Origin of the sequence: Sphingomonas kyungheensis, from assembly GCF_037120395.1 — a bacterium.
In the GTDB taxonomy this organism is placed as follows: domain Bacteria; phylum Pseudomonadota; class Alphaproteobacteria; order Sphingomonadales; family Sphingomonadaceae; genus Sphingomonas; species Sphingomonas kyungheensis.
Genome location: NZ_JBBBDM010000012.1, coordinates 1 through 82,251 on the forward strand (window position 1 = coordinate 1; position 82,251 = coordinate 82,251).

An 82,251-nucleotide genomic window follows, 5' to 3' on the forward strand; every position below is an offset into this window, starting at 1 on the left:
GCTTCCGTTTCATTCCGTCCGTCCCTCCAAGGGCCGGTCTCTAGTTCCAGGTGGATGAAGAAACGGGGGGCACGTCAGACACGCTCCTCACGAAGTCGGCCTACTCAATCGAATCGAAATCAACGTAACCAAGCAGGTGGCAAGCTGTGGCGCTCGGGATCACACGTGACTGGATTCCGGTGAGCAACCGACGACATGTCCACAGCGTCGAGCGCGCGCACTATTGCGTTGAATTCGCGCAGCGCCTAACTGACCGTCACGTCGTCGCGAATGTCGAGCGACTTGGCTATGTCGCGTGCTTGCCACACGCGCATGCGTAACCACTCGACCCGTGCACCGGTGCCATGACCCTGCTCATAGGCGATCTGTTCGCTGTACCTGGCGATCACGTCGTTGATAGCGTCCAGCGCCGCTTCGTAAGCAATTGCCTGATCCTGCGTCCACATGGGACCCTTCGTGGTCACGGCGCCTCCTTCCCGTCAGACATAGGCCACGCGTTCGCGGGCGGCAATGAAGCGCCCCGGGATCGTCACCGGATCAAGTGATCAGCTCTCCCATGTCCCGCTCGGAATGTGCGTTATGGCAAGAGCGATCTCCTCCACCTCGCCGGCCGCATCCGTCAGAACAGCTACGAGAAGAGCGGCGAGCGCGTCCATACCGTTGACCTGATCGCCGAACGCGTCCGGGTCATCCCTGCGCATGACTGGCCCAAGGGGCATGAGGATCAAGACGACGATCGTCCCGAAGACTGACGCTGCCGACCGGTGGTGCGTGTCGCCACCCGATCGCAGGCCATGCCTCTCGCCAGTCCGATATCGGCTGAAATCCGCCAGTTCTGCTGGCAAATCCGGGCGCGTCTTCCTATATTGATATGGCTCGATCAGCTGAAAGGATTGAGGATGGACGCCGTCGCGCCTCTCCCTGTTTCCCCACTCGCGATCACCGCGGCTGAGCGCAAGCGTCGTATTGACGCGGTCAACTTTGCACGCGGCAGCGTCCGTTACGAAGGCGGCATCCTCATCAGTGAAATCGAGGCAATCGCCGCGCGGTTCATCGATGGCGAATTGACCAACGAGCAGTTCGTCACTGCGGTGAAAGAATCCGACACCGTGCGCCTTGGTTGATCGCGGCGAAGCAGCCCTTGCCTATGTCAACATAACCCTATTGGCCTTGGACCCTGTCCGAGGCCAATTCGATGTCGCCCACCTGCGCGAGGTTCACCGGCGTATCTTCCAGAATCTGCCGCACCATCGTCCGGGCGAATTTCGGCCGGACGCGGCAGGGCATTTCAAGCAGCGCCGGCTTGAGGCCTCGCGCGATCGTCTTTAGGTCCCCTATGCGCTGCGGCCGGAGGTCGACCGGCTGCTCGGGGCGACGCTCGAGGCGTTGCAGGGCGGCAAGGCGCTCGCCGGGCTGAACACGCTGGATATGGCCGACGCCCTCGCGCAGACCTATGCGAGGCTCGATCACCTGCACCCGTTCAGCGAGGGAAACAGCCGCACGCTGCGCACCTTCACCGCGCAGCTCGCCAGCGAGGCCGGGCAAAAGCTCGACTGGAACACGACCAACGTGACGCCGCAGTCCCGTGACGCGCTGTATATCGCGCGCGACATGGCCGTTATCCAGCATCACTATCCCGGCCTCACCGCCGACAAGATGATGACGGTCGACACTCGCGAAGAATATCAGTTGGCGTTCCAGCTCCACGTGTATCGCCGGCACGATCCGCTTCAGGAGATCATCCGGCGCTCGCTCGAGCATGGCCGCGACCAAGCCCCCTATGACCGCCGCATGTCGGTGATGGAGGCGGCGCGCGAGATCGGGGTCGTCGCGCCGATCGCCGCCAATCAGGCCGACCTTGCCGAAGAAAACGCCCGCCTCGCCGTGCCGCGCGGACAGGGTTCACCCGCCGAGCACGAGGCGGCGGTCGCCATCCGCGACCGCATCGCGCGCGATGGCAGCATGGAGGTCTTGGCCGAACGCCTGAGCCGGGTCGAGAGCGGCCAGATCACCATCCGGCATGAGCCCTGCGCGCCTGCGATCCGGCGGCTTATCGCCATTGCCGACGGCATCACGCGCGAGCTCGCGCAGCAGCGCACGATCGCGACGCAGCAGATCCAGCGGCTGCGGGCGATCGAACACGACGGCAAGTTGGAGCGCTGAAGCAAACGTCGAATGACTTCAGAAGGTATCTTCGCTCACGCGTTGCCCACCATCGAGCTGACGGGATGCAAGATGCAGCTGGTCGGATCGAAGGGTGGAGCCTATATCGGCGCGTAATAGCGCACCCGATCTCACGGAGAGGTTTGTCAAAGGCGTAGAAGCCGATCTCAAATCTTGTTGGAGAACGATCCGGCCGCTCTAGGATGCTGCCGAGGTCAAAACTGACGTATAAATGTTATGAAGACAGGCAGGTAGGCCTTAATCAACGTCTGCTTTCGGACTGCGTCTACACTGCATGAGCGGCCGTTTCTAGCTCACCGCTGACGCTCCGAACCCGTTCTGATGTAAGCCGTCATGCCGTCGATCAGGGCGTCGAAGACCAGCCGCATGCGCCTTGTCGAGCGCAGGTCCTCATGCATGGCGATCCAGACCGGCAGATGCGCGTGGAAGATTGCCGGCAGGATCGGGATCAGCGCCGGGTCACGGCGAGCTATCGGGCCCTGCATCACACCGATCCCGCAGCCGGCGCGGATCAGCGCGATCTGGGCCAATTGGTTGTCGGTGCGCAGCGCAAAGGCGGGCAGGTCGGGCCAGGCCGCCTCGAGCGACCGGATCGACGCCGCGTCCCGGTCGAAGCCGATGATCGCATGCCGCGCCAGGTCAGCGGCGCTGTCGATCGACACGGCGCGGGCAAGATACTCGTGGTGCGCGTAGAAGCCGAGACGGATGCGGCCCACCGACTTGACGAGCAGCGCCTGCTGCCTCGGCTCGGTCATCCGGATCGCGAGATCGGCGTCGCGCCGCAGCAGGTCGGACGAGGCGTTGGTGAGCAGCAGCTCGATCATCAGGCCGGGATGCTGCGTGCGCAGGGCGGCGAGGATCGGCGGCAGCACCTCCGCGCCGATCACTTCACTCACACTGATCCGGACGATGCCGCAGATCGCGTCGCCGGGAGCGGAGGCGGTTCGCACCAGCGCTGCCGCGGCGGCAGCCATCGCCTCGGCTTCCGACGCGAGCGCCAGCGCGGTCTCGGTCGGCTGCAGCCCGCGCGCCGAGCGCGTGAACAGCGCGCCGGCGCCGAGCGCCGCCTCCAGTTCCGCGATATGTCGCCCGGCGGTCGGCTGGGTGAGACCGAGCGCGCGCGCCGCACCCGACAGGCTGCCCGCACGCATGACGGCGCCAAAGGTGCGCCACAACTCCCATCCGGGTCCACTGTCCATACGATCCTGTATATCTGCTCTGCCTATTGTCGCAATTTCGTTTGGCCCGGATAGAGGCCATCTCTGCCTCCGCAACGAGGAGGTGACGATGAACAAGGACACAAATACGGCGCTGGTGATCGGCGCGACCGGCGGCATCGGGGGCGAGGTGGCACGGGCGTTGCTCGCCCGCGGCTGGGCGGTCCGCGCGCTCCATCGCGATCCGGCGCGGGCCCGGGCGAGCAATCCGGCGCTGGAATGGGTGCGGGGCGATGCCATGGACAAGGCGTCCGTCACCGCCGCTGCCGACCGCATGTCGGTGATCGTGCATGGTGCGAACCCGCCGGGCTATCGCAATTGGGCAGGGCTGGTACTGCCGATGCTCGACAGCACGATCGCAGCGGCAACCGCGACCGGCGCGCGCGTGCTGCTGCCAGGCACGGTCTACAATTACGGGCCGGACGCGAGCGAGGCTGTCGACGAGACTAGCCCTGAAAACCCGGTGACCCGCAAGGGCGCGATCCGCGTCGAGATGGAGCGCCGCCTGCGCGAGGCGAGCCGGAACGGCGCCAAGGCACTGGTTGTCCGCGCGGGCGACTTCTTCGGTCCGCGCAGCGGCAATAGCTGGTTGGCGCAGGGCATGGTGCCGACGCCCGGACCGGTGAAGCGCGTTTTCGATCCCGCGCGCGCGGGTATTGGCCACGCTTGGGCCTATCTGCCCGACCTCGCCGAGACGATGGTACGCCTCTTGGAACGGCGCAACGCGCTGGCGGCTTTCGACAGCTTCCAGTTTGGCGGCACTTGGGTGGACGACAACCGAGCGTTTGCCGACTCGATCCGCCAGGCGGCGGGCAAGCCGAACGCGCCGATCTATCCGTTCCCGTGGCCGGTGGTGCACGCGATGGCGCCGTTTAACGAGACCGCGCGCGAGATGCGCGAGATGATCTATCTCTGGCGCCGGCCGCTCCGGCTGATCGACGGCAAGCTGCACAGCTTCCTCGGCGACGTGCCGGCAACGCCGCTCGTCGAGGCGCTGCGGACGACGCTGCAGGGTTTGGAACGGCTGTGACGATTCAGCGGCTTTGCATCCGCTGATGAACGAGCGGCAGTTCTCGGGCGTCGGGCGCGCCGAGGAGAATGTCCGGAACCGGGTCTACATGCTTGCGGCGTTGCACGCGCATCTACGACACGGGGATTGCGGCGGAGTAGCCTTGCGGCGCTACAGGTTGAAGCGTATATCGGTCGAGCTACGATGTTCTATGTCTATAGGTCATCCCCTGAGCCCCGAGCGTTCCAGCGTTCGGGGCTCAAATTTTTTAAGGACGCCCCGGCGTTCCAGCGCCGGGACGTCCCCAACTCGGCCTAGTGGCGCGACAGCTCGATAATCTTCACTATCAAGCTGAGGAGCGCGACGACGAGCGTCGCGACGCCGAGTACCAGTGCTACGATTGTTGCGGTGTCTATATGTATCACCTCCCTTGACCGCCCGGGTTGGGCTGCCACGGGCCGGATAGGCTCTCTGGCAGAGATAGACTAGCCTTGCGACGCGGCGGAGGTGGCCCCCCAAGGCGACGATCGACGCTGATCTAACAGCTCGGGAATGAGCCGCAGCAACATCGGTGCGTGCCAGAAATCTGTGTGCCTGGACATCGAAGAGCAAGCCGAACGAACGGATGGCTTTGCGAAGGGCACAGAGGACTGTCAATGTCTGCTTCTGGGTCAAGAGGCACGTCTCACGACTCGCATTGACACTTCAACGTATAAATCTCTTCAAGCTGGTATTACGCCCTGATTTGGATGCCCTCTTTCTCGCTTTGGTGACCAAGAAGTCTTATAGTTGGCGTTTGTCGGCGCTGGATAGGGCGTCCAGGGTCTTATCGGGCAGCGTCTGCTATGATGCGCGCGGTACTTCTTCACTCAAAACGGCGATGGCTTGGGTCAGATGCAATGCAGCGACATCGCTTCCAGCACGATCAAGACGTCTCACAATCAGCTGCAAAATTACACTGATCGGTGCCAGGTCAAAATGCTGCCCGCAATGCCGACATCGCAAGCCGATCTGTATCGACGTGTCGCGGCCTGCTTCCGCCTTGATTGTACCTCGCCGCTTCAGGCGGGCAGTGAAGCGTTCAAGTAGCATGTAAGCCTCCAATGGTAACACGGGGTGGCAAGGATCCACATCATTTCATGATGAATGCGCGTTTGATCGACTTCTGGAAAAGCTGGGCCACGGATGACGAAAGATCGTCGCCCAATGTCACTTCATGATAGAGGCCTGGCGATGCGCATGACTGCAACGCGGGGCTGACAACGTCATTTGGTTGCAGAAATGGTGCCAAGACGTTGGTGCGGGACCATTCGTCGTCGACAATCGACGCTGGCAGGTAGACGGCGTTCAGTATGGCCAGACGGACGCCGCGCCGCTTGATCTCATCGCATCGATCGACCGGCACCGGCCCAAGCAAGCGACCGGACACCTCGGACCATTCGTCCCGCATTCCGTCGGTGACGAGCAGCACGACCGCCCGCGGGCGATCCCCGGGCCGGTTGCTGCCATCGCCGGGCGTGGGGATCGACGCATTGATGCCGTTCAGCGCAGCGGTGAAATCGGTCGCCGTATCGGCGTCGGGGACGCCGCAGACGCGCTCGGAATTGCGGCAATACGCAAGAGGCTGCGCGTCGGCGACATGGGTGCGCACCTGGTCGAGGTTGCTGTCGACCCAGCTGCCGTCCGCAGCAGGTGAGCGGGGCCAGATCTGGCGGTACTTGTAGTCGAAGTCGTGGAGACCGATCCGGTAGCGTACGCCGGTATTGGCCGCCGCATCGCGGGCAAGCGTCGTCAGGCGCCGCACCGCATCGAGGACGACGTCGTAGCGAAGCGAGATGTTTCGCGACCGGGCGATGCTGAGATTGCTTCGAGTGCTGCCTGTCTCATGACAAGCGAAGGCACAGCCGCCGGTGGCGGCGACCATCAACCGGACGGACGCGTCCGACGACGGCAGCAGCATCGATGGTGAAGTGTCGACGAGGACGTAGAGGTCGATATTCGGTGCGGTCGATGCCGTTGTGCCGGCGACGCCCTGAAGCGGCAATTGGGCAAGACCGAGGATGCCGGCAAAGACGTTGCGATGCCGGGCGCGAAACGCGACTGTGGCACGACGGCTGACGCCACCGCTGGCATCTCCGCTATCGAGCGGCGTGTCCACGACCCCGATCGCGAGCGCTTCGGTGTTTTGATAATCGAGGAGCAAGCCGCCTTGTTCGAGGGATCGTGCCTGTGCAACGAAGGCAGCGCGGATCGCGGTTTCCGCGGTTGCCGGCGGCATTGCCATGCCATCCTGTGAGACCGCGGTCAGGGCCGCCGCATCGGCAATCGCTGCCAGCTTGGTCTGCGCGCGCATCGCGCGCACATAGTCGATGCCCAAGCCCACCCCCACGAGTAGGGTGACTAGCGCCAGGGCAAAGAGAACAAGGACGCTGCCGCGGGAGTCGTGTCGCAACGATCGTAGCGGGGAGGGGGGCGACTGTCGCACTGCCGTCAGCCGCACGTATCGCATGCGACCTGGCGGGACTGGCGCGGCGACATGTAGAATCTGTCGGCCAGCAGGACCGGGTTGAACAGCTTGAGCGGTCCTAGAAGGCGAAACTGATAAGACGTCTCGACGTAGATCAGGAATCGGTCGCCCGGCGCAAGACCCTCCGGAACCGAAACTATGGTGCCGCGGCGGAGGGCGGTGCCGTTGAGGGCGCTGCTCCACTGAACGGTGCCAAGGTTCGTCTGGTCCGTCTTGATCGAGGTAACGCGGACTGTCAGCTGCTTGCTGGCATATGGTGCCATGATGACCTGCGCGGCCTGCAGAACATAATTGATCTCACCGGGTGTCGTCGCCGTGTCTTGTGAAATCAGGTCGGCCACGAAACGGCCGGTGGCACCTAGCTTACGGTAACACGACAAAGCGCTCGTGAGCTGCACGCTGCCGAGATACAGCAGCATCAGCATGGGAAGCGTCAAGGCGAATTCGACCATGGCAACGCCACGACGGTCTTTGAACGACCCTCGCCGGGAATGTAGGGCGTTGCGGGCGATCATGAATAGCGCTCGACCCGGGCTAAACGCAGCGCCGCCAACGCATAGCCATCCTTCTCCTTCATGCCGCGCACGAGGCTGAACGGGCTGAGGCGCATCGGCCAGCGATACAATAAGCGGAGTACGACCATATCGCCCGGCCGGCCTGTACCAGCCCGCCCGGGCAAGGCGCTTTGCAGTGCTACAGCTTTGATTTGGCTGACTTCTGGCGTATAAGCGACTTCGACGGCAATGCGATCGCAGCGCATGTAAGACGGCAGGCTAGCGCAGACCGCCTTTCGCGCACTATCGCTGGAAGACTCGCTTACCAAAGTACCGGTGATGATTGCGCGCATGGTCGCCTCCGCACGCGTCTCAAGACTTTCCTGTAGAAAATAGACGTAGCTCGTTTCGAGCACGCCGATCAGCAGCAGAATGAACATCGGTGCTACAATGGCGAACTCGACGATTGATGTGCCTGCCTTGCTTTGAAAGAAGGCAAATCGAGGGGCTTTCGGAAACGGAAGGGGTGTCAATGAGTCGCTCCAGCCGCAGCATAAAGCTTGAAGTCAGAAACAGGAAAAGCATTTGCCAATATCAGAAGGATGCCGCATCGGCTTGCGACGCCAAAAATGATACGGCCCGCGCCATCGACCATCGTGGTGGTCGACAGAAATCGAATCGCTGATCTAGTTTAGTGGCATGAAAGATGACACGGCGCGCTCGAGTTATGACAATACTTCCGCATTGGACCTTTGGCAAATTCCACAGGCGATCTGGCGCGCCATCGCGCATCTCGGTTATTCCGTAGACGCGGTCTTTGCCGAGGCTGATCTGTCAGAAGTAGACAAATCACGTCAGGCTCCGTTGATTACTGATCAGGCACTCGCCCTGTGGGCGGGCCTGGAACGGGTGTCCGCAGATAGCCGGATCGGCTTCAAGCTCCTGCGCGCAGCGCGCGAGGTGGGGGGCGATACGGCATTTCTGGCAGCGCTCCACGCGCCCACCTATCGTGACGCCTTGCAGAATATCGTCACCTACAAGCGCCTGCATTCACCGGAACGGCTGATCCACTGGGAGCGTGACGGCTTGTTCCATGCCCAGCGTGTGTTTCCTTACGCAACCATCGACGTGCCGCGCGCTGCGGTCGATTTCCATTTCGGCATGCTGCTCGGATTAGGCCGTATCGCGACCGGATATCCGATAGCAGCGGTGCACATGGCGCTCGCCCGTCCGCGCAGCGAGGCAGCGTTCCACGCAGATTACTATGGCTGCGCCATCCGCTATGACGCGCCGCTCGATCACATGGTATTGCGCAGCGTCGATCTTGACCGGCCCCTGATCACGCATGACGTGGAGATCCACGATGCAAGCGTCACCAGCATCCGCTCTGCACTCGCGGCTCGGGATGCAGAGACGGACATTGTGGCGCAGGCGGGCGCCGTGGTCGCGTTGCGGCTACGCGAGGCGCTGCCGACGCTCGCCCACGTCGCGCAGACGCTCGGGATGAGCGAGCGGTCATTGCAACGCCAGCTCGAAGCGCGCGGTGCAAGCGTTTCTACCTTGATCCTCGCTACCCGCCGCAAGCTCGCTGTCGAATTACTGTCTCGAAAAGGCACCAATCTCAAGCACCTCGCCGAGCGATTGGGTTATGCCGATGTCGCCTCTTTCTCGCGGGCTTTCCGAAGTTGGTACGGCGTCCCGCCCGGCCTGTGGCGACGGCAGCGGCAGGACGATGGCGGTCGGTCGGGGGGCGACATCGCCGTCGACAGCGGCCGTCGCGACTAGGAGTGCCTCACCTTCGTGCGCACACTTTGGATACGACCAAAGGCACCGCCTTTGATGTCGACTCCTCGATGTCGGCGTCCCGGTCGAATGGGAACGAAGTCCGACGTTAGGAGATGGGCAAAGTGCCCTGGATGTCTGGATATAGGTGTGCTGAGGCTTCACGACCTCGCGTTACCGCCGCATCGCGTCGCCCGCTCATCATGGTGAGCCAACGCCGCCTGAGCACGGCGCGGCGTTCCGGGTAGCGCTCGTCCCGAAACTCGATTGCGGCAAGCCGGTCGGTGCGGAACATCCGGAAGTCGCCGCGCAACTCGCACCAGGCGATGAGCATCCGAACCCGATCCATGTAGCCGACCAGGAACGGCCATACGGTACGTGTCGTCTCGCGGCCCCCCTCATCAGCGTAGCGGATGTGCAGCTTGCGCCCTTGCAGGCTCCAGGCACGCAGACGTGCCACATCGACCCCTGCATCGAGCCGCTCGCCCCAGTTGGGCGGCGTGATAACGGCCGGGTCCTCGATCTGTCCACGCAGCTGTTCGGGAACGATGGCGGCAACCTTGGCGAGCACGTCGGCGGCTGCGCGGGCGAGCCCCTCGTCGGCGTGGACCAACACCCATTGCGCGCCGAGAACCACCGCCTCCACCTCGTCCGAGGTGAGCATCAGCGGCGGCATGTCGAAGCCGCGCTCCAGCACGTAGCCGATCCCTGCTTCACCGCGGATCGGCACGCGCTGGCCGATCAGCGCGGCGACGTCCCGGTACACCGACCGCCGGCTCGTCTCCAGCTCTGCCGCCAGCGCGTCCGCGGTGAGCGGCCCGGACGCGCGGCGGAGGAGTTGGACGATCTCGAACAGTCGGTCGGCGCGGCGCATACGATCGGTCTACAGGCCAGCCACCAGCGGCGCGAGTGCCGCTCGATGACAAAGCAAGAGCAGCACGGCGGTCACGAGGAAGCCTGTGACACCCAGCCAGCCGTCTCTCCGGGTCACGCCGCGTCATCCGCCGGTGCAGCATCCCGTGTCATGGCTCGCGCGAATGCCGGCCGTTCCGCGAGGCGGGCCAAATAGACGGAGATTGGCCCTTCTGCCGGCAGGACGTCGTGCGCCCAGCCCAACGTGCCGCCCAGCATGATGTCGGCAGCGCTGAAGCGCTCCCCGAGCAGGTAAGGGCCGTCTGTAAGCGCGCCATCCAGCCGGTGGAGCGCTGCCTCGAACGCGGCGGGCGTGGCTGCGTCGGCTCCGGCGCTGAAGCGCTGGAAGATGGCGGGACCGAGCTCTCCTTCGATCCAGCTTATCCAGGTGAGATACGCCCCCCGATCTCGATCGCCGATGCGTGGGGCCAGCCCAGCCGTAGGCAGCAGGTCGGCAAGATAGGTCGCCACCGCCGCGCTCTCGGTAACCAGGGCACCGCTGTCGAGGAGGGCGGGCACTTTCTTGTCGGGGTGAGGATTGGCGGGATCGGGCCCCCCACCGCTTCCATCCCTGTAGCGGATCGTGACGTGCCGCAGGTGGAAGGGCGCGCCCAGCTCCTCGAGCAGCCAGACAATCCGGCTCGATCGTGACCGGGGGGCGTGGAACAGCGTCAGCATGATGAAGTCTCCCGCGGCGAGGATGCCGTTGGAGGCTGCTTAGAGTGGGGCTGTTGCCAGCGTGGTGGCAGCAGCGAACCGCTTGCGGGCGAAGTCGCTCGGGCTGCTTCCTGGGTGGCTCAATACTTCACCAGCCGGGAGTACAGGTTAAAATGCATGAACCAAGGTCCATAGTTGAAAGCTTGCAGAGCTACCTGAATGGCCGCTCGTGGGTCGTCCTGCCAGCATGATCCGATCACAGTATTTCGCAATACCGGTCGCGACCCAAGCCGTTGTCACAGCGCCATGGCCGCTGCTGGCGCAGCGTGGAGCCGTTCAATGTCCGCACGCGGAGGCGCGCCAAACAGTCGTCTGTATTCGCGGCTGAATTGCGATGGGCTCTCATAGCCGACGGCAAAGCCTGCCGTGCTCGCCGTGGCACCCTCCGTTAGCATCAGGCGTCTGGCCTCCTGCAACCGCAGCTGCTTTTGATACTCCAGCGGCGTCATGCGGGTGATCGCCTTGAAGTGTACGTGGAGGGAGGAGGAGCTCATCCCGGCCTCGGCTGCGATATCGTCGATGCGGATCGGCGCATCGAAACGCCGACGAATGGCGGCGATCGCCCGGCTGACCTGATTGAGATGGCTGCCAGCGGTTGCGATGTGACGAAGCATCGGACCGTGAGGTCCGGTGAGCAGACGATAGAGGATTTCGCGCTCAATCAGCGGCGCCAGCGCGCGGATCGTGTCGGGTCGGTCGAGCAGCCCCACCAGCCGGCATGCCGCGTCGATCAGGTCGGGATCGCCTGGGTAGACGCCGAGCACCGGCAAATCCGTACGGGCCACCCCGCCGCCTTCGCTCGCCATGAGATCGGCCAGCATCGCGGCATCGAGATCGATCTTGCAGCAGAGATAGGGTTGCTCGGGACTTGCATCGAGCACATGACCGACCAACGGCAAGTCGACCGAGACCAAGAGGTAATGGGCCGCGTCATAGACGACGCTGTGCTCGCCGATCGACACCCGTTTCGACCCTTGGGCTATTAGGCAAAGGGAGGCCTCGTAGACGGCCGGCGTGGGGGTGCTCGGCGCATCGGCCCGGATCAGCGACACATGCGGCATCGCCGTGCTGCAAATGCCTGTGCCCACGACGTGTCGGTCGATGAGGGCAGAGAGTTCGGCGATCCGGTCCATGCCGACGATCCTCCCCTACTCACACGTCATGGGCAAGCACCCGGCATTAACTCTGGAGGATCGTGCAAGCCATTGGGGCGATCGCGCTACCGCCTGACACGTGCGTTGGCCCATCTGCGCCCCGTCACCACAACGGAAGGACTGCATCATGGCAGAGAATGTCGATAAGGTCGTACTCATCACCGGCGCGTCCAGCGGGATCGGCGAGGCAACTGCGCGCGAACTGGCTGCGACCGGCGCCCGGCTGTTCATCGGCGCGCGTCGCGGAGAGCGGCTAAAGGCACTGGCGGAGGAACTGGGCGAAACCGTCGCCTGGCGCGAACTTGATGTCACCGACGGCGCCGATTTCGACGCGTTTGTGGTGGCCGCTGAAGCGCGCTTCGGACGTGTCGACGTGCTGGTCAACAATGCGGGTGTGATGCCGCTTTCGCCGCTCGCTGCGCTGAAGCGGGATGAGTGGAAGCGGATGGTCGACGTCAACATCCACGGCGTCCTCAACGGCATCGCCGCGGTGCTGCCGCGGTTCGTGGCTCAACGGAGTGGTCATGTCGTCAACGTAGCCTCGGTCGCCGCGCACATGGTGATGCCGACTGCCGCGGTGTATTGCGCCACCAAACATGCCGTGCGCGCGATTACCGAGGGGCTGCGGCAAGAGCATGACGAGGTCCGTTCGACGTTAATCTCGCCAGGCGTCGTCGCCACCGAGCTGGGTCATGACATCACTGATCCTGCGGTCGCGGCGGCACTGACCGGATGGCGGAAGAAGTCGCTGACGCCGGATGCGATCGCGCGAGCCGTTCGCTATGCCATAGAGCAGCCGGAGGGTGTCGACATCAATGAGGTGATCGTGCGCCCGACCGCAGCGGACATGTGAGCGCTTGGGCGTGCCGGTGCCGTAGCGGGCACGCCCAAACGAGCGGTTCGCCGACACGATCAAGTCGTCGGACCGCGGTGAACGTATGTCCGGTTACGGGAGGCTGCTTGATGGACCCGAGCGACCGGTGATGGGTCCACCGTCCCCCCGAAACCGCTCGGTTACCGTTTTAGCGCGGTCCTGAGGCTCCCGCGTGCGTGGGAGCCCAAAGGTCTCCTCCCACCCTTCCTTCAGTGCACCTTCATCCGGTGCGCGCCCAAGGGTAATTGCGTGAAGACACACCGCCGGTCGAGGAAACGCTCGATCACCTTCGCGGCTGTCAGGCTGTGCTGACTCGGCTTGACGGTCGTGAACGCCCCGCCTCCCGCCAGCGCGAACGGCAGCAGCAGCTGATCCGCCAGATAGGGGCCGGCGAAGGCGCTGGACTCGAGATAGCCCTTCAACCGTCCGACGGCGCGCTTGGCCAATCGTTCCGCCGGTACGCCGAGCTGACCGAAGCCGCTGACGATCTCGGTCACATGCTCATATTCGGCTTCCAGCAACAGGATGTTGCCCGGCCCCTGCTCTTCAGGCAGCTCGCGGATCGCACAGGAGCGGTCGGCCCAGTCGAATGCCTTCCGCACGCAGGCGATCTCGCGCTCGGCGATGTCGAGCGGGAGCCCCGCGATGTAAGCCGTCGCCGATGTGCTCAGCAGCCCACCCCGCCCGACGCACTCGATCGGCGAAGGCGCACCGGGCAAGACGTCGACCTCGATCCGTCCACCACCGCGCGGGTAGAAGCCATGCCGCGCCAGGCGCGCCTCGATCCTCGCGCCCATGCGCCGGAGGATCGGCAGGAACGACTTGGCTATAAAGTCGAACGGTGGCGCCAGCATGTTGTGGGTTCCACCCTCCAGCACGAGCCGCGAGGGACGGTTCGCCAGCAGCAGCGGCATCAGCACCGTTTGCAGGACGAGTCCGGTCGAGCCGGCGGTGCCCACCGCGAACCGGTACTCGCCCGCGTCGACCGTGCCCGGACGGAACGTGATCTCGCGCGCGCCGACCGCCACGCCCTCCATGCGCCACCCCTACCGATCGCGCACGCGACCTCGATCGCGGTGACGTGCTGGCGCATCAGGCCCGGCTTCTCGCGCCCGCCGCGAACGTTGACGATGCGAAACGGCGTACCGGTGACGAGCGAAAGGGCGCACGCGTTGCGCACGACCTGTCCGCCGCCTTCGCCTTCCGATCCGTCGATGGTGATCATGGCTTCCTCTTTCCGGAGAATGTGCATGAAGAGGATTACCCCTTCACGCACACCACCTGCTTCAGCGTGTGGACGATCTCGACGAGGTCGGACTGCGCCGCCATCACCGCCTCGATCGGCTTGTAGGCGCGCGGGCTCTCGTCGACCACGCCCTCGTCCTTGCGGCAGGCCACCCCCTCGGTCGCGGCGACGTACTCCGCCAGCGTGACCTCGCGCCTGGCCTGGGTCCGGCTCATCACCCGGCCAGCGCCGGTCGAGCAGGACGCTATCGGACGCTGGCCGGACGCTGTTCGCCGCGTCCCGAGCGCGGCGCACGTCCTCGAATGACGCGGACCGGCTGCGCAAATATCTGCAGCGCTTCGGCCTCGAGTGGTCGTCACTCACACGTGCGTAGAGCGGAGGGACCCCTTTAGGGACGATTGACGGGGCGTGCCGGGTTGCGGTGCCCGCCGGCTGAACGGATGGCCGAAGCTGGGGAGCGGGAAGGGTCGTCTGAACGTCCGCGACTGGGTCATCGTCGCGCTGGACAGGCTGGCTGGGCTACTGCTGCCTTGGCGGGCAGGGTGCCTTACCTCGCATTATGGCAGACATCGATGTCATCGAAGCGCTTCCAGCGAAACACCATCCAGCTGGCTATCCAGCACAAGACGAAGACGCCGATGATCACGAAGCCGAGCAGATTAAAGCGTCCCCCCAGATAGCGCGCAGTCGACCACAGGCCACCACGGAGTTCTAGCTTGTCGGCAAGAAGCGCCACCGTCTCGATGCCACCAATGACGATTGCGACAAACGCCGATACCGCGGTGATGGTGATGTTGTAGTAGAGCTTCCGGATCGGCTTCACGAACGCCCATTCATAGGCACCCAGCATGACGATGCCATCTGTCGTGTCGACGAGCGCCATGCCGGCTGCGAACAGGGCGGGAAGCACCAATACCGGGCCGATCGCGAAACCGTGCTCGACCTGCGCCGCGGACAGGCCGAGAATGGCGACCTCGGTCGCGGTATCGAAACCCAGTCCGAACAGGAACCCGAGCGGCGCCATGTGCCAGCTGGTCGAGACGAGGCGGAACAGAGGGCGGAAGAGCCGCGACAGCAGGCCGCGGCCATTCAGAAGGATGTCCAGATCCTCATCAACATAGGGTCCGCCGGCGCGCACGTGCTGGAAGGTGCGCCATACCGAGCGCAGAATGATCAGGTTCATCGCCGCGATGGTGAACAGGAACACAGCAGAGACGATCGTCGCCACCATCCCGCCGGTCGCCTTCAGCGCCTCGAAGCCGGCAAGGGCGGACGCGGTAAAGGCGATCGCGACCGATGCCAGCAGGATGATCGTGCTGTGCCCGATCGCGAACCAGAAGCCGACCGTCAGCGGCCGCTGTCCGTCCTGCATGAGCTTGCGCGTGACGTTGTCGATCGCGGCGATGTGATCGGCGTCGACCGCGTGCCGCAGGCCCAGCCCCCAGGCGAGCAGCGCGGTGCCGAGCATCAGCGGCTGCGCGTGGAAGAGCAGCAGTGCCCAGATCCAGGCGCCGACGTTCGCTCCGATCAGCAGCACGTAAAGAAGGCCGATGCGGCGACGCAGGGCGGACGGGGCGGGCGCGTGCATGCCGTCAGCCTTCGACAACGTAGCCTGCCGGCGGTGTGCGCGCGATGAAATGGCCTTTGATGCCCTGCGGCCAGTTTTTGAAGGGGACGCGGCCATGCTCGCTTTCGGCATAGTGGACGGCATAGTCGAGGATCGCCCGAGCGGCCTCCGCATCCGGCGTGAAGCGGCCGAGCAGATAGCCGACCTTGCCCGGCGCGCGCAGGTGGATCGAACAATGCTCGCTGCACGAGAAGAGGCACGGCATCTGCTGTATCCCCACGCCGGCATAGCGCTGGTCGTCGGCCTTCGCCGCCCGTAGCGCCGCGACGAGGAGCGCACCGCCGCGGACGCCATCGGCATCCTCGCGGTCGCCGGCGGAAAACCGGCAGGTATTGCAGACAACGACGGCGGGACCGTCGTCGACGGGGGTCAGCATGGCTCGTGTTCCGATCCGGTTGAGGGTTGAGGCGTCATCGCTCGAGAATGCGATCCGAGACGGGCTCGCGGGCCTGCCAGCCACGCCGTTCGAGTTCGGGGACGTCGGTCAATTCGGCGGGGTAGCCGAGGCAGAGCAGGGCGATCAGCGTCCAGCCCGCAGGCACGTCGAGCATTCCGGTCACCGCGACCGGATCGAGGATCGATACCCAGCCCATTCCGATGCCCCGCGCGCGGGCCGCCAGCCACATGGTGTGAATGGCCATCACGGTCGAGTAGCGCAGCATCTCGGGCATCGTCGCCCGGCCCAGGCCATGGCCCGCCTGTGGGGCCTCGTCGCAGAAGACCGCGAGCAGTTCGGGAGCCTCGCGGATGCCGTGGAGCTTCAGCTTCCCATAGCGGGTCTGCAGCGTATCGGTCGGGATCGTGCGCGCCGCATCCGCGGACGCGGCATCGACATGGTCGGCGATCCACCCGCGTAGGGACTGCGAGCGGATCCGGACGAAGCGCCAGGGCTGCGCGTTGCCGACCGAGGGCGCCAGCGCGGCGACGTCGAACAGGGTGTGCATGTCGTCCTCTGCGACCGCACGCGCTGCGAAGTGCCGGACGTCGCGCCGCCAGCGCAGCAGCGTCTCGAAATCATCCGCGAAGACCGGGCCGAAGGAGGGCGCCGTCATGCCGCGCCCTTCGAACGGCGGAGCAGATAGGTGTCCATGATCCAACCCTGCTCTGCCCGCAGCCTCGCCCGTCGGGCGACGATCGTCGACGACACGTCCGCGAGGGGGCCGGCGACGAGCGCCTGCGACGGCAGGCCGAGATAGGCCCCCCACCAGATCATGACGCCGAGCGGGTCGATCGACGTGAAGGCGCATGTGCCGTCGAGCATCACCGCCAGCGTGTCGACGGCCGGGGGCCAGCCTTCGGCGCGCAGGCGTCGGCCTGTCGTTATCACCACCGGTGCGGCGAGCGTGTTGAGCGGGATCGCATGCGCCGCGGTCAGCGCCTGGAGGCTGGTGATGCCCGGCACGACGTGGACCCGGAGCATCATGCCGCCGGCGCGCAGCCGGTCGGCGATCCGCAGGCTGCTGTCGTAGAGCGACGGATCGCCCCATATGAGAAGCGCCAGCCTGCCGCCGTTCGGCAGGTGGCTGGCGATCTCCGTCGCCCAGCGGGCGGCGATCGCGTCGTGCCAGTCGCCGACGGCGTCGAGGTAGGCGTCGCTTTCGCCACGTTCGGGCAGATCGAACTCGACGACCCGGGTGTGGCCGCGGAGCACCGCCGCGCAGAGCGACCGGCGCAGCTCGATGAGGTCCGACGCCGCGTCGCGCTTGCGCGGCAGCAGGATGACGTCAGCGGCGTTCATGGCCGCCGCCGCCGCCCGCGTCAGATGGTCGGGGTCGCCGCTGCCGATGCCGATGAGGTGCAGGTCGATCATGGCGCGAGCAGCGGACCGTAGAGGATCACGGCGGGTGCGTCGCTTCGCGGCTGAAGATCGCGTGCCAGGTCGGCGATCGTGGATCGCGTCAGCCGCTGATCGGGATGGCTGACGTTCTCGGCGAGCAGGGCAGGTGTGTCGGGCGACAGCCCATGGCCGACGAGCATCTCGACCAGCGCGGCGAACGTCCGCTTGGGCATGAACACCACCGTGGTCGCATCGGGATCGGCAAGCGCCGCCAGGTTGAGGCCTTCCGGAAGACCGCCGGTGACGTCGTGCCCGGTGACGAATTGGACGCGCCGCGCGCTCAGCCGGCGCGTCAGCGGGATTGCCGCGGCTGCCGCGGCCGCGCTCGCCGAGGTGACGCCGGGGACGATCTCGAAAGCGATGCCGGCCGCGCGCACCGCCGCGATCTCCTCCTCCAAGCGACCGAAGACGGCGGGATCGCCCGACTTGAGGCGGACGACGCGGACGCCGGTCGACGCATGCGCGACCAGAAGCTGTGAGACGTGCTCCTGCGAAGGCGACGCGCGGCCCGCGCGCTTGCCGACCGCGACCAGCTCCGCGCCCCGGCGCACGTGCCGGAGGAGCGGCCCCGAGGACAGATCGTCGAACAATACGACGTCCGCCGTCTGCAAGCGGGCGACCGCCTTGAGCGTCAGCAGTTCGGGGTCGCCCGGCCCCGAACCGACGAAGGAGACGAACCCGCTCATCGCTCGGTGGCGATCAGATGGAAGAAGGTGCCCGAGACGCTGCCGCGGTACGATCCGGTCTCGGGCACGGGAGCGCCCTCGGCATCGACCACCCGCGCCAGCGCGGCGTCGGGCTGTTCCAGGATTGTCGAATAGTGGAATTCGTGACCGCGCTGCACCGTTCCCGCCGCCAGGGCGGCGACCGGCGCGAGCAGCGTGGCGCGACGATATCCCAGATGCATGCGGCGTTGGGCGTAGCTGGTCACGAGGCCGAGCAGCCCTGCCATCCGGTGACGCGTGCCGTCGGCGTCGATCAGGCCCTCGCCGAGGACCATGTAGCCGCCGCACTCGCCATGCACGGGGCGGGTGCGGGCGTGTTCGACGAGACCGCTGCGGAAGCGCTCGGCTGCGGCGAGGCGGCCGGCGTGGAGTTCGGGATAGCCGCCGGGCAGCCACACCAGATCGGCGCGGGCGTCGGGGGCTTCGTCGGCGAGCGGCGAGAAGGGCAGGATCTCCGCTCCGGCGTCGCGCCACGCCGTCAGCATGTGCGGATAGGCGAAGGAGAAGGCCGCGTCTCTCGCCAGCGCGATACGCTGCGCCGGCGGGACGAGGCGGCCGGCGGGCGCGGCGGGCGTGGTCGCGACAGCCGCGGCGTCGCGGATCGCCTCCAGATCGACGTGTTCGCCCAGGAAGCCCGCATGGTCGGCGATCCGCGCGTCGAGGTCGGGATGTTCGGATGCCTGGATGAGGCCGAGATGACGTTCGGGAAGCCTGAGGTCGCCACGTCGGGGAAGGGCGCCGAAGACGGATATGCCCGCGGCCGCCATACCGTCGCGGGCCAGGCGCTCGTGCCGCGGGCTCGCGACGCGATTGAGGATCACGCCTGCGATCCGCACCCCCGGATCGTATCGCATGAATCCGAGCGCGGTGGCGGCGCCGGACTGGGCCTGGCCGGAGACGTCGACGACCAGCACCACAGGCCAGCCCATCCGCCGCGCGACGTCCGCGCTCGCGCCGCTGCCGGCCGCGCCGGGCGTGGCGACGCCGTCGAACAGGCCCATCGAGCCCTCCGCCAGTGCCAGATCGGCGTCGTCCGCTTTTGCGGCCAGGCCGTGGATCATGGGCTCCGCCATCGCCCAGCTGTCGAGATTGAACGACGACCGGCCGCTCGCCGCGCGATGGAAGGCTGGGTCGATATAGTCCGGACCGCTCTTGAACGGCTGCACGGCGAGACCCGCATCGCGGAACGCGCGCAGCAGCCCGAGCATCACGGTGGTCTTGCCGGTCCCGGATGCGGGGGCGGCGATCATCACGCCCGGCGTCATTCGCCCGCCCCGGCGAAGCGGGAGTCGGCGCTTCGTGGGCGGAAGCGGCGGTCGTAGCCGGCCGCATAGAGGCTGCTCTCCGCGAAATCCGTGGGCGCAAGCACCGGGCCGACGAGGATGAGTGCGGTGCGTTCCGGGCCGCCGGCCGCAGCCGCGACGATCGTCGCGAGCGTCGCCCGGATGATCCTCTCGTCGGGCCAGCTCGCCCGCCAGACGATCGCCACCGGACAGTCCCCGCCGTAGGCCGGGGTCAGCTCGGCGACGACCCGGTCCAGCACGTGGATCGACAGATGGATCGCCAGCGTCGCCCCGGTCGCGGCGAAGGCGGGCAGGGTCTCCCTGTCCGGCATGGCGCTCGCGCGACCCGAGGTGCGGGTGAGGACGACCGACTGGGCCAGGCCGGGCAGTGTCAGCTCCGCTTCGAGCGTCGCGGCCGTGGCGGCGAACGCGGGAACGCCCGGCGTGACGGTGAACGGGATCCCGAGCGCACGGAGGCGGCGAAGCTGCTCGCCCATCGCCGACCAGATCGACAGGTCGCCCGAGTGGAGCCGCGCGACGTCATGGCCGTCGGCATGCGCGTTCGCGATCGCCTCGACGATCTGGTCGAGCGACAGGGGCGCGGTGTTCACGATGCGCGCGCCGGGCGGGCAGTGGTCGAGCAGCGCCGGCGGGATGAGCGACCCTGCGTAGAGGCACACTGACGACGCGGCGATCAGGTCGCGGCCGCGCAGCGTCAGCAGATCGGGTGCGCCTGGGCCGGCGCCGATAAAGTGAACGGTCATGTCGAAGGTCCTTGAGCGATCGCGCAGGTCGCCATGCGGTCGGGAGAAACGTGACGAGACGCGATCAGCCGCGCGCCTTCGCCGATGGCGGCGAGCGCGGCGGCCTCGGCGACGCTGCCGGTGCCGCGCGCTTCGAAGCTCGCCCGAGAGCGGGTCGCGGTCGCGACGCCCGTCAATGCCGCAGCCGTGACGGGCAGCAAGGCAAGACCGAGCCGTTCGGCCAGCGGCGCGAGCAGACCGACCTTGTCGTCGGGTGCAGCGAGCGCGGTGATTCCAGGGCAGCCGTGCCGCGCCAGCGCAAGCGCGGCTTCGCACGACATAGGCGTGGCGCCGCTGCGCCATCCGAACCCGGCGACGATCATAGCGACGCGCTCCACTGGACGATCGGATAATGCGCCCGCCAGCCGCGACGCGAACCGATCGGGGCGACGTCCGACAGCTCGATCCGCAGCAGGTCGCCGCCCTTCGCGCGGTGCCACGCCGCCAGCGTCGCTTCGGATTCGAGCGTGACCGCGTTGGCGACGATCCGGGTTCCAGGCGCGAGGTGCGTCCAGAGCCAGTCGAGCAGCGCCTCCGAAAGACCGCCACCGATGAAGACGGCGTCGGGTCCCGGGGGATCGGCCAACCCCTCGGGCGCATGCGCCTCGACTATGCGGAGGCGGTCGACGCCCAGCGTCGCCGCGTTGCTGCGTGCGCGCTCCGCACGGGTCGGATCGGCCTCGAACGCGATCGCTTGCGTGGTCGGATGCGAGAGCAGCCACTCGATCGCGATCGATCCCGAGCCGGTGCCGATGTCCCACAGGGTTTCGAACGGCCTCGGTGCCAGCGCGGACAGGGTAAGCGCGCGGACCGGGCGCTTGGTGATCTGCCCGTCGTGCGCGAACCATCGGTCCGGGCGTCCGGACGCGGTGGCGAGAACCGCACCGCTCCCGTCGACGGCGATGCCGACCGCCACCGGATGCGCGATATCCGCAAACGCCATCGTGGCGGCGGTGGTCTCGCGGACGCGTTCGTGCGGACCGCCCAGCGCCTCGAGGATCCAGAGCCTGCTGTCTCCGAAGCCTTGGTCCAGCAGGTAGCGCGCGAGCGCGCCGACCGCCGCGCCGTCGCGCACCAGGACGATCGCCCGGACGCCGGTCGCCAGCTTGGGACGCAAGCGTTCGAATGGTGCCGCATGCAGGCCGACGCATGCGACGGCGTCGATCGACCAGCCCAACCGCGCCGCGGCGAGGCCGAAGGTCGAAGGTGCCGGATGTGCGGTCCATTCATGCCGACCGAGGTGCCGCGTCACGGTTGATCCGGCACCAAACCAGAACGGATCGCCCGATGCCAGCATCACGACCCGCCGCCCGCGCTGCGCAAGAAGCGGCGCGATGCCGTCGTCGAACGGCACCGGCCACACCGCGGTCTCGCACGCGAGATCAGGCAGCAGCGCGAGGTGCCGCGCCGCGCCGGTCACCCATTCGGCGCGCGCGAGCGCCTCCCGGCTTGCAGCAGAGAGGCCGGCTGGTCCATCCTCGCCGATCCCGACGATCGTCAGCCATGCCTTGCCGAGTTCACCCGCCATGCCGAACATCCTGATCCTCGGCGGCACGACCGAGGCGAGCGCGCTGGCGGAGGCGCTGGCGCTGCGCGGCGACGATGCCACCCTGAGCTATGCAGGTCGGGTGGCACAGCCGAAGGCGCAGCCGGTGCGGACCCGGGTCGGCGGCTTCGGCGGTGCGGCCGGTCTCGCCGACCATCTTCGCGCGACGCGCGTCACGCATCTCGTCGATGCGACGCATCCGTTCGCGGCGCGGATGAGCGGCAACGCGCTCGACGCCGCGGCGATGGCAGGCGTCCCGCTGGTCGCGCTGACCCGGCCGGCCTGGATCGCAATCCCCGGCGACGACTGGCGGCCCGTCGACGACGTCCAGGCGGCGGTCGCCGCGCTCGCGGGGCCGCGTCGTGCCGTGATGCTCGCGCTCGGGCGGATGCACGTTCCGGCGTTCGCCGCGCAGCCGCAGCACCGCTATCTGCTGCGCTTCGTCGATGCGCCTGCCGCCACGCCTGAACTGCCAGACCATCGGCTCGTGGTCGATCGCGGTCCGTTCGACGTCGCCGGCGACGCTAAGCTGATGCGCGACCACGCGATCGAGATCGTCGTCTGCAAGAATGCGGGCGGCACGGGCGCGCAGGCCAAGCTGGTCGCGGCGCGCGAGCTCGGCATCCCCGTGGTGATGATCGACCGCCCGATCCTGCCTGCCCGCCGCGAGGTCCACACGGTGCACGACGTCCTGCGCTGGATCGATCATGCCGCCGACCTCGGCGTGTAGAGGAACGGCGCGCCGCTGCGCGCGATCGTCCGCGTCGCGCTCGACCCGACGATGACCATCGTCCGCATGTCGGCCATCTCCGGGCGGGCGTCGGGGAGGCGGACGACGTGTAGCGTCTCCTCCGGGGTCGACACCGCCCGCGCGAACAGCACGGGGCGTTCGTCGGCGCAGACGTCGCGAAGGATCTCCAGCGCGCGGCCGAAGCCGTCGGGCCGACTCCGCGATCGCGGATTGTAGAAGGCGATGGCGAAGTCGGCCTCCGCCGCGAGGCGCACGCGGCGATCGATCACGGCCTGCGGTTTCAGATTGTCCGACAGGTTGATCGCGCAGAAGTCGTGGCCGAGCGGCGCGCCGGCGCGGGCCGCGGCAGCGAGCATCGCCGTGATGCCCGGAAGCACGCGGATATCGAGGTCGCGCCATGCCGGCGGACCGTGCTCGACCGCCTCGAACACTGCCGCCGCCATCGCGAAGACGCCCGGATCGCCCGACGACACGACGACGACGTGCCGCCCCGCCATCGCGAGCTGCAGGGCATGGCGGGCGCGATCGAGTTCGACGCGGTTGTCGCTGGCGTGGAGCGTCAGCCCGGGGCGCGGGGCGACGCGCGCCACATAGGGGATGTAGCCGATCACGTCGGTGGCGTCCGCGAGCGCGGTTGCCACTTCGGGCGTCATCAGCGCGGCGTCGCCCGGCCCGAGCCCCGCGACCGCGATCGAGCCGCTCATGGCCGCCGACCCTGACCGTGGATCAGCAGGATCGAGAAGTACGGTGCGACGGCGTCGGCGTCGCTCAGGCGCGTGACACGCTGGTCGGGCATGGCGGCATATTCGATCAGCCACGCCTCGCGGTCCCGCCCGGCCGCGGCCACCGCCCGGCGCAGCTTCGGGAGGTGGCGACCGATCTTCATCACCACGAGCGCGTCGGTGTCGCCGATCCGACGGACGAGCTCGTCCTCCGGCATCGTTGCGGTCAGGACGGTCAGCACGTCCTCGCCCCAGGTGATCGGCGCACCGCTGGCGGTCCATGCGCCTGACATGCCGGTGATGCCGGGAACGACCGCGACCGGTGCGATCCCCGTCAGCCGACTGTGCAGGTGCATGAACGAGCCGTAGAAAAAGGGGTCGCCCTCGCACAGGACGACGACGTCCTCGCCGGTCGCCGACAGGGCGGCGAGATGGTCGGTGCACTCGGCGTAGAACCCACTCAAGCGATCGTTGTAGCGGGGGTCCGCGACGGGGATCTCCGTCGTGACGGGATATTCCATCGCGAACTCGATCACGTCGCGCCTCAGCATCCCCTCGACGATGCGCCGCGCCTGACCCGGCCTGCCTGCCTTGCGGAAGAATGCGACGTGCTGCGCCCCTCGCACGAGCCGGTCGGCGCGCACGCTCATCAGATCCTGCGCGCCGGGGCCGAGGCCGATGCCGTGGATAACGCCCTTGGCGGCGGGCGAGGTCATTCGGCGCGGCTCGCGAGAGCGTTGATCGCGGCGACCGTGATGGCGCTGCCGCCCATCCGTCCCTCGACCACGACGCAGGGCACCGGCTGCTCCTCCCACAACGCGGCCTTGGACTCCACCGCGCCGACGAAGCCGACCGGGCAGCCGATGATCGCGGCGGGGCGGGGGCAGGCAGGATCCTCGAGCATATCGAGCAGGTGAAACAGCGCGGTCGGGGCGTTGCCGATCGCCACCACCGCGCCCGCCAGATACGGCCGCCACAGTTCGAGGGCGGCGGCCGAACGCGTGTTGCCCATCCCGCGGGCGAGCTCGGGCGTCTCCGGCGCGTGCAGCGTGCAGACGACCGGATTGTCGGCAGGCAGGCGAGCGCGGGTGATCCCCTCCGTCACCATCCGCGCGTCGCACAGGATCGGCGCGCCCGCCGCGAGCGCGTCGCGGGCGACCCGTGCGAAATGCGGCGAGAAACGGATGTGCGCCGCCAGCGCGACGAGGCCGGACGCGTGGATCATCCGGACGGCCACCGGTTCCTCCTCCGGCGCGAAGCGCGCGAGGTCGGCCTCGGCGCGGATCGTGGCGAACGACTGGCGGTAGATGGCACCGCCGTCGGTCTCGTAGACATGGGGCATCAATCGGCTCCGAAGCGGGCGAGGATCTGGACGGGGTCGAGCCCGGACACCGCGGGCGGGGCGCCCGCTCTGGCGGCGAAGGCGAGATCGAAGCGGCCGTCGCGCCCGGTCAGTACGACGTCGGTGGCCTGCGCCCGCGCGCAGCCCTTGGCGCAGCCCGAGACGTGGAGCCGGCCATCGACATGGGGTGCGAGACGGACCGCCAGGGGACGGGTCGCGACGCTCGCCTGCGGACAGGCGGGAGCGCCGACACAGGCGTCGGCCCGAAGGAGCGCCGATGCGGGCTGCCCGGTATCGATTTTCCCCTCCACGATCAGCCGCCGCCATGGCGTCACCCGCACGCCGCGCGCGGCCATGGCCAGCTTGGCGAGGTCCGGCGCTTCGATCCTGCCGAACGCGAGCCCGACGACCGTGCCCTGCGCGTGCGGTCCCGTCGCCGGGGCGGGACACGACGGCGCCGCCGGGATCCCGCCATCTGCCCAGGCGGGCAGGGTGACCGCGTGGCGCGCCATCCGGCCTGCGGCGCTCCCGCCGGTCCCGACGAACCAGCGCGCCAGCGCCACCACCGCGTCGATCTCGGCACCGACCGCCAGCGGAACGCCCCACGCGCGCCCGTCCGCACGAAGGATCAGACCGCCAGCCGCGGCGCGTTCGATCCGGATGTCGGCGGGAGCGTCGCCGAGCACCGGCGCGGCACCCGCGTCGATCGCGACGCCGAACTTGCCGGGCAGCTCCGGCAGTTCCGCCAGACGCTGCGCGAGCTCGACGGCGATGCGGTGCGTATCGTCGCCGTCATGCCAGTCGGGCGCCACGATGACGGCGCGCCGGGTCTCCGAGGCCGGATCGGCGTCGACCAGATCGAGCGCGCACAGGTCGGCGATCAACGCCGCCCAGCGATCGTCGCGGACGCCGCGGATCTGGAGGTTCGCACGGTTGGTGACGTCGATGGCACCGTTGCCATGCTCCGCCGCGGCCTCGGACAGACCGATCGCCTGGGCGCGCGTCATGCGTGCCAGGCGCGGCCGCACGCGGACCAGCAGGCCATCGCCCGCCGCCATCGGGCGATGAGCCGTCGGGCACCAGCCCCGCACCATGTTCATGCCGGATCCCCCAGCTGAGCAAGGATCGAGTTGCGGCGCGTCGCCCACAGCCCTGCCGCGTGAAGCGCTCGGAACCGCGCCTCCATCGCCGCCAGCGCAGACGGGTTGGCGGCGGCCATGAAGGCGCGGACGTCGTCGCGGCCCAGCGTCGCGTCATGGTAGAGGTCGATGGCCTCGGGCGTCACGACGCCTGCGAGGTGCGCGAAGGCGCCGAGATGGTCGAGCGTCGCCGCGAGTTCCGCCGCGCCTCGAAAGCCATGGCGCATCATGCCGTCGATCCAGCCGGGGTGCGCGGCGCGTGCGCGGACGACGCGCGCGACCTCCTCGGCCAACGGGCGGGCACGCGGGCGCGCGGGGTCGGTCGCATCGAGATGATACAGGGCGGCGGTGCCGCCGGCGATCGCCTGCGCAGCGGCGAAGGCGGCCTCGTGCGCGGCATAATCCGCGGCGAGCAGCAGGTCGGTCTCGGGCAGGTCCTGGACGTGGACGAAGGCGTCGGCGGCCGCGACGCGCGCTGCGATCCCCGTCGGGTCAGCGCGCCCGTCGCCATCGTCCAACGCGTGAGCGGAGGCCGCCAGCCATGCGGCGCCCGCGGCCCGGCGGGCTTCGGGCGTGTAGACCTCGGCGTCGTCGCCGATCCCGACGCCATAGTCGCCGGCCCGCGGCCCGTAGACGCGTGCGCCGGGCAGGGATGAGACGAAGGGATTGCGGTCCGCCGGCTCGTCCCGCGCCGCCAGCGCTCGCACCGTCTGGCCGAACATCGCGCAGAGCGTCGGAAAGGCGTCCCGGAACAGCCCCGACACGCGCAGCGTCACATCGATCCGCGGCCGGTCAAACCGCATCAGCGGCAGGATCTCGACTCCGGTCACGCGGTCGGACCCGTGATCCCAGACCGGCTCCGCCCCGAGGAGGTGGAGCGCCATCGCGAACTCCTCGCCGGCGGTGCGCATCGTCGCGGAGCCCCAGAGGTCGACGACGAGCGCACGCGGATAGTCGCCATGATCCTGAAGGTGGCGGCGGACGAGCTCGTCGGCGAGCCGCACCCCCTGCGCGTGCGCCGACCGGGACGGCACCGCGCGCGGATCGGTCGTGTAGAGGTTGCGCCCGGTCGGCAGCACGTCGCTCCGCCCGCGCCATGGCGAGCCCGATGGTCCGGGCGGGACCCGTCGTCCGGCGAGCGCGGCGAGCAGGCCGTCGCGCTCCGCCGGACCCTGCTCGCCGCGGCCGAAGACGTGCAGGCCGTCGCCGTACCGGCTGTCCTTGACGTCGCAGACGAAGGCGTCGATCCGCGCGATCGCCTCCTTGCTCGATTGCGCCCGATCGAGCGCGAGTGCGTCGCCGAGCCCGAGCGCGACCGCCTCGTCCCCGATGTCGCGCTGCAGGCGGTCGCGACGCGTCGGATCGAGACCGGCGGCATTGGAGAACTCGTCGAGCAGCGCCTCAAGCCGGCCGATCCCGAGGCCACTGCCCGCGTCGACGAGAGGCGGCGGGACATGGCCGATCGCGACTGCGCCGATCCGCCGCTTGGCCTGCGCAGCCTCGCCGGGATCGTTGACGATGAAGGGATAGACGATCGGCATCGCGCCGGCGAGCGCCTCGGGCCAGCATGCGTCGGACAGCGCGACCGCCTTGCCCGGGAGCCATTCGAGCGTGCCGTGCGCGCCGACGTGGACCAGCGCGTCGGTGCCGCGCGCGCGCAGCCAGAGGTAGAATGCGACATAGCCATGACGTGGGCAGCGGGACAGGTCGTGATACTCGTCCGAGCGCGTTTCCACGCCGCCCCGCTCCGGCTGGAGCGCCACGATGGCCTCGCCGGCGACGACGGCGGCAAAGCGGAAGGCGCCGTCCGCGACGGCGGGATCGTCCTCCGGCGCACCCCATGCCGCCGTCACCTCGGCCCGCAGGGCGGCGGGAAGCCTCGCCAGCGCGGCATGATAGTCGGAGAGCGGCCATGCGACGGTGCGCCGCGCCAGCGCGGCGGGGAGATCGGTCGCAGCCGGGAGGCCGGTCGCGTAACCCGCGTCCGCCAGATCTTCGAGCATCGCCCGGGCCGAGGCGATCGCGTCGAGGCCCACCGCGTGCGCCATCTGGTAGGTCTTCCCGGGATAGGTCGACAGCACGATTGCCAGCCGCCGTTCCGCCACGGGCTTCGCAGCCAATGCGGTCCAGCCGTGGACCCGGTCTGCGATACCCGCGATCCGGCCAGGGTCGGCGCGATGTTCGCGCCGCGCGAACTGCAGGTCGGGGTCACGCCCGCCGGCGTCCTTGAAGCTCGCCACGCCGGCGAACAGGCGGCCGTCCACTTCGGGCAGCACCACGTGCATCGCGAGGTCGGCGGGGGACAGGCCCCGCGCGGCCTCGGCCCATGCCGCGCGATCCGACGTCGCCAGCGCCACCTGGAACACGGGAACGCCCGCGACGTCGAGCGGGGTCGCACCGTCGGCATTCCGTGCCGAAAACGCGGTCGCGTTGACGATCGCAACGGGGGCGAGCGCGGAAAGCCAGCGGGTCATCCAGCCGGCGGCCGACGGCTCCTTGAGCGAGGGCGCGAACAGCGCGATGACGTCGTAGCCGCGCCTCTCGAACGCCATGTGCAGCGCCGCGACCGGATCGAGGTCGGCGGCCATCACATAGGAACGGTAGAAGACCAGAACGATCCGCGGCCGGATCGACGCCAGGGCAAAGGCGGCCGGGCAGATCACGCCGGCAGCGGGCTGCCAGCCGCCGACCGGGGCGATGGCGCGCGCCGTCGGGCCGGGTGTCACGTAAAGCCCCGCGGCGAGGGCGAGCTGCGCGATGGCCGCGCGCGCCGCGGATGCACCGCCGACGTCGCAGAGCTCGGCGAGGCGGCGCAGCGTGGATGCGGGCAGCGTCGACGCCGCGTCGAGGCGCGGATCCTCGCGGCCGTCGGCGGGAACGATCGCCAGGGCGATCCGCCGCCGGCGGGCGAGCGCCTCGACCTGCTGGACGCCATAGGGCCAATAGGCGATGCCGCCGATCAACCGGATCAATATGCCCCTTGCCGCACCCAGCGTCCGCTCGACGTACGTGTCGACCGAGAGCGGGTGGGTCAGCTCGGCAAGATTGGCGAGCCGCAGGCTCGGCATGCCGACGCCGCCCGCGCGCCACCCCGCGGCGAAGGCGCCGAGGTCGCTGTCGGAGAAGGACAGCACGACGAGATCCGCGGCGTCCTGCCCCAGATCGCGCGGTGCGGCGCCCTCTTCGAGCCCGTGCGTTTCGCGGAAGACGACGTGCATGGCGGATCAGGCCGCCAGCGCCGCCCTGATCGTCGACGGATCGAGCCGGTCGCGTTCGGCGATCACCACGAGCTGCGTCGCGCGCACCTCGTCCCCGCGCCACGGCCGGTCGTATTGAACGCGGACCCGCGCTCCCACCGCCTGCACGAGCAGCCGCATCGGCTTGCCCGCGACCGCGGCATAGCCCTTCACGCGCAGCACGTCGCCACCGGCGGCAAGCGCCTCGATCCGACCCGCGAGGTCGTGCGCGTCGGCGATCTCGCCCCATGCAAGGACCAAGCTATCGAAGTCGTCGTGCTCATGCTCGTCCTCACCGTCATGATGCGAGGGGCGGGCGGCGAGGTCGTCCTCCGCGGCCGCGCCGAGCCCGAGCACGACGTGGGGGGCGACGATGCCGTCCACGAGTTCCACGATCGGCAGCGGGCGCGGGGTCTCGGCGGCGATGATCGCACGCGCCGCGGCGACGCCGGATGGGCCGGCGAGGTCGCATTTGGTGAGCAGCACCAGGTCGGCGCAGGCGAGCTGATCCTCGAACACCTCGGACAGCGGCGTCTCGTGATCGATGCTCGGATCGGCCGCCCGCTGCGCGTCGACTGCGGCGAGATCCGGCGCGAACCGTCCGGCCGCGACCGCCTCCGCGTCCGCCAGCGTGATCACCCCGTCGACCGTGATGCGGGACCGGATCGCCGGCCAGTCGAACGCCTTGAGCAGCGGCTTGGGCAGGGCAAGTCCGGACGTTTCGATCAGGATGTGATCGGGCCGCGGCTCCATCGCAAGGAGCGTCTCGACGGTCGGAATGAAGTCGTCCGCGACGGTGCAGCATATGCAGCCGTTGGCCAGCTCGACGATGTTCTCGGCCGGACAGTCCGGGATCGCGCAGCCCTTCAGGATGTCGCCGTCGACGCCCAGCACGCCGAATTCGTTGACCACCACGGCGAGACGACGCCCCCCCGCGTGACGGATCAGATGGCTGATGAGGGTCGTCTTGCCGGCTCCCAGAAAGCCGGTGACGATGGTGACGGGAACCTTGGACAGATCGGACATGCTCTTCCCCGCGGCGCGACAGCAACGAACGGGCGGGGCCGATTGCGGACGGCGCGCGACGACGGACGAGCGCCGTGAAGCCGCCCAGCCACGCACCGATGCGGCCCCGGCCGCACAGATTCGTCGCTCAGACGGAGAACCGTGCCGCGGCCATCCCCTGGACCAAGGCAAGAGCGACCTTATCGCCGGCAGGTCTCCTGGCTCGCGGGTCGTAGCTCCGGCATCGCCTTCCCAGATCGCCGGTCAGAAGGACCGACGCGTTCCAGTGGCCGCCCCCCGCATGGGGAGCATGACGCTTTCGCTCACCGCTTACAGTTGCAGGGACAGCCGCGGATTGGGAGGATCACCTCCGCACCGCATTCCCATTTAAACCCCTCGCGGGGCACCGGCGCGATCAACGAGGACCCTCTTTCGATGGCCCTCGACGGACATGATACCCTCGATCGCGCCCCTTGCCAATTCGCTTATGCCGCGACCTTGCTTCCAGGCCGGGCTGGTCGACGCGATCGCAGCGCGTATCGTTGGCATTCCGGTGCTCGGAGCGACGCTGGCATTCGTCCTGATCGTCCAGAGGACGGCATTACGTCATATCGCAGCAGCACGGCGCTGGCTCGGGGTACATCATGCCGCTGTCCGCTGGACGAACGTCCGAACTCGGGTGGGCACGAAGGCACCCTCACCGTCTGGTTCTGGGTCCTGGCGGCCGCACACTGTCAAACGGCTTCCAACCCGTCGGGTGCTATATGGCTCGGAACGTCGCGCGGACGTGCTCCACGAACGTTTCGGCGTTCTCCATCGCCGCAAAATGCCCACCGCTCGCGGCCTCTCCGAAATAGCGAAGATCGGCAAAGCGCGCCTCGGTCCAACGGCGGGACAGCCGCACCTGCTCACCGGGGAACATGCTGACCCCGGCCGGCAGCGGCACGGGCGCGCCCGGCATCCCTTTCGCCATCTCCTGCGCGGCTTCCCAATAGAAGCGAACCGAACTTGGCCCCGCGTTCGGCAGCCAATACAGCATGATGTCGTCAATCAGATGGTCGAGCGGAATGACCCGTTCGGGCTGCCCATCGCTGTCGGATACGTCCTGGAACAGCGCGTAGATCCAGCTCGCCAGTCCGATCGGCGAGTCCGCGAGCGCGAAGGCAAGCGACTGCGGCCGTGTGCACTGCAGCTTCATGTACCCGGAATAGTCGCGGTCGTAGCGCGCCGCATCGTCCAGCATCCGCTGCTCGGCGGGCGTCGCATTCGCCCGTTCCTCGTGTGTCGGCTGGGCCATCACCATGTTGAGGTGGATACCGGCGAGGCCCGGCATACGCATATGCGCCAGCGCCGTGGTGACTGCAGCACCCCAGTCTCCGCCTTGCGCCATCCAGCGATCACCATAGCCGAGCCGCTGCATCAGCACGCCCCAAGCCGAAGCGGTGCGGCCGACGCCCCAACCCGGCTCGGTCGGCTTATCGGAAAAGCCGAAGCCGGGCAGCGCAGGGATAATGAGGTGGAAGGCGTCCGACGCGTCGGCGCCATGCGCGCGCGGGTCGCTGAGCGGGCCGATCACGTCGCGGAATTCGAGCACCGATCCCGGCCAGCCGTGGGTCAGGAGCAGCGGTGTCGCGTCCGGTTCGGGAGAGCGGACATGGAGGAAGTGGATGCCGAGCCCGTCGATCACCGTGCGGCTGCTGCCCCAGCCGTTGAGCAGCGTCTCCGTGGCACGCCAGTCGTAACCGTCCTGCCATCGCTGGGCGAGCGCGCGGATGCGGTCCGATTGCGGACCCTGCGACCCGTCCTGCACTGTGCCGGCATCGGGCCAGCGGGTGCGGGCGAGACGATCGGCCAGATCGTCGAGGTCGGCTTGGCGGATGTGGATGGGAAACGGCTGGACGGCATCGCTCATGATAGGACTCCGGAAGGGGCGATCAGCGTGTCGGGGCGAGGACGGCTTCGACGCGCGTCCAGTCGGTCTTGCCGTAGCGATCCTTGTCGAGCGGCGAGAGCTTGCCGCGGCCGCTCGACATGTCGCGAACATATTGCATGCCTTGCCAGGCCGGGAACGGCGCATCGCTGGTCGGCGACAGCGTGCGCGCGACGCGGATCAGCATCGAGAGACGCCCGAGCCCACCTGCACGGAACGGCTTCCACCTTCGGCCCTCGAGACGCGTCATCAGGATCGCGAGGTCGCGCGGAGACACGACGTCGCCGGCGATCCGCAGGAGGCGGGGCGCATCCGCATCGAGCGCCACGTCGGCGGTATAATCAGCGACATCGTCTTTTGTCGTGAAGTCGAGCGGCTGGTCCGCGTCGCCCCAGTACAGGATGCGGGCGAAACGCGGCAGCACGATCGGCGCCTCACCGGTCAGCAGGTCGGCGAAGGCGCCGTTGAGGATCGAGGTCGCGCGGATCGGCGCTGCATCGACACGCGCCATGAAGCGGCGTCGCAGGTCCATGTTGCGATTGTCGCCGGGGCGGGTCTTCGTGAAATCGAGCGAGAAGTCGGACGGGATGAAGCGCGGTACACCCGCCGCAACCGCCGCGTCGAGAAGACGGCCCTGAAGATCGAGAATGACCGGCTCCAGCCCGTTCAGGACCGAGACGACGCATTCCGCTCCCGCCAGCGCATCCGAGAGCGCAGCCTGATCGGCAAAATCGACAGGGACCGGCGTTCCGCCCCGCCCACGTACGGCATCCTGCGCCGCGGCCGGCGTTCCGCTGCGGACCAGGGCCCGCACGTCCACGCCACGCCGTATCAGGGCAGATAGCACGCGCCCACCCAGATCGCCGGTCGCACCGGCAAGCGCGATCGTCCGTGGCGCGACCCCGCCGTCATCGTGGCCGTTCACGTCCTCGAGCGTCATCCCCGCCATCGCCAAACCCCTTGCCAATAAACTGAACTATACCGTTCAGTTTCATTCAACCGGCGCATGGCTTATATGGTTGCGTGATGCAAACGCTTACCGACCTAAAGCCCGATTTAGCGAAACGGCGACGCGGCGGTCGACCGTCCGCCGACCAGGCCGGCGACGTCGATCGCCGGATTCTTGACGCCGCCACGGACCTGTTCCTGCGGATCGGATATGACGCGACGAGCTGCGATCAAGTCGTGACGCGGGCGGGCGCGGGGAAGGCGAGTCTCTACGCCCGCTATGCCAATAAGGAGGAGCTGTTCACGGCCGTGGTGCGGCGAATGGTGGATCACACGCTGGTGCCGTCAGGCGTGGTGCCGTGGCATCTGTGCGTCCAAGACCGGCTGCGCGCGGTGGGACATAGCCTGCTGGAGCATACGTTGACGCCCGAGGCGGTCGCGCTGATGCGTGTCGTTGTCACCACCGCCCACCGGATGCCCGATCTCGCCCGGCTGGTGGACCGGATCGGCCGCAATGGCGGCGTCACCTGCGTCGCCCAGGCGATTGCCGGCGCCGACGCCGCGCCCGACCGGATCGCGCAAGCATCGGATGTCGCGGGCCGGTTCATCGACATGGTGTTCGTCCCCCACCAGATGCGCGCGCTGATCGGCGACGATCGCGCGCAGCTCAATGCGACCGCCGCACGTCGTATCGACGATGCGATCGATCTGCTCACGCGCGCGGGATGTTTAGATCCAGCCGACGCGGCTTAGGTCGCCCCATTTGTCGTTCCTTATTCACCATCCTTGTAAGACGGCTGCCGGGTCATCGGGCAGGGCGGGGCTTGCCGCGCCGCCTTGCGCGGACATGGAGGAACGCTCGATAAGCGCGCATGAAACACACGAAATCTGCACGTGACGAGCGTATTCCTGCCCGCGTTTGAAACACACGTGGTAGGGCACCATGAAGACCCAGAGCGTAATCTTGTTGGCCGGTTTGGTGATGACCGGTTGTACCGGGCCAACATGGCCGCGCGACCAGATTCCTGCCGGAATGGAAATTGAGCGCACGCTTTTTGCGGGTGGCGGCTTTGGACTGCGGGAGAGCTGTGATGCCTTGGTTGTCCAGCTTTCCAGTGCGTCGACTGTTCGCCTGGTCAGAGTTAAGAGGACAACGTCCGGTACCGATCTGATGCCGCCAGACGGCTGGATGACGACGCCCCTCCCGGCCGCCGGCAGCAGAGCCCCTTATGAAGCGGCCTTCGGCGGATGTAAGAATGGCGCGAGTCCGTTAGGAGACTTGCCAGGAACGCTGAAGCGCCCTGGCGCCTTCTACAAGATACTGAAAGACGGCGAAGCGATATTGATAATATCGCCCCGAACAAAGCTGGCAGGCTACTTCAATTTTGGGTAGTTTGGCTTGCCTGCTGCGCAAGCAGCGCAATACGACCTATGTGTGCGCAAGAACACATTCGCTGAAGACGTATTGGCTCCCAACAGACCAGTAACGCCGTGCTCGAGACCCTCAGCGGCCTCACACCCTAGGAATACATGGCCAAGATCTGGACGTCAGGGTCAAACCGTTCATCGTCCATCCGATGCACCAGATGCCGGGACTGAGCACCTAGCGGATGTGCTCGACCTTCAAATTCCTGATCTTCCCATTTTTCCACTCCCGATCGGCCGTAAGGGCGGAGACGCCAAGCTGAACGGCAAGCGCAAGACACGGTCGATCGCCCAGCCCGCGGCCATATTGGCGTGTCTGGGCATGCAGCGCGGCAGCGGCATAGGTTGCTTCGACATCATGGGCACGAACGTCCAGTCGGAGTTCACCGAGGAATTCGCGCGTAGTTGCCTCATCAAGGCCGCTGAGCAGAAGCTCCTTGACGACATCCTGAAGGTTGACTGCTGAGATCGCTGCTCGACCTATATGCGGTGTGACCTTATCGGCACCGCTTTCCTCACGCATCAATGCCAGCACAGCGGATGCGTCGAGGACAGCCGATAGTACGCGTCTCGAGCCTTGGCGTCAGCTGACACCTCGTCGAGGTCGGCTGCTGCTTCTGCCTTCCGCGCCTCAAGGAAGTCCTCTGTCGTGCGGGCATGCTTGGCATGTTCGCGGTACAACGCCTGCGCGCGCGATACGCCATGTCTGATTGGTGACAGACGAACTTGATCATCTTCTACGGTCGGAATGATCTTGGGGTCACCCTGCAACCCATGGCCTTTCGCACAGATGCTGGCAGTACCATACGTCGGTTACTGGCTACGCTGCTATCTATCGTCTGCAAGGCCATCGATCCACGCCCTTCGGAAAAGATGTCAGCGCATAGCGACATGCTAGCTGTACTGACACAAGAGGTGTACCGGATGATGAAACATTGCGCCAACGGCCGCGGCCGGGAAGAGGGAGGCTTAACGTATTTCGCCTGAACAGGCCTATACAAGGCTATCTGGCATCGGCTTGATAAGCCTAGTCACATAGCTTCGCCTGGGCGTCATAGCGGCCACCAGTGATGACAATGGCGAACTGAGGTATACCGATACGAGCCGAGGAACGATGCTGGGACAGCCGAACACGATCATTCAGGCGGCGCGGGTGTATCTACGGGTGAGCACCGACGAGCAGGATCTCGCGCGGCAGGAGTCGATCGTTGCCGGCGCTAGGGCGGCAGGCTTCTATGTCGCGGCGGTCTACCGGGAGAAGGCATCGGGTGCCCGGTCGGATCGGCCCGAGCTGCTGCGCATGGTTGAAGACCTGCAGCCAGGCGAAGTCGTCATAGCGGAGAAGATCGACCGGATCAGCCGATTGCCGTTGCCCGAGGCAGAGCTGCTGGTGGCAACGATCCGGGGGAAGGGGGCGCGACTTGCCGTGCCCGGCATCGTCGACCTATCCGATCTCGTCGCCGACAGTGCCGGAGTTGCGAGGATCGTGCTCGAGGCGGTGCAGGACATGCTGTTGCGTGTCGCACTGCAGACCGCGCGGGATGATTACGAGGCCAGGCGCGAGCGGCAGCGCGAAGGTATCGAAATCGCAAAGCGGGCAGGGCGCTATACCGGCCGCAAGCCCGACCTTGCCCATCACCGGCGTATCATCAGCCTGCGCGATGCCGGCATGAGCATCGCGCGAACAGCCGAGCTAGCCGGATGCAGCATCGCTCAGGTGAAACGGGTTACCGCTTTGCACCGAGCGAAAGCTGCGACGCGATTGATCAGCGAGACGGCGGCCGACGAGGAGCCGTAAGGCACCAACTCGCCCAAGGCGCCATACGCAAGGAGGACAAAGACAACTTGGGCATTAGTCAGGAGTTTGATCTCACTTACCTAGATGGGCAGACGCTTTGTGTCTGCCCTTACGCCATCATACTTCCGCTTCGCCTTCTTCAGCGGCGTTAGAGGCAGGGGCTGCCTGCTTGCTCTTGCGACCAAGTCCGATCGTCTTGGCCATGGCACTGCGGTTCTCGCTATAGGAGGGCGCAACCATCGGATAGTCGGGCTTGAGGCCATAGCGCTGGCGGTACTCGTCGGGCGTTAAGCCGTTGGAGTTGAGGTGGCGGCGCAGCGTCCGATAAGGCTTGCCGTCGATCAGCGAGATGATGTGGTCCCGCGAAGCGAGTGATTTACGCACCGAAACGGCCGGCGTGAAATCCGTAGAGCCGGCTTCCTCTTCAACCGCCGGCGTCTCAAGCTTGGCGAGGGCAGCGTGCATCGACTGCAGGAAGGCCGGAACGTCATCTGCTGAGGTGCGGGTATTGGAGTTGCGCAGCCAGGCAATGGTGAGTTCCGTGGCAAGCTCAACGGCATTAGCAGACTGGGACATTCTCACTCACTCTTCTCGGACTCCCGCGTCAGGAGCCTTTGTGTGGATACTCGCCTTAATAGCGCTCGGGTCAGGAGAAATTAAAGGCTGATACCCCGTCTGGTCATCTCGGCTGCAGCCAGCCTTGCGAGCGATGTGGTGGGTTTTTCGCGAAAGATGTCCGCAAGGTCGAGCAGGTCTTCATTGCCGAGCGTGGCGATTGCCTCTTCAATCTCGGCAAGGCTCTGCACCGCGGTTGCGCTGTTGGCCGCAAGCCGTTTCGATCGAGTTTTTAGCATCGGGGCATCATAACAGGATCTGAGCCGTTCGACATGGGCTTGTGCGATCAACCCGTCATTACATTCGTTACGAGCATTCGGGATACTCGCACCCGCGCGAAAGGAGCAACGTGATGTCGAAGCTTAGCTTACACGATCTATCAAAAAAAATGGCCAAGTTGGATTACACGATGATGGCCACTCGCTCGTCAGATGGCACGATGACGGCGCGTCCGATGAGCAACAATGGTGATGTTGAATACGAAGGCGACAGCTACTTCTTTGCCTATCAAAACTCGCGCAAGATCGCAGATCTGCGCGCCGACCCGCACGTCACTCTCAGCTATACCGGTGCCGCTGGAATGCTCGGTGGTCCTCCGTTGTTTGTCACCGTTGAAGGCGTTGCGGCGCTGATTGAGGACAAGGCCGCGTTTGCCGATCACTGGACGAAGGATCTTGATCGCTACTTTCCCGAAGGCATTGACACCCCCGGTGTTGTGATGATTCGTATCGATGCTACGACAATCCGCTACTGGGATGGCGGCGACGAAGGCGAAATTTCTATCTAAGCGTGCAGCCGCCAGAGGTATGATACAGGACTTCCGCGGCATTGCCGCAGAAGTCTTGGACTTAGAGCGTCTTGTATGTCCCGCCTCTTGAGGCAGTAGACGCCAATCAAAGGTTTTAGGAATGCACGTCTACGACAGATCCCGTTCACTCGCGCTGCACCGTCTTGTTTAGTCGCCCGACACGGCATTTTACTGTCACCATTCTCTAATCAGGTTAGCGATTTCGCGGCCGCGTTCGATCAAGTCGGCAGGATCGAAATTATCGCGTGCCTTGATATCAGCGATACACAATGCGCCTAAGGCATTTCCTCTGTGATCAATAATCGGCGCACCAGCATAGAAGCGAATAAATGGGTCGCCTTGGACTGGTGCGAGGTTGTTAAAGCGATCGTCTGCCAAGGCGTTCAGAGCCACGGTTGCTCGCGCCGGGTCTTGTATGGCTATGTTGCAAAACGAATCGTCCCTGCGCGTTTCCTTCACATCTATGCCAACGGCCGAAAAGACGATCTGCTTTCCACCGAATAGGATGGATAGAGCTGCAATGGGCGCTTCGTACCTAGCCGCAACAAAGCTGACTATGCTCGCAATTTCAGAGCCGTGACCAACGCTAAGGAGTCCGCTTTGCAGCACGGCTGCCTCACGTTTCCAGGCTAATTCGCGATCGCTCATGTCATCACCCTCAGACGTACATAGTAAGCGTCTGCCTATTTCTAGCCGTTGATGCAGGTTAAGTACGAACCGTACAAAGTTTGACAGGAGGCAACGAGTTATGCCCGCTAGGTTCTGCTACGGATCAGAACTGCTGCCTGGACGCGAGCGAGCGCATCGTACGGTGTAGTTCCTGTTCAGTCATCTCTTGATCGAACAGCAGCCCTCCTGAAAAATCCTCTCTCCATACAGTACTACCATGCTTGACGGTCCCATCCGGCAACTCGATTGTAACGGATTGACCCGCTTTCAGCTGGATCAAGCCATCGGTTCCTAGCCCGGTGCGAGACATATCGACGGCAACGAGGTCCGTCCGATTGCCTCGTTCGTCGGTGACCCGGATGTCGGCCGCAATGACGTGACGATCGGACTTGCGCGAATTGAAGGGCATGAGGCTGTTTCTCCAAGCAACTTGTGCCTCGGGGGTTCGCCTTTATGAGCGGTTACAGAACCGATGTGGGTGTAAAAGCGGCCAATGACCTGCAATGAGGTGTCAACGGGGAAGCGCCGTCGCTTGATTGGGACTGCGGGGCTTCTACCGCTTCAATCGAAGCTCGGGATCTCTCGCTGCGGCGTCCACCGCTCTGTTATGGATAATAAGCATTCAACGATCGAGCTATCCGCATTTAAATGCCGAACTCCCAGTCGCTCTTTACTAGGGCAACACGTCCTTGAATCGCAAGCCTCGTCTATTGCTACCATCGTTGTAGATGCAAGGCACATGACTCCACTATCTTATTACTCTCGACCGTTCCCCGCGTCGATTGCCAGGCAAGCCGATAGGCCACCTTCAATCCGTCGTGGTCAGACAGGCGATCACCCGATGCCGGCGCGTCGAACATGGCCTCGACCTTGGTAGGTCGCACGGTAACGGCAGCACCGCTGCTGAAGAGCTGCAGATCCTCTGTGTCCAACCAGGGTTCGTCGCCGTCCCAAGAGGCCGCAACCTCACAGGCGGCATTTGGCGCGGCGCAGTAACGGTGCACCATCGTGAACCCGCTGAGGCTCGCTTCGAAGTGGGCCAGTCGATCCGAAGCGCCGCGCATGTTGAAATCTCCGCCAAAGATCCCGGGCGCCCTAGGCGCCGATTTTGCGGCAACGAAGCGCGCCAACTCGTTCACCTGAAGCGCATGTGCCGCACCATGCCTCTCGGGCGGCACCCTTGAAGCCTTTTGAGAATTTAGATGTGTGTTAAAGATATCGATCGGTTGAGAAACGCCCGGTACGGCAATCCGCACATGCTGAATGCCCTTATTGCTGAGGCAATCGAAACCGGCACATCGGTTCTTGCCGAACGGTTCTGACTCGCTGGCTATGATCGGATAGCGGCTGAGCACAGCCAGACCCGACCCAACAAGATGGAAGCCAGTCTCACCTTTCCTCCAAAGCTTTGGACCACGCATCCGATCTGTCGCAGTCAGGCGGCTCCGCTGTGTCCGTGTCGGACCCCAAGCTCGGTACGGGTAACCAGCCTGCGTCATAGCTTTGACCGCGGCCGCGCTGAACATTTCCTGCACGAGGATGACGTCCGGGGCTTTCCCGCGGGCATTCAGGTCAGCAAGGGTGGCGCCGATCTGCTTCAGCGAAGAAGCTCGCCCGCGACGAGCAGGCCACCCCAATCCTTCGATATTGAAGGTGAGAACCTCCAGAGTGGTGCTCGCCTCGGCGCCGTCGGCGGAGTGCACGACGTTCGACTCTGCCGGGATCGGGGCGGCACCAGAAGCGAGCTTTGCCGCTGGCAGCTTGGTGCATCCGGTCACCAGCAGCAGAAGCGCGCAGGCAATGTGCTGCGCCGTGGCTCGTCTCGTGGCGGAGGGAGTAAGCTTCGCGGTGAGCGGGGATATCGACGGCCTCTTCATTTACCTTGCCGGAATGACATTCATGGCGAGCAGAGCGAAGACCGCGAGGCCTGCAACGAGGCGGTAAACGACAAACGGCATGTAGCTTCGCGTTGCGATGATGCGCAGGAAGGCGACGATCACGCCATAGCCCGAGACAAAGGCGATCACCGTCGCAAGCAGAGTTGGCCCTGGCCCGAATGCACCGAACTGACCCCAGCTATCCGCAAGCTCGAAAACACCCGATGCCAGCACCGCCGGGATCGCAAGCAGGAACGAATATCGCGCCGCTGCCTCGCGGGTGAAGCCGAGCATAAGGCCCGCACTGATCGTACCACCCGACCTTGATACGCCAGGCACAAGCGCCATAGCCTGTGCAAAGCCGAGGATCAGGCCGTTACGCCAGCTGAGCTGCTCAAGCGTCAGTCGCTTCGTGCCGAGACGGTCCGCCAAGCCCAAAAGCAAGCCGAAAACGATCAGCATCGTTGCGGTGAGATGCAGATCCCGCAGACTGCCCTCGATCGCGTGCTTGAATGACAAGCCCAGGACCGCGATAGGCAACGTGCCTAGAATGACAAGCCAGCCCATGCGTGCATCTGGCGATAGGGCGGCGGGGCGGCGGATCAGAGATCCCAGCCATGCCGTAGCGATACGCCAGATGTCGGCGCGGAAGTAGATCAGAACGGCTGCCTCCGTGCCGATCTGCGTCACGGCGGTGAAAGCAGCGCCTGGATCGACCCCCGATGGCAAAAGGGCACCTGCGATCCGTAGGTGGGCGCTCGATGAGACAGGAAGAAACTCCGTGAGACCCTGAAGCAACCCAAGGAAGGCCGCTTCAATCCACGTCAGCCAAGTGGCATCCATTAATTGATCCTAGTGCTCTGCGTAATTGGCCGCGAGGTATGGTCAGTATCCTCGAAATCTTCTGCGTAATCGTCGCGTTCAAGTGCGTCCGGCTCCTCGCCTATGTCCTCAAGCGCTTCGCGGTGACGATGGGTGGACTGCGCCTCGATGTATACGCGGCGCACTTCCGGGAATTCCTCGCGGATGCCATCTTCAACATCCGATACTATGCGTTCAACGGTGCCAGCCAGCGTATCGTCTACAAAGTCGGCCGAGACGAGTACCAGCACCTCCGACGGACCAAAGTGCATGGTCCGCACCTCGTTGACCTGCTCGATCGGCCTTACGCGCCCGAGGATCTCGCGCAGCCGATCCTCAATGGCCGGATCGGCGGCCTGCCCAGTCATGAGCACATAGCAGCGCCGAGCGAGGCTCAGGGCCGTGAAGGCCAGGATTACGCCGATTGCAATCGAGGTCCAGCCATCGAGCGCCGGCATGTCGAGCAGCACCGCGAGGCCAATACCAATCAGGGCGGCAAACAGGCCGGCGAGGGCAGCTGTTTCCTCGTAGACCACAGCGAAGACCGTAGGATCACGATGCTGACGGATCGTCTCCATCATACCAAGAGCGCGGCGCTTCGCCTCACTGCGCACCTGGCGTAAGGCCACTGCCAAGGAGGAGCCTTCCAGCAGGATGGCTATTAAGAGGATGACGACGTTGACCCATGCGCTTTCGATGGGCTCGGGGTGGGCGACCTTCTCGGCGCCCTCGTAGATCGCGACACCCGCCCCCAAGGCAAAGACCGCCATCGCAACAACGAAACCCCAGAAGTACAGGCGGAGACCATAGCCGAACGGGTGAGATGCGTCGGCGGGTCGGCTCGCGTCCTTCATACCGAAGAGCAGCAAGACCTGATTGCCCGTGTCCACGAGGCTATGAATGCCCTCCGAAGCCATCGCGGACGAGCCGGTGTAGGCAGCCCCGCAGAACTTGGCGATGGCGATCCCGGCGTTGGCGGCTAGAGCGGCAAAGAGCGTGTGCCTGGAGGCGTGAGCGGACATACCGACCCTATCGTCCCAGAGGTGCGGTTAGCCAACAACTTTGACATATTTCTTCGGATTCCCTGCAACTGTGTTGGCAGCGGAAGACGGCTCTGTGCGGCGCCCATTCGTATGAAGCGTCAGACGAGAATAAGAAGAAGGGCTGCCCCGCTGGCGCGGGACAGCCCTGCCTCGAAGATTCAATCAGTTAGATCTTGTCGCCAAGGGTGTCCTTGACGCTGCCCTTCACATCCTGGCCGGTGCCCTTGAGCTGCTGTGCCTTGCCCTCGGCTTCCAGCTGCTCGTTATCGGTGGCATCGCCGTAAAGCTCTTTAGCCTTGCCTGCGATCTTGTTGCCTCCCGCGTCCAGCTTGTCAGTAAATTCGCCCATGATCTTTCTCCATTTTTTGCGTCTAAAAAGCTGTCGAACAGAAAAATAAACGGGGCAATCAGATTGCAGTTCCATGCAAAAAAGAATGTTGCTGACATGCGTATTTTGGAGGGAACAGTAAGGTTCGTGTAATGTAGCCGCGGTACTTGTTCGAAACTTTGTGTGCGGACGTCAATCGCCGTGTGCGGAACTCCTTCCGCGAGCGTCACAGCAGCCTGAGCCGCGAGGGACGCCGAGACAGACTAAAGTGCTCCGTACCCTAGTCATGATAGGCCTGACGGTCGCGGCGCTGGTCTTCGCCGGCTTGGCTCTGCGTGAGATCCTCGCGGGCATCGGCTGAGACGAGGTTTGGACGGCACTGCACGCGATGCCCCCGTTGGCGCTTGCATCCGCGCTGGCCCTGAGCGCCGCGAGCTATGTCTTGCTGACCGGATATAACGTGTTGTCGCTGCACCTGATCGGCCGGCGCGTGCCGTAGCCCCACTCTCATTTTCAACGTAGCGCACGGCGTTCTGTAAGCCTCGCTCCGCAGCGAATGCATCGAGAGCTTCACGTGCGCGAGATGCGTCCTGTTCAGAGGTGGAAGCGCGCAGGTAGGCCCGGATGAACATGCTGCGGTCTTTGATACGTGGTGCTTGTTTGCCCAGTCCTTTTTACGTCACCTGGCGGCCTATAAAGCACCAGCCGCGTGTCGGTCCTTCTAAGGTATACCCAAAACGTACTTACTAAAACGCGCGTCTGACAGGATTGTGGCGATATGGCACATAGCGCCTTCCATGACATAGAAATGGAAGTAGGTGTAAGAGCTACAGTGTTGTCGCGACTGAGCGCGTCAGCTATGATCCGTTAAGGTGGTACATCGGGGGTGGCGTGCTGACATGACCTTGCAAATTAACATCACGCCTAACGGGCGCATGAGTCTGCCAGCGGACGTCCGGAAGCGCCTTGGTCTGAGTGGCGGTGGTGCGGTCTACCTCGACGAAACCGAAGATGGTGTGGTGTTGCGGACGGCAGGCCAGGCAGTGGCACGTGCCCAAGCCCTGGCCAAGCAGTACACCGGCGGTAACCCTGACGCTTCTGTTGACGCTTTTCTCGCTCGACGTCGGGAGGAGAGCGGCGAATGAGCGTTGTGCTGGACGCGTCTGCGATCATTGCGATGCTCAAAGGCGAACGCGGAGCAACAAAGGTCGCGGCGGGAATCGGTGGCGCGCGGGTGAGCAGCGTCAACTATGCCGAGGTCGTCAGCCACTTCGTCCATGCCGGCATGCCCGAGCGCGAAGTCGATGCGATGCTCGATCCATTGCCGCTGACGGTCGTCCCGGCCGACAAGGCGCTCGCGCAGATCGCTGGGCGGTTGCGGGCGGCCACAGCCGAGGCGGGGCTCAGCCTTGGCGATCGTTTCTGCCTGGCTCTCGCACGGCGCGACGGTCTGCCCGCATGGACCAGCGACCAGAATTGGAAGAAGATCGCCGACGCCGTCGAGGCCAAGGTTGTCGCGATCCGCTGACTTCGCACGGTCAAGGGTTAGGGGAGCGGGTAGGGGGCTCGGCTCGACTGCCATAGCCCACACCGCCAGAAGGTTCCGATGCTACGCCTGATCCACACAGCAGACTGGCAACTCGGCAAGCCATACGGCCGCTTCGACAGCGATTTGCGCGCTGCCCTCAGCGAAGCCCGGTTCGATGCGATAGACGCGATCGGCAAGGCGGCAGCTGAGCATGAGGTCAGGCACGTACTGGTCGCCGGCGATGTGTTCGATACCGAAGGACCAGAAGACCGTGTAATCGTGCAGGCGGTATCGCGTATGCAGCGCTATGCCTGTACCTGGTGGCTGCTGCCCGGCAACCACGACTTCGCCCGGAACAGCGGTTTGTGGGACCGTGTCCGCGCCAAGGGCGCCGCCAATATCCGTATCCTTGCCGAGCCGGTGCCATGCGAGTTGGAGCCCGGGCAGTGGCTGCTGCCGGCACCGCTAACCCACCGGCATAATCTCGACGATTCAACCGCGCTGTTCGACACGATGGAGACGCCAGGCGCGCGCTTGCGCATCGGTCTCGCTCACGGCTCGATCCGCGACTTCTCGTCGCGCGGCGAGGCGCAGAACCAGATCACCCCTGATCGCGCGCAGCGCTCCAACCTCGACTATCTTGCGCTCGGCGACTGGCACGGGAGCCTCAGGGTCGATGCGCGCACCTGGTACTCAGGAACACCAGAAACCGATCGCTTCCAGCGGGATGAGCCGGGCTACGCTCTGCTCGTGACGCTTGAGGCCGGGGCGGAGCCGTCGGTGTCGCCAATCCGTACTGGCAGGTTCCAGTGGCTGATGCGCTCGTGGACGGTTGCAGACGCGGAGGGCTTTGCCGCCGAGTGCGACCGGCTGCTTGCACAGGTCGAACCATCGGCAACCCTCCTGCAGCTCTCGCTCTCGGGAATCGTCAGTTTGTCCGATCGTATCGCGATCCTTGCGCGTCTCGACAATGACCTGCGCCATCGCCTGCGCCATCTGGCGGTCACCGCCGACGATCTCGTCGGTCGGCCGAGCGAACAGGATCTGGCAGACCTGCGGGTCGAGGGGATGATAGGTACGGCCGCGGGCAAGCTGATGAGCATGATAGAGGCCGGTGGCAGCGACGGCGCCATTGCCAGGCGGGCGCTCGAGCGCCTGTTCGTAGAACATCAGCGTGGGCAGGACGCGGCATGAGCCTTCGGATCCGGCGCATCGCGCTTTCAAACTTCCGCAGATACCGCGACCCCTTCGTGCTCGACGGGCTGACCGATGGGCTCAACGTCATCATCGAGCCCAACGAAACCGGTAAGTCGACGCTGCTGGAAGCGATGCGCGCCGCCTTCTTCATCCGGCACAACACCGCCAATCGGCTTGCGCGTAGCTATGCGCCTTACGGTGAGGCCGTCGCCCCACAGATCGAGATCGGCTTCGAGGCGAAAGGCGAGGCGTGGGAAGTCAGCAAGCGCTTCCTGAAAAGTGCTTCGGTTGAGGTTCGGGGACCGAATGGGCGTGCGCAGGGCGAGGATGCCGAGGCGCAGCTGCAAGCATTGCTCGGTGCGCGTCGCGACACCAGCCAGGGCGGCGACGCGGCCGCGCACGGCGCACTCGGCCTGCTGTGGGTCGGGCAGGCGCAGGCGCTTGAAGTGACAGCGCCAGGCGAGATCGTGCGCGACAGCGTGCGTGCTACCTTGGAAGCTGAGGTGGGTACGATCATGGGTGGTGCCGCCTACCAGCGTGTTCGCCCCCGCATCGACAGCCAGTTCGCGGAATACTGGACCAACAGCGGTCGGCCGACCGTTCGCCAGACTGCGGCACGCGACGAGCATGAGGCAGCACAACGCGCGGCGAGCGAGGCGGCAGCTCGGCTTGCCGCGCTGGAGCAGGGCTTCTCCGACCTCGAGGCTGCGCGGGCGCGGCTGAAGGTGCTCGATCGCGATCTTGCCGATACCAGCGATGCTGAGCAGCGTCGGACGCTGGTAGGCAAGCTTGACGTGGCGCGCTCTGCCGCTCAGCTGCTCGACACACGCCGCGCTGAGCAGGGCCGCCTTGTCGACCGAGTCAGGGCATTCGAGGATCTCGCATCGCGCCTCGCAACTGCCCGCAAAGCTGTCAGCGACACGGCTGCGGCGCTCAGCAAGGCACGGGATAGTCGATCCGGCCTGGTCGGGGAGTTGGCGGCCGCGCAGGAACGAGCGACGACAGCCCGTGAGCTGCTAATCCGTGCGCGTGACACTCGGCGGGCCGCTCATACCACACTTGACGCTGCTCGCATGCGGGCTGCGGAGCGCGAGCGCTGGGCTGCAAGCGGCGAGGCACGACGGCGATATGCCGAGCTGGTTGCGCTGGAGGCCGAATACGAAGCGACGCGCCAGCTCGCGATGACGGTGATCCCCACCACCGTCATCAAGGCCCTCGAAGAACGTGAACGTACCGTAGACAAGGCGCGGGCGGCTGTGGATGCGGGTGCGACGCGGATCGAGTTCGCCGGTGATGTCGGCGGCCTGACGATCGACGGAGCTGCGGCGGAGCGTGGAGACCGAATGCTGTTCCGCGAAACGCGCATCCGACTGGGCGACGCTGAACTGATCATTCGCCCGCCGGTCGGCTTGCAAGGCGCCGAGACGACACTTGCCAACGCGACCGATGATTTGAACGCAGCCTTGGCCGAGTACGGGGTGGAGAGTGTCGCTGCGGCTCGCGCTCGCAACGAGGCCGCGCGAGACGCGGTCGCCAACCTTCGCACTCTAGAAGCGCGGATCGCTGGGATCACGCCTGCCGTGACGTTGCTCGACATCGAAGCGGGTGCGTCGGCCCTGAAGCTCTTCATCGCCGGATTGCAGGAAGGCGCGGAAGGGGAGGGGAACTGCGAAGAGCCAGACGTCGAGACGCTGACCATCGCATCAGGTGAGGCGGATACGGCGCTGGCAAAGGCGGAAGGTGTCGATGCGGTGGCATCCGAGCAGTTGCGCGAAGTGGAGGCGCGCAATGCTCCATTGATGGTGCAGGAAGCTGGCGCCGAACGGGATGCGCTGAACGCCGCGGCACAGCTTGCCACCTTGGAAACCAAGCCCGAGGTGGCCTCGCTTGAGGACGCTTTGCGCGATGCGCGCCAGCAGGAGGCGGCAGCGCTCGTCAACTTGCAGGATGCCGAACGCGCGGCGACCGCTCATGACGTTGTGACGATCGAACGGCAGATCGGACTGCTGGACAAGCGGGTCGAGGTGGCCCGGGCCCAGCGTACCGACCTGGAAAAGGTGATTGCCGGGCTCGAGGCGCGGATCGAGGCGGAAGGCGGCAAGGGGCTGGCCGACCGCGCCGCAGTCGCGCGCGAGGAGGCTGATGCCGCAGTTGCCAACCTGGCACGTGTGACGCAGGAAGCCGAAACGTTGAAGTTGCTTCGCGACACGCTGGAGAGTGCACGCGCCGAGACGTCACGGACGTTCGTCGGGCCGGTGGCGCGGCGTGCGCGCCGGCACATCGAACGGCTGCTGCCGGGCGCTGACCCCGGCTTTGGCGACGACCTTGGCTTGGCGTCGATTGCGCGGGGCGGATTGGGCGAGAGTTGCGGCGATCTCTCCAGGGGCACCCAGGAGCAATTGGCGGTTCTCACTCGGCTCGCCTTCGCCGACATGCTCCTCGAGCAGGGAATGCCAGTATCGCTGATCCTGGACGATCCGCTGGTCTATTCGGACGATACCCGCCTCGATCTCATGACCGAAATCCTGACCGAGGCCGCAACACGGATGCAGGTCATCCTGCTTACCTGCCGTGATCGCGCCTTCCGTCACCTTGGCAATCGGATTAGCCTGACGGGAGGTCGGTAGCGGAACCTATACATTTTGGTGGAAAGCGGCCTGCCTGCTTTACGGCGTCAACCGCGGTGAGCGGGCGTTCGTTCAGGCGGCGGGGCGGGGCCGAGAGGTGGTCAACTCAGTTCACTCTACCGGATTGTTTACGTCATGGCAGATCCATTCTCCCGTACCAATTCTCATCAGCTTGTCGTGGTGGGTGACAGAGGCGATCGTCGGTGGCGGGGCGACGGGTGTACAGTTCTGCCGTGACGGAAGGCGGCGCACAAGGGTTCGAGCTGCTGTCCAAGCCTTATACGTTGGAGGAGCTGACGATGATGCTGGCGAAAGCATTGCGCGGTGCGGTGTAATCCGATTCTAACGTGAAACGGCCAAGAAAGATGGCTCTGGCGTTCTTCCTGGCATCGTGTCTGCGATAGCTGGCTGCGGGACATACAACCGGGCCGCCGCGACTCCGTCGATCGCATTCAGCGCCTAAGCCCGATGCCGGAAAGGTATCAAGGCCAACCAAATCGGCATTTTTCACGATCAACTTATTTTCCTAGCCTCACATAGCTGAGGAGAGGAACGGGGCGATGACACGCGTTACCATCAACGCCATCGAGACAATCATTCTAGATGTGCCGACGATCCGGCCACACGTGCTGTCTGTCGCAACGATGCAGTCACAGACGATCGTAATCGTCCGACTGCTCTGTTCCGATGGAATCGTTGGCTTTGGCGAGGGAACAACGATTGGCGGCCTCAGCTACGGAGCTGAAAGCCCTGAGAGCATCAAGTTGACGATCGATCGCTACGTCGCGCCGGTGCTGATTGGCAGCGACGCGCGTCCTGCGTCGGCGATGGCGATGCTGCGTCGTCATATCGTAGCGAACCATTTCGCCAAGAACGCGATCGAAACCGCTTTGCTCGATGCGCAGGGAAAGCGCCTCGGCGTGCCCGTCAGTGAACTATTGGGCGGGCGACTGCACGATCGGCTGCCCGTGCTGTGGACGCTGGCAAGCGGCGATACGGATCGTGACATCGCAGAGGCGGAGGATATGCTGGCGCGGGATCGACACCATGCCTTCAAGCTCAAGATCGGCAAACGCCCATTCGAGCAAGATGTCGCGCATGTCGCCACGATCAAACGGGCGCTCGGCGATCGCGCCAGCGTGCGGGTCGACGTCAACCAGGCATGGAGTGAAGCGACGGCAAAGCGCGCGCTTCCGATGCTTGCTGATGCTGGGGTCGACCTGGTCGAGCAGCCGATCCCCGCGACCCAGAATTTAGGCATGGCCCGGCTGACCCAGATGGGCTGCGTCGCTGTCATGGCGGATGAGGCGCTGCACGGACCGGAAAGCGGCTATTCGCTCGCCTGCGGACATGCCGCAGACGTCTTCGCCATCAAGATTGCACAGGCGGGTGGACTGTCAGCGGCCAAGAAGCTGGCCGGCATCGCGGAGGCTGCTGGAATTGCGCTCTACGGCGGCACCATGTTGGAGGGCGGCATCGGAACAATCGCTTCCGCCCACGTGTTTTCCACCCTTGGCGCGCTCGAATACGGCACCGAGCTGTTCGGCCCGCTGCTCCTGACCGAGGAACTGCTCGCCGAACCTTTACGATACGAAGCGGGCTCGCTCGTGCTGCCGACCGCGTCAGGTCTCGGTATTGAGCCGCGAGCGGAGGCAATCGCCGCGCTGCGTCGTGATCGGCCGTTACGTACCACGGTAGTGATGCCACTTCAGGCGGTGGGTTGAGACGATGTTATTCCACGTAACTATGGACGTGCGCATCCCGCACGATGCCGATGCCGGGATGATCGAGGCTCTCAAAGCCGAGGAGAAGGCGCGCGCACAGGATCTCCAGCGACAAGGCATATGGCGTCATCTTTGGCGCGTCGCTGGGCGCTACAGCAACGTCAGCATCTTCGACGTGCCCGGCAATGTAGAACTTCACGATCTGCTCAGCACGCTACCGCTGTTTCCGTACATGGAAGTGAAGGTCACTGCTTTGTGCAGGCATCCATCGTCGATCCATGACGACGATCGCTGACCAATCATTAAATAAGACGCCAAGGAGAGGAACGATGAACGAGAATTTCGTGCAGACACCGGAGGTACAGAACCTCCTCGATCGCGCCAGCGGCGGAACCGTCGAAGGCGGTGATCCGCGCATCAAGGCGATCACGCGCGATCTCGTCGAGGCGGTGATGATTGCCATCGCCAAGTACGACATCACGGAGAGTGAGTTCTGGTCGGCGATCAAGTTCTTCCAGGACGGCGTGGGTGAATTCGGGCTCATCGTTCCAGGGCTCGGCCTCGAGCACTTCATGGACCTCTACATGGACGCCAAGGACAAGGAGGCCGGCGAGAGCGGTGGCACGCCGCGGACCATTGAGGGACCGCTTTATGTGGAGGGTGCGCCGCTCGTCGAAGGCGACGTGAACCTCAGCGATGATCCCGACGAAACTGGCACCCTCTACATGACGGGTGAAATCAAGGGGCCGAAGGGCGAGACGCCCGATGGCGCAATCCTCCACGTCTGGCACGCCAACTCGCACGGCTTCTACTCGCACTTCGATCCCACCGGAGCGCAGACGCCGTTCAACAATCGCCGTCGGATCAAGATCGGACCGGACGGCCGCTATTCCTTCCACTCGAAGATGCCGAACGGCTATTCGGTTCCGCCCGATGGCACGACGGAACGGCTGCTGAAGTCGATCGGCCGCCACGGCAATCGTCCGGCACACGTCCACTTCTTCGTTGAAGCACCCGGATACCGTGCACTGACAACGCAGATCAACTTCGGCGACGATCCCTTCGCCAATGACGATTTCGCCTTCGCCACGCGGGAAGGGCTGCTGCCTGTGCCGCAGCGCCAAGGTGACAGTGCTTATGTCGCGTTCGATTTCGAGCTTCAGCGTTCCGCCTCCCACGAGGACGGCGTTTTCTCCGCCCGCACTCGTGCGGCAGCCTGAGACCGGAGCGGCGGTCAGATGAACAAGGTGTACGACACGCCAGCCGCCGCGCTGGATGGACTACTCTTCAATGGCATGACGATCATGTCGGGCGGGTTTGGGCTCTCGGGTAATCCCGAGAGCCTTATTCCGGAGATACGCGCCAGCGGCGTTCGCGATCTCACCGTCATCTCCAACAACGCCGGCGCCGATGGCTTTGGACTGTGGATGCTGCTGGAGACGCGGCAGATCGGCAAGATGATCTCGAGCTACGTCGGCGAGAACAAGCTGTTCGAGCAGCAGTACCTCTCGGGCGAGCTGGCGCTGGAGCTGACGCCGCAGGGTACGCTTGCCGAGCGGATCCGCGCCGGCGGAGCAGGTATCCCGGCTTTTTTCACGAAGACCGGGGTGGGCACCGTTGTTGCGGAAGGAAAGCCTGTCGAGAGCTTCGACGGCGAGGACTATGTCCGCGAAACTTGGCTGCGCGCGGATCTGGCAATCGTGAAGGCTTGGCGTGCCGACACGGCTGGCAACCTCATGTTCCGCAAGACGGCGCGCAACTTCAATCCGGTGATGGCCACTGCAGGCAGGGTAACCGTGGCGGAGGTCGAAGAGATCGTGCCGCCGGGCACCTTCGACGCTGACTGCATCCATACACCCGGCATTTACGTGGATCGGATCGTGAAGAGCACCATCAACGAGAAGCGGATCGAAAAGCTGACCACGCGCAATCGGGAGGCCGTCTGATGCCGTGGAGTCGTGACGAAATGGCCGCGCGGGCCGCGCGTGAATTGCGCGACGGATACTATGTCAATCTCGGTATTGGTATTCCGACACTGGTCGCCAACCATATCCCGCATGGCATCGACGTGACGCTGCAATCGGAGAACGGCATGTTGGGCATGGGACCGTTTCCCTTTGCAGGTGAAGCCGATCCTGACCTCATCAACGCGGGCAAGCAAACGATCACTGCGCTACCGACCTCATCGTTCTTCTCTTCCGCTGACAGTTTCGCGATGATCCGCGGCGGCCACATCGATCTGACGGTACTTGGAGCAATGGAAGTCAGCGAGGGAGGCGACATCGCCAACTGGACCATCCCCGGCAAGATGGTGAAGGGGATGGGCGGTGCGATGGATCTCGTCGCCGGCGTCAAGCGCGTAGTTGTCGTGATGGACCACGCGAACAAGGCCGGCGAGCCGAAGATCTTGCCGACGTGTAGTCTGCCGCTGACTGGCAAGGCGTGCGTCGATCTGATCGTCACCGACCTTGGTGTGATCGCCTGTGACAAGCCCGGACTGCGCCTTGTCGAACTGGCGCCTGGGGTCACAATAGAGGAGATTGGCGCGAAGACCGGTGCTGCGCTTGACGTGTCGGCAGCGCAGGCGCGCGCCGCATGACCGAAGCGTTCGTATGCGACGCCGTGCGCACGCCGATCGGGCGTCTGAACGGCAGCCTTTCGACCATTCGCGCCGACGATCTGGCGGCCGTCCCGCTTGCGGCTTTGGCGGCGCGCAATCCTTCGATCGACTGGGCGCAAGGCGACGATGTTATCCTCGGTTGCGCCAACCAGGCGGGCGAGGATAATCGCAACGTCGCGCGAATGGCGCTGCTGTTGGCCGGACTGCCGGATGCTTTACCCGGAGCGACGGTCAACCGGCTTTGCGGGTCCGGGCTGAACGCAGTCGGCATTGCCGCGCAGGCGATCAGGTCGGGGGACGCCGAACTGATCGTCGCCGGTGGCGTCGAGAGCATGACGCGGGCTCCCTATGTTCTGGGCAAAGCGGCAGAGGCGTTCGATCGCGGGCAGCGTATCGAAGACACCACGATGGGCTGGCGTTTCGTCAATCCGGCGATGCGCGAGGCTTATGGTGTCGACACGATGCCGCAGACCGCCGAATATGTAGCGGCGCAGTGGCAGGTCACGCGCGAACAGCAGGACGCATTCGCGCTTGCCAGCCAGCACAAGGCGGCAGCAGCCCAGGCCAACGGCCGCTTGGCAGCAGAAATCGTGCCGGTCACGATCCCGCGTCGTGGAACTGAGCCGATCGTTTTCTCCGCCGACGAACATCCGCGCGCGAGTAATCTCGAGGGGTTGGCCAAGCTGAGGCCGGTCGTTCGAGCCGACGGGACGGTGACCGCAGGGAATGCCTCAGGTCTGAATGATGGCGCCGCAGCGATGCTCATCAGTTCGAAGGCCGCCGCAAAGCGACACGGCCTCACGCCGCGCGCGCGCATTCTCGCAATGGCCTCGGCAGGTGTTGCGCCGCGGATCATGGGCGTCGGGCCGATCGAAGCGGCGAACAAGCTGCTCGCGCGCACCGGATTGTCGATGGCCGATCTCGACGTGATCGAACTGAACGAGGCTTTTGCGGCCCAAGCCATCGCCGTGCTTCGCGATCTCGGCGTCGCGTCCGACGATCCGCGCGTAAACCCGAATGGCGGCGCGATCGCTTTGGGTCATCCCCTCGGCATGTCGGGTGCCCGGATCGTGATGACAGCGGTCGAGGAATTGCACCGCACGAGAGGCCGCTATGCTCTGGCCTTCATGTGTATTGGCGTGGGGCAGGGCATCGGCCTTTTGCTGGAACGCGTGTGATGGAGCGCATGAGCCTGGGTGACGGCTGCACGCTCGCCTATCGTCTCGAGGGGGCGGTGGATGCTCCCGTCCTCGTTCTGTCCAACTCACTTGGCACCGACATGGGTATGTGGGCGCCCCAGCTTGATGCCCTCAAAGCGAAGTTTCTCGTGTTGCGCTATGACCAACGCGGGCATGGTGCGTCCGATGCGCCGAAAGGTGGCTACAGCATCGACCGGCTCGGTCGTGACGTGGTGGAACTGACTGAAGCGCTCGGCATCCAGCAGTTCCACTTCTGCGGCCTCTCGCTTGGGGGCATGGTCGGTCAATGGCTCGGCGTGCGTGAGAGCACACGGTTGGACCGATTGATCCTGGCAAATACCACTGCTTACATGGGACCACCCAGCGGGTGGGATGCCCGGATCGAAGCAGTGCTTAGGGATGGCATGGCACCGCTCGCCGATGCCTCGATCATGCGCTGGTTCACCCCTGACTTTGTCGCCTCGTCGCCTGAGGCGATCTCGCCGATTGTCACTATGCTGCGGCAGACAAGTCCTGTCGGCTATGCTGGATGCTGCGCTGCGATCCGCGACATGGATCAGCGGCGGACAGCGGCACTGGTAGAAGTACCGACGCTCGTCATTGGCGGCAGCGCGGATCCGGCAACTCCTCCTGAACATGCGCGTGCGCTGGCTACGACGATTTCAGGCGCAGCCTTGCGCATGGTCGATGCGGCTCATCTCTCGAATGTCGAGCAGCCGAGTGAATTCACGGCCGCGGTGCTCGATCACCTCACAGGCTGATTATCGGGCGCGCCGATCACGGACGAGCGCACAGAAGCCGGCGACCACGGGTGAACGGTTGTCGCGACGATACGCAAGGCTGAGCTGTGTCTGCGGTGCGTCGCCGAGGAATGGCCTATAGGCTACGCCGGTTAGCTGCGCCTCGGAGGCTGACTCGGGCACGATGGACACCCCCGCGCCAACCGACACGAGCGACAGTGCGGTCTGGATCTCAAGTGTCTCCTGCGCGATCGTCGGGGTGAATCCTTCGCGGCGACACAGCTCGAGAATGTGATCGGCAAAACTCGGACGCGGGTGTCGGGGATATATCACGAAAGGGCGCTGGGAGAGATCGCTCAATGCAATGTGGTTCTGCTGGGCGAGCATATCTTCCTCCGGTAGTGCGACTGCAAGCGGCTCGCGCTGCACGACCTCGCTGACGATTTCCGGATCACCAATCCCAGGTCTCGCGAAGGCAACGTCGATCGAGCGATTGATCAAAGCGATCCTCAGTTCCGCAGTATTCAAAGCGTGCAGCACCAGCTCCACGTCAGGATGCGCGGCGCGATAGCGGTTAAAGACACCCGGCAGGATGGAGTAGGTTGCTGAGCTGACGAAACCCACCTGAATTACGCCGACCGATCCTTCCGACGCACGTTTTGCGACGCGCGCAGCATCAGCGACGCGCGCGAGAATGTCGCGCGCGCGTGGCAGCAACGCGTCGCCGGCGGCAGTCATCTCGATCGCGCTGCGGGTGCGGTCGAACAGCAAGGCACCTATTCCCGCTTCCAGATTCGCTATCTGGCGACTGAGCGCGGGCTGGGCGATGTGGAGACGTTCGGCGGCACGGCCGAAGTGCAACTCCTCCGCCACGGCGAGGAAGTAACGCAAGCGGCGCACGTCGATCCCCGGTGTGGTCGCGGCAAGCGGTTCGGTCGACGTCAGGTTGCGGGCCATACCTTTTATGTGCGTGACTCGTGCGCCGTGGGCAATACCGTTTCGGCATCAGGATGTGCCTATATTATATTTGCGGGTCATCGCTCGGTGGGACACTCTCCTGGGATCAAAGAGCCCCTCTAGGGGCCTGTTCGAGGAAGAGGTGTCATGTTGGAAGTGCAACACGCTCCGTCACAATCCGGTCGTCGCGTCAAATTGCAGGCGGTGGTTACCGGCGTGACCGACCGCGGCATCGTCCAGTTCGATTTCGTCTACGGCGATCCCGACCTAAGCGTCGAGCTGGTGCTACCCGTCGCCGCTTTCCGTGAATTTTGCGGTGAGAACCGCTGCCTTGTCACCGCCGCTGACCCGGCAGAGAGCGCTGCCGTGCTGCGCCTTGTTGCGGGTTCATCGGCTCCCGTCCGTACCGTCGGAGCGCTTGCATGAACATCGATATCCAGGCCGAAGCGATCACGCCGCGCCGGCAAACCTTTTCGCACATCGCGCGTCGTTTCGGGGTCGACAAACCCGCCTCACGCTATGAGGAAGCGACATTCGACGTTCAGCCGGTGACAAATTTTCATTATCGGCCGACTTGGGATCCCGAACGCGAGCTTTTCGATCCGCGCCGCACCGCAGTCGAAATGGCGGATTGGTATTCCTTCCGCGATCCACGCCAATTCTATTATGCGACCTACAACATCAATCGTGCGGCGATGCAGCAGTCATTCGACGATGCTGTCGGTTTCGTCGATAAGCGCGACTTGATCGGGACCGTCGACGCGGACTGGCTCAAGGTCTTTGCTGGCTATCTCCTGCCGTTGCGCCATGTCGAATGGGCGGCAAACATGAACTGCCAGCTGATCGCCGACTGGGGCTATGGCACGCAGATCACGTCGGCGGCGTCATTTTGCGGCACCGATCGACTCGGGATCGCGCAGATCATCTCGCGTATCGGCCTGGTGGTCGGTGCCGGCACCGACGAGGCGCTCGTCGCAGCCAAGGCGGAGTGGATGGAGGCGCCGGAATGGCAGCCGATGCGTCGGCTCGCTGAAGACCTGCTCGTGGTTCGCGACTGGTTTGAGGTTTTCGTTGCCCAGCTCGTCGTCCTTGATGGTTATGTGTATCCACTGGTGACGCAGGCTTTCGACCGCGCCGGGGCCGCGCATAACGGTGCACCCCTATCAATGATGACCGGCTTTCTTGCCGACTGGTATGCCGACAACAGCCGGTGGACCGATGCCGTCATCAAGACCGCGGCAGCGGAGTCCGGGGGCAATCGAAAGGTACTCAAAGACTGGTTCGACCGCTGGACCCGCCGAGCCGAAGAGGCGGTGCGGCCAATCGCAGACAGGGTGCTCGGCGATCGCGGGTTGCTAGCGGTTGCGGAAGCTGCGGCCGATCTGCGTAAGCGGATGATCGGCCTCGGCGCGCTGGGCGAGAAGGAACTGGCCGCGTGACCCAGCAGCAGCCCGTATCGATCACCTTGCAGAACTCGCAAGAGGGGGCTGCGATCGCTGACGCGATCATGGCCGACAACCCCGGTGCCCAACGCCGATCCATGCACGCGATGACCAAAATCGACTGTCCGGGTCGGCTCGAGATCCGCGCCAACAGCGTGTCAGAGCGGCTCGGCCGAGACTGGGACCCGCAGGAAATCCATATGTCCGTCATCTCGTTGTCCGGCACGGTCGACGAGGATGATGATTACTTTGCAGTTTATTGGAGGCAGTGATGACAGCCCGCAAACTGAATCTGAAGCAGAAGTACGGTCACTTCACCCGTGGCCTGGACTGGGAACCGAGCTACCAGAACAAGGACGACATCTTCCCCTTCGCGAAATACGAAGGGATCAAGGTGCATGACTGGGACGCTTGGGAAGACCCTTTCAAGCTGACCATGGACGCCTATTGGAAGTTCCAAGCGGAAAAGGAGCGCAAGCTCTACGCCGTGATCGATTCGATGGCGCAGAATAACGGTCAGCTCGGCATCACCGATGCGCGCTACCTCAATGCGGTGAAGCTCTTCATCCAGGCCGTGACGCCGCTGGAGTACCAAGCGCACCGACACTTCGCGCATCTGGCGCGTCATCTACCGGGGGCGGGTCTCCGCGTCGCCGCGCAGATGCAGTCGATCGACGAGCTGCGTCACTGCCAGACGCAGATTCATACGATTAGCCACTACAACAAGTTTTTCGACGGCATGCATGACTTCACCCACATGCACGACCGCCTATGGTATCTGTCGGTGCCGAAATCGTTCTTCGACGATGCGAGCACGGCAGGACCATTCGAGTTCCTGACCTCGATCAGCTTCGCCTTTGAATATGTGCTGACCAATCTCCTGTTCGTGCCGTTCATGTCGGGCGCCGCCTATAATGGCGACATGGCGACGGTCACGTTCGGCTTCTCGGCGCAGTCGGATGAGAGTCGGCACATGACGCTGGGGCTGGAGGCGGTGCGCTTCCTGCTGGAGCAGGACGAGGCCAATGTACCGATCGTTCAGGGCTGGATCGACAAGTGGTTCTGGCGCGGATACCGTCTCCTGACGCTCGTCGGCATGATGATGGATTACATGCTGCCCAAGAAGGTCATGTCCTGGGCAGAGGCTTGGGAAACCTATTACGAGCAGGCAGGTGGCGCACTGTTCGCCGATCTCGCCCGCTACGGTATCCGCGAACCAAAGTATGCGGAAATCGCCAAGAAGGAAAAGGGCCACATCTCGCATCAGGCGTGGACCATCTTCTACAACTATACCCATGCGGCCGCAGTCCATACTTGGGACGTCGACGACCAGCATCTGGCATGGCTGCGTGAGAAGTATCCTGAAACGTTCGAACAGTTCTACGAACAGCGCTATCTCAAGTGGCGTGATCAGGCCAATCAGGGCAAGCGCTTCTACAACAACGGCCTGCCGCAGCTCTGTCAGGTGTGTCAAGTCCCGATGGCATTCACTGAAGTGGATGATCCGACCACGATCAGCTTTCGTGTCTCCGAGTTCGGTGGTGACAAGTATCATACTTGTTCGGACGGCTGTAAGGACATATTCGATCACGAGCCGGAAAAGTTCTCGCAAGCATGGCTCCCGGTGCATCAGATCTTCCAGGGCAATTGCGGCGGCGCGACCGTTCCTGAGGTGTTGGACTGGTACCACATCAACAAGGGCGCCGATAACATGGATTATGCCATGTCGCCCGAAGAGGCCCAGTGGGAAAAGTGGATGGAAGGGCGTCGCCCTGCGCCACCTTTTGCAGCCGCAGCAGAATAAGGAAGGGACATCAAATGCCCACAGCCGCTCTCCATTCCGGCTACTCGGGACCGACCCGTGATCGCGTGGAAAATTTTCACGGTGCGCAGCTCGTATTCGTTCATTGGGAAGGCCATAACAACTTCTGTTCGGCCATCACCCTTCCGCTTCCGCGCGATTTACCGTTCGGAGCCTTGACGGCCGAGATCCTCCCGTCACTCTATTCCATCGATCCGGATTGGGCGTCCGTGGATCTCGGCCGGGCACGTTGGATGCTCGACGGGGAGAACTGGTCGCCATCGCCCGAAAAGAGCCTCGGTGAGCTGGGGGTCGGCCATAAGTCGCTGATCCGATTCTGGACTCAAGAGGGCGGCAACGCCTAACGCCATGGCAACGCTGACGATCGAACCCACTGGCGACACTGTAGAGGTGGCGGAGGGCCAGACCTTGCTCGACGCCTGCCTTCGTGCCGGCCTCTATCTGCCGCACGCCTGCGGCCACGGCCTGTGCGGCACCTGCAAGGTGTCCGTATTGGAGGGGGAGGTAGCTCACGGTGCCGCCAGTTCGTTCGCGCTGATGGATTTCGAACGTGACGAGGGCGCAACGCTCGCCTGTGTCGCGACGATACAAGGCGACGTGACGATCGAGGCGGACATCGACGACGATCCCGATGCACGGCGCATCGCGGTCGCGGATCATGTCGGCACGGTCAGCAAGCTCGAAATGCTGACACCCGATATCTTGGGCGTGTGGCTGGATGTTGCGGGCGAGGGCGTGTTCTTTCAAGCCGGCCAGTATGTCAACTTGTCGATCGACGGCATCGAGGGGACAAGGGCTTTCTCGATCGCGAGCAGCCCGGCCGAGGCTAACATCGTCGAGTTGCACGTTCGCCTCGTGCCTGGTGGAAAGGCGACGACGCATCTGCACGAGCATCTGAAGGTCGGCGATCAGATCCGCTTCGCGGGTCCGTTCGGCCGTTTTTTTGTCCGCCGCTCGGCAAACAAGCCGCTGATCTTCCTCGCCGGTGGCTCTGGATTATCCAGTCCCAAGAGCATGATACTTGAGTTGATCGGGCAAGGCTACGATCAGCCGATCACCTTGATACACGGGGCGCGTCGCCCGCACGATCTCCACTACGCCGATTTCTTCCGCAAACTCTCCGAAGAGAATCCCACGTTCCGCTATGTGCCTGTGCTGTCGCAAGCAGAGCCTGAGGATGCTTGGGAAGGCGAGACCGGATATGTTCACGAAGCCGCTGAGCGTCTGTTCGCTGGCCGGTTCACTGGCCATCAAGCATATCTTTGCGGTCCACCGCCGATGATTGAGGCGGGGATCGGCGCGTTGATGAAGGGGCGCCTGTTCGAGCGCGACATCTTCGTCGAGAAGTTCGTTACCGCGGCCGATGCCGAGAAATCAGTACGATCTCCGTTCTTCAAGAAGCTCTGAGTAAAACAACAACCGGAACGCGAGCCGGCGGCTGATGCCGCTGATTGGAGACTTGCGTCCCAACCAAAGGGGGGAATGTCGTGAAAAACCATCTTCTTGGCGCAGCCGCGATCGTGACTGCTACAGCCGCAACGCCGGCGCTGGCGTCTGAAGGCGGCCGCACCGCCTATCCAAACGGCGCTGAGGCGCTCACTATCGCTGCGCTTCCGCCACCCGGAACGTACCTCCTCAATTACGGCTATTACTACACCGCAGATCGCCTGAACGATGACAACGGCAACAGCGCGGGGCCGCCGGACTTCTCGGTCAATATCGTCGGCGACATTCCGCGCTTTGTCCACGTCACCAATTTGAAGGTGCTTGGCGCATCGGTCGCGATGCAGGCGTTCGTGCCGATCATCAACGTCAACGTCCACGCCGGAGGTGCGCGGCAGAACAAGTTCGGCATCGGCGATATCATCGTCAATCCGCTCGTGCTCGGCTGGCAACGCAAGAATACCTTCTTTGTCGCAACGATGGACACGTTCGTACCCACCGGCAGCTACAAGCGCACCAATCTCGCTAATCTCGGTAACAACTACTGGACATTCCAACCGGTGCTCGCGGTGACCCACTTCAATCCCAGGGGTTCTGGCCCCGAAGTGTCGCTGAAGCTGATGTACGACTTCAACACGAAGAACCGGGATACCAACTACCGCTCCGGCCAAGCCGCACACGTCGACTTCGCTGCGGCGTATAATTTCAATCCCCTTACGGTGGGCATCACCGGTTATTATTTGAAGCAGACGACGGACGACAAGGTGAACGGCGCGCGTGTCGGCGTTAACGGCAACAAGGGGGAGGTGTTCGCGCTTGGACCGCTCGTCCGTTATCAGGCGGGCAAGGTGCCGATCGCCTTTCAGTGGCAGCATGAATTGTCGGCAACCAACCGTACACAAGGTGACAGTTTCTGGTTGAAAGCGGCGTTCCGTTTCTGATTGACGCGGTTCATCGCGCATTGGTTCGTCGGGTTGCGCCTCTACCGTTGCTGGCCGCCGAAGCTGCAGATTTGACATTAGGATAGCGCAGCGTCGCGGGGGGTATGAACCGCCCTGGGTTCGTCGGAGGCTCCAACTCCTGAGAAGGTGGAGCCTATATGAGCAAGACGACGAACAAGTGCGTGCCTGAGGTCCGCGAGGGAGCGATACGGATGGTGCTGGATCACGAGCGCGATCACCCATGGCGATGGGCGGCGGTAGATTCCATTGTCGAGAAGATCGGCTGCATTCCGTAGACGGTGCATGAGTTGGTAAAGAAGGCGGAGGTGAACAGCGGCAAGCGCGCTAGCGTCCCGACCGAGGTCGCTGACAAGATGAAGGCGCTGGAACGCGACGTCTGCGAGCTGCGACAGGCCAACGAGATCCTGCGCAAGGCGTCGGCGTATTTTGCCCAAGCGAAGCTCGACCGCTCATTCCGGCGATGATTGCGGCTTGACGATCTGTACCCTCTGCCCGGCCACGGCTTCTAACCGGACAGCTTCACGCTGCCGTGCTGCGGCGAGTGCCTATCGGCAGCGGTCTTCCTGGGGTAGGTGCTTGATGGTCCTTGATACATTTAGATCTCAAACAGACTCCGCGTGAATTTGGCGGCTTTGTCTTAAGGTTCTTTCCGCACGGAAAAAGGACCGTGAGTTGGACTAGAATGGTGGTTAGCGGACCGGCCGCTTTTGGGTAAAGCAAGGCGCATAGCTGACGTTGGCTACCGCGGCCCCCGTACCGATTGGGATCCTATGCGAGACGGGATCCCGAAACCTTGGGGTGTCATCTCGCCCTCAACCGGACCGGCCACCAGCGGCGCATTTTTCAACAGCCCCGGTCGATTTTCTGGCGGTCTGGCTTTCCGTTTCGCCACGCTCGACAAGTAGTTCGGGAAACGGCACCCGCCTTGCCGTCTGTCGTGCAACTCGCGCATTGGTAGTGCTGGCCGCCCTTCCCAATTGGGATAGAACAAACTGAAAGTCAGGCGATCGTATTCACCACACCGCCGTCAACGCGCAGCGCCGCACCGGTGGTCGCGGACGCCTGTGGAGAGGCGATGTAGACGCACAGGTTGGCGACTTCCTCGACCGTGGCAGCACGCTGGATGATTGAGGATGGACGATGCGCCTTGACGAAATCGACGCCGGCCTCTTCCAACGATTTGCCCGAGGCGACCGCATCCGCCAGCATCTCGGCTACACCCTCCGACAACGTTGGACCGGGAAGAATCGCATTCACCGTTACACCCGTACCTGCCATGCGCTTGGCCAAGCCACGCGATAGGGCAAGGTCGGCGGTCTTGGTCACACCGTAGTGGATCATGTCCGCCGGGATGTTCAGGCCGGATTCCGAAGACAGGAACAGCACGCGACCCCAGCCCTTGTCCCGCATCCCGGGCAGATAGGCTCGGGACAGGCGCACGCCCGACAGCACATTGACCCGGAAGAAGCGTTCCCACTCCGCGTCCGGCGTCTCGAAGAAGTCCTGCGGGCCGAAGATGCCGGCATTGTTGACCAGGATGTCGACCGCCGGAAGCGCGGATACGATGGCATCGCATCCGGCTGCCGTTCCGACATCTCCGGCCACACCGCGCACATCGGCATCCCCGACCTCACGCTTCAGCTTGGCCACCGCCTCCTGAGTGCGGCTTTCGTCGCGCCCGTTCAGGACGACGATCGCCCCGGCTGCCGCTAACCCCTTCGCGATCGCGAAGCCAATGCCGGCCGTCGAACCTGTCACGAGCGCCGTCTTGCCGGAAAGGTCGATGTTCATGCGCTATCTCCAGGTATGATCTTTATCGGTCGGGGTTGTCCGTAACGTCAGCCCTGCGCGGCGAGTTGCGCCCGCACGGCGTCGGCCAGCGGTGTCGTCGGACGTCCGATCAGCTTCGAGAGCTGGTGGTCGTCATCGAACAGCGCACCGTTCGAGGCATCGACGTCCCATGCCGCAAGTCCCTCGGCGAAGCCCTCGGGCAGGCCCACCTGCTTCAGGATCGCAGCGTATTCGGCCTGCGGCAGATCGCGGTACGGGATGTTGCGACCGGTCTGGCGCGAGATCTCGGCGGCAAGGTCGGCGAGCGTCACCGCGTCGTCACCGGCCAGCTCATAGGTCTTGCCCTCATGGCCGTCGCTGGTCAGCACGATGGCTGCGGCTTGGGCATAATCGGCGCGGGTCGCGAGCGACAGGCGTCCCTCGCCAGCGCTGCCGACGAGCGCGCCATTCTCCAGGGCTGCGGGTATCGAGCCGGTGTAGTTCTCGGTATACCAGCCATTGCGCAGGAGGGTCGTCGGGATACCAGAGGACGCCAGCAGCGCTTCGGTCGCACGGTGCTCCTCGCCTAGGCTGATCGGCGATCGGTCGGCGTGCAGCAGGCTGGTGTAGATGATACGCTTGATGCCCGCCGTCTTGGCGGCCTCGATGACGTTGCGGTGCTGTGCCTCGCGCTGCCCGACCTCGCTCGACGAGATCAAGAGCAACGTGTCGATCCCGGCCAGTGCCGGAGTGAGTGTCTCAGGCTGCGCGTAATCGAACGCGCGTGCCTCGACACCCAGGTCGCTGGCCTTTTCGGGCGAGCGCACCAGCGCCACGATCGGCTCGCCGGTCGACTTGCGCTTCAAGCTTTCGATGACGAGGCGGCCAAGCTGGCCAGTCGCGCCGGTGACGCCGATGGTCATGACAATTCTCCTTCAGTGACGCGGTGAGATCAGTTGAAACGGAAACCCGAGATGGCGGTCGACAGCACTTCCTCGGCATAGACCCGGGCGCCTTCGCCTTCGGCCGCGCCGGCCGCGACCATCAGGGGCAGCAGATGCTCCTCCTTGGCCGGGGGATGCGCGAACCGCGCCGAGGGCGCATCGGCCCATTGCGTAAGACGCTCGGCCCGCTGTGGGCCGTCCAGCTCCATGCTTTCGGCCAGCCACTGGTCGAACGCCTGCGAGCCGGGCGTCGAGCGCGGATCGCCATAGGCGCGCATGTTATGGAAGCTCATGCCCGAACCCAGGATCAGCACGCCCTCCTCACGCAGCGGCGCAAGGGCGCGGCCCGCAGCGATATGGAGGGCCGGGTCCAGCCCGCGCTCGACGGACATCTCGATCAGTGGAATATCCGCATCCGGAAAAGCAACCTTGAGGGGGACGAACACGCCGTGATCCAGGCCGCGCTTCGGGTCGACAGTCGAGGCGATGCCCGCATCCTTGAGCAGGGCCGCGGCACGGGCGGCGAGCGCGGGTGCGCCCGGCACGTCGTAGCGCAGCTGATAGGTGTGAGGCGGGAAGTTGTAATAGTCGTAGATCAGCTCAGGCCGCTCGGCGCCGGTGAAGGCAAAGCCGTCCGTCTCCCAATGTCCCGATACGACGAGGATGGCCTTGGGCTTCTCGGCGAGCGTGTTAGGCAGGCTACGCAGGAACGCTTCCATACCGGTCCACACACCGCGCGGATCCTCCATGAAGAAGCAGGGGCCGCCGCCATGCGGGATGAAGTAGGTGGGCTGGACGCTCATGGTCATACACTCCAGTGCAGGCGCCACGGAGGCGGCCTGGATCATCGTTCGATCTGTCGACCGGGATATGTGCCCGATATCGCGCAATGATAATCGCTCGCGTAGAAGGATCAGCTTCAACCACGGGTAGGAAGTCATGGCGGATCGGTTGACGGGTATGGACGTGTTCGTGCGGGCGATCAGGCTCGGTGGCATCTCTGCTGCCGCACGCGATCTGCACATGTCGCCTGCGATGGCGGCCAAGCACCTGGATGCTCTTGAAGCGCGGCTTGGCACCACGCTGGTGCAGCGGTCGACCCGTCGACTTTCGCTCACCGAGGCGGGCGCTGACTATTTCGAGAAAGCCGAACGTATTCTGATGGAGATCGGCGAAGCCGAGGCGGAGGCATCGTCGCGGTCGATCACCGCGCAGGGGCTGCTGCGCGTCAGTGCGCCGGCCACCTTCGGCGTTCTGCACCTTGCCTCACTCATCCCTGCTTTCTCCGAACGTCATCCCGAGGTGACGATCGAACTGGGCTTCAACGATCGTTACGTCGACCTGCTGGAAGAACGTTGGGATGTCGCCGTACGGATCGGGCGCCTCGTTAACAGTGCGCTTGTTGCCCGCAAGCTCGTGGCGATGCGCGTCGTGTTAAGTGCCGCCCCCTCTTATTTGGCGAGGCGGGGAACGCCAACCCGCCTGGCCGATCTCGGCGATCACGATTGTCTGGGCCACACCAACGCGTCGCTTGCAGGAACGACATCGTGGGCGTTCGGCAAAGACGGGACGATCAAGGTGCCGATCTCAGGATCGATGTGTTCCGACAATGGCGAGGCCTTGGTTCGCGCTGCCATCGCGGGCCAAGGGCTGGTCTATGGGCCACGCTTTATTGCGGCAGAGGCGCTTCGCGCCGGCCAATTGAGCGAGCTTGAGCTGGACGAGCCGCCTATGATTCTGGGAGCGGCATATGCCATCACACACCCGACGCGGCGCCCCGCCGCCAAGACGCGGGCGTGGATTGACTTCTTAGCCGAAGCACTCCCCGCTCGTGGCACCGATTGGTGAGAGGCCGAGCTAGCAGACGTCCCGAGTTTTCACCCGAGGACCGCGTCTGCTATCTCAAGACATCACGGTCTTTTATGATTGTAGATATCAGTGACCCAGCGAAAGCGACGCCCCCAACCGCACATGGCTGGCATCGATAACGCCGAGGCTTGGTCCCTTTCAGTTGGTGCAGCGGGGGCCGCGGGCGCGGCGGACGTTGCGGGTGAGCGTGAACCGCATCACTGCCACCCCTCAATGACGATCTTGCCGCGTGCGGTAGTGCTCTCAAGCGCCTGGTGCGCGCGCTTGAGGTTCGCGGCGTTGATGGGGGAGAACCGTTCGGTGAGGGTGGTGCGCACGTCGCCGGCGTCCACGAGGCTGGCGATGGTCGACAGGATCTGACCCTGCGTTTCCATATCAGCGGTCTCGAACATGGACCGGGTGAACATAAACTCCCAGTGGGTCGACACCGACTTGCGTTTGAACGGTACGACATCGAGCGTCTTGGGGTCGTCGATGAGCGCAAAACGTCCCTGCGGGGCGATCAGCTCGGCGATCTGCTCGATATGCTCGTCGGTGTGCGTGGTCGAGAAGACGAAAGCCGGCGCGCCAATGCCCAAATTCGCCACTTGCCGAGCCAGCGGCTGGCGATGATCGATGACATGGTGCGCACCGAGCTCGGCCACCCAGGCCTGCGTTTCAGGGCGCGAGGCTGTCGCAATGACGATCAGCTCGGGCACTTGGCGAGCAAGCTGGATTGCCATCGAGCCTACCCCGCCGGCACCCCCGACAATCAACAGCGCATGTGCTGCACCGGCTACAGGAGTACGCACGGACAACCGCTCGAAGAGGGCCTCCCACGCGGTTATCGCCGTCAGCGGCAACGCCGCTGCCTCTGCCCAATCGAGGCTGGCCGGCTTCTTCCCGACAATGCGCTCGTCGACCAGGTGCAACTCGGCGTTGGTGCCTTCGCGGCCGATGCTGCCCGCGTAGAACACCTCGTCGCCCGGTTCGAAACCGCGCACTTCAGGGCCAACAGCGCGAACGACACCGGCGGCATCCCAACCCAGGACACGCCAATCACCGTGGATCGAACCCAAGCCAGCGCGCACCTTCGTGTCAACAGGGTTTACCGAGACAGCCTTGACCTCGACGAGGAGATCACGGCCTGTAGCGTTGGGATCGGGAAGTTCGATATCGACGAGAGCTTCCGTGCGATCGATCGTTCCGGGCTGCTGGTAGCCGATTGCGCGCATGATAAATCCTATCGTCAGGGGCTGTATAGCGAACTTTGTCACCTACGGGATACGCACAAGCGACGTAGCGGTTAGACATCGTCCTCAGGCTGGCGACGGCGTGGCTGCCGCTGCCGTCTTCCCCGTGAGGTCGGTGATGACCGCGCCGATCAGAGCCCGTAGCCAGCGGTGTGCGGGATCATGCCGATAGCGGACGTGCCAAGCCATTTCCACGGGAAAGCTGCCAAGGTCGACCGGAGCCGGCAGGATCTTCAGCCGGGGGTCGTGCATCAGCCGCCTGCAGATGAGCGAGGGCAAGGTGGCGCAATAGTCGGTCACCGCCACCATCTCGGCTACCGCGAAGAAGTTTGTCACGGAGATTGCGACGTCGCGCTTCAGCTGCTGTTGCGCCAGCGCCTGGAACAGCCCGGCGCGCATCCGTCCGGGCGGCACGATGTTGACATGCTTCATCGTCTCGAACTGCTCGCGCGTCATGACATCGCCGACGCCCGGATGGTCGGCACGGACGGCGCAGGCGAGCCCTTCGTCCATCAGGTGCTGGACGACGAGGTTGTCGGGCGGATCGACGATGCGGCCCAGCACGAGCGCCGTCGTGCCTGACACGACGCCTGTTTCCACAAGATCGTTCCCGTAGGGCGTCAGACGAAGCTTTATGCTGGGGGCGACCTTCTCCAAGCGCGCCACGATAGCGGGGACGAGGACGAACTCGACATAGCCGTTTGGCGCGATCGTGAAGAGCCGTTCGGCCTGTGCGGGGTCGAAGGCCTGCTGACCGAGGACCGCGTCGTCGAGCTGGGCGAGTGCCTCGGCGATCAGCGGTGAGAGTTCAAGCGCGATCGGGGTCGGCTGGATGCCGTAGCGCTCGCGGACGAACAGTTGGTCCTGAAGCATCAGTCGTAGACGCGATAGGGCATTAGACAGGGCGGGCTGTGTCATGCCCATTCGCTCGGCGGCCCGCGTGACGCTGCGCTCCTCCATCAACGCGACGAAGATCGGCAGCAGGTTCAGATCGTAGCGCATGCAGTCATCCTGTCAGACGTATATCTGACATTAGAAAGATAAACTTCTAGAATATATCAACGAGGCCCATTTCCCATCCAACGGCGACAGGCGCCGCGAACATGGAGGTTCAGATGAGCAAGGGTCAGGTTCTCGTTCTTGGATCGAACGCGACACAGCTCGGTCTGCGTGGCGGCAGTACCGCAACGGTCGGTCAGTATCTCAACGAAACGGCAGTCCCCGCGCTGGCACTGCTCGACGCCGGCTATGATATTGTTCTCGCCACGCCCAATGGGACCAAGTCGCACATCGACGCCGGTTCCGACACGAAGGACCACTTTGGCGGTGATGAGGCGGCATACCAGCGCGCCAAGGACTTCTTCGCCAGCCACCCGGCCATGAACGACGTCCGCACGCTGAAATCGGTCGTCGACGAGGGTCTGGACGGCTTCGTTGGCGTGTTCGTGCCGGGAGGTCACGCGCCCATCGTCGATCTGATGCAGGACCGCGATGCGGGCACGATCCTCCGTCACTTCCACGCGGCGGCCAAGCCGACCGCGCTCCTCTGCCACGGACCGGTGGTCGTTGTTTCTACGCTCGACGATGCTCCGGCCTTCCGCAAGGCGCTGGAGGAAGGCGATGACGCCGGGGCGGCCGACCTGGCGCGAGACTGGATCTACTCAGGCTACCGCATGACCGTCTTCTCGGCGAGCGAGGAGAAGATCGCCGAGGAGCAAGTGCTGAAGGGCGAGCTCTTCTTCGACATGGAAAAGGCGCTGCGGTCGGCCGGTGGCGACGTCTCTGTCACCGACAAGAACTTCGCTTCGAATGTCGTCGTGGACCGGGAGCTGATCACGGGTCAGAATCCGGCGTCGGACCAAGCCATGGCCGACGCTTTGATCGAAGCCCTCGATCGCGCCGCTGCGTGAGTACCAGGATGACGGGCGGGGCGCTCAGGATGCGCCCCGCTTCGGATATAACCAGGACAGGATATGGTGCCATGACCGCCAACGTGAAGATCGTCGCCGTCCTAACCGCCCGTGCGGATACCGTCGACCGCCTGCGCGCTCTGCTCGACGCCATGCTAAAGCCAAGCCGTGCCGAACCGGGCAATTTGCGCTACGATCTCTGGCAGGACCAGAGCGATCCGAACCGCTTCGTCCTCGACGAGCTGTACGCGGACGCGGATGCGGTTACCGCCCACCGCGCGACGCCCCACTTCCAAAACTACCTCTCTCAGATCGGCGATCTGGCCGAGCGCGCCGCGTTTGTCCTCAACCCCATCTCCGCGACCTAAGGGTGCTGCCATGGGCAAGCTTAAAGAATGGGTGGGGTCGGCGCTGCTGGCACAACCGTTCTACGTAGAGGAGCTGCGGATGATCGGCCTGTTGGCACCTGCGCTTCGCGCGGGCCTTATGGGCCTCGTTCATCCACGCGGCTACCGCTGGCGCGGGGCCGCGACCCAGCGAAAAATCAACATCTGAAGTGAAGGAAACACAGTCATGACCAAAGGTATCGAAGGCAAGGTTGTTCTCATCACCGGCGGGAGCACCGGCATCGGCGCCGAGACCGCGCGTCTTCTCGCCGAACGCGGTGCGAAGGTCGCCATCGCCGCACGGCGCAAGGACAAGCTCGACGAGGTCGTTGCGCAGATCGCCGAGAACGGCGGAACGGCACGCGCCTATGCGCTCGACGTCACTGACAAGTCGGCGGTCCAGTCCGTCGTCGCCGCGATCGTCGCCGACTTCGGCCGTCTCGAAGTACTGATCAACAACGCCGGTCTGATGCCGATCCGTCCGATGGCCGAGGTCAACACCGACGAGTGGGACCAGATGATCGACGTCAATTTGAAGGGCACGCTCTACGGCATCGCCGCGGCTCTTCCCGGCTTCCTGGAGCAGGGCAGCGGCCACATCATCAACCTGAGTTCGGTCGCCGGCATCAAGGTCTTCGCCCCGGGCGGCACGGTCTATTCCGGCACCAAGTTCGCCGTCAGCGCGATCAGCGAGGGCCTACGCCAGGAGGTGGGCGAAAAGGTCCGTGTCACGTCTATCGAGCCCGGAGCCGTCGAAAGCGACTTGAAGTTCACGACGTCGGGCACGGCTGCCGAGACGGTACTCGACTTCTACAAGCAGGCCATCCCTGCAGCGTCGGTGGCGCGTGCTATCGCGTTCGCTGTCGAACAACCTGATGACGTCGACGTCAACGCGATCGTCATCCGGCCGACCGCACAGCAGTTCTGATTTCGACGAGGAGGCGGGGCCGCGTGTGCTCCGCCTCATGGGGAACGTACCGGCCCGCTCTTCCGTTACTTTGCCGAATAATGACTGTCGGTTTCACTTGAGGAGTCATTTATGCCCAAACTTGCCCTGTATGTACCACTGAAGGCCAAGCCCGGAAAAGAGCGTGATGTCGCCAATTTCCTGACCTCGGCATTGCCGCTCGTTCAAGCTGAGGCGGGCACTCTGACCTGGTATGCGATCGAGGAAGGTCCCGGTGCGTACGCGATCTTCGATACGTTCGACACAGAGGAGGATCGGCAGGCTCACCTTGACGGCAAGGTTGCCGCCGCACTGATGGACAAGGCAGAAGAACTGTTTTCTGAACCGCCGCAAATTCACAAGTTTACCCTGCTGGCCGCAAAATAGCGGAGCGGTCGGCACCCTAGGGTCAGGACTCGTTGATCACAGCCAGAAGATGACGGTGGCAGCGAGGGCGACGGCGGAAAAGAAGGCCGTGGGGCAGCGATCGTAGCGTGTGGCAACGCGCCGCCAGTCTTTGAGGCGGCCGAACATGATCTCGATGCGGCTTCGACGCCGGTAACGGCGCTTGTCGTATCTGACCGGCTAGTTGCGCGATCGTCGGCCCGGGATGCATGGCTGGATGCCTTTGGCTTGGAGAGCGTCCCTGAACCAATCGGCGTCGTAGCCGCGGTCGCCGAGCAGCCACTGCGCTTTTGGCAGGTCGTCCAGCAGGGCTGCCGCACCGGTGTAGTCGCTAACCTGCCCGGCGGTCATGAAGAAGCTCAAGGGGCGGCCGTTCGCGTCGGCGACGGCATGAAGCTTGGTGTTCATGCCGCCTTTCGTGCGTCCGATCAGGCGGCCGAGATCCCCTTTTTAACCTGTAGGCTCGATGCCGTGCGGTGCGCCTTCAGGTATGTTGCGTCTATCATAACGGTCTTCGGCTCTGCATCGCCCGCAGCCAGCCCCTCCATCATGCGCGTGAACACGCCTCGCTCGCCCCAGCGCTTCCATCGATTGTACAGCGTCTTGTGAGGACCATAGGCGCTGGGCGCATCTCGCCAGCGCAGCCCATTGCGGTTGACGAAGACGATGCCGCTCAACACCCGCCGGTCATCCACCCGAGGCCTGCCGTGGCTCTTGGGAAAAAACGGCCGCAGCCGCTGAATCTGCTCGTCCGTCAGCCCAAAAAGGTCGCTCATCCCGGTCTCCTCGCGGAGCCTGAATCAGATCGCGACGCTCACATCAATGGGTCCTGACCCTAAGACGGGCGCTCCACAGTAGCGGGTCTTGATAGGGTAGGTGCTCTATGGTCCTCGATACTTCTAGAGCCTAAAAGGACTTTGCTCAAAAATGACCCCTGCTTTTTGAAGCACGTTTACTACGGAAAAGAGACCTGCCCACCTTGGTACCCTCAGGGTATACCCAAAAGGCACCGGGATCGGGTCAGCCAAGGAAGCAGTCTGCGGGAGGGGCGGGCAGGGGGGATCGTCAGATGGAGCTTTTGGCCAAGACCTATCGTGGCCATTCTGCCTTTCCCGAAACTCCATGTCCGTAGGGCAATTTCGGGAAAATGGTTTTGGGAACGGATTTTGGGAAAGCGCCGTACTTGAGGTGAAAGGAAACTCACCGGTCGACGCCCGCCAATCTCTCGCCCTTCCTTTACGGGAACGCCGATCAGGCTCTGGTTAGCTCAGTTTTGCGCGTGATAGTCCAATGCTCCAGTCGTTTGTAGACGATCACCTTGTCGCCGATCAGATCTCCATGCCGGCGACAGAAGAGGTCGAGCTGATCGCGATCACCGACCAGTTCAACACAGATCGTCAGATGCGGATCGGCAATTTCCGAGCCGTTCTCCCGGATCGGTTCGTGATTGCTGAAGCCGTAATGGGTATTTTGCGCGACGGCGTTGATGATGCCGTCCGCCTTCGCGGTGCGAATCAGCTCGCGATAGAGCGGCTTTGCCCCCCAGAAGCGACGCGGGCCGATCTTGTCGGACGGCTTCAGATAGATGCGCAGCATCCCGACTTCGCGGTGCTGAACGGTGAAAAGGTCGGGCATGGTAGAGCTTTCGACAGGAAGCGGGATCAGGCGCGCGCGCGCCGGCGAGAAGCGCGGCGCGTGCGGGCATCGCGCAGGGTGGCGTCGGGTGTGAGGTGTGCGGCAGGCACCTTAAGCACGGCGACGCGCTGCGACAGGTAGATGCCGTTGTGGCCTGAGCAGAGATAGGCGACGAAGCACGCGACTGCGATCGGCACCGCATAGGCCGCGCCGAACAGCTCGATCCCCATGAACGTGCAAGCCAGCGGCGTGTTGGCCGCGCCCGCGAACAGCGCGACGAAACCGATCGCCGCGAAAACCCCTGTCGGCACTCCGAACATGGGCGCGAGCGCATTGCCGAGCGCCGCGCCAATGAAGAACAGCGGCGTCACCTCTCCGCCCTTGAAGCCAGCGCTCAGGGTAACGACGGTAAAGAGCAGCTTCAGCGCCCAGCTCCACGGGTGCGTATCGGGGCCGAAAAAGCTGGCAATGGTCAGGTCGCCCGGCGTTGCCGCCAGCGTGCCCAGGCCGAGATAGTCTCGCGTGCCAAATAGCCAGACCAGCGCGATCACGGCGACACCACCGATAGCGGGTCGTAGTGGGCCATAGGGTATCACGCGCTTCAGCCATCCGCCGAGCGCATGGTTGGCCTCTGCAAAGGCCAGCCCGACCAATCCGAATACAACGCCCGCGACGCCGGCTTTGGCGACGAGCAACGCGTCGACCGGCACCATCGCATCGACATGGTAGGCGCCGTGATGAATGCCCCAGGCAAGACAGGTCCAGTCACCCACCAGTGCCGCGACTAGGCACGGTACTAGCGCGCGATACTCGACCCGGCCGATCGCCAGAACCTCCAGTGCAAAGACCGCGCCCGCGATCGGCGTCCCGAAGACCGCGCCGAAGCCCGCCGCGATTCCGGTCATAAGGAGGGTGCGTGTCGCTTCCACATCCAGCTTGAGGGCGCGCCCAAACCCGCTGGAAAGACTGCCGCCCAATTGCACGGCGGTGCCTTCACGCCCCGCCGATCCCCCGAACAGGTGCGTCACGACCGTGCCGAAGAGGATGAGCGGGGCCATGCGCAGCGGCACACCGCCCCCCGGTTCGTGGATTTGCTCGACGATGAGGTTGTTGCCGCCTTCGACCGAACGCCCTGTCAGATGGTAGAGCAGTCCGACCAAGAACCCGCCGATCGGCAGCAGGTAGAGCAGCCAGGGAAAGGCATAGCGAAGCCGGGTTACGGCATCGAGGCTCCACAAGAAGGCCGCGCAGAGCGTTCCCACCGCTGCGGCCATCGGGACCAGAATCAAAGTCCACCGCAGCACCGACATGGCATGGGTGCGGCGCTCGCGAATGAACGCTGCCATGTTGAACTGGTCGTAGAGATTGCGAAACGTCGCGTGCACGATTCCTCCTTGCTGCCTTGCGGCGCCTGGTAGGAATCATCGGCCCTTGCGAGGGCGGTTCGGCCGAATGGCCCGGCGGAAATCCATCGCCGTGCCCGAGCATATGCTGTCCGACGGCGACCTGGTCAACCACGGCAGGGTCACGATGAGACCGTTGTTTTGGTGAAGATAAATAATTGGCTCGCCCATGGAATAAACCCCGACGAGCATCGTCTACGCTTTCGAGACCGATGCGCCGGAGGCTTATGCATAGACGAAACTGGATGCTGGGTCTGACTGCTTTAGCCCTGCTCACCGGCGCAGCCGCGGCCGCCCCTGCCGATGGCTACGCCAGCATGGTGTCTGCCGCGATGGACCGGATGATGGCGGGCATGATGGTCAAGCCGTCCGGCGACGTCGACCGCGACTTCGTCGCGATGATGCTTCCGCACCATCAGGGCGCCATCGATATGGCGGTGGCGGAGCTGCGCTACGGTCATAACGAGCAGCTCAAGCGCATCGCACAGGAGATCATCATCGATCAGCAGCAGGAGATCGCCGCCATGAAGCTGGCGATCGGTCAGCCGCTACCCCCTTCGACGCCAGCCCCGACGCAGGGCGGTGACCACCACAGCCATATGGAGCACTGACATGATCCGGACCATCCTGCGCTCGGCCGCCTTGCTGATAAGCGCCGCACCGGGCATCGCCATGGCCCAGCAGGCGCCGTGGAACGCCAGGGACGTGCCTGTCAGCCACCGCGACCGCGTCTATGCATCCGAACAATTCTCCAACACGGTGTCGGTGACGGACCCGGCCGACAACCGGCTGCTCGGCGTCATCAAGCTTGGCGATCCGCAGCCGATGAATTTTTCACCGCTCTACAAGGGGCAGGTGCTGGTTCACGGACTCGGCTTCTCGCCGGACGGGAAGACCCTCGCGGTCGTGTCGATCGCATCGAACGCCGTGTCGTGGATCGACACCGCCACCAACACCGTCAAGCATACGACTTATGTCGGGCGCAGTCCGCACGAGGCGTTCTTTACACCGAACGGCAAGGAAGTCTGGGTCACCGTCCGCGGCGAGGACTATATCGCCGTGCTCGACCCTACGACGTACAAGGAAACCGGGCGCATCAAGACGCCCGGTGGTCCGGGTATGACGATCTTCTCGCCCGATGGCCGATACGGCTATGTCTGTTCGTCGTTCAATCCGGTGCTGGCCGTGTTCGATGTCGCAACCCACGCGCAGGTCGGACAGGTGGCACAGCCGAGCCCATTCTGTCCCAACATCGCCGCGACGCCGGACGGCAAGCAGGTGTGGTTCACGCTGAAGGACATCGGCAAGACGGTCGCATTCGATGCCAGGCCACCCTTCGCAATCCTCAAGGTGCTGGATACCGGGCCGATCACCAATCACGTCAACTTCGCCCGCACGGTCAGGGGACAGTTCGCGTACGTCACGGTAGGCGGGGAAAACGCGGTGAAGGTGTTCCGCACGTCCGATTTCGCGCCCGTCGCCACCATCCCGGTCGGCAAGATGCCGCACGGCGTCTGGCCATCGGGCGACGGCCGGCGCATCTATGTCGGGCTGGAGAATGCCGATGAACTCGCCGCAATCGACACCACAGGCAACAAGGTGGTCGCCACCGTGCCGGTCGGACAGGCACCGCAGGCGATCGCCTATGTGCCGAACGCTGTCCCGACAGGCCCCGGCACCGACAATCTCCAACCGCTCGGTACGGCCGGCAAGGCGGTGCATCTGACCATGGGGCCGGTTGGCGGCAATGGTGCGGCAAGCAGCATCACCCTCTTCGACCAGGGCATCATCCAGGTCGTGCAAAGTGCCGTTACCGGTTTGCAGCCCAAAAAGCCTTACATGCTCGTGCTGACCGCCAACGCGGACGGCAGCGGTGCGGTAGAGCCGCTTGCGAACTTCATGAGCAACCCGGCAGGTGCGGCGATCGTCAACGCATCGGGGCCGATCCGGCAGATCGTTCAGGGCAGCACCGCGGCGCCCCGGCGCTTTCTGGCTGTCGCGGAGGTGGTGAACGGCGCGCCGGGTCGCATCGTGCAGGTGCAGCGCGACTGAGATGGACCCGCTTGCCGCCGCGATCGAACCCCTGATCCCCGGCCTGCGCCGCTATGCCCGATCGTGGTTGCGCGATCGGGCGATGGCGGATGACGTGGTGCAGGATTGCCTCGAGCGCGCAGTCGGGCGCTGGCGACAGCGACGCGGCGTGGAGGTGCGCCCGTGGGTCTATACGATCCTGCACAACCTGTTGGTCGACCATCAGCGGCAGCATAACCGGCGAGGCACGGCGGTTCCGCTCCACCTCGTGGACGACGCTGCGCTCGGCCGCCCGGCCGATCAGGATACAGGCCTGCACCACCGCGACCTGCTGCACGCGCTTGATGCGTTGCCTGAGGAACAGCGAACGGTGCTGCTCCTCGTCTCGGTTGAGGGGCTGCCCTATGCGGAGGTCGCTGCCGTCGTCGGGGTGCCGCTGGGCACGGTGATGTCGCGCATATCGCGGGGGCGCGACCGTCTGGCGACGCTCCTCCGGGAGGGTGAACGGCCGCGATTGAGGAGCGTGCAATGACCAGCCCGATCGGCGAGGACGATCTGGCCGCGTGGATCGATGGCAGGCTGTCGCCCGAGCGGCAGCGCCTGGTCGACGCTTACCTTGAAGGCCAGCCGGACGTGCATGCCCGTTTGCGGGAGCAGGCGGAGCAGGCGCGAGCCCTTGCATCGCTGTTCGCTCCCATCGCGGATGAACCGATCCCGGCGACGATGCGCGTCGCAGCCATCAGGGGACGGCAACGCCAACCGCGTTGGCAACTCGCCATCGCCGCGTCGCTTCTCGTGGCGGTCGGGTTTGGCGGGGGCTGGTCGAGCGCGCGGTGGAGCGGCGAACCTCGCGCGGGCATCGCGGCGCTGGCCAACGAGGCGAGTGACAATTTCCGTGTCTATGCCGCCGACCGGATACGACCGGCGGAAATCGGCCCCGACCAGCGCGCCATGCTGATCCGGTGGACCTCCGCCCGACTGGGTGAGCGCGTGACCATCCCGGACCTCAGCACAGCCGGTTACCGCTATGGCGGAGGGCGACTGGTCGCGACACCCCACGGCCCTGCGGCGCTGCTCCTCTACGATGGACCACAAGCGTCGAAACTCGCGGTGCTGACGAGGCCCATGCAGATCGACAAGACCGCGAGCATGACCAGTACGTCCAGCGGGACCATGGGCCGGATCACATGGGCGGTCGACGGGATCGGCTACAGTGTGGTGGGCGAGCGCCCCGCGGCCGAGCTGCATCCGATCGCCGATGAAGTCCGGCGCCAGGCAGGTGCCGCGCTGCTGTCCTGATAGCGCCTTGCCGCTTCCCGGCGCCGACAGGCACCGGGCTGTCCAGCGCGATCACGGCTTTCGTTCGGCGTCCTTCCTGTCGGCCTCGGCTGGCGTCAGCCTGGCCCGCTCGCGGATGCGGCGTTCGAGCGGAGCGCCCACGAACAGTACGAGCATCGCAAGGCTCAACCCGCCGATGATGAGCGGCCACACCGCCAACCCTGCTGCCGCGCCGATGGTGGCGGTGACCCAGATGCACGCGGCGGTCGCCAGTCCATGCACTTCCTGACCCTGACCGACCCGCAGCACCGCGCCGGCACCGATGAAGCCGACGCCGGACAGAATGCCCTGCATCGCCCGTCCTGCGGCATCGGCGTTCACGTTCGGCAAGCCACTATGCACGATCGCCTGCACGGCGATGCAGCTCGCCAGACCGACCAGACCCAGTGTCCGCAAGCCCATGATCTGCCGGTTCTCGCGCGAGCGTTCCCAACCAAGTACCATCCCGGCCGCAGTCGCCACCACCAGCCGCCCGATCGCATCGATCCAGAAGCCGATGTCCGATGCCGCTGACGCTTCGATCATTCGACCAGCACGTGCACGTGATGCCAGGCGGTGCACAGATAGCCGGCGAAGTTCCACATCGTGTCCGGCCGTTCGGGCTGTCCCTGTCCAGCCTCGTCGAAGGCGCGCACGACGAGGTGCTGGCGACCCTTGGCGAGCGTGGCGTCGAGGGTCCAGCGTCGCCAACCCCAATGGGTCTCCGGATCATCGGCAAAAGTCGCCTGTTGCCAGTCGCGACCACCGTTTACCGACACCTCGACGCGCGAGATGCGGCGATCATAGGCGATGGCATAACCCTCGATCCGCACCTCCCCGGCCGGCAGGCTTTCGCCAGAGCCGGGCGCACAGATCGCGGCGTTGAGCGGCATGGCATTGATGGTCAGACCCTGGCTCCAGTCGACGGTGTTGCTCGTCACATCGGCAGGAAAGAGCTTGTAGTCGTGTGCCTGGATCGGTGCGTCGGATGGCGTGTCGCGCACCTCGATCCGTGTCAGCCATTTGGCGCTTCGCACCCCGGCATAGCCCGGTATCACCATGCGGAGCGGTGCGCCGTGTTCGGGCGTCAGCGGCTCGCCATTCATCGCCCAGGCAATGAGGACGTCGGGTTGCCGCGCCTTGTCCATGGCGATCGAGACCCCGAACAATGCTTCCTCGCCTTCGACGTCCACCTCGTCCGCGCCGGTGAATGCTACGAACAGGTCGGACGCATCCGGCGCACCGACGGCATCCAGCACGTCGGACAGTCGTACGCCGGTCCACTGCGCATTGCCGATCGCGCCAACGTCCCACGGGTCGCCGGAGGTCTTGGCGACCTGCTGGAGATCCGTGCGCCGGTTGCCGGCGCACTGGAGCACCGCCGTCACCGTGCGTGTGGCAAACGCGTTCTTCAGTTCCTCCACCGATAAGAAGCGGCTCGCCATGCCCCTCCCGCTCACCTCGATCCGATGATCAGCGGGCAGGTCGGGCACCGCCCCGTGGCTGCGCACGTAGAACAGCGCCTGCGGCGTCAGGAACCGCTCGATCAACGCACTTGGCATTGGCTCGGCGTTGTAGGGATCGGAACTGCGCTCGATCATATCGGTCATGGACGATCAAACGCGCCGCATGCGCGTATTGCTTCACGTCTTGGAGACCATCACAGACGAAAGGCTGCCGATCATTCCGATATCCAGATTGGAATAAACAGATCAAACGGTTGGTCGTATCGATCAGATTGCGCGATATAAGCTGCATGACCCTGGAGCAGCTCAGAATCTTCGTCGGTGTCGCCGAGCGCGAACACGTCACCAAGGCAGCGGAAGCGCTGAATGTCACGCAGTCTGCTGCCTCCGGCGCGGTCGCGGCCCTCGAAGCGCGCTACGGGATACCTCTGTTTCACCGTGTCGGGCGTGGCATCCAGCTGACCGAAGCAGGCCGCGGCTTTCTGGAGGAAGCGCGCGCGGTGCTGGGGCGGGCAGCGCATGCCGAGACGATGCTGGCGGACTATGCCGGGCTTGCCCGTGGTTCGTTGCGGATCGTCGCAAGCCAGACGATCGCGAGCTACTGGTTGCCGGCAAAGCTCGCCGCCTTCCACGAACGCCACCCGCAGATCGCGGTCGAACTGGCGATCGACAACACCGAAGGTGCGGCAGCGCAGGTCCTGAGCGGCGCGGCGGAGCTCGGTTTCGTGGAGGGCGAGGTGGACGAACCGGCGCTCGCCCACTGGAATGTCGGGCGTGACCCGATGGTGCTGGTCGGCCGCGAGGACGCCGGGCGCGTCGACGAGGACTGGCTTCGCGCTGCACGCTGGATCGTCCGCGAGCAGGGTTCGGGCACGCGCTCGACCTTCGAGGACGTACTGCGAACGCGCGGGTTTGATCCGGCCCAGCTGACCGTCGCGATGACGCTGCCGTCCAACGAGGCCGTGCGTACCGCGGTCGAGGCTGGTGCCGGCGTTGCCGTCTTGTCGCGATTGGTCGTCGCACGCGCGCTCAAGGCCGGTGATCTGGTCGAGCTGCCGCTCGGGCTGCCCGACCGCGCCTTCCACGCGCTGCGCCACAAGGAACGCTATCGCACCCGCGCGGCCGACGCGCTGACGGACCTTATCAAGGAGCAGGTCGCATGACTGCCGACACGCACTCCGTTCTAAGCGGCTTCAAGCCGCTCAGCCGGCTCGATCACCCCCGCGAGATGATCCGCCAGTTCACGCCCAACTGGTTCGCCGCGACGATGGGCACGGGCATCCTCGCGCTCGCGCTGCCGCAGGTGCCCGGCATCGGCCCCTCGCTAAAGCCGGTTGGCGAGGTGTTGTGGTTCTTCAACATCGCGCTCTTCGCGCTGTTCGCCGGTCTCTATGGCGCGCGCTGGACCATGTTCGGGCACGAGGCGAGGCGCATCTTCGGGCACAACACCGTGTCGATGTTTATCGGGACCATCCCAATGGGATTGGCGACAATCATTAACGGTTGCCTCGCCTTCGGCATCGCGCGGTTCGGGGATGGCATTGTGCCGGTCGCACACGTCCTGTGGTGGATCGACGTCGCCATGTCGCTCGCCTGCGGCGTGCTGATCCCCTACCTGATGTTTACCCGCCACGAGCACAGCCTGGACGGCATGACCGCCGTATGGCTGCTGCCGGTCGTCGCTGCCGAAGTGGCGGGCGCCAGCGGCGGGCTGCTCGCGCCGCATCTAACCGATCCCCACGCGCAGATAGTGACGCTCGCGACCTCCTATGTGCTGTGGGCCTATTCGGTGCCGGTCGCGTTTGGCATCCTCGCCATCCTCATCCTGCGCATGGCACTCCACAAGTTGCCGCATGAAAGCATGGCGGCATCTTCCTGGCTGGCGCTGGGGCCGATCGGCACGGGTGCTCTGGGCATGCTGGTGCTCGGCGCGGATGCGCCGGCGATCCTCACCGCGCACGGGCTAGCCGGCGTCGGCACCGTCGCGCAGGGGATCGGCGTTGTCGCCGGGCTCTGCCTTTGGGGTTTCGGCCTGTGGTGGCTGGCGCTCGCGACGCTTATCACCATCCGCTACTGGCGCGCGGGCGTGCCGTTCAACCTCGGCTGGTGGGGCTACACCTTCCCGCTCGGCGTCTACACCGTCGCCACCTTCCGCCTCGGCACGACGCTGAACCTTATGTTTTTCGGTATCGTCGGCACGGTGCTGACGGTTGCGCTCGCGGCGATGTGGCTGCTGGTCGGTGCCAAGACGCTAGCCGGTGCATGGCGGGGCAACCTGTTCGTCTCGCCCTGCATCGCCACCCCGAACTGATCCGCCATGATGATCGGATCAGCCGGTCCGATCACTTGCAGAATGCCCCTTTGATCCGCCAGCGTGACTGGCCACAGGAGAGCCTTGTCATGGACAATTTCGACGCCGGGCTGGCGAGTGAGACCAGCCGTCGCCGCTTCCTCAGCCATGCCGCGCTCGGCACCGCCGGCCTTGCCGCCGCGCCGGCACTGGCGCAGCAGCTCGTCGACCTGAAGCTGCCCGGCGGCAATGCCGAGCGGCCGATGACCAGCGCCTTTCCCGGCAAGGGCAGCATGATCCTCCAGCGCGTCCATCCACCCTTGCTGGAGACGCCGATGGAGGTCTTCGACAAGTCGGTGTTCACGCCCAACGACCAGTTCTTCGTCCGCTGGCACTGGGCCGACATACCGACCTCGATCGACGTCGAAAGTTTCCGCCTCAACGTCTTCGGCCACGTCAATCGGCCGCTGTCGATCAGCCTCGCTCAGCTGCTGCGCCTTCCACGGGTCGAGATGGCGGCGGTGAACCAGTGCTCGGGCAACAGCCGCGGGCTGTTCCAGCCGCGCGTCGCCGGCGCGCAATGGGGCAATGGCGCGATGGGCAACGCCAAGTGGCTCGGCGTTCGCCTGCGCGACGTGCTCGACCTCGCCGGGGTCAAGGCAGGCGCGGTGCAGGTGCGCTTCGGCGCTCTCGATCAGCCGGTCGTGGCGGGCGCTCCTGACTTCGAGAAGGCACTCGACATCGACCATGCCCGCGACGGCGAGGTCATGATCGCCTTCGGCATGAACGGCGAGCAACTGCCGCTCCTCAACGGCTTTCCCTGCCGGCTGATCGTGCCGGGCTGGTACTCGACCTATTGGGTCAAGATGCTGAACGCGATCGAGGTACTGCCCGGCCCTGACGACCAGTATTGGATGGCCAAGGCCTACAAGATCCCCGCGACACCCGGCGCGAATGTCGCGCCCGGTGCCAAGGACTTCCCGACCGTACCGATCAATCGCATGATCCCGCGTAGCTGGATGACCAGCCTGCCCGATGGTCAGGCGATCGCCTATGAAGCGTCGATCCCGGTCGGCGGCATCGCAATGGGCGGCGATTGCGGCGTCGCCAAGGTCGATGTGTCGTCGGACGGTGGCCGCACCTGGTACAGGACGACGCTCGGAGCGGACGAGGGCAGGTACAGCTTCCGGCGCTGGGACGGGCGGGTGCCGCTGAGACGCGGGCCTAACCCCATCATGGTGCGCTGCTGGAACACCAACGGTGTCGCTCAGCCGATGAAGCCGATCTGGAATCCCGGCGGGTTCATGCGCGGCAACATTGAAACCACCACCATCATCGCGGCCTGAGGAGCGAGCAAATCATGAAGACTCCGTCTCCCGGCATGATGGCTGCTGGCCTGATCGGCCTGACCGGCATCATCCTCGTCTCGATCGGCGCGCCGAGCAGCCGCAAGGCGCCCGTTCCGATCTCCGAGATGTCTGAGCCGGCACCGGCCGCCAGCGTGTCAGCGCGCGGCTTCTCGCTTGCCTCGACCAGCGTCGACCTGCCGGCCGACGACGCGACCTACCCCGACGGTCCGCACGCCGACGTCATCAATGCCAATTGCACCTCGTGCCACTCAGCCAGCATGGCGCTGACCCAGCCTGCGCTATCGGCGGATCAGTGGAAGGCGACCGTCACCAAGATGCGTGAGGTGTATAAGGCGCCAGTGGCCGAGAAGGACGTCGATGCGATCGTTGCTTATCTCACCGCTATGCCGAGCCAGAAGGTGGCACCCGCGACCGGCAAGGCGCAGGACCCGGACCCCAAAGTGGCTCCTGATGTCTCAGGTGGAACCGGCTAACCGATCTACTTCCATAATCCCGAAATACCATCCAGACCGTCCGAAAACTCGCCTGTGATTATGGTCTGGACGTTCACCGGCCGAGAGGTGTCTGAAGGGGGCGGGCTTT

The 82,251-nt window shown here is 64.7% G+C and carries 93 protein-coding genes, 2 pseudogenes and 2 riboswitches; of the genes and pseudogenes, 45 read left to right on the forward strand and 50 right to left on the reverse strand.

Translation table 11 applies throughout. The features are described 5' to 3' along the window. Positions 1-245: 245 nt before the first annotated feature. On the reverse strand, positions 246-464 hold the full coding sequence (locus tag V8201_RS16250; RefSeq protein ID WP_336545960.1) for a hypothetical protein: 219 nt from the start codon (positions 462-464) through the stop codon (positions 246-248). Positions 465-572: 108 nt separating this feature from the next. Between V8201_RS16250 and V8201_RS16255 the strand changes: the two genes are divergently transcribed. From V8201_RS16255 to V8201_RS16265, 3 genes are all read left to right on the forward strand, one after another. Further along, positions 573-752, forward strand: coding sequence for a single stranded DNA-binding domain-containing protein (locus V8201_RS16255; protein ID WP_271301001.1), 180 nt, complete (start codon positions 573-575; stop codon positions 750-752). A 147-nt stretch (positions 753-899) separates the two neighbouring features. After that, positions 900-1,124: an antitoxin VbhA family protein gene (locus V8201_RS16260; protein ID WP_271301000.1), complete on the forward strand. Its 225-nt coding sequence runs from the start codon at positions 900-902 to the stop codon at positions 1,122-1,124. Between the two features lie 262 nt (positions 1,125-1,386). Next, a complete protein-coding gene (locus V8201_RS16265) occupies positions 1,387-2,163 on the forward strand; it encodes a hypothetical protein (protein ID WP_336545961.1) in 777 nt (258 codons plus the stop codon). A 314-nt stretch (positions 2,164-2,477) separates the two neighbouring features. On the opposite strand, the gene V8201_RS16270 is transcribed toward V8201_RS16265, so the two are convergent. Continuing rightward, positions 2,478-3,383, reverse strand: coding sequence for a LysR family transcriptional regulator (locus V8201_RS16270; RefSeq protein WP_336545962.1), 906 nt, complete (start codon positions 3,381-3,383; stop codon positions 2,478-2,480). A gap of 88 nt (positions 3,384-3,471) precedes the next feature. On the opposite strand from V8201_RS16270, the gene V8201_RS16275 reads away from it, so the two are divergent. After that, entirely contained in the window at positions 3,472-4,431 is a 960-nt protein-coding gene (locus V8201_RS16275) for an NAD-dependent epimerase/dehydratase family protein (RefSeq protein WP_444529437.1), read from the forward strand. 822 nt (positions 4,432-5,253) lie between these two features. Here V8201_RS16275 and V8201_RS16280 read toward each other — a convergent pair. From V8201_RS16280 to V8201_RS16295, 4 genes are read right to left on the reverse strand one after another with little or no spacing between them, the layout of a single operon-like run. Continuing rightward, entirely contained in the window at positions 5,254-5,502 is a 249-nt protein-coding gene (locus tag V8201_RS16280; protein ID WP_271300995.1) for a hypothetical protein, read from the reverse strand. Between the two features lie 40 nt (positions 5,503-5,542). Further along, positions 5,543-6,919, reverse strand: coding sequence for a TadE/TadG family type IV pilus assembly protein (locus V8201_RS16285; RefSeq protein WP_271300994.1), 1,377 nt, complete (start codon positions 6,917-6,919; stop codon positions 5,543-5,545). Beyond that, positions 6,901-7,452, reverse strand: coding sequence for a TadE/TadG family type IV pilus assembly protein (locus V8201_RS16290; protein ID WP_271300993.1), 552 nt, complete (start codon positions 7,450-7,452; stop codon positions 6,901-6,903). Before V8201_RS16290 ends, V8201_RS16285 begins: the two co-directional genes overlap by 19 nt. Next, positions 7,449-7,964: a TadE/TadG family type IV pilus assembly protein gene (locus V8201_RS16295; RefSeq protein ID WP_152542184.1), complete on the reverse strand. Its 516-nt coding sequence runs from the start codon at positions 7,962-7,964 to the stop codon at positions 7,449-7,451. The genes V8201_RS16290 and V8201_RS16295 overlap by 4 nt, the downstream gene beginning before the upstream one ends. Positions 7,965-8,130: 166 nt before the next feature. Between V8201_RS16295 and V8201_RS16300 the strand changes: the two genes are divergently transcribed. Then, on the forward strand, positions 8,131-9,216 hold the full coding sequence (locus tag V8201_RS16300) for a helix-turn-helix domain-containing protein (protein WP_271300992.1): 1,086 nt from the start codon (positions 8,131-8,133) through the stop codon (positions 9,214-9,216). 106 nt (positions 9,217-9,322) lie between these two features. Here V8201_RS16300 and V8201_RS16305 read toward each other — a convergent pair whose 3' ends face one another. From V8201_RS16305 to V8201_RS16315, 3 genes are all read right to left on the reverse strand, one after another. Then, positions 9,323-10,087: a helix-turn-helix transcriptional regulator gene (locus V8201_RS16305; RefSeq protein ID WP_336545964.1), complete on the reverse strand. Its 765-nt coding sequence runs from the start codon at positions 10,085-10,087 to the stop codon at positions 9,323-9,325. 113 nt (positions 10,088-10,200) lie between these two features. After that, positions 10,201-10,803, reverse strand: a complete 603-nt coding sequence (locus tag V8201_RS16310) for a glutathione S-transferase family protein (protein WP_336545965.1) — start codon at positions 10,801-10,803, stop codon at positions 10,201-10,203. Positions 10,804-11,078: 275 nt separating this feature from the next. Next, entirely contained in the window at positions 11,079-11,975 is an 897-nt protein-coding gene (locus tag V8201_RS16315; protein WP_336545966.1) for an AraC family transcriptional regulator, read from the reverse strand. A 148-nt stretch (positions 11,976-12,123) separates the two neighbouring features. Here V8201_RS16315 and V8201_RS16320 point away from each other — a divergent pair, with 148 nt between their 5' ends. Continuing rightward, on the forward strand, positions 12,124-12,849 hold the full coding sequence (locus V8201_RS16320) for an SDR family oxidoreductase (protein WP_037533372.1): 726 nt from the start codon (positions 12,124-12,126) through the stop codon (positions 12,847-12,849). Positions 12,850-13,079: 230 nt separating this feature from the next. On the opposite strand, the gene V8201_RS16325 is transcribed toward V8201_RS16320, so the two are convergent. The 3 genes from V8201_RS16325 to V8201_RS16335 are packed head-to-tail and all read right to left on the reverse strand — an operon-like array spanning position 13,080 to position 14,331. Beyond that, a complete protein-coding gene (locus V8201_RS16325; protein WP_336545989.1) occupies positions 13,080-13,898 on the reverse strand; it encodes an RNA 3'-terminal phosphate cyclase in 819 nt (272 codons plus the stop codon). Next, complete coding sequence (locus tag V8201_RS16330) at positions 13,784-14,122, reverse strand: RNA 3'-terminal phosphate cyclase (RefSeq protein WP_336545967.1); 339 nt, start codon at positions 14,120-14,122, stop codon at positions 13,784-13,786. The genes V8201_RS16325 and V8201_RS16330 overlap by 115 nt, the downstream gene beginning before the upstream one ends. A gap of 8 nt (positions 14,123-14,130) precedes the next feature. Next, positions 14,131-14,331 (reverse strand): RtcB family protein, encoded by a 201-nt coding sequence (locus tag V8201_RS16335; protein ID WP_336545968.1) that lies wholly within the window; start codon positions 14,329-14,331, stop codon positions 14,131-14,133. Positions 14,332-14,381: 50 nt separating this feature from the next. On the opposite strand from V8201_RS16335, the gene V8201_RS19095 reads away from it, so the two are divergent. After that, positions 14,382-14,489: a hypothetical protein gene (locus V8201_RS19095; protein ID WP_505572743.1), complete on the forward strand. Its 108-nt coding sequence runs from the start codon at positions 14,382-14,384 to the stop codon at positions 14,487-14,489. A gap of 174 nt (positions 14,490-14,663) precedes the next feature. Here V8201_RS19095 and V8201_RS16340 read toward each other — a convergent pair whose 3' ends face one another. The 9 genes from V8201_RS16340 to cbiE are packed head-to-tail and all read right to left on the reverse strand — an operon-like array spanning position 14,664 to position 21,919. After that, the gene (locus V8201_RS16340; RefSeq protein ID WP_037533375.1) at positions 14,664-15,704 is read right to left on the reverse strand and encodes a HoxN/HupN/NixA family nickel/cobalt transporter; all 1,041 of its coding nucleotides are present in this window, start codon (positions 15,702-15,704) and stop codon (positions 14,664-14,666) included. 4 nt (positions 15,705-15,708) lie between these two features. After that, entirely contained in the window at positions 15,709-16,119 is a 411-nt protein-coding gene (locus V8201_RS16345; RefSeq protein ID WP_336545969.1) for a DUF1636 domain-containing protein, read from the reverse strand. Between the two features lie 34 nt (positions 16,120-16,153). After that, positions 16,154-16,795: a 5,6-dimethylbenzimidazole synthase gene (gene bluB / locus V8201_RS16350; RefSeq protein WP_336545970.1), complete on the reverse strand. Its 642-nt coding sequence runs from the start codon at positions 16,793-16,795 to the stop codon at positions 16,154-16,156. Further along, positions 16,792-17,553 carry a precorrin-6A synthase (deacetylating) gene (gene cobF, locus V8201_RS16355; protein ID WP_336545971.1) on the reverse strand — a complete coding sequence of 254 codons (762 nt, stop codon included), beginning with the start codon at positions 17,551-17,553 and terminating at the stop codon, positions 16,792-16,794. The genes bluB and cobF overlap by 4 nt, the downstream gene beginning before the upstream one ends. Further along, the gene (gene cobA / locus V8201_RS16360; protein WP_336545972.1) at positions 17,550-18,266 is read right to left on the reverse strand and encodes a uroporphyrinogen-III C-methyltransferase; all 717 of its coding nucleotides are present in this window, start codon (positions 18,264-18,266) and stop codon (positions 17,550-17,552) included. The genes cobF and cobA overlap by 4 nt, the downstream gene beginning before the upstream one ends. Further along, positions 18,263-19,570, reverse strand: a complete 1,308-nt coding sequence (locus tag V8201_RS16365; protein ID WP_336545973.1) for a cobyrinic acid a,c-diamide synthase CobB — start codon at positions 19,568-19,570, stop codon at positions 18,263-18,265. Before V8201_RS16365 ends, cobA begins: the two co-directional genes overlap by 4 nt. Continuing rightward, positions 19,567-20,352 (reverse strand): precorrin-4 C(11)-methyltransferase, encoded by a 786-nt coding sequence (gene cobM / locus V8201_RS16370; protein ID WP_336545974.1) that lies wholly within the window; start codon positions 20,350-20,352, stop codon positions 19,567-19,569. The genes V8201_RS16365 and cobM overlap by 4 nt, the downstream gene beginning before the upstream one ends. Next, entirely contained in the window at positions 20,349-20,714 is a 366-nt protein-coding gene (locus V8201_RS16375) for a cobalamin biosynthesis protein (protein WP_037533395.1), read from the reverse strand. The genes cobM and V8201_RS16375 overlap by 4 nt, the downstream gene beginning before the upstream one ends. Then, positions 20,711-21,919 (reverse strand): precorrin-6y C5,15-methyltransferase (decarboxylating) subunit CbiE, encoded by a 1,209-nt coding sequence (cbiE, locus tag V8201_RS16380; protein WP_336545975.1) that lies wholly within the window; start codon positions 21,917-21,919, stop codon positions 20,711-20,713. The genes V8201_RS16375 and cbiE overlap by 4 nt, the downstream gene beginning before the upstream one ends. On the opposite strand from cbiE, the gene V8201_RS16385 reads away from it, so the two are divergent. Further along, positions 21,918-22,667 carry a cobalt-precorrin-6A reductase gene (locus V8201_RS16385; protein WP_336545976.1) on the forward strand — a complete coding sequence of 250 codons (750 nt, stop codon included), beginning with the start codon at positions 21,918-21,920 and terminating at the stop codon, positions 22,665-22,667. The two genes, cbiE and V8201_RS16385, sit on opposite strands and share 2 nt — an antisense overlap. Here V8201_RS16385 and cobJ read toward each other — a convergent pair. The 8 genes from cobJ to V8201_RS16425 all read right to left on the reverse strand — a co-directional run bounded on the left by cobJ (position 22,643) and on the right by V8201_RS16425 (position 33,011). Next, the gene (cobJ, locus tag V8201_RS16390; protein WP_336545977.1) at positions 22,643-23,392 is read right to left on the reverse strand and encodes a precorrin-3B C(17)-methyltransferase; all 750 of its coding nucleotides are present in this window, start codon (positions 23,390-23,392) and stop codon (positions 22,643-22,645) included. The genes V8201_RS16385 and cobJ overlap by 25 nt on opposite strands. Beyond that, positions 23,389-24,126, reverse strand: coding sequence for a precorrin-2 C(20)-methyltransferase (gene cobI / locus V8201_RS16395; RefSeq protein WP_336545978.1), 738 nt, complete (start codon positions 24,124-24,126; stop codon positions 23,389-23,391). Before cobI ends, cobJ begins: the two co-directional genes overlap by 4 nt. Further along, the gene (locus tag V8201_RS16400) at positions 24,123-24,752 is read right to left on the reverse strand and encodes a precorrin-8X methylmutase (RefSeq protein ID WP_037533409.1); all 630 of its coding nucleotides are present in this window, start codon (positions 24,750-24,752) and stop codon (positions 24,123-24,125) included. The genes cobI and V8201_RS16400 overlap by 4 nt, the downstream gene beginning before the upstream one ends. Next, positions 24,752-25,846, reverse strand: coding sequence for a ferredoxin-like domain-containing protein (locus V8201_RS16405; RefSeq protein ID WP_336545990.1), 1,095 nt, complete (start codon positions 25,844-25,846; stop codon positions 24,752-24,754). Before V8201_RS16405 ends, V8201_RS16400 begins: the two co-directional genes overlap by 1 nt. 2 nt (positions 25,847-25,848) lie before the next feature. Beyond that, on the reverse strand, positions 25,849-29,109 hold the full coding sequence (gene cobN, locus V8201_RS16410) for a cobaltochelatase subunit CobN (RefSeq protein WP_336545979.1): 3,261 nt from the start codon (positions 29,107-29,109) through the stop codon (positions 25,849-25,851). A 6-nt stretch (positions 29,110-29,115) separates the two neighbouring features. Further along, positions 29,116-30,153, reverse strand: coding sequence for a cobalamin biosynthesis protein CobW (gene cobW, locus V8201_RS16415; RefSeq protein WP_336545980.1), 1,038 nt, complete (start codon positions 30,151-30,153; stop codon positions 29,116-29,118). A 170-nt stretch (positions 30,154-30,323) separates the two neighbouring features. Beyond that, a riboswitch (cobalamin riboswitch) is annotated at positions 30,324-30,558 on the reverse strand. Positions 30,559-30,892: 334 nt separating this feature from the next. Then, positions 30,893-32,044: an epoxide hydrolase family protein gene (locus V8201_RS16420; protein ID WP_037533421.1), complete on the reverse strand. Its 1,152-nt coding sequence runs from the start codon at positions 32,042-32,044 to the stop codon at positions 30,893-30,895. Positions 32,045-32,066: 22 nt separating this feature from the next. Then, positions 32,067-33,011, reverse strand: coding sequence for an aromatic alcohol reductase (locus tag V8201_RS16425; RefSeq protein WP_336545981.1), 945 nt, complete (start codon positions 33,009-33,011; stop codon positions 32,067-32,069). A 77-nt stretch (positions 33,012-33,088) separates the two neighbouring features. Between V8201_RS16425 and V8201_RS16430 the strand changes: the two genes are divergently transcribed. Further along, on the forward strand, positions 33,089-33,763 hold the full coding sequence (locus V8201_RS16430; protein WP_336545982.1) for a TetR/AcrR family transcriptional regulator: 675 nt from the start codon (positions 33,089-33,091) through the stop codon (positions 33,761-33,763). A gap of 190 nt (positions 33,764-33,953) precedes the next feature. Continuing rightward, a complete protein-coding gene (locus tag V8201_RS16435) occupies positions 33,954-34,403 on the forward strand; it encodes a hypothetical protein (RefSeq protein WP_271300973.1) in 450 nt (149 codons plus the stop codon). Positions 34,404-34,613: 210 nt separating this feature from the next. On the opposite strand, the gene V8201_RS16440 is transcribed toward V8201_RS16435, so the two are convergent. Together V8201_RS16440 and V8201_RS16445 are read right to left on the reverse strand one after the other, a co-directional pair. Further along, positions 34,614-34,958, reverse strand: coding sequence for a PIN domain-containing protein (locus tag V8201_RS16440; protein ID WP_271301086.1), 345 nt, complete (start codon positions 34,956-34,958; stop codon positions 34,614-34,616). After that, positions 34,958-35,206 carry an AbrB/MazE/SpoVT family DNA-binding domain-containing protein gene (locus tag V8201_RS16445; RefSeq protein WP_271300972.1) on the reverse strand — a complete coding sequence of 83 codons (249 nt, stop codon included), beginning with the start codon at positions 35,204-35,206 and terminating at the stop codon, positions 34,958-34,960. The genes V8201_RS16440 and V8201_RS16445 overlap by 1 nt, the downstream gene beginning before the upstream one ends. Before the next feature lie 343 nt (positions 35,207-35,549). Here V8201_RS16445 and V8201_RS16450 point away from each other — a divergent pair, with 343 nt between their 5' ends. Beyond that, positions 35,550-36,233, forward strand: a complete 684-nt coding sequence (locus V8201_RS16450) for a recombinase family protein (RefSeq protein WP_200870380.1) — start codon at positions 35,550-35,552, stop codon at positions 36,231-36,233. Between the two features lie 117 nt (positions 36,234-36,350). Here V8201_RS16450 and V8201_RS16455 read toward each other — a convergent pair whose 3' ends face one another. Both V8201_RS16455 and V8201_RS16460 read right to left on the reverse strand, forming a co-directional pair. Further along, entirely contained in the window at positions 36,351-36,809 is a 459-nt protein-coding gene (locus V8201_RS16455; protein WP_037533429.1) for a Ros/MucR family transcriptional regulator, read from the reverse strand. 80 nt (positions 36,810-36,889) lie between these two features. Beyond that, complete coding sequence (locus V8201_RS16460; protein ID WP_152542187.1) at positions 36,890-37,138, reverse strand: hypothetical protein; 249 nt, start codon at positions 37,136-37,138, stop codon at positions 36,890-36,892. A 62-nt stretch (positions 37,139-37,200) separates the two neighbouring features. On the opposite strand from V8201_RS16460, the gene V8201_RS16465 reads away from it, so the two are divergent. Next, positions 37,201-37,635, forward strand: a complete 435-nt coding sequence (locus V8201_RS16465) for a pyridoxamine 5'-phosphate oxidase family protein (protein ID WP_271300971.1) — start codon at positions 37,201-37,203, stop codon at positions 37,633-37,635. Between the two features lie 195 nt (positions 37,636-37,830). On the opposite strand, the gene V8201_RS16470 is transcribed toward V8201_RS16465, so the two are convergent. The 6 genes from V8201_RS16470 to V8201_RS16495 all read right to left on the reverse strand — a co-directional run bounded on the left by V8201_RS16470 (position 37,831) and on the right by V8201_RS16495 (position 42,455). Further along, complete coding sequence (locus tag V8201_RS16470; protein WP_152542188.1) at positions 37,831-38,304, reverse strand: GAF domain-containing protein; 474 nt, start codon at positions 38,302-38,304, stop codon at positions 37,831-37,833. 124 nt (positions 38,305-38,428) lie between these two features. Continuing rightward, entirely contained in the window at positions 38,429-38,734 is a 306-nt protein-coding gene (locus tag V8201_RS16475) for a hypothetical protein (RefSeq protein ID WP_037533439.1), read from the reverse strand. A gap of 304 nt (positions 38,735-39,038) precedes the next feature. Next, on the reverse strand, positions 39,039-40,202 hold the full coding sequence (locus V8201_RS16480; RefSeq protein ID WP_336545983.1) for an endonuclease/exonuclease/phosphatase family protein: 1,164 nt from the start codon (positions 40,200-40,202) through the stop codon (positions 39,039-39,041). Continuing rightward, the gene (locus tag V8201_RS16485; protein ID WP_037533442.1) at positions 40,203-41,045 is read right to left on the reverse strand and encodes an undecaprenyl-diphosphate phosphatase; all 843 of its coding nucleotides are present in this window, start codon (positions 41,043-41,045) and stop codon (positions 40,203-40,205) included. Beyond that, positions 41,045-42,085 carry a cation diffusion facilitator family transporter gene (locus tag V8201_RS16490; RefSeq protein WP_271300969.1) on the reverse strand — a complete coding sequence of 347 codons (1,041 nt, stop codon included), beginning with the start codon at positions 42,083-42,085 and terminating at the stop codon, positions 41,045-41,047. The genes V8201_RS16485 and V8201_RS16490 overlap by 1 nt, the downstream gene beginning before the upstream one ends. A 187-nt stretch (positions 42,086-42,272) precedes the next feature. After that, the gene (locus tag V8201_RS16495; protein WP_271300968.1) at positions 42,273-42,455 is read right to left on the reverse strand and encodes a CsbD family protein; all 183 of its coding nucleotides are present in this window, start codon (positions 42,453-42,455) and stop codon (positions 42,273-42,275) included. An 878-nt stretch (positions 42,456-43,333) separates the two neighbouring features. On the opposite strand from V8201_RS16495, the gene V8201_RS16500 reads away from it, so the two are divergent. From V8201_RS16500 to pcaD, 11 genes are all read left to right on the forward strand, one after another. Next, positions 43,334-43,579, forward strand: coding sequence for an AbrB/MazE/SpoVT family DNA-binding domain-containing protein (locus tag V8201_RS16500; protein ID WP_066548739.1), 246 nt, complete (start codon positions 43,334-43,336; stop codon positions 43,577-43,579). After that, on the forward strand, positions 43,576-43,962 hold the full coding sequence (locus V8201_RS16505) for a type II toxin-antitoxin system VapC family toxin (RefSeq protein WP_336545984.1): 387 nt from the start codon (positions 43,576-43,578) through the stop codon (positions 43,960-43,962). Before V8201_RS16500 ends, V8201_RS16505 begins: the two co-directional genes overlap by 4 nt. Positions 43,963-44,040: 78 nt before the next feature. Continuing rightward, positions 44,041-45,156 (forward strand): metallophosphoesterase family protein, encoded by a 1,116-nt coding sequence (locus tag V8201_RS16510; RefSeq protein WP_271300966.1) that lies wholly within the window; start codon positions 44,041-44,043, stop codon positions 45,154-45,156. After that, positions 45,153-47,786, forward strand: a complete 2,634-nt coding sequence (locus V8201_RS16515; RefSeq protein ID WP_336545985.1) for an AAA family ATPase — start codon at positions 45,153-45,155, stop codon at positions 47,784-47,786. Before V8201_RS16510 ends, V8201_RS16515 begins: the two co-directional genes overlap by 4 nt. Positions 47,787-48,346: 560 nt before the next feature. Then, positions 48,347-49,510 (forward strand): muconate/chloromuconate family cycloisomerase, encoded by a 1,164-nt coding sequence (locus V8201_RS16520; RefSeq protein ID WP_271300964.1) that lies wholly within the window; start codon positions 48,347-48,349, stop codon positions 49,508-49,510. Positions 49,511-49,514: 4 nt separating this feature from the next. Further along, positions 49,515-49,805 carry a muconolactone Delta-isomerase gene (catC, locus tag V8201_RS16525; protein WP_062126717.1) on the forward strand — a complete coding sequence of 97 codons (291 nt, stop codon included), beginning with the start codon at positions 49,515-49,517 and terminating at the stop codon, positions 49,803-49,805. A gap of 34 nt (positions 49,806-49,839) precedes the next feature. Then, complete coding sequence (locus V8201_RS16530; protein WP_066548719.1) at positions 49,840-50,730, forward strand: dioxygenase family protein; 891 nt, start codon at positions 49,840-49,842, stop codon at positions 50,728-50,730. Positions 50,731-50,748: 18 nt separating this feature from the next. Next, on the forward strand, positions 50,749-51,456 hold the full coding sequence (locus V8201_RS16535; RefSeq protein ID WP_062126710.1) for a CoA transferase subunit A: 708 nt from the start codon (positions 50,749-50,751) through the stop codon (positions 51,454-51,456). Then, entirely contained in the window at positions 51,456-52,109 is a 654-nt protein-coding gene (locus V8201_RS16540; RefSeq protein ID WP_062126707.1) for a 3-oxoacid CoA-transferase subunit B, read from the forward strand. Before V8201_RS16535 ends, V8201_RS16540 begins: the two co-directional genes overlap by 1 nt. Further along, a complete protein-coding gene (gene pcaF, locus V8201_RS16545; protein ID WP_271300963.1) occupies positions 52,106-53,308 on the forward strand; it encodes a 3-oxoadipyl-CoA thiolase in 1,203 nt (400 codons plus the stop codon). The genes V8201_RS16540 and pcaF overlap by 4 nt, the downstream gene beginning before the upstream one ends. 8 nt (positions 53,309-53,316) lie before the next feature. Then, a complete protein-coding gene (pcaD, locus tag V8201_RS16550) occupies positions 53,317-54,090 on the forward strand; it encodes a 3-oxoadipate enol-lactonase (protein WP_285139065.1) in 774 nt (257 codons plus the stop codon). Here pcaD and V8201_RS16555 read toward each other — a convergent pair whose 3' ends face one another. Beyond that, complete coding sequence (locus V8201_RS16555) at positions 54,091-55,026, reverse strand: LysR family transcriptional regulator (protein ID WP_271300962.1); 936 nt, start codon at positions 55,024-55,026, stop codon at positions 54,091-54,093. 147 nt (positions 55,027-55,173) lie between these two features. Here V8201_RS16555 and V8201_RS16560 point away from each other — a divergent pair, with 147 nt between their 5' ends. The 8 genes and pseudogenes from V8201_RS16560 to V8201_RS16595 all read left to right on the forward strand — a co-directional run. After that, positions 55,174-55,452 (forward strand): phenol hydroxylase subunit, encoded by a 279-nt coding sequence (locus V8201_RS16560; protein ID WP_062126698.1) that lies wholly within the window; start codon positions 55,174-55,176, stop codon positions 55,450-55,452. Then, positions 55,449-56,465, forward strand: coding sequence for an aromatic/alkene monooxygenase hydroxylase subunit beta (locus V8201_RS16565; RefSeq protein WP_271300961.1), 1,017 nt, complete (start codon positions 55,449-55,451; stop codon positions 56,463-56,465). The genes V8201_RS16560 and V8201_RS16565 overlap by 4 nt, the downstream gene beginning before the upstream one ends. Next, positions 56,462-56,740, forward strand: a complete 279-nt coding sequence (locus V8201_RS16570; protein WP_062126692.1) for an MmoB/DmpM family protein — start codon at positions 56,462-56,464, stop codon at positions 56,738-56,740. The genes V8201_RS16565 and V8201_RS16570 overlap by 4 nt, the downstream gene beginning before the upstream one ends. Beyond that, a complete protein-coding gene (locus V8201_RS16575) occupies positions 56,740-58,272 on the forward strand; it encodes an aromatic/alkene/methane monooxygenase hydroxylase/oxygenase subunit alpha (RefSeq protein ID WP_271300960.1) in 1,533 nt (510 codons plus the stop codon). The genes V8201_RS16570 and V8201_RS16575 overlap by 1 nt, the downstream gene beginning before the upstream one ends. A gap of 14 nt (positions 58,273-58,286) precedes the next feature. Continuing rightward, positions 58,287-58,634 (forward strand): phenol hydroxylase subunit P4, encoded by a 348-nt coding sequence (locus V8201_RS16580; RefSeq protein WP_271300959.1) that lies wholly within the window; start codon positions 58,287-58,289, stop codon positions 58,632-58,634. Positions 58,635-58,638: 4 nt separating this feature from the next. Next, on the forward strand, positions 58,639-59,697 hold the full coding sequence (locus V8201_RS16585) for an NADH:ubiquinone reductase (Na(+)-transporting) subunit F (RefSeq protein ID WP_271300958.1): 1,059 nt from the start codon (positions 58,639-58,641) through the stop codon (positions 59,695-59,697). 80 nt (positions 59,698-59,777) lie between these two features. Further along, a complete protein-coding gene (locus V8201_RS16590; RefSeq protein WP_271300957.1) occupies positions 59,778-60,674 on the forward strand; it encodes a SphA family protein in 897 nt (298 codons plus the stop codon). Positions 60,675-60,832: 158 nt separating this feature from the next. After that, positions 60,833-61,164: pseudogene (locus tag V8201_RS16595) on the forward strand (IS3 family transposase); the annotation flags it as partial. Between the two features lie 530 nt (positions 61,165-61,694). On the opposite strand, the gene V8201_RS16600 reads toward V8201_RS16595, so the two are convergent. The 3 genes from V8201_RS16600 to V8201_RS16610 are packed head-to-tail and all read right to left on the reverse strand — an operon-like array spanning position 61,695 to position 64,257. Beyond that, positions 61,695-62,486 carry an SDR family NAD(P)-dependent oxidoreductase gene (locus tag V8201_RS16600; protein WP_271300956.1) on the reverse strand — a complete coding sequence of 264 codons (792 nt, stop codon included), beginning with the start codon at positions 62,484-62,486 and terminating at the stop codon, positions 61,695-61,697. 47 nt (positions 62,487-62,533) lie between these two features. Next, positions 62,534-63,388, reverse strand: coding sequence for an SDR family oxidoreductase (locus V8201_RS16605; protein WP_271300955.1), 855 nt, complete (start codon positions 63,386-63,388; stop codon positions 62,534-62,536). A gap of 29 nt (positions 63,389-63,417) precedes the next feature. Further along, a complete protein-coding gene (locus V8201_RS16610; protein ID WP_271300954.1) occupies positions 63,418-64,257 on the reverse strand; it encodes a DODA-type extradiol aromatic ring-opening family dioxygenase in 840 nt (279 codons plus the stop codon). A 91-nt stretch (positions 64,258-64,348) separates the two neighbouring features. On the opposite strand from V8201_RS16610, the gene V8201_RS16615 reads away from it, so the two are divergent. Further along, complete coding sequence (locus V8201_RS16615) at positions 64,349-65,257, forward strand: LysR family transcriptional regulator (protein WP_271300953.1); 909 nt, start codon at positions 64,349-64,351, stop codon at positions 65,255-65,257. Positions 65,258-65,475: 218 nt separating this feature from the next. Here V8201_RS16615 and V8201_RS16620 read toward each other — a convergent pair whose 3' ends face one another. Together V8201_RS16620 and V8201_RS16625 are read right to left on the reverse strand one after the other, a co-directional pair. Then, positions 65,476-66,492 (reverse strand): zinc-binding alcohol dehydrogenase family protein, encoded by a 1,017-nt coding sequence (locus V8201_RS16620; RefSeq protein WP_271300952.1) that lies wholly within the window; start codon positions 66,490-66,492, stop codon positions 65,476-65,478. A gap of 84 nt (positions 66,493-66,576) precedes the next feature. After that, the gene (locus V8201_RS16625) at positions 66,577-67,512 is read right to left on the reverse strand and encodes a LysR family transcriptional regulator (RefSeq protein ID WP_066711388.1); all 936 of its coding nucleotides are present in this window, start codon (positions 67,510-67,512) and stop codon (positions 66,577-66,579) included. Between the two features lie 113 nt (positions 67,513-67,625). Here V8201_RS16625 and V8201_RS16630 point away from each other — a divergent pair, with 113 nt between their 5' ends. The 5 genes from V8201_RS16630 to V8201_RS16650 all read left to right on the forward strand — a co-directional run bounded on the left by V8201_RS16630 (position 67,626) and on the right by V8201_RS16650 (position 70,139). Beyond that, on the forward strand, positions 67,626-68,420 hold the full coding sequence (locus V8201_RS16630) for a type 1 glutamine amidotransferase domain-containing protein (protein WP_336545986.1): 795 nt from the start codon (positions 67,626-67,628) through the stop codon (positions 68,418-68,420). Positions 68,421-68,491: 71 nt separating this feature from the next. Next, entirely contained in the window at positions 68,492-68,788 is a 297-nt protein-coding gene (locus V8201_RS16635; RefSeq protein WP_271300951.1) for a putative quinol monooxygenase, read from the forward strand. A 10-nt stretch (positions 68,789-68,798) separates the two neighbouring features. Next, positions 68,799-68,975, forward strand: coding sequence for a hypothetical protein (locus tag V8201_RS16640; RefSeq protein WP_271300950.1), 177 nt, complete (start codon positions 68,799-68,801; stop codon positions 68,973-68,975). An 18-nt stretch (positions 68,976-68,993) separates the two neighbouring features. Further along, complete coding sequence (locus tag V8201_RS16645; protein WP_271300949.1) at positions 68,994-69,734, forward strand: SDR family oxidoreductase; 741 nt, start codon at positions 68,994-68,996, stop codon at positions 69,732-69,734. A gap of 111 nt (positions 69,735-69,845) precedes the next feature. Beyond that, entirely contained in the window at positions 69,846-70,139 is a 294-nt protein-coding gene (locus V8201_RS16650; protein WP_037093999.1) for a putative quinol monooxygenase, read from the forward strand. Between the two features lie 36 nt (positions 70,140-70,175). Here V8201_RS16650 and V8201_RS16655 read toward each other — a convergent pair. The 3 genes and pseudogenes from V8201_RS16655 to V8201_RS16665 form a co-directional block, all read right to left on the reverse strand. Continuing rightward, positions 70,176-70,933: pseudogene (locus V8201_RS16655) on the reverse strand (IS5 family transposase). A gap of 475 nt (positions 70,934-71,408) precedes the next feature. Further along, on the reverse strand, positions 71,409-71,792 hold the full coding sequence (locus V8201_RS16660; RefSeq protein WP_271300947.1) for a DUF190 domain-containing protein: 384 nt from the start codon (positions 71,790-71,792) through the stop codon (positions 71,409-71,411). 26 nt (positions 71,793-71,818) lie between these two features. Next, entirely contained in the window at positions 71,819-73,177 is a 1,359-nt protein-coding gene (locus tag V8201_RS16665) for a voltage-gated chloride channel family protein (protein ID WP_271300946.1), read from the reverse strand. Positions 73,178-73,200: 23 nt separating this feature from the next. Next, positions 73,201-73,277: riboswitch (Fluoride riboswitch) on the reverse strand. A gap of 163 nt (positions 73,278-73,440) precedes the next feature. Between V8201_RS16665 and V8201_RS16670 the strand changes: the two genes are divergently transcribed. Genes V8201_RS16670 through V8201_RS16685 form a run of 4 tightly spaced genes read left to right on the forward strand, consistent with a single transcriptional unit; the run spans position 73,441 to position 76,525 of the window. Next, positions 73,441-73,806 carry a DUF305 domain-containing protein gene (locus V8201_RS16670; protein WP_078462353.1) on the forward strand — a complete coding sequence of 122 codons (366 nt, stop codon included), beginning with the start codon at positions 73,441-73,443 and terminating at the stop codon, positions 73,804-73,806. Between the two features lies 1 nt (position 73,807). After that, on the forward strand, positions 73,808-75,247 hold the full coding sequence (locus V8201_RS16675) for a YncE family protein (protein ID WP_063690139.1): 1,440 nt from the start codon (positions 73,808-73,810) through the stop codon (positions 75,245-75,247). Between the two features lies 1 nt (position 75,248). Beyond that, positions 75,249-75,758 (forward strand): RNA polymerase sigma factor, encoded by a 510-nt coding sequence (locus tag V8201_RS16680; protein ID WP_188658595.1) that lies wholly within the window; start codon positions 75,249-75,251, stop codon positions 75,756-75,758. Continuing rightward, positions 75,755-76,525: an anti-sigma factor family protein gene (locus tag V8201_RS16685; RefSeq protein WP_336545987.1), complete on the forward strand. Its 771-nt coding sequence runs from the start codon at positions 75,755-75,757 to the stop codon at positions 76,523-76,525. Before V8201_RS16680 ends, V8201_RS16685 begins: the two co-directional genes overlap by 4 nt. 51 nt (positions 76,526-76,576) lie before the next feature. Here V8201_RS16685 and V8201_RS16690 read toward each other — a convergent pair whose 3' ends face one another. Next, positions 76,577-77,089, reverse strand: a complete 513-nt coding sequence (locus tag V8201_RS16690) for an MgtC/SapB family protein (protein WP_063690133.1) — start codon at positions 77,087-77,089, stop codon at positions 76,577-76,579. Next, positions 77,086-78,153 carry a molybdopterin-dependent oxidoreductase gene (locus V8201_RS16695; protein ID WP_336545988.1) on the reverse strand — a complete coding sequence of 356 codons (1,068 nt, stop codon included), beginning with the start codon at positions 78,151-78,153 and terminating at the stop codon, positions 77,086-77,088. The genes V8201_RS16690 and V8201_RS16695 overlap by 4 nt, the downstream gene beginning before the upstream one ends. Positions 78,154-78,299: 146 nt before the next feature. Here V8201_RS16695 and V8201_RS16700 point away from each other — a divergent pair, with 146 nt between their 5' ends. From V8201_RS16700 to V8201_RS16715, 4 genes are all read left to right on the forward strand, one after another. Beyond that, positions 78,300-79,172 (forward strand): LysR family transcriptional regulator, encoded by an 873-nt coding sequence (locus V8201_RS16700; RefSeq protein ID WP_063690128.1) that lies wholly within the window; start codon positions 78,300-78,302, stop codon positions 79,170-79,172. Further along, positions 79,169-80,320 carry a TDT family transporter gene (locus tag V8201_RS16705; RefSeq protein WP_063690126.1) on the forward strand — a complete coding sequence of 384 codons (1,152 nt, stop codon included), beginning with the start codon at positions 79,169-79,171 and terminating at the stop codon, positions 80,318-80,320. Before V8201_RS16700 ends, V8201_RS16705 begins: the two co-directional genes overlap by 4 nt. A gap of 89 nt (positions 80,321-80,409) precedes the next feature. Continuing rightward, positions 80,410-81,645 (forward strand): molybdopterin-dependent oxidoreductase, encoded by a 1,236-nt coding sequence (locus V8201_RS16710; protein WP_007406293.1) that lies wholly within the window; start codon positions 80,410-80,412, stop codon positions 81,643-81,645. A 38-nt stretch (positions 81,646-81,683) separates the two neighbouring features. Further along, positions 81,684-82,142, forward strand: coding sequence for a c-type cytochrome (locus V8201_RS16715; protein WP_271300945.1), 459 nt, complete (start codon positions 81,684-81,686; stop codon positions 82,140-82,142). The last annotated feature ends 109 nt before the right edge of the window (positions 82,143-82,251 follow it).

What these genes read in the sequence shown, in the direction of transcription:
- V8201_RS16260 (WP_271301000.1), top strand. Translation starts at nt 900, where the DNA reads ATGGACGCCGTCGCGCCTCTCCCTGTTTCCCCACTCGCGATCACCGCG.
- V8201_RS16270 (WP_336545962.1), bottom strand. Translation starts at nt 3,383, where the DNA reads ATGGACAGTGGACCCGGATGGGAGTTGTGGCGCACCTTTGGCGCCGTC.
- V8201_RS16275 (WP_444529437.1), top strand. Translation starts at nt 3,472, where the DNA reads ATGAACAAGGACACAAATACGGCGCTGGTGATCGGCGCGACCGGCGGC.
- V8201_RS16280 (WP_271300995.1), bottom strand. Translation starts at nt 5,502, where the DNA reads ATGCTACTTGAACGCTTCACTGCCCGCCTGAAGCGGCGAGGTACAATC.
- V8201_RS16285 (WP_271300994.1), bottom strand. Translation starts at nt 6,919, where the DNA reads ATGCGATACGTGCGGCTGACGGCAGTGCGACAGTCGCCCCCCTCCCCG.
- V8201_RS16290 (WP_271300993.1), bottom strand. Translation starts at nt 7,452, where the DNA reads ATGATCGCCCGCAACGCCCTACATTCCCGGCGAGGGTCGTTCAAAGAC.
- V8201_RS16300 (WP_271300992.1), top strand. Translation starts at nt 8,131, where the DNA reads ATGAAAGATGACACGGCGCGCTCGAGTTATGACAATACTTCCGCATTG.
- V8201_RS16305 (WP_336545964.1), bottom strand. Translation starts at nt 10,087, where the DNA reads ATGCGCCGCGCCGACCGACTGTTCGAGATCGTCCAACTCCTCCGCCGC.
- V8201_RS16310 (WP_336545965.1), bottom strand. Translation starts at nt 10,803, where the DNA reads ATGCTGACGCTGTTCCACGCCCCCCGGTCACGATCGAGCCGGATTGTC.
- V8201_RS16315 (WP_336545966.1), bottom strand. Translation starts at nt 11,975, where the DNA reads ATGGACCGGATCGCCGAACTCTCTGCCCTCATCGACCGACACGTCGTG.
- V8201_RS16320 (WP_037533372.1), top strand. Translation starts at nt 12,124, where the DNA reads ATGGCAGAGAATGTCGATAAGGTCGTACTCATCACCGGCGCGTCCAGC.
- V8201_RS16330 (WP_336545967.1), bottom strand. Translation starts at nt 14,122, where the DNA reads ATGCACATTCTCCGGAAAGAGGAAGCCATGATCACCATCGACGGATCG.
- V8201_RS16335 (WP_336545968.1), bottom strand. Translation starts at nt 14,331, where the DNA reads ATGAGCCGGACCCAGGCCAGGCGCGAGGTCACGCTGGCGGAGTACGTC.
- V8201_RS16340 (WP_037533375.1), bottom strand. Translation starts at nt 15,704, where the DNA reads ATGCACGCGCCCGCCCCGTCCGCCCTGCGTCGCCGCATCGGCCTTCTT.
- V8201_RS16345 (WP_336545969.1), bottom strand. Translation starts at nt 16,119, where the DNA reads ATGCTGACCCCCGTCGACGACGGTCCCGCCGTCGTTGTCTGCAATACC.
- bluB (WP_336545970.1), bottom strand. Translation starts at nt 16,795, where the DNA reads ATGACGGCGCCCTCCTTCGGCCCGGTCTTCGCGGATGATTTCGAGACG.
- cobF (WP_336545971.1), bottom strand. Translation starts at nt 17,553, where the DNA reads ATGATCGACCTGCACCTCATCGGCATCGGCAGCGGCGACCCCGACCAT.
- cobA (WP_336545972.1), bottom strand. Translation starts at nt 18,266, where the DNA reads ATGAGCGGGTTCGTCTCCTTCGTCGGTTCGGGGCCGGGCGACCCCGAA.
- V8201_RS16365 (WP_336545973.1), bottom strand. Translation starts at nt 19,570, where the DNA reads ATGACGCCGGGCGTGATGATCGCCGCCCCCGCATCCGGGACCGGCAAG.
- cobM (WP_336545974.1), bottom strand. Translation starts at nt 20,352, where the DNA reads ATGACCGTTCACTTTATCGGCGCCGGCCCAGGCGCACCCGATCTGCTG.
- V8201_RS16375 (WP_037533395.1), bottom strand. Translation starts at nt 20,714, where the DNA reads ATGATCGTCGCCGGGTTCGGATGGCGCAGCGGCGCCACGCCTATGTCG.
- V8201_RS16385 (WP_336545976.1), top strand. Translation starts at nt 21,918, where the DNA reads ATGCCGAACATCCTGATCCTCGGCGGCACGACCGAGGCGAGCGCGCTG.
- cbiE (WP_336545975.1), bottom strand. Translation starts at nt 21,919, where the DNA reads ATGGCGGGTGAACTCGGCAAGGCATGGCTGACGATCGTCGGGATCGGC.
- cobJ (WP_336545977.1), bottom strand. Translation starts at nt 23,392, where the DNA reads ATGAGCGGCTCGATCGCGGTCGCGGGGCTCGGGCCGGGCGACGCCGCG.
- cobI (WP_336545978.1), bottom strand. Translation starts at nt 24,126, where the DNA reads ATGACCTCGCCCGCCGCCAAGGGCGTTATCCACGGCATCGGCCTCGGC.
- V8201_RS16400 (WP_037533409.1), bottom strand. Translation starts at nt 24,752, where the DNA reads ATGCCCCATGTCTACGAGACCGACGGCGGTGCCATCTACCGCCAGTCG.
- V8201_RS16405 (WP_336545990.1), bottom strand. Translation starts at nt 25,846, where the DNA reads ATGGTGCGGGGCTGGTGCCCGACGGCTCATCGCCCGATGGCGGCGGGC.
- cobN (WP_336545979.1), bottom strand. Translation starts at nt 29,109, where the DNA reads ATGCACGTCGTCTTCCGCGAAACGCACGGGCTCGAAGAGGGCGCCGCA.
- cobW (WP_336545980.1), bottom strand. Translation starts at nt 30,153, where the DNA reads ATGTCCGATCTGTCCAAGGTTCCCGTCACCATCGTCACCGGCTTTCTG.
- V8201_RS16420 (WP_037533421.1), bottom strand. Translation starts at nt 32,044, where the DNA reads ATGAGCGATGCCGTCCAGCCGTTTCCCATCCACATCCGCCAAGCCGAC.
- V8201_RS16425 (WP_336545981.1), bottom strand. Translation starts at nt 33,011, where the DNA reads ATGGCGGGGATGACGCTCGAGGACGTGAACGGCCACGATGACGGCGGG.
- V8201_RS16430 (WP_336545982.1), top strand. Translation starts at nt 33,089, where the DNA reads ATGCAAACGCTTACCGACCTAAAGCCCGATTTAGCGAAACGGCGACGC.
- V8201_RS16435 (WP_271300973.1), top strand. Translation starts at nt 33,954, where the DNA reads ATGAAGACCCAGAGCGTAATCTTGTTGGCCGGTTTGGTGATGACCGGT.
- V8201_RS16440 (WP_271301086.1), bottom strand. Translation starts at nt 34,958, where the DNA reads ATGCGTGAGGAAAGCGGTGCCGATAAGGTCACACCGCATATAGGTCGA.
- V8201_RS16450 (WP_200870380.1), top strand. Translation starts at nt 35,550, where the DNA reads ATGCTGGGACAGCCGAACACGATCATTCAGGCGGCGCGGGTGTATCTA.
- V8201_RS16455 (WP_037533429.1), bottom strand. Translation starts at nt 36,809, where the DNA reads ATGTCCCAGTCTGCTAATGCCGTTGAGCTTGCCACGGAACTCACCATT.
- V8201_RS16465 (WP_271300971.1), top strand. Translation starts at nt 37,201, where the DNA reads ATGTCGAAGCTTAGCTTACACGATCTATCAAAAAAAATGGCCAAGTTG.
- V8201_RS16470 (WP_152542188.1), bottom strand. Translation starts at nt 38,304, where the DNA reads ATGAGCGATCGCGAATTAGCCTGGAAACGTGAGGCAGCCGTGCTGCAA.
- V8201_RS16475 (WP_037533439.1), bottom strand. Translation starts at nt 38,734, where the DNA reads ATGCCCTTCAATTCGCGCAAGTCCGATCGTCACGTCATTGCGGCCGAC.
- V8201_RS16480 (WP_336545983.1), bottom strand. Translation starts at nt 40,202, where the DNA reads ATGAAGAGGCCGTCGATATCCCCGCTCACCGCGAAGCTTACTCCCTCC.
- V8201_RS16485 (WP_037533442.1), bottom strand. Translation starts at nt 41,045, where the DNA reads ATGGATGCCACTTGGCTGACGTGGATTGAAGCGGCCTTCCTTGGGTTG.
- V8201_RS16490 (WP_271300969.1), bottom strand. Translation starts at nt 42,085, where the DNA reads ATGTCCGCTCACGCCTCCAGGCACACGCTCTTTGCCGCTCTAGCCGCC.
- V8201_RS16495 (WP_271300968.1), bottom strand. Translation starts at nt 42,455, where the DNA reads ATGGGCGAATTTACTGACAAGCTGGACGCGGGAGGCAACAAGATCGCA.
- V8201_RS16500 (WP_066548739.1), top strand. Translation starts at nt 43,334, where the DNA reads ATGACCTTGCAAATTAACATCACGCCTAACGGGCGCATGAGTCTGCCA.
- V8201_RS16505 (WP_336545984.1), top strand. Translation starts at nt 43,576, where the DNA reads ATGAGCGTTGTGCTGGACGCGTCTGCGATCATTGCGATGCTCAAAGGC.
- V8201_RS16510 (WP_271300966.1), top strand. Translation starts at nt 44,041, where the DNA reads ATGCTACGCCTGATCCACACAGCAGACTGGCAACTCGGCAAGCCATAC.
- V8201_RS16515 (WP_336545985.1), top strand. Translation starts at nt 45,153, where the DNA reads ATGAGCCTTCGGATCCGGCGCATCGCGCTTTCAAACTTCCGCAGATAC.
- V8201_RS16520 (WP_271300964.1), top strand. Translation starts at nt 48,347, where the DNA reads ATGACACGCGTTACCATCAACGCCATCGAGACAATCATTCTAGATGTG.
- catC (WP_062126717.1), top strand. Translation starts at nt 49,515, where the DNA reads ATGTTATTCCACGTAACTATGGACGTGCGCATCCCGCACGATGCCGAT.
- V8201_RS16530 (WP_066548719.1), top strand. Translation starts at nt 49,840, where the DNA reads ATGAACGAGAATTTCGTGCAGACACCGGAGGTACAGAACCTCCTCGAT.
- V8201_RS16535 (WP_062126710.1), top strand. Translation starts at nt 50,749, where the DNA reads ATGAACAAGGTGTACGACACGCCAGCCGCCGCGCTGGATGGACTACTC.
- V8201_RS16540 (WP_062126707.1), top strand. Translation starts at nt 51,456, where the DNA reads ATGCCGTGGAGTCGTGACGAAATGGCCGCGCGGGCCGCGCGTGAATTG.
- pcaF (WP_271300963.1), top strand. Translation starts at nt 52,106, where the DNA reads ATGACCGAAGCGTTCGTATGCGACGCCGTGCGCACGCCGATCGGGCGT.
- pcaD (WP_285139065.1), top strand. Translation starts at nt 53,317, where the DNA reads ATGAGCCTGGGTGACGGCTGCACGCTCGCCTATCGTCTCGAGGGGGCG.
- V8201_RS16555 (WP_271300962.1), bottom strand. Translation starts at nt 55,026, where the DNA reads ATGGCCCGCAACCTGACGTCGACCGAACCGCTTGCCGCGACCACACCG.
- V8201_RS16560 (WP_062126698.1), top strand. Translation starts at nt 55,174, where the DNA reads ATGTTGGAAGTGCAACACGCTCCGTCACAATCCGGTCGTCGCGTCAAA.
- V8201_RS16565 (WP_271300961.1), top strand. Translation starts at nt 55,449, where the DNA reads ATGAACATCGATATCCAGGCCGAAGCGATCACGCCGCGCCGGCAAACC.
- V8201_RS16575 (WP_271300960.1), top strand. Translation starts at nt 56,740, where the DNA reads ATGACAGCCCGCAAACTGAATCTGAAGCAGAAGTACGGTCACTTCACC.
- V8201_RS16580 (WP_271300959.1), top strand. Translation starts at nt 58,287, where the DNA reads ATGCCCACAGCCGCTCTCCATTCCGGCTACTCGGGACCGACCCGTGAT.
- V8201_RS16585 (WP_271300958.1), top strand. Translation starts at nt 58,639, where the DNA reads ATGGCAACGCTGACGATCGAACCCACTGGCGACACTGTAGAGGTGGCG.
- V8201_RS16600 (WP_271300956.1), bottom strand. Translation starts at nt 62,486, where the DNA reads ATGAACATCGACCTTTCCGGCAAGACGGCGCTCGTGACAGGTTCGACG.
- V8201_RS16605 (WP_271300955.1), bottom strand. Translation starts at nt 63,388, where the DNA reads ATGACCATCGGCGTCACCGGCGCGACTGGCCAGCTTGGCCGCCTCGTC.
- V8201_RS16610 (WP_271300954.1), bottom strand. Translation starts at nt 64,257, where the DNA reads ATGATCCAGGCCGCCTCCGTGGCGCCTGCACTGGAGTGTATGACCATG.
- V8201_RS16615 (WP_271300953.1), top strand. Translation starts at nt 64,349, where the DNA reads ATGGCGGATCGGTTGACGGGTATGGACGTGTTCGTGCGGGCGATCAGG.
- V8201_RS16620 (WP_271300952.1), bottom strand. Translation starts at nt 66,492, where the DNA reads ATGCGCGCAATCGGCTACCAGCAGCCCGGAACGATCGATCGCACGGAA.
- V8201_RS16625 (WP_066711388.1), bottom strand. Translation starts at nt 67,512, where the DNA reads ATGCGCTACGATCTGAACCTGCTGCCGATCTTCGTCGCGTTGATGGAG.
- V8201_RS16630 (WP_336545986.1), top strand. Translation starts at nt 67,626, where the DNA reads ATGAGCAAGGGTCAGGTTCTCGTTCTTGGATCGAACGCGACACAGCTC.
- V8201_RS16635 (WP_271300951.1), top strand. Translation starts at nt 68,492, where the DNA reads ATGACCGCCAACGTGAAGATCGTCGCCGTCCTAACCGCCCGTGCGGAT.
- V8201_RS16640 (WP_271300950.1), top strand. Translation starts at nt 68,799, where the DNA reads ATGGGCAAGCTTAAAGAATGGGTGGGGTCGGCGCTGCTGGCACAACCG.
- V8201_RS16645 (WP_271300949.1), top strand. Translation starts at nt 68,994, where the DNA reads ATGACCAAAGGTATCGAAGGCAAGGTTGTTCTCATCACCGGCGGGAGC.
- V8201_RS16650 (WP_037093999.1), top strand. Translation starts at nt 69,846, where the DNA reads ATGCCCAAACTTGCCCTGTATGTACCACTGAAGGCCAAGCCCGGAAAA.
- V8201_RS16660 (WP_271300947.1), bottom strand. Translation starts at nt 71,792, where the DNA reads ATGCCCGACCTTTTCACCGTTCAGCACCGCGAAGTCGGGATGCTGCGC.
- V8201_RS16670 (WP_078462353.1), top strand. Translation starts at nt 73,441, where the DNA reads ATGCTGGGTCTGACTGCTTTAGCCCTGCTCACCGGCGCAGCCGCGGCC.
- V8201_RS16675 (WP_063690139.1), top strand. Translation starts at nt 73,808, where the DNA reads ATGATCCGGACCATCCTGCGCTCGGCCGCCTTGCTGATAAGCGCCGCA.
- V8201_RS16680 (WP_188658595.1), top strand. Translation starts at nt 75,249, where the DNA reads ATGGACCCGCTTGCCGCCGCGATCGAACCCCTGATCCCCGGCCTGCGC.
- V8201_RS16685 (WP_336545987.1), top strand. Translation starts at nt 75,755, where the DNA reads ATGACCAGCCCGATCGGCGAGGACGATCTGGCCGCGTGGATCGATGGC.
- V8201_RS16690 (WP_063690133.1), bottom strand. Translation starts at nt 77,089, where the DNA reads ATGATCGAAGCGTCAGCGGCATCGGACATCGGCTTCTGGATCGATGCG.
- V8201_RS16695 (WP_336545988.1), bottom strand. Translation starts at nt 78,153, where the DNA reads ATGACCGATATGATCGAGCGCAGTTCCGATCCCTACAACGCCGAGCCA.
- V8201_RS16700 (WP_063690128.1), top strand. Translation starts at nt 78,300, where the DNA reads ATGACCCTGGAGCAGCTCAGAATCTTCGTCGGTGTCGCCGAGCGCGAA.
- V8201_RS16705 (WP_063690126.1), top strand. Translation starts at nt 79,169, where the DNA reads ATGACTGCCGACACGCACTCCGTTCTAAGCGGCTTCAAGCCGCTCAGC.
- V8201_RS16710 (WP_007406293.1), top strand. Translation starts at nt 80,410, where the DNA reads ATGGACAATTTCGACGCCGGGCTGGCGAGTGAGACCAGCCGTCGCCGC.
- V8201_RS16715 (WP_271300945.1), top strand. Translation starts at nt 81,684, where the DNA reads ATGGCTGCTGGCCTGATCGGCCTGACCGGCATCATCCTCGTCTCGATC.